Annotated in this window: 110 protein-coding genes, 2 pseudogenes and 1 riboswitch; of the genes and pseudogenes, 59 read left to right on the top strand and 53 right to left on the bottom strand. The window is 73.3% G+C overall.

Going from position 1 to position 110699, the window contains the following annotated elements:
- Positions 1-97 precede the first annotated feature (97 nt).
- The 8 genes from ACFYOJ_RS15250 to ACFYOJ_RS15215 all read left to right on the top strand — a co-directional run bounded on the left by ACFYOJ_RS15250 (position 98) and on the right by ACFYOJ_RS15215 (position 8358).
- Entirely contained in the window at positions 98-1702 is a 1605-nt protein-coding gene (locus tag ACFYOJ_RS15250) for a CocE/NonD family hydrolase (RefSeq protein WP_356551200.1), read from the top strand.
- Positions 1703-1980: 278 nt separating this feature from the next.
- Positions 1981-2736, top strand: a complete 756-nt coding sequence (locus tag ACFYOJ_RS15245) for a HipA family kinase (RefSeq protein ID WP_356550868.1) — start codon at positions 1981-1983, stop codon at positions 2734-2736.
- Positions 2733-3116, top strand: coding sequence for a DUF3037 domain-containing protein (locus ACFYOJ_RS15240; RefSeq protein WP_356550869.1), 384 nt, complete (start codon positions 2733-2735; stop codon positions 3114-3116). The genes ACFYOJ_RS15245 and ACFYOJ_RS15240 overlap by 4 nt, the downstream gene beginning before the upstream one ends.
- A 484-nt stretch (positions 3117-3600) precedes the next feature.
- Positions 3601-4362 (top strand): 3-oxoacyl-ACP reductase FabG, encoded by a 762-nt coding sequence (fabG, locus tag ACFYOJ_RS15235; RefSeq protein ID WP_356550871.1) that lies wholly within the window; start codon positions 3601-3603, stop codon positions 4360-4362.
- Positions 4363-4385: 23 nt separating this feature from the next.
- Positions 4386-5147, top strand: coding sequence for an SDR family oxidoreductase (locus tag ACFYOJ_RS15230; RefSeq protein ID WP_356550872.1), 762 nt, complete (start codon positions 4386-4388; stop codon positions 5145-5147).
- Positions 5148-5368: 221 nt separating this feature from the next.
- A complete protein-coding gene (locus ACFYOJ_RS15225) occupies positions 5369-6952 on the top strand; it encodes an ABC transporter substrate-binding protein (RefSeq protein WP_356550874.1) in 1584 nt (527 codons plus the stop codon).
- Between the two features lie 93 nt (positions 6953-7045).
- Positions 7046-7729, top strand: coding sequence for a uracil-DNA glycosylase (ung, locus tag ACFYOJ_RS15220; RefSeq protein WP_356550876.1), 684 nt, complete (start codon positions 7046-7048; stop codon positions 7727-7729).
- Positions 7730-7833: 104 nt separating this feature from the next.
- Complete coding sequence (locus ACFYOJ_RS15215) at positions 7834-8358, top strand: hypothetical protein (RefSeq protein ID WP_356550877.1); 525 nt, start codon at positions 7834-7836, stop codon at positions 8356-8358.
- A 138-nt stretch (positions 8359-8496) separates the two neighbouring features.
- Here ACFYOJ_RS15215 and ACFYOJ_RS15210 read toward each other — a convergent pair whose 3' ends face one another.
- The gene (locus tag ACFYOJ_RS15210) at positions 8497-9009 is read right to left on the bottom strand and encodes a DinB family protein (protein WP_356550879.1); all 513 of its coding nucleotides are present in this window, start codon (positions 9007-9009) and stop codon (positions 8497-8499) included.
- Positions 9010-9218: 209 nt separating this feature from the next.
- Between ACFYOJ_RS15210 and ACFYOJ_RS15205 the strand changes: the two genes are divergently transcribed.
- Positions 9219-10124: a Gfo/Idh/MocA family oxidoreductase gene (locus tag ACFYOJ_RS15205; RefSeq protein ID WP_356551202.1), complete on the top strand. Its 906-nt coding sequence runs from the start codon at positions 9219-9221 to the stop codon at positions 10122-10124.
- Here ACFYOJ_RS15205 and lnt read toward each other — a convergent pair.
- The gene (gene lnt, locus ACFYOJ_RS15200) at positions 10048-11622 is read right to left on the bottom strand and encodes an apolipoprotein N-acyltransferase (protein ID WP_356550881.1); all 1575 of its coding nucleotides are present in this window, start codon (positions 11620-11622) and stop codon (positions 10048-10050) included. The genes ACFYOJ_RS15205 and lnt overlap by 77 nt on opposite strands.
- Before the next feature lie 151 nt (positions 11623-11773).
- On the opposite strand from lnt, the gene ACFYOJ_RS15195 reads away from it, so the two are divergent.
- Both ACFYOJ_RS15195 and ACFYOJ_RS15190 read left to right on the top strand, forming a co-directional pair.
- On the top strand, positions 11774-12376 hold the full coding sequence (locus ACFYOJ_RS15195; protein WP_356550882.1) for a DUF4291 domain-containing protein: 603 nt from the start codon (positions 11774-11776) through the stop codon (positions 12374-12376).
- Between the two features lie 55 nt (positions 12377-12431).
- On the top strand, positions 12432-13172 hold the full coding sequence (locus ACFYOJ_RS15190) for an SDR family oxidoreductase (protein WP_356550884.1): 741 nt from the start codon (positions 12432-12434) through the stop codon (positions 13170-13172).
- Positions 13173-13203: 31 nt separating this feature from the next.
- Here the strand turns inward: ACFYOJ_RS15190 and ACFYOJ_RS15185 are convergent, their stop codons facing one another.
- From ACFYOJ_RS15185 to ACFYOJ_RS15175, 3 genes are all read right to left on the bottom strand, one after another.
- Positions 13204-13383, bottom strand: coding sequence for a hypothetical protein (locus ACFYOJ_RS15185; protein WP_356550885.1), 180 nt, complete (start codon positions 13381-13383; stop codon positions 13204-13206).
- Between the two features lie 81 nt (positions 13384-13464).
- A complete protein-coding gene (locus ACFYOJ_RS15180) occupies positions 13465-14340 on the bottom strand; it encodes an undecaprenyl-diphosphate phosphatase (RefSeq protein WP_356550887.1) in 876 nt (291 codons plus the stop codon).
- A gap of 146 nt (positions 14341-14486) precedes the next feature.
- On the bottom strand, positions 14487-15266 hold the full coding sequence (locus ACFYOJ_RS15175) for a VTT domain-containing protein (RefSeq protein WP_356550889.1): 780 nt from the start codon (positions 15264-15266) through the stop codon (positions 14487-14489).
- A gap of 102 nt (positions 15267-15368) precedes the next feature.
- Here ACFYOJ_RS15175 and ACFYOJ_RS15170 point away from each other — a divergent pair, with 102 nt between their 5' ends.
- Positions 15369-16214 (top strand): fused MFS/spermidine synthase, encoded by an 846-nt coding sequence (locus ACFYOJ_RS15170; RefSeq protein ID WP_356550890.1) that lies wholly within the window; start codon positions 15369-15371, stop codon positions 16212-16214.
- Positions 16215-16240: 26 nt separating this feature from the next.
- On the opposite strand, the gene ACFYOJ_RS15165 is transcribed toward ACFYOJ_RS15170, so the two are convergent.
- The gene (locus ACFYOJ_RS15165; RefSeq protein ID WP_356550892.1) at positions 16241-17275 is read right to left on the bottom strand and encodes a hypothetical protein; all 1035 of its coding nucleotides are present in this window, start codon (positions 17273-17275) and stop codon (positions 16241-16243) included.
- Positions 17276-17501: 226 nt separating this feature from the next.
- Between ACFYOJ_RS15165 and ACFYOJ_RS15160 the strand changes: the two genes are divergently transcribed.
- Together ACFYOJ_RS15160 and ACFYOJ_RS15155 are read left to right on the top strand one after the other, a co-directional pair.
- Positions 17502-17939 carry a DUF4442 domain-containing protein gene (locus ACFYOJ_RS15160; protein ID WP_356551204.1) on the top strand — a complete coding sequence of 146 codons (438 nt, stop codon included), beginning with the start codon at positions 17502-17504 and terminating at the stop codon, positions 17937-17939.
- A 148-nt stretch (positions 17940-18087) separates the two neighbouring features.
- A complete protein-coding gene (locus tag ACFYOJ_RS15155; RefSeq protein ID WP_356550894.1) occupies positions 18088-18729 on the top strand; it encodes a DedA family protein in 642 nt (213 codons plus the stop codon).
- A 55-nt stretch (positions 18730-18784) separates the two neighbouring features.
- Here the strand turns inward: ACFYOJ_RS15155 and ACFYOJ_RS15150 are convergent, their stop codons facing one another.
- Positions 18785-19312, bottom strand: coding sequence for a gamma carbonic anhydrase family protein (locus ACFYOJ_RS15150; protein WP_356550895.1), 528 nt, complete (start codon positions 19310-19312; stop codon positions 18785-18787).
- Positions 19313-19419: 107 nt separating this feature from the next.
- Here ACFYOJ_RS15150 and ACFYOJ_RS15145 point away from each other — a divergent pair, with 107 nt between their 5' ends.
- Both ACFYOJ_RS15145 and ACFYOJ_RS15140 read left to right on the top strand, forming a co-directional pair.
- Positions 19420-20220 (top strand): acyltransferase, encoded by an 801-nt coding sequence (locus tag ACFYOJ_RS15145; protein WP_356550896.1) that lies wholly within the window; start codon positions 19420-19422, stop codon positions 20218-20220.
- A gap of 82 nt (positions 20221-20302) precedes the next feature.
- Positions 20303-20860, top strand: a complete 558-nt coding sequence (locus ACFYOJ_RS15140; protein ID WP_356550897.1) for a YbaK/EbsC family protein — start codon at positions 20303-20305, stop codon at positions 20858-20860.
- 30 nt (positions 20861-20890) lie between these two features.
- On the opposite strand, the gene ACFYOJ_RS15135 is transcribed toward ACFYOJ_RS15140, so the two are convergent.
- From ACFYOJ_RS15135 to ACFYOJ_RS15120, 4 genes are all read right to left on the bottom strand, one after another.
- Positions 20891-21298, bottom strand: coding sequence for a CoA-binding protein (locus tag ACFYOJ_RS15135; RefSeq protein WP_356550899.1), 408 nt, complete (start codon positions 21296-21298; stop codon positions 20891-20893).
- A 24-nt stretch (positions 21299-21322) separates the two neighbouring features.
- Positions 21323-21916, bottom strand: a complete 594-nt coding sequence (locus ACFYOJ_RS15130) for a hypothetical protein (protein ID WP_356550901.1) — start codon at positions 21914-21916, stop codon at positions 21323-21325.
- Positions 21811-22038 carry a cytochrome b5 domain-containing protein gene (locus ACFYOJ_RS15125; protein ID WP_356551205.1) on the bottom strand — a complete coding sequence of 76 codons (228 nt, stop codon included), beginning with the start codon at positions 22036-22038 and terminating at the stop codon, positions 21811-21813. Before ACFYOJ_RS15125 ends, ACFYOJ_RS15130 begins: the two co-directional genes overlap by 106 nt.
- A 200-nt stretch (positions 22039-22238) precedes the next feature.
- Positions 22239-23228, bottom strand: a complete 990-nt coding sequence (locus ACFYOJ_RS15120; protein WP_356550903.1) for an AraC family transcriptional regulator — start codon at positions 23226-23228, stop codon at positions 22239-22241.
- Positions 23229-23354: 126 nt separating this feature from the next.
- Between ACFYOJ_RS15120 and ACFYOJ_RS15115 the strand changes: the two genes are divergently transcribed.
- From ACFYOJ_RS15115 to ACFYOJ_RS15080, 8 genes and pseudogenes are all read left to right on the top strand, one after another.
- Positions 23355-23909 (top strand): FAD-dependent monooxygenase, encoded by a 555-nt coding sequence (locus ACFYOJ_RS15115; protein ID WP_356550905.1) that lies wholly within the window; start codon positions 23355-23357, stop codon positions 23907-23909.
- Positions 23910-23924: 15 nt separating this feature from the next.
- A pseudogene (locus ACFYOJ_RS15110) lies at positions 23925-24095 on the top strand (FAD-dependent monooxygenase); the annotation flags it as partial.
- Between the two features lie 92 nt (positions 24096-24187).
- Entirely contained in the window at positions 24188-25438 is a 1251-nt protein-coding gene (locus ACFYOJ_RS15105; RefSeq protein WP_356550907.1) for a 4-hydroxyphenylacetate 3-hydroxylase N-terminal domain-containing protein, read from the top strand.
- Positions 25425-26855: an MFS transporter gene (locus ACFYOJ_RS15100; RefSeq protein ID WP_356550909.1), complete on the top strand. Its 1431-nt coding sequence runs from the start codon at positions 25425-25427 to the stop codon at positions 26853-26855. Before ACFYOJ_RS15105 ends, ACFYOJ_RS15100 begins: the two co-directional genes overlap by 14 nt.
- A gap of 47 nt (positions 26856-26902) precedes the next feature.
- Positions 26903-27823 carry an NmrA family NAD(P)-binding protein gene (locus ACFYOJ_RS15095; protein ID WP_356550910.1) on the top strand — a complete coding sequence of 307 codons (921 nt, stop codon included), beginning with the start codon at positions 26903-26905 and terminating at the stop codon, positions 27821-27823.
- A gap of 154 nt (positions 27824-27977) precedes the next feature.
- On the top strand, positions 27978-28604 hold the full coding sequence (locus tag ACFYOJ_RS15090; RefSeq protein WP_356550911.1) for a YigZ family protein: 627 nt from the start codon (positions 27978-27980) through the stop codon (positions 28602-28604).
- Between the two features lie 255 nt (positions 28605-28859).
- The gene (locus ACFYOJ_RS15085) at positions 28860-30023 is read left to right on the top strand and encodes an exonuclease SbcCD subunit D (protein WP_356550912.1); all 1164 of its coding nucleotides are present in this window, start codon (positions 28860-28862) and stop codon (positions 30021-30023) included.
- Positions 30020-33022 carry an SMC family ATPase gene (locus ACFYOJ_RS15080; RefSeq protein WP_356550913.1) on the top strand — a complete coding sequence of 1001 codons (3003 nt, stop codon included), beginning with the start codon at positions 30020-30022 and terminating at the stop codon, positions 33020-33022. The genes ACFYOJ_RS15085 and ACFYOJ_RS15080 overlap by 4 nt, the downstream gene beginning before the upstream one ends.
- A 24-nt stretch (positions 33023-33046) precedes the next feature.
- Here the strand turns inward: ACFYOJ_RS15080 and ACFYOJ_RS15075 are convergent, their stop codons facing one another.
- Complete coding sequence (locus tag ACFYOJ_RS15075; RefSeq protein ID WP_356550914.1) at positions 33047-33493, bottom strand: Lrp/AsnC family transcriptional regulator; 447 nt, start codon at positions 33491-33493, stop codon at positions 33047-33049.
- 144 nt (positions 33494-33637) lie between these two features.
- On the opposite strand from ACFYOJ_RS15075, the gene ACFYOJ_RS15070 reads away from it, so the two are divergent.
- Together ACFYOJ_RS15070 and ACFYOJ_RS15065 are read left to right on the top strand one after the other, a co-directional pair.
- Entirely contained in the window at positions 33638-34114 is a 477-nt protein-coding gene (locus ACFYOJ_RS15070) for a rhodanese-like domain-containing protein (RefSeq protein ID WP_356550916.1), read from the top strand.
- A gap of 127 nt (positions 34115-34241) precedes the next feature.
- Positions 34242-35087: an SDR family oxidoreductase gene (locus ACFYOJ_RS15065; protein WP_356550918.1), complete on the top strand. Its 846-nt coding sequence runs from the start codon at positions 34242-34244 to the stop codon at positions 35085-35087.
- A gap of 29 nt (positions 35088-35116) precedes the next feature.
- Here the strand turns inward: ACFYOJ_RS15065 and ACFYOJ_RS15060 are convergent, their stop codons facing one another.
- Positions 35117-36805, bottom strand: coding sequence for a DUF885 domain-containing protein (locus ACFYOJ_RS15060; protein WP_356550920.1), 1689 nt, complete (start codon positions 36803-36805; stop codon positions 35117-35119).
- Between the two features lie 78 nt (positions 36806-36883).
- Entirely contained in the window at positions 36884-37396 is a 513-nt protein-coding gene (locus ACFYOJ_RS15055) for an Lrp/AsnC family transcriptional regulator (protein WP_356550922.1), read from the bottom strand.
- A gap of 60 nt (positions 37397-37456) precedes the next feature.
- On the opposite strand from ACFYOJ_RS15055, the gene ACFYOJ_RS15050 reads away from it, so the two are divergent.
- The gene (locus tag ACFYOJ_RS15050) at positions 37457-38683 is read left to right on the top strand and encodes a PLP-dependent transferase (protein WP_356550924.1); all 1227 of its coding nucleotides are present in this window, start codon (positions 37457-37459) and stop codon (positions 38681-38683) included.
- A 24-nt stretch (positions 38684-38707) separates the two neighbouring features.
- Here the strand turns inward: ACFYOJ_RS15050 and ACFYOJ_RS15045 are convergent, their stop codons facing one another.
- The 3 genes from ACFYOJ_RS15045 to ACFYOJ_RS15035 form a co-directional block, all read right to left on the bottom strand.
- A complete protein-coding gene (locus tag ACFYOJ_RS15045) occupies positions 38708-40132 on the bottom strand; it encodes a GNAT family N-acetyltransferase (RefSeq protein ID WP_356550925.1) in 1425 nt (474 codons plus the stop codon).
- A gap of 185 nt (positions 40133-40317) precedes the next feature.
- Positions 40318-41892: an alkaline phosphatase D family protein gene (locus ACFYOJ_RS15040; RefSeq protein WP_356550927.1), complete on the bottom strand. Its 1575-nt coding sequence runs from the start codon at positions 41890-41892 to the stop codon at positions 40318-40320.
- A 533-nt stretch (positions 41893-42425) separates the two neighbouring features.
- Positions 42426-43304, bottom strand: a complete 879-nt coding sequence (locus ACFYOJ_RS15035; protein ID WP_356550928.1) for an alpha/beta fold hydrolase — start codon at positions 43302-43304, stop codon at positions 42426-42428.
- 260 nt (positions 43305-43564) lie between these two features.
- On the opposite strand from ACFYOJ_RS15035, the gene ACFYOJ_RS15030 reads away from it, so the two are divergent.
- Both ACFYOJ_RS15030 and ACFYOJ_RS15025 read left to right on the top strand, forming a co-directional pair.
- The gene (locus tag ACFYOJ_RS15030; RefSeq protein ID WP_356550930.1) at positions 43565-44449 is read left to right on the top strand and encodes an RNA polymerase sigma-70 factor; all 885 of its coding nucleotides are present in this window, start codon (positions 43565-43567) and stop codon (positions 44447-44449) included.
- Positions 44450-44703: 254 nt separating this feature from the next.
- Positions 44704-45465: a GntR family transcriptional regulator gene (locus tag ACFYOJ_RS15025; protein WP_356550932.1), complete on the top strand. Its 762-nt coding sequence runs from the start codon at positions 44704-44706 to the stop codon at positions 45463-45465.
- A 204-nt stretch (positions 45466-45669) separates the two neighbouring features.
- Here the strand turns inward: ACFYOJ_RS15025 and ACFYOJ_RS15020 are convergent, their stop codons facing one another.
- The 3 genes from ACFYOJ_RS15020 to ACFYOJ_RS15010 form a co-directional block, all read right to left on the bottom strand.
- A complete protein-coding gene (locus ACFYOJ_RS15020; RefSeq protein WP_356550933.1) occupies positions 45670-46824 on the bottom strand; it encodes an ROK family transcriptional regulator in 1155 nt (384 codons plus the stop codon).
- A gap of 115 nt (positions 46825-46939) precedes the next feature.
- Complete coding sequence (locus tag ACFYOJ_RS15015; protein ID WP_356550935.1) at positions 46940-47605, bottom strand: response regulator transcription factor; 666 nt, start codon at positions 47603-47605, stop codon at positions 46940-46942.
- 14 nt (positions 47606-47619) lie between these two features.
- Positions 47620-48777 (bottom strand): histidine kinase, encoded by a 1158-nt coding sequence (locus tag ACFYOJ_RS15010; protein ID WP_356550936.1) that lies wholly within the window; start codon positions 48775-48777, stop codon positions 47620-47622.
- A 108-nt stretch (positions 48778-48885) separates the two neighbouring features.
- On the opposite strand from ACFYOJ_RS15010, the gene ACFYOJ_RS15005 reads away from it, so the two are divergent.
- Entirely contained in the window at positions 48886-49824 is a 939-nt protein-coding gene (locus tag ACFYOJ_RS15005) for an ABC transporter ATP-binding protein (protein ID WP_356550937.1), read from the top strand.
- Between the two features lie 2 nt (positions 49825-49826).
- Complete coding sequence (locus ACFYOJ_RS15000) at positions 49827-50552, top strand: ABC transporter permease (protein ID WP_356550938.1); 726 nt, start codon at positions 49827-49829, stop codon at positions 50550-50552.
- Positions 50553-50635: 83 nt separating this feature from the next.
- On the opposite strand, the gene mug is transcribed toward ACFYOJ_RS15000, so the two are convergent.
- The 10 genes from mug to bioB all read right to left on the bottom strand — a co-directional run bounded on the left by mug (position 50636) and on the right by bioB (position 60897).
- Positions 50636-51187 carry a G/U mismatch-specific DNA glycosylase gene (mug, locus tag ACFYOJ_RS14995; RefSeq protein WP_356551207.1) on the bottom strand — a complete coding sequence of 184 codons (552 nt, stop codon included), beginning with the start codon at positions 51185-51187 and terminating at the stop codon, positions 50636-50638.
- Positions 51184-52626: an adenylosuccinate lyase gene (gene purB, locus ACFYOJ_RS14990; RefSeq protein ID WP_356550940.1), complete on the bottom strand. Its 1443-nt coding sequence runs from the start codon at positions 52624-52626 to the stop codon at positions 51184-51186. Before purB ends, mug begins: the two co-directional genes overlap by 4 nt.
- Before the next feature lie 88 nt (positions 52627-52714).
- Complete coding sequence (locus ACFYOJ_RS14985) at positions 52715-53494, bottom strand: SGNH/GDSL hydrolase family protein (protein ID WP_356550942.1); 780 nt, start codon at positions 53492-53494, stop codon at positions 52715-52717.
- 64 nt (positions 53495-53558) lie between these two features.
- Positions 53559-54572, bottom strand: a complete 1014-nt coding sequence (locus ACFYOJ_RS14980; RefSeq protein ID WP_356550944.1) for a hemolysin family protein — start codon at positions 54570-54572, stop codon at positions 53559-53561.
- Complete coding sequence (locus tag ACFYOJ_RS14975) at positions 54569-55918, bottom strand: hemolysin family protein (protein WP_356550946.1); 1350 nt, start codon at positions 55916-55918, stop codon at positions 54569-54571. The genes ACFYOJ_RS14980 and ACFYOJ_RS14975 overlap by 4 nt, the downstream gene beginning before the upstream one ends.
- 110 nt (positions 55919-56028) lie before the next feature.
- Positions 56029-56454 (bottom strand): GNAT family N-acetyltransferase, encoded by a 426-nt coding sequence (locus tag ACFYOJ_RS14970; RefSeq protein WP_356550947.1) that lies wholly within the window; start codon positions 56452-56454, stop codon positions 56029-56031.
- A 138-nt stretch (positions 56455-56592) separates the two neighbouring features.
- Positions 56593-57282 (bottom strand): class I SAM-dependent methyltransferase, encoded by a 690-nt coding sequence (locus ACFYOJ_RS14965; RefSeq protein WP_356550949.1) that lies wholly within the window; start codon positions 57280-57282, stop codon positions 56593-56595.
- Positions 57283-57646: 364 nt separating this feature from the next.
- Entirely contained in the window at positions 57647-58375 is a 729-nt protein-coding gene (gene bioD, locus ACFYOJ_RS14960) for a dethiobiotin synthase (protein ID WP_356550951.1), read from the bottom strand.
- A 1-nt stretch (position 58376) separates the two neighbouring features.
- On the bottom strand, positions 58377-59663 hold the full coding sequence (locus ACFYOJ_RS14955) for an adenosylmethionine--8-amino-7-oxononanoate transaminase (protein ID WP_356550952.1): 1287 nt from the start codon (positions 59661-59663) through the stop codon (positions 58377-58379).
- Positions 59656-60897: a biotin synthase BioB gene (gene bioB, locus ACFYOJ_RS14950; protein WP_356550953.1), complete on the bottom strand. Its 1242-nt coding sequence runs from the start codon at positions 60895-60897 to the stop codon at positions 59656-59658. Before bioB ends, ACFYOJ_RS14955 begins: the two co-directional genes overlap by 8 nt.
- Positions 60898-61048: 151 nt before the next feature.
- Between bioB and ACFYOJ_RS14945 the strand changes: the two genes are divergently transcribed.
- A complete protein-coding gene (locus ACFYOJ_RS14945) occupies positions 61049-62176 on the top strand; it encodes an 8-amino-7-oxononanoate synthase (protein WP_356550955.1) in 1128 nt (375 codons plus the stop codon).
- Positions 62177-62218: 42 nt separating this feature from the next.
- Here ACFYOJ_RS14945 and ACFYOJ_RS14940 read toward each other — a convergent pair whose 3' ends face one another.
- Both ACFYOJ_RS14940 and ACFYOJ_RS14935 read right to left on the bottom strand, forming a co-directional pair.
- Positions 62219-62467, bottom strand: coding sequence for a DUF397 domain-containing protein (locus ACFYOJ_RS14940; RefSeq protein WP_356550956.1), 249 nt, complete (start codon positions 62465-62467; stop codon positions 62219-62221).
- Positions 62468-62479: 12 nt separating this feature from the next.
- Positions 62480-63340, bottom strand: coding sequence for a helix-turn-helix transcriptional regulator (locus tag ACFYOJ_RS14935; protein WP_356550958.1), 861 nt, complete (start codon positions 63338-63340; stop codon positions 62480-62482).
- Between the two features lie 214 nt (positions 63341-63554).
- Between ACFYOJ_RS14935 and ACFYOJ_RS14930 the strand changes: the two genes are divergently transcribed.
- A complete protein-coding gene (locus tag ACFYOJ_RS14930; RefSeq protein WP_356550960.1) occupies positions 63555-64127 on the top strand; it encodes an ATP-binding protein in 573 nt (190 codons plus the stop codon).
- 171 nt (positions 64128-64298) lie between these two features.
- On the opposite strand, the gene ACFYOJ_RS14925 is transcribed toward ACFYOJ_RS14930, so the two are convergent.
- Positions 64299-64772 (bottom strand): C40 family peptidase, encoded by a 474-nt coding sequence (locus ACFYOJ_RS14925; protein ID WP_356550961.1) that lies wholly within the window; start codon positions 64770-64772, stop codon positions 64299-64301.
- A gap of 3 nt (positions 64773-64775) precedes the next feature.
- A riboswitch (cyclic di-AMP (ydaO/yuaA leader) is annotated at positions 64776-64990 on the bottom strand.
- 575 nt (positions 64991-65565) lie between these two features.
- Here ACFYOJ_RS14925 and ACFYOJ_RS14920 point away from each other — a divergent pair.
- The 7 genes from ACFYOJ_RS14920 (at position 65566) to ACFYOJ_RS14890 (ending at position 71973) form a co-directional block, all read left to right on the top strand.
- Positions 65566-65868, top strand: coding sequence for an urease subunit gamma (locus ACFYOJ_RS14920; protein ID WP_356550962.1), 303 nt, complete (start codon positions 65566-65568; stop codon positions 65866-65868).
- Positions 65869-65882: 14 nt separating this feature from the next.
- Positions 65883-66194, top strand: coding sequence for an urease subunit beta (locus ACFYOJ_RS14915; protein WP_356550964.1), 312 nt, complete (start codon positions 65883-65885; stop codon positions 66192-66194).
- Entirely contained in the window at positions 66187-67908 is a 1722-nt protein-coding gene (locus tag ACFYOJ_RS14910; protein ID WP_356550965.1) for an urease subunit alpha, read from the top strand. The genes ACFYOJ_RS14915 and ACFYOJ_RS14910 overlap by 8 nt, the downstream gene beginning before the upstream one ends.
- Positions 67909-67916: 8 nt before the next feature.
- Complete coding sequence (locus tag ACFYOJ_RS14905) at positions 67917-68591, top strand: urease accessory UreF family protein (RefSeq protein WP_356550966.1); 675 nt, start codon at positions 67917-67919, stop codon at positions 68589-68591.
- A gap of 179 nt (positions 68592-68770) precedes the next feature.
- Complete coding sequence (gene ureG / locus ACFYOJ_RS14900; RefSeq protein WP_356550968.1) at positions 68771-69448, top strand: urease accessory protein UreG; 678 nt, start codon at positions 68771-68773, stop codon at positions 69446-69448.
- A complete protein-coding gene (locus tag ACFYOJ_RS14895) occupies positions 69436-70212 on the top strand; it encodes an urease accessory protein UreD (RefSeq protein ID WP_356550970.1) in 777 nt (258 codons plus the stop codon). The genes ureG and ACFYOJ_RS14895 overlap by 13 nt, the downstream gene beginning before the upstream one ends.
- A 216-nt stretch (positions 70213-70428) precedes the next feature.
- Entirely contained in the window at positions 70429-71973 is a 1545-nt protein-coding gene (locus ACFYOJ_RS14890) for an alpha/beta hydrolase (RefSeq protein WP_388597008.1), read from the top strand.
- 72 nt (positions 71974-72045) lie between these two features.
- Here ACFYOJ_RS14890 and ACFYOJ_RS14885 read toward each other — a convergent pair whose 3' ends face one another.
- Positions 72046-72768, bottom strand: a complete 723-nt coding sequence (locus ACFYOJ_RS14885; RefSeq protein WP_356550972.1) for a lysophospholipid acyltransferase family protein — start codon at positions 72766-72768, stop codon at positions 72046-72048.
- Between the two features lie 333 nt (positions 72769-73101).
- Between ACFYOJ_RS14885 and ACFYOJ_RS14880 the strand changes: the two genes are divergently transcribed.
- A complete protein-coding gene (locus tag ACFYOJ_RS14880; RefSeq protein WP_356550973.1) occupies positions 73102-75222 on the top strand; it encodes a PQQ-dependent sugar dehydrogenase in 2121 nt (706 codons plus the stop codon).
- Between the two features lie 82 nt (positions 75223-75304).
- On the opposite strand, the gene proP is transcribed toward ACFYOJ_RS14880, so the two are convergent.
- On the bottom strand, positions 75305-76819 hold the full coding sequence (proP, locus tag ACFYOJ_RS14875; protein WP_356550974.1) for a glycine betaine/L-proline transporter ProP: 1515 nt from the start codon (positions 76817-76819) through the stop codon (positions 75305-75307).
- A 144-nt stretch (positions 76820-76963) separates the two neighbouring features.
- On the opposite strand from proP, the gene ACFYOJ_RS14870 reads away from it, so the two are divergent.
- A complete protein-coding gene (locus ACFYOJ_RS14870) occupies positions 76964-77419 on the top strand; it encodes an RpiB/LacA/LacB family sugar-phosphate isomerase (protein ID WP_356550975.1) in 456 nt (151 codons plus the stop codon).
- Between the two features lie 9 nt (positions 77420-77428).
- Here the strand turns inward: ACFYOJ_RS14870 and rocD are convergent, their stop codons facing one another.
- From rocD to ACFYOJ_RS14855, 3 genes are all read right to left on the bottom strand, one after another.
- The gene (gene rocD / locus ACFYOJ_RS14865) at positions 77429-78649 is read right to left on the bottom strand and encodes an ornithine--oxo-acid transaminase (protein ID WP_356550977.1); all 1221 of its coding nucleotides are present in this window, start codon (positions 78647-78649) and stop codon (positions 77429-77431) included.
- A complete protein-coding gene (ddaH, locus tag ACFYOJ_RS14860; protein WP_356550978.1) occupies positions 78646-79485 on the bottom strand; it encodes a dimethylargininase in 840 nt (279 codons plus the stop codon). Before ddaH ends, rocD begins: the two co-directional genes overlap by 4 nt.
- Before the next feature lie 125 nt (positions 79486-79610).
- Positions 79611-80114, bottom strand: coding sequence for an Lrp/AsnC family transcriptional regulator (locus ACFYOJ_RS14855; protein WP_356550980.1), 504 nt, complete (start codon positions 80112-80114; stop codon positions 79611-79613).
- Between the two features lie 102 nt (positions 80115-80216).
- Between ACFYOJ_RS14855 and ACFYOJ_RS14850 the strand changes: the two genes are divergently transcribed.
- From ACFYOJ_RS14850 to ACFYOJ_RS14835, 4 genes are read left to right on the top strand one after another with little or no spacing between them, the layout of a single operon-like run.
- Entirely contained in the window at positions 80217-80975 is a 759-nt protein-coding gene (locus tag ACFYOJ_RS14850; protein ID WP_356550981.1) for a LytTR family transcriptional regulator DNA-binding domain-containing protein, read from the top strand.
- 3 nt (positions 80976-80978) lie between these two features.
- A complete protein-coding gene (locus ACFYOJ_RS14845) occupies positions 80979-81341 on the top strand; it encodes a hypothetical protein (protein ID WP_356550983.1) in 363 nt (120 codons plus the stop codon).
- Between the two features lie 22 nt (positions 81342-81363).
- Positions 81364-83121 carry a cation acetate symporter gene (locus ACFYOJ_RS14840; RefSeq protein WP_356550984.1) on the top strand — a complete coding sequence of 586 codons (1758 nt, stop codon included), beginning with the start codon at positions 81364-81366 and terminating at the stop codon, positions 83119-83121.
- A complete protein-coding gene (locus ACFYOJ_RS14835; RefSeq protein ID WP_356550986.1) occupies positions 83118-84332 on the top strand; it encodes a histidine kinase in 1215 nt (404 codons plus the stop codon). The genes ACFYOJ_RS14840 and ACFYOJ_RS14835 overlap by 4 nt, the downstream gene beginning before the upstream one ends.
- A gap of 16 nt (positions 84333-84348) precedes the next feature.
- Here the strand turns inward: ACFYOJ_RS14835 and ACFYOJ_RS14830 are convergent, their stop codons facing one another.
- From ACFYOJ_RS14830 to ACFYOJ_RS14810, 5 genes are all read right to left on the bottom strand, one after another.
- Complete coding sequence (locus ACFYOJ_RS14830; RefSeq protein ID WP_356550987.1) at positions 84349-84519, bottom strand: hypothetical protein; 171 nt, start codon at positions 84517-84519, stop codon at positions 84349-84351.
- Between the two features lie 114 nt (positions 84520-84633).
- Entirely contained in the window at positions 84634-85584 is a 951-nt protein-coding gene (locus tag ACFYOJ_RS14825; RefSeq protein ID WP_356550989.1) for a cytochrome c oxidase assembly protein, read from the bottom strand.
- Between the two features lie 111 nt (positions 85585-85695).
- Positions 85696-86721, bottom strand: a complete 1026-nt coding sequence (locus ACFYOJ_RS14820; protein ID WP_356550990.1) for a 6-phosphofructokinase — start codon at positions 86719-86721, stop codon at positions 85696-85698.
- A 167-nt stretch (positions 86722-86888) separates the two neighbouring features.
- Positions 86889-87617 carry a glutamine amidotransferase gene (locus tag ACFYOJ_RS14815; RefSeq protein ID WP_356550991.1) on the bottom strand — a complete coding sequence of 243 codons (729 nt, stop codon included), beginning with the start codon at positions 87615-87617 and terminating at the stop codon, positions 86889-86891.
- Positions 87618-87640: 23 nt separating this feature from the next.
- A complete protein-coding gene (locus tag ACFYOJ_RS14810) occupies positions 87641-88879 on the bottom strand; it encodes a MurT ligase domain-containing protein (protein WP_356550993.1) in 1239 nt (412 codons plus the stop codon).
- A gap of 179 nt (positions 88880-89058) precedes the next feature.
- Here ACFYOJ_RS14810 and def point away from each other — a divergent pair, with 179 nt between their 5' ends.
- Positions 89059-89598 (top strand): peptide deformylase, encoded by a 540-nt coding sequence (gene def / locus ACFYOJ_RS14805; protein WP_356550995.1) that lies wholly within the window; start codon positions 89059-89061, stop codon positions 89596-89598.
- Positions 89599-89714: 116 nt separating this feature from the next.
- On the opposite strand, the gene ACFYOJ_RS14800 is transcribed toward def, so the two are convergent.
- Positions 89715-90371, bottom strand: coding sequence for a TetR family transcriptional regulator (locus ACFYOJ_RS14800; RefSeq protein WP_356550997.1), 657 nt, complete (start codon positions 90369-90371; stop codon positions 89715-89717).
- A 169-nt stretch (positions 90372-90540) separates the two neighbouring features.
- On the opposite strand from ACFYOJ_RS14800, the gene ACFYOJ_RS14795 reads away from it, so the two are divergent.
- Positions 90541-91767 (top strand): acyl-CoA dehydrogenase family protein, encoded by a 1227-nt coding sequence (locus tag ACFYOJ_RS14795; protein ID WP_356550999.1) that lies wholly within the window; start codon positions 90541-90543, stop codon positions 91765-91767.
- Between the two features lie 81 nt (positions 91768-91848).
- On the opposite strand, the gene ACFYOJ_RS14790 is transcribed toward ACFYOJ_RS14795, so the two are convergent.
- The 4 genes from ACFYOJ_RS14790 to ACFYOJ_RS14775 all read right to left on the bottom strand — a co-directional run bounded on the left by ACFYOJ_RS14790 (position 91849) and on the right by ACFYOJ_RS14775 (position 95166).
- A complete protein-coding gene (locus ACFYOJ_RS14790) occupies positions 91849-92085 on the bottom strand; it encodes a DUF6213 family protein (RefSeq protein WP_356551001.1) in 237 nt (78 codons plus the stop codon).
- A 26-nt stretch (positions 92086-92111) separates the two neighbouring features.
- A complete protein-coding gene (locus tag ACFYOJ_RS14785; protein ID WP_356551002.1) occupies positions 92112-93497 on the bottom strand; it encodes an NADP-dependent succinic semialdehyde dehydrogenase in 1386 nt (461 codons plus the stop codon).
- Positions 93498-93575: 78 nt separating this feature from the next.
- Entirely contained in the window at positions 93576-94034 is a 459-nt protein-coding gene (locus ACFYOJ_RS14780; protein WP_356551003.1) for an NUDIX domain-containing protein, read from the bottom strand.
- A gap of 148 nt (positions 94035-94182) precedes the next feature.
- Complete coding sequence (locus ACFYOJ_RS14775) at positions 94183-95166, bottom strand: NAD(P)/FAD-dependent oxidoreductase (protein WP_356551005.1); 984 nt, start codon at positions 95164-95166, stop codon at positions 94183-94185.
- Positions 95167-95248: 82 nt separating this feature from the next.
- On the opposite strand from ACFYOJ_RS14775, the gene ACFYOJ_RS14770 reads away from it, so the two are divergent.
- From ACFYOJ_RS14770 to ACFYOJ_RS14735, 8 genes and pseudogenes are all read left to right on the top strand, one after another.
- On the top strand, positions 95249-95821 hold the full coding sequence (locus ACFYOJ_RS14770; RefSeq protein WP_356551006.1) for an XRE family transcriptional regulator: 573 nt from the start codon (positions 95249-95251) through the stop codon (positions 95819-95821).
- Between the two features lie 106 nt (positions 95822-95927).
- Positions 95928-96899: an NADPH:quinone oxidoreductase family protein gene (locus tag ACFYOJ_RS14765; protein ID WP_356551008.1), complete on the top strand. Its 972-nt coding sequence runs from the start codon at positions 95928-95930 to the stop codon at positions 96897-96899.
- Entirely contained in the window at positions 96896-98077 is a 1182-nt protein-coding gene (locus tag ACFYOJ_RS14760; protein ID WP_356551009.1) for an acyl-CoA dehydrogenase, read from the top strand. Before ACFYOJ_RS14765 ends, ACFYOJ_RS14760 begins: the two co-directional genes overlap by 4 nt.
- On the top strand, positions 98074-99156 hold the full coding sequence (locus tag ACFYOJ_RS14755) for an acyl-CoA dehydrogenase family protein (protein ID WP_356551011.1): 1083 nt from the start codon (positions 98074-98076) through the stop codon (positions 99154-99156). The genes ACFYOJ_RS14760 and ACFYOJ_RS14755 overlap by 4 nt, the downstream gene beginning before the upstream one ends.
- A gap of 180 nt (positions 99157-99336) precedes the next feature.
- A pseudogene (locus ACFYOJ_RS14750) lies at positions 99337-100199 on the top strand (phosphatidylinositol-specific phospholipase C/glycerophosphodiester phosphodiesterase family protein).
- 114 nt (positions 100200-100313) lie between these two features.
- A complete protein-coding gene (locus tag ACFYOJ_RS14745; protein ID WP_356551013.1) occupies positions 100314-100508 on the top strand; it encodes a hypothetical protein in 195 nt (64 codons plus the stop codon).
- Between the two features lie 187 nt (positions 100509-100695).
- Entirely contained in the window at positions 100696-102402 is a 1707-nt protein-coding gene (locus ACFYOJ_RS14740) for an amidohydrolase (RefSeq protein WP_356551015.1), read from the top strand.
- A gap of 44 nt (positions 102403-102446) precedes the next feature.
- The gene (locus ACFYOJ_RS14735; RefSeq protein ID WP_356551017.1) at positions 102447-103253 is read left to right on the top strand and encodes a LuxR C-terminal-related transcriptional regulator; all 807 of its coding nucleotides are present in this window, start codon (positions 102447-102449) and stop codon (positions 103251-103253) included.
- Here the strand turns inward: ACFYOJ_RS14735 and ACFYOJ_RS14730 are convergent.
- The 4 genes from ACFYOJ_RS14730 to ACFYOJ_RS14715 form a co-directional block, all read right to left on the bottom strand.
- Positions 103225-103593: a DUF779 domain-containing protein gene (locus ACFYOJ_RS14730; RefSeq protein ID WP_356551019.1), complete on the bottom strand. Its 369-nt coding sequence runs from the start codon at positions 103591-103593 to the stop codon at positions 103225-103227. The two genes, ACFYOJ_RS14735 and ACFYOJ_RS14730, sit on opposite strands and share 29 nt — an antisense overlap.
- Before the next feature lie 80 nt (positions 103594-103673).
- The gene (locus ACFYOJ_RS14725) at positions 103674-104063 is read right to left on the bottom strand and encodes a luciferase family protein (RefSeq protein WP_356551021.1); all 390 of its coding nucleotides are present in this window, start codon (positions 104061-104063) and stop codon (positions 103674-103676) included.
- A gap of 187 nt (positions 104064-104250) precedes the next feature.
- Positions 104251-104979 (bottom strand): GAF and ANTAR domain-containing protein, encoded by a 729-nt coding sequence (locus tag ACFYOJ_RS14720; RefSeq protein ID WP_356551023.1) that lies wholly within the window; start codon positions 104977-104979, stop codon positions 104251-104253.
- 189 nt (positions 104980-105168) lie between these two features.
- A complete protein-coding gene (locus ACFYOJ_RS14715; protein ID WP_356551025.1) occupies positions 105169-105531 on the bottom strand; it encodes a winged helix-turn-helix domain-containing protein in 363 nt (120 codons plus the stop codon).
- 103 nt (positions 105532-105634) lie between these two features.
- On the opposite strand from ACFYOJ_RS14715, the gene ACFYOJ_RS14710 reads away from it, so the two are divergent.
- The 3 genes from ACFYOJ_RS14710 (at position 105635) to ACFYOJ_RS14700 (ending at position 108786) form a co-directional block, all read left to right on the top strand.
- Positions 105635-106045 carry an STAS domain-containing protein gene (locus ACFYOJ_RS14710; RefSeq protein ID WP_356551027.1) on the top strand — a complete coding sequence of 137 codons (411 nt, stop codon included), beginning with the start codon at positions 105635-105637 and terminating at the stop codon, positions 106043-106045.
- Positions 106046-106150: 105 nt separating this feature from the next.
- On the top strand, positions 106151-106606 hold the full coding sequence (locus tag ACFYOJ_RS14705) for a hypothetical protein (RefSeq protein WP_356551029.1): 456 nt from the start codon (positions 106151-106153) through the stop codon (positions 106604-106606).
- Complete coding sequence (locus ACFYOJ_RS14700; RefSeq protein WP_356551031.1) at positions 106603-108786, top strand: hypothetical protein; 2184 nt, start codon at positions 106603-106605, stop codon at positions 108784-108786. Before ACFYOJ_RS14705 ends, ACFYOJ_RS14700 begins: the two co-directional genes overlap by 4 nt.
- A gap of 41 nt (positions 108787-108827) precedes the next feature.
- Here ACFYOJ_RS14700 and ACFYOJ_RS14695 read toward each other — a convergent pair whose 3' ends face one another.
- A complete protein-coding gene (locus tag ACFYOJ_RS14695) occupies positions 108828-110561 on the bottom strand; it encodes a hypothetical protein (RefSeq protein ID WP_356551032.1) in 1734 nt (577 codons plus the stop codon).
- Positions 110562-110699 lie beyond the last annotated feature (138 nt).

Here is a 110699-nt window from a genome sequence, read left to right as displayed (position 1 = left end):
ATAGAGGAGGGGAACGATGCCATCACGCACGCCCGACGCCGTAGCCGGACCGGCCTGGGCGCCACCCGCCGGAAAGCCTCCGCTTTCCTCACGGATGATGAGGGCGACCTGGCGAGGACTGCCGGCGAGACGGCACGAGGCCGGATGGGAGCCGGGGCTGGTGGTGCCGGCCGCCGACGGCAGCCCGTTGATCACCGACCACTACTTTCCGCGCGCCCAGGGCGACTTCCCCACTCTCATGGTCCGCTCTCCTTACGGCCGGGGCCTGCCGTGGTCACCCCAGTTCGGCCTGCTCTTCGCCGAGCAGGGCTTCCACGTGGTCCTGCAGAGCTGCCGCGGCACCGGAGGTTCGGGCGGTGTGTTCGATCTGTGGCGCAACGAGGCCGCCGACGGCCGGGCCACGGTGTCCTGGCTGCGCGAGCAACCCTGGTTCGACGGAACGCTGGGGACCGTAGGCCCCAGTTACCTGGGCTACGTGCAATGGGCTCTCGCTTCGGACCCACCGCCGGAACTGAAGGCGATGGTGGTGCAAGTAGGGCTGCACGATCCCCACGCTCTGTTCCACGCAGACGGTGCACTGCGCCTGGAGAACGCCCTCGCCGTCGGCGTGGGCATGAACTACCAGCACCAGGGCATGGCACCCTTCCTCAAGGCGACGCTGCGCCTGCAGCGTCGCCTGCGCGACGTCACCACCGCGCAGCCCCTGCGGGGGGCGTACGTGTCGGCCCTGGGGGGCGAACTGCCCTGGCTGGACGACGTGATGACACACCCGGACGCCAAGGACGCCTACTGGCACGGCGCGGCGCCGGCGGCGCCGGTGGAGCGGCTCCGCGTGCCCACGGCTCTGATCACCGGATGGCACGACGTGCTGGCCGACCAGACCTTCGAGCAGTACGACCGGCTGCGCCGGGCCGGATGCGAGACCGCTCTGCTCGTCGGTCCCTGGACCCACACCTCGGCCCTGCAGCAAGGATGGCCCGAGGTGTTCGCCGAGAGCCTCGCATGGCTGCGCGCCCACCTGTACGCCGATCCCTCCGGCCTGCGTCCCACCGCGGTGCGTGTGCACATCGGCGGCGAAGACACCTGGCGGGACCTCGACGACTGGCCCCCGGCCGCGGCCGCCACCTCGTGGTATCCCATCCCTGGAGGGCGTCTCACCAGACAGGAGCCCGCGGACTCCGCACCCGTGGCGGTGTTCCGCTACGACCCGGCCGACCCCACCCCCTCCCTGGGCGGCCCACTGCTCTCCCGCACCGCCGGTCCCCGGAACAACGCCACCCTGGAGGCCCGGGACGACGTCCTGACATTCACCGGTCCACCACTGACCGAGCCCATGGACGTCCTGGGGCCCGTCTCCGCACGGCTGAGCGTCTCCACCGACACCGGGCACGCCGATGTCTTCACCCGCCTGTGCGACGTGGACCCACAAGGCCGCTCCGTGAACATCTGCGACGGGTTCGTCCGACTCCGGACGGCCGGACAGACGCCCTCACAGGTGACCGTGCCGATGAGTTCCACCGCCCACCGTTTCCCCGTCGGACACCGCATACGCTGGCAGATCAGTGGAGGCGCCCACCCGCGCTACGCCCGCAGTCCCGGCACCGGTGAGTCACCGGTGGACGCCACCACCTTCACACCGGTACGCATCACGCTTCACACGGACTCGGCACTGATGCTTCCCGGTACCTCCGAGCTCGTGTGATCCGTCGACCTTCCGGGGGACGGCCGACGAGCCGGGCCGTCCGGCCCGGCTCGCTCCTCGCCGGCGATCACCCTCGGTTACTATGCTCACTTCATGCCGGAAGCTGGCAGCAAGGGGCGCGGCACCATCGACGGTCTGCTTAGGGGAGCGGGGAGGCCGGCTCGCCGACCGAAACTCCCCGGATTCTCCCCAGCGCCGTTGACCGGCGGTTCCTGCCTCCACGCCCCGGAGAAGTAGTCCGTGGATCGCAAGACTGAAGAGACGGGTGGCCCGGGAAAGTGCTGAAAGAGGTCGTCGCGACCCGCTACATCACGCCCCTGCGTGAAGGGGGATCGCTCCCGGGACTCGTCGAGGCCGACGACCTCGGGACCTACGTCCTGAAGTTCGCCGGCGCCGGGCAGGGCCGCAAGACGCTCGTCGCCGAAGTGGTCTGCGGGGAGCTGGCCCGCCGGCTCGGCTTCCGGGTGCCGCGGCTGGTGACGGTCGAGCTCGACCCGGTGCTGGGCCTCGGCGAGCCCGACCAGCAGGTGCAGGAACTCCTCAAGTCCAGCGGCGGCACCAACCTCGGCATGGGCTTCCTGTCCGGCGCGCTCGGCTTCGACCCCCTGGCCTTCGAGGTGAGCCCCGAGGAGGCCGGGCGGATCGTCTGGTTCGACGCGCTCGTCAACAACGTCGACCGGTCCTGGCGCAACCCCAACCTGCTGCGGTGGCGCGGCGAGGTGTGGCTGGTCGACCACGGCGCCACCATGATCTGGCACCACAACTGGCCCGGTGCCGAAGCCTCGGCCGCCCGCCCCTACGACGCCCGCGACCACGCCCTCGCACCGTTCGCGCCGGACGTCCGCGCCGCCGCCGACGCGCTCGCGCCCCTGGTCACCGAGGACCTCCTCGCCGAGGTCACCGCCGAGATCCCGGACGTCTGGCTGACGGACGAGCCCGGCTTCGCGACCCCCGACGACCTGCGGCGGGCCTACGCCCGGCCGCTTCTCGCGCGCGCCGCCACGATCCACGACCGTATCGAGGAGGCGCGGTGAACGACCGACACGTCTACGAGTACGCCCTGCTGCGCGTCGTGCCGCGCATCGAGCGCGGGGAGTGCGTCAACGCGGGGGTGCTCGTGTACTGCCGGGCCGCGTCCTACGTCGGCGCCCGCACCCACCTCGACGAGACCCGTCTGCTCGCCCTCGACCCGCACGCCGACCTGCCCGGCGTGCGTGCCGCGCTGCGCGCCGTCGAGGGCGTGTGCGCCGGCGGGGAGGCGGCGGGCCAGGCGGCGTCCGACGACCCCGGCCGCCGCTTCCGCTGGCTGATCGCCCCCCGCTCCACCATCGTCCAGCCGGGCCCCGTGCACACCGGCCTCACGGCCGACCCGGAGGCGGAGACGGAACGGCTCCTCGAACTCCTGGTGCGCTAGGGCCTCCGGGTGTCGCAGCCCGGAAGGCCGGGCGCGGGGACGCGACCGCCGAGGCCCCGCGCGGCAGGGCGCCCGCGGGGTGCCTCGGCGGACGGGCGCGGATGCCGCACCGGTCTCCTGCCCGCGCGGGACCGGTCGGCGGCACGCCGGAAACGGCCCCGCGGCCGCGCCAGCGGCTCCGGTGCGACGACGTACGGGACGTACGGACGGCCTCCCCCGCCCCCGAACGGCTCGCGCCCCGCTGCCGGGCGCAGGGTGCCGGGCGGATCTGCCGGGCGGGCCCGCGACGCCGGGCCGCCCGAGGAGCCCGGACCCGGTGCGCACCGGAGAGCCCGGGAATGGATCACACCGGCCGGTGTCCCGTTGACACCGGGTGCCAGGGCTTCTAGCGTCACGTCTGCGGAAGGTACTAAGCGGTCGCTCACCCAAGGGCGTGCCGAGGGGCCCCGCACGGGCCGCATCCCCAGGACGAGGAGAAGCAGCAATGTCCACCAACGAGCAGCGGGTCGCCGTCGTCACCGGAGCCGCGCGCGGCATCGGCGCCGCCACGGCCGTACGTCTGGCCGCCGAAGGCCGTGCCGTCGCCGTCATCGACCTCGACGAGGCCGCCTGCAAGGACACCGTCGAGAAGATCACCGCGGCCGGCGGCAGGGCCATCGCGGTGGGCTGCGACGTCTCCGACGAGGCACAGGTCGAGGCGGCCGTCGCGCGGATCGCCGAGGAGCTGGGCGCGCCCACGATCCTCGTCAACAACGCCGGTGTCCTGCGCGACAACCTGCTGTTCAAGATGAGCGTCTCCGACTGGGACACCGTCATGAACGTGCACCTGCGCGGCGCCTTCCTCATGTCGAAGGCCTGCCAGAAGCACATGGTGGACGCCGGTTTCGGCCGCATCGTCAACCTGTCCTCCTCCTCGGCGCTCGGCAACCGCGGCCAGGTCAACTACTCCGCCGCCAAGGCCGGTCTGCAGGGTTTCACCAAGACCCTCGCCAAGGAGCTCGGCAAGTTCGGCGTCACCGCCAACGCCGTCGCCCCCGGCTTCATCGCCACCGAGATGACCAAGGCCACCGCCGACCGCGTCGGCATGGGCTTCGACGACTTCAAGGCCGCCGCCGCCACCCAGATCCCGGTGCAGCGCGTCGGCGAGCCCGAGGACATCGCCAACGCGATCGCCTTCTTCACCGGCGAGGCCGCGGGATTCGTCTCCGGCCAGGTGCTGTACGTGGCCGGCGGACCGCTCGACTAGGGCAAGGACCAGGGAAAACGGACATGACTGAACTCCCCGCACTCTCCGGCAGGGTCGCCCTCGTCACGGGCGCCAGCCGCGGCATCGGCTACGGCGTCGCCGAGGCGTTCGTCGCGCGCGGCGACCGCGTCTGCATCACCGGCCGCAACGAGGACGCCCTCAAGGAGGCCGTCGAGAAGCTCGGCGCCGACCGTGTCATCGGTGTCGCCGGCAAGGCGCACGACGAGGAGCACCAGGCCGCCGCCGTCGAGCGCACGATGGCGGCCTTCGGCCGCGTCGACCACCTGGTCAACAACGCGGGCACCAACCCGGTGTTCGGGCCGATCGCGGACCTGGACCTGAACGTCGCGCGGAAGGTCTTCGAGACGAACGTGATCTCGGCGCTGGGCTTCGCGCAGCGCACCTGGCACGCCTGGCAGAAGGACAACGGCGGCACGGTCGTCAACATCGCCTCCGTCGCGGGCATCGCGCCCTCGCCCTTCATCGCCGCGTACGGCGTCAGCAAGGCCGCGCTGATCAACCTGACCGCCCAGCTGGCCCACGAGTTCGCGCCGAAGGTGCGGGTCAACGCCATCGCCCCGGCGGTGGTGAAGACCAAGTTCGCCGCCGCCCTGTACGAGGGCCGCGAGGAGGAGGCCGCGGCGGGCTACCCGCTGGGCCGGCTCGGGGTCCCCTCCGACATCGGCGGCGCCGCCGCGTTCCTCACCTCGGAGCAGTCCGCGTGGGTCACCGGCCAGACCCTGGTGGTCGACGGCGGCGTCTTCCTGAACGCCGGCGTGGCCTGAGGCGCCACGCGCGCGCATCCCGGCACGGCTCACGCACGCCCTTCGCGGCACGGGCGCCACGGACGACCGTGGCGCCCGTGCCGCATTCCAAGATCATCGGGGTCATGACAACGTAGTCATTCCAGAAATGATCAAAACCCCTGTTCACAAGGGGGTTCAGAGGGGCGGGTGCTGCGATATGGTCTGCCGACTTTCGGTGCGGCGGATCGAGGAGCGTGCGCGTGTTCAACCGGAACCGATGCCTGCGGAGGGTCGCGGCCATCGCGTCCACGGCTTCACTGGTCACCGGATGCGGCGTCCTGTCCGGCGACGCGAAGGACGAGGGTCCCATCGTCGTCGGGACGACCAGCGCGCCCAGCACACTGGATCCGGCCGCCTCCTGGGACGGCTCCTGGGAGCTGTTCCGCAACACCCACCAGACGCTGCTCGGTTACCCCTACGGCGCGACGACGCCCCAGCCGGACGCCGCCGAGGAGTGCGCGTTCACCGACACGGCGAATCAGGTGTACCGCTGCGAGCTGCGGGCCGGCCTGACCTTCTCCGACGGGGACCCCCTGGACGCGCGGGCGGTCAAGCACTCGATCGACCGGATCAGGAAGATCGGCGTCAACGGCGGCCCCGCCGGCCTGCTCGGCAGTCTCGACCGCGTCCAGACGCCCAGCGAGCGCGAGGTGGTCTTCCACCTCGACAAGCCCGACGCCACCTTCCCGTTCGTGCTCGCCACCCCGGCGATGTCCATCGTCGACCCCGAGGACTACCCGGCCGACGCGCTGCGCGAGGACGGCAAGGTCACCGGCTCGGGCCCGTACGAACTCCGGTCGTACGAGGAGGGCGAACGGGCCGAACTCGTCCGCAACGAGCGGTACCGGGGCTTCGCGGAGCACCACAACGACGCGGTGACCATCCGCTACTTCAAGGACTCCGCCGGCATGGTGAAGGCCCTGCGCGACCGGCAGATCCAGGTCACCTACCGCGGGCTGGCGGCCGACGACGTCATCACGCTGCAGGGCAGGGCCGCCAAGGAGGAGAACCTCCAGCTGGTCGAGGGCGCCGGTGCGGAGATCAGCTACCTGGTCTTCAACCCGCAGGACCCGTGGGCGGGCCGCAAGGCCGTCCGCCGGGCCGTCGCCCAGGTGATCGACCGGACGCTGATCGCGCACCAGGTCCACCAGGACACCGTCGAACCGCTGTACTCCATGGTCCCCGCGGGGCTGACGGGCCACACCACGGCGTACTTCGACCACTACGGCGACCCCAGCGTCTCCAAGGCCCGCAAGATCCTCTCCGAGGCCGGCATCACCGAGCCGGTGCCGCTCACCCTCTGGTACACCACCGACCGCTACGGGTCCGAGACCGAGGCCGAGTTCAAGGAGCTCAAGCGCCAGCTGGACGACTCCGGCCTGTTCACGGTCACCCTCGAGAGCCGCCCCTGGAAGACGTATGTCGAGGGCTACCAGAAGGGCGAGTACCCGGTGTTCGGCCGCGGCTGGTCCCCCGACTTCCCGGACGCCGAGAACTTCATCGCCCCGTTCGTCGGCGACCGGAACGCCCTGGGCACGCCCTACCCCGCCCCCGAGATCACCGGGGAACTGCTGCCCCGGTCGCGTCGTCAGAGCGACCGCGCAGGCGTCGTCGAGGACTTCGAACGGGCCCAGCAGATACTCGTCGACGACGCGCGGCTGCTGCCGCTGTGGCAGGGCAAGCAGTACGTCGCCGCGAGCGACGAGATCGCGGGCGTGGAACGGGTGCTGGACCCCTCGACGATCATGACGATGTGGCAGCTGTCCCGCAAGACCAGCTGGTAGAAGGCCGCTTTCCGCGCCCCGGAGGGCGACTGTCAGTGGTCGGCGGTAGTTTCTGAGGACTGGAAGCGACCGTACGGCCTTAAGGAAGTTGACGTGACCGACATCGCCATGCTGCCCGAGTCCTGGCGCGAGGTGCTGGGCGGCGAACTGCAGAAGCCCTACTTCAAGGAGCTGGTGGAGTTCGTCGAGGAGGAGCGGGCGAACGGCCCCGTCTACCCTCCGCGCGAGGAGGTCTTCGCGGCCCTGGAGGCCACGCCGTACGACCAGGTGAAGGTGCTGATCCTCGGCCAGGACCCGTACCACGGCGAGGGCCAGGGGCACGGGCTGTGCTTCTCGGTGCGGCCCGGCGTGCGGATCCCGCCCTCCCTGCGCAACATCTACAAGGAACTGCACGCCGACCTGGGCACCCCGATCCCGGACAACGGCTACCTCATGCCGTGGGCGAAGCAGGGCGTCCTGCTGCTCAACGCGGTGCTCACGGTCCGGGCCGGCGAGGCCAACTCGCACAAGTCCCGCGGCTGGGAGATCTTCACGGACGCCGTGATCCGCGCGGTGGCCGACCGTCCCGACCCGGCGGTGTTCGTGCTGTGGGGCAACTACGCGCAGAAGAAGCTGCCGCTGATCGACGAGACGCGGCACGCGGTGGTCAAGGGCGCGCACCCCTCGCCGCTGTCGGCGAAGAAGTTCTTCGGCTCCCGCCCCTTCACCCAGATCAACGAGGCGGTCGCCCGGCAGGGCCACGCGCCGATCGACTGGACCATCCCGGACCTGGGCTGACCGACGTGCCGCCCTCCGTGCGCGCCACGCGGCCGCCTGACCGGGAACGCCGGTGCCTGCGGTTAGCGTCGTCGGGGACAGCCGACGAGGGCACGGAGGACGCGGTGGCCGAGGGACAGGAGCAGACGGCGCGGGACACCGTGCCGACGCGTATCGGGCAGACCGTCATGCTGTATCACGCGGGCGACCGGGAGGAGGCCCGCCACCGCTTCCTCGGCCTGTGGGCGGAGATCGGCGAGCACGGCGACCCGCTGCACCGCTGCACCCTGGCCCACTACCTGGCCGACACCCAGGACGACCCGGGGGACGAGCTGGCGTGGGACCTGAGGGCGCTGTCGGCCGCCGAGGAGCTCGCACGGGACCGTGCCGCCGAGCGGCACGAGGGGACGTCGGCGGCGCGCGCCCTGTATCCCTCGCTGCACCTGAATCTGGCCGTCGACTACGACAGGCTCGGCCGCCGCGAGGCCGCCCGGGTGCACCTGCGCAGGGCCCGCGGCGCGGCCGTGGCCCTGGCCGACGACCGGTACGGCGAGAGGGTGCGCGCGGCGATCCGCCGCCTCGGGGCACGGCTCGGCGACGACGGCCCCACCGCGGACGACCGGTGGGGCCCGCCCCGGCAGAGGCCGTAGCCACGACGGGCCGCCGCGGCCCGGGTTCTGCGGGCCGCGGCGGGGGCCGGGCCCGTTCGCGGTGCCGGACGGGCGGAGGATGCCCCGCACGAGTGATCCCCGGCCCGTGCGCAGACCCCGCGCCCGCCGCGGCCGGCGTCAGTCGCCGGTGGAGCCGTCGAGGCACTCGCGGAGCAGATCGGCGTGACCGTTGTGCCGTGCGTACTCCTCGACCATGTGCGTGTGGATCCAGCGCAGGGTGAACCGCTCACCGGTGCGCCGGTGCTTGCCGCGGGACACCTCGTCGAGCCGGAAGCCGGCCGCGATGCGCCGGGCCGCCTCGATCTCGGCCTGCCACGTGGCGTACGCCTCCTGCCAGGTGTCCGCCTCGGTCAGGTGGAACTCGCCGTCCGGGTCCTGGTCGTCGTAGTAGATCGGCCCGCAGTCCTCGTCCGCCAGTACCCTGCGGTACCAGCTCCGTTCGACCTCGGCCATGTGCCGCACCAGCCCCATCAGGGACAGTTCGGAGGGGGCCACGGCGGCGGTCCGCAGCTGGGCGTCGGTCAGGCCCTCGCACTTCCACGCGAGGGTCTGCCGGTGGTAGTCGAGCCAGCCCTCCACCATGGTGCGTTCGTCGGCGTCGTTCGCGGGTTCGCGGCGTTCGGTCGTCATCCCCGCATCCTGTCCCACTCGCGCGCGGCCCACCAGGTGTTTCCCGGCCCCGTCACCGGCGCGACAACGCGACCGGCGCGCCGTCCCGGACGGACCCGCGCCGTTCCCGCGCGGCCTCGCCGGCCGGCCGCCCCCGCGGGCGCCGTATGCTTCCCGGCGGACCCGGGCCGGTGGACGGCAGGGCGGTGGACGACGGAGGGGAACACCACGTGAAGGTCGGCTGCATCGGACTCGGCGACATCGCGCAGAAGGCCTACCTGCCGGTGCTCGGCGCCCTGCCCGGCGTGGAACTGCACCTGCAGACCCGCACCCCCGCGACCCTCACCCGCGTCGCCGACGGCCTGCGCGTCCCCGAGGGGCAGCGCCACGCCGGCCTCGACTCCCTGCTCGCCCAGGACCTCGACGCCGCCTTCGTGCACGCGCCGACGGCCGTCCACCCCGAGATCGTGACGAGGCTGCTGGACGCCGGTGTGCCGACCTACGTCGACAAGCCGCTCGCCTACGAACTCGCCGACTCCGCCCGCCTGGTGGAACTCGCCGAGCGGCGCGGCACGAGTCTCGCCGTCGGCTTCAACCGGCGCCACGCCCCCGGGTACGCGCAGTGCGCCGAGCACCCGCGCGAGCTGATCCTCCTGCAGAAGAACCGCACGGGGCTCCCGGAGGAGCCGCGCACGATGATCCTCGACGACTTCATCCACGTCGTCGACACCCTGCGCTTCCTGGCGCCCGGCCCGGTCGACGACGTCACCGTGCGCGCCCGCGTCCGGAACGGCCTGCTCCACCACGTCGTGCTCCAGCTCGCCGGGGACGGCTTCACCGCGCTCGGCGTCATGAACCGGCTCAGCGGCTCGGCCGAGGAGATCCTCGAGGTCTCCGGCCAGGACACCAAGCGCCAGGTGGTCAATCTCGCCGAGGTGATCGACCACAAGGGCCGGCCGACGCTGCAGCGGCGCGGCGACTGGGTGCCGGTGGCCCGCCAGCGCGGCATCGAACAGGCGGTCCTCGCCTTCCTCGACGCCGTGCGCGCGGGCACGGTGCTCAGTGCCCGGGACGCGCTGGAGACCCATGAGCTGTGCGAGCGGGTGGTACGCGAGGTGCTGGAGACCGCCGCCTGAGCCGCAGCGTCCGTACGCCCTCGCCGACGGCCCAGGCGGCCAGGACCAGCAGCGCCCCGCGCACCGCCCAGTCGCCGTGGCGGACGTAGGCCGTGGTGCCGTGCGCGAGCGGGACCTCGTAGACCCGGGCGGCGCTCGCGTCGGTGCCGAGCCAGGAGCCGACCCGCCTGCCGTTTGCGTCGTGGACGGCGGAGACGCCGGTCAGCGTGGCGTGCACCATCGGGCGGCCGGTCTCCGCGGCGCGCAGCGCGGCGAGCGAGGCGTGCTGCTCCGGCGCCCAGGTGTCCTGGAACGTGGACGTCGACGACTGGGCGAGCAGCACCCCGGCGCCGTCGGCGGCCAGACGCCGGCTCATGTCGGGGAAGGCGCTCTCGAAGCACACCATCGGCCCGATCCGCAGCCCGTGGCCCACGTCCATCACGACCTGGTGCGAGCCGCGCCTGCGGTCCTCGCCCGCCGCCTTGCCGACGGAGGTGGCCCAGCCGAGCAGGGACCGCGCCGGGACATACTCGCCGAAGGGCACCAGCCGCATCTTGTCGTACCGGTCGCCGGTCGGGCCGTCCGGGCCGACGAGCACCGAACTCTTGAAGATGCCGGGCTTGTCCGAGCGCCGCGCGTCGACGTTGACCAGCAGATCGGCGCCGGTCTCGCGGGACAGCGCGGTCAGCCGGTCCGCCAGGTCCGGCCGGTCGTCCAGGTCGAAGCCGACGCTGCTCTCGCCCCAGACGACCAGGTCGACGCCCCGGCCCGCCAGGCCGCGGGTCAGCCGCTCCTCGCGGTCGAAACGCCGGTCGGCGCTGTCGCGTCCGGCCACGACACCGGGCTGCACCACGGCGATCGAGACCCGCTCGCCCGCCACGGGGCGCGGCGACCACACCCAGGCGGCGGACACGGCGGCGGCAGCGGCGACGAGCCCGGCCACGGCGGCCACCCGGGCCCGGCGCACGGCGACCAGGAGGGCGACGGCCGCGTTGACGGCCACCACCAGGAAACTCAGCAGCCACACGCCGCCGACCGAGGCGAGCCGCAGCGCCGGGGCGACCTCCCACTGACTCGCGCCGATCATGCCCCAGGGACCGCCGAGCCCCTGCCAGGACCGCACCAGCTCCACGGCCAGCCACCCCGACGGCAGCACCACGAGCGCCGCGGCCGCCCTGCCCGCCGACGGGACCCCTCCCAGCATCCGCCGCACCAGCCAGCCCCACGGCGCCCACAACGCGCCGAGCAGCGCGGCGATCACGAAGGTGAACACGTGCAGGCTGGGCAGCAGCCAGTGGTGCATGGCCAGCATGAAACCGAACCCCGCGCACCAGCCGTCGTACGCGGCCCGCCTGCCCGTCGGCGCGCTCCGTGCCAGCAGCAGCCAGGGGACCAGCGCCACCCAGGCCCACCACCACAGCGACGGGGCGGGAAAGGCGAGGACGGGCGACGCGCCGGCGAGCACGGCGACGGCCGAGCGCCGCCAGGGCGAGGTGATCCAGCGGCCGAGCGTCTCCATGGGCGGCTCCCTACCCCGTGCTGCCTTCAGTGTGCGCTCTCGACGCGGATCCGTTCAGTGGATCACACAGGCGGCCGCCCGCATGGGCAGGCGCCGCCCCGGGGCGATATTCGGTGGCGCGGCACGGACCCGGACACCGATCGTGTCCGGCATGGATGATCAGCGAGAACCCCGATTCCGCGTCCGCGCCCGCCACACCGGCTCCACGGTCACCGTCTACCAGGCCTACCGTCCGGAGATCGGCCGCGCGGCGGCCCGAGAGGGCCGCTTCCCGCCGTCCTGGAAACGCGACCGCATGACCTGGATCAAGCCGTCATTCCTGTGGATGATGTACCGCTGCGGATGGGGCACGAAGGAGGACCAGGAGACGGTCCTCGCCGTCGAGATCGACCGGGAGGGCTTCGTCTGGGCGCTGCGCAACGCCTGCCTGTCCCACTACGTCCCCGAACTGCACGGTGACAGGGAGAGCTGGCGGCGGCAGCTGCGGCGGGCGCCCGCGCGCGTGCAGTGGGACCCCGAACGGGACCTGCGCCTCGCCCCGCTGCCCCACCGGTCGTTGCAGCTGGGCCTGGCGGGGGAGGCGGCGGCACGGTACGCCGACGAATGGATCGTGGGCATCGAGGACGTGACACCGCTCGCCGCCAGGATCCACGCACTGGTCCGGGCCGGCCGGACCGAAGAGGCCGCCGGGCTGCTGCCCGAGGAACGGCCCCTCCTCCTGGAGGACGGCGCCCTCGCACATCTGGGCGGATGAGCGATCCGCACCTAGGATGATCGATGATCGATCAATTTCTGTGCAGGAGGTTCTCATGACACGTCCCGTCACGGTGGTCACGGGGGGCAGCCGGGGAATCGGCGCCGCGACCTGTCTGCGTCTCGCGGCCGACGGACACGACGTCGCCGTCGGCTACCTCCGGGACGAGACGGCCGCCCGGGCGGTGGTGGCCGGGGTGCGGGAGGCGGGCGGCCGCGCCGTCGCCGTACAAGGGGACACGTCGGTCGAGGCCGACGTCGAGCGGCTCTTCGGGACGGCGGAGCAGCGGCTCGGGCCGGTGAGCGGCCTGGTGAACAACGCGGCGGTGACCGGCCCGCTGGGGCGCCTCGCCGACAGCGACACCGCCGACCTGCGCCGGGTCCTCGACGTCAACCTGCTCGGCACGCTGCTGTGCGCCCGCCGCGCCGCCCGGTCGATGACCGCGCGGGGCAGCGGCGTGATCGTCAACGTGTCCTCGGCTGCCGCGACCCTCGGCAGTCCTGGGGAGTACGTCCACTACGCGGCCGCCAAGGCGGGCGTCGACGCCCTGACCGTGGGCCTGGCCAAGGAGCTCGGCCCGCAGGGCGTCCGCGTCAACGCCGTCGCGCCCGGCGTCACCGACACCGAGATGCACGCCGCCATGGGCGACCCCGGGCGGGCCCGGCGGATGGGGGCGGCCGTACCGCTGGGCCGCGCGGGCCGGGCCGAGGAGATCGCCGCGGCGATCTCCTGGCTGATGTCGCCCGACGCCTCCTACACCACGGGGACGGTGCTGCGGGTGGCGGGAGGGCGCTGAGCCCGGCCGGGGTGGGCCGCACCCGGCGCCCTCAGGCGGCCTCGATGATCTCGCAGCGGATCGCGGCGGCCCACTCGACGACCAGCAACTCGTACTCCACGCGCTCCTGGGCCGACAGGGATCCGCCGGCCCGCCGCCACAGGGCACGGATCTGGTCGTTCAGCTCCGCGGCGGAACGCACGGAACCAGGGGTCACGGAATCGGGGGACATGCGGGCAAGCCTAGGGGCAGGCACTGACACTGCGCTACCGGTCGGCTACGCAGGCATATGCCGTCCGTCGCGGGTCCCGGCTCAGCCCGCGGACTCCGCGGCGTGCGGGCTGAGGACACCGGCCGTGACCAGGACGATGATGAGGACGCCGAGCGCGATGCGGTACCAGACGAACGGCATGAAGCTCTTGGTCGAGATGTACTTCATGAACCAGGCGATGACCGCGTACCCGGTACCGAAGGCGATGGCCGTCGCGAACAGCGTCGGACCCCACGAGACGTGGTCGTTCTCCATCGCGTCGTTCAGCTCGAACAGTCCGGAGGCGAGCACCGCCGGGATCGCGAGCAGGAACGAGTACCGTGCCGCTGCCTCGCGCCGGTACCCCATGAAGAGGCCGCCGCTGATGGTCGCGCCGGAGCGGGACACGCCCGGGATGAGGGCCATCGCCTGGCACAGGCCGTAGATCAGGCCGTCCCGGACGCCGAGGTCGTTCAGCTCCTTGCGCCGCTGGGGCGCGCGGTGCCGGCCGCCCTTCTCGTCGCGCGCGGCCATCCGGTCCGCGATGCCGATGATCACACCGACGCCGATGAGCATGGTCGCGGTGATCCGCAGGTCGCGGAACGGCCCCTCGATCTGGTCCTTCAGCGTCAGACCGAGCACACCGATCGGGATCGAGCCGACGATCACCAGCCAGCCCATGCGCGCGTCGGGATCGTGGCGCATCGCCTTGTCCGTGAACGAGCGGGTCCAGGCCACGAGGATGCGTCCGATGTCCTTGCGGAAGTAGATGAGTACGGCCGCCTCCGTGCCGATCTGCGTGATCGCCGTGAAGGCCGCGCCCGGGTCGTGCCAGCCGGAGAACGCCGCGGTGAGCCGGAGGTGCGCGCTGGAGGACACGGGGAGGAACTCGGTCAGCCCCTGGACGAGTCCGAGGATGAGTGATTCGAACCAAGACATGAAGTTACGGAGTCCAAGCGCCGATCGAGGGACGGTCGATGGACACGCCGGTCCGCCGACTGCGGTGATCGGGACCGGGCGTGTCGAGGGGCAGCGTAGCGCCCCGAAATGAAAACCGGGCGACAGGGGGACGGGGCGGCCCGGCGTCAGCGCCCGCGCAGCCGGTGGCGTCTGCGCCAGGCCACCACCGCGCCCGCCAGGCCCGGCAGGGCGATGCAGGCCAGGGCGATCAGGAAGGCCGGGGACGTCGGCGTCGAGGCGCGGGCGCCGGCGACGGCGTAGGCGGCGGTGTTGGGGATCGAGCCCAGCCCCGTCGCCAGCAGGAAGGGCAGCAGGCCCATGCGGGAGACGGCGGCACAGTAGTTGGCGGCGGCGAACGGCACCCCGGGGAACAGCCGCGCGGCCAGCATCGAGCGGAAGCCGTGCCGGCTCAGCTGCCCGTCCGCGGCCTTCAGCCACTTGCCCCGCAGCAGCGGGCGCAGCGCCTCCTGGCCCAGCACCCGGCCGAGACAGAAGGCGACACCGGCACCGAGCACGGTGCCCGCCAGCGAGGAGGCGAGACCCAGCTGCCAGCCGAACAGGGCGCCGGCGGCCAGGTTCAGCAGCGGCCGCGGCACGAAGGCGACGGTGCACAGCCCGTACGCCACGGCGTACGCGAGTGCCGCCGCGGCACCGCCGAGCTGAGGCGGCCAGCCGTTCGTCAGCAACCGCTGCGGCTGGAACAGCAGGACCGCCGTCGCGGCCGACGCGAGCAGGGCCACGAGGAGGGAGAAACGGGACCACGGGGAGAGCAGGACTCTCGTCACGCGGCCGGCGGGACCGGCCGGGGCGGCCGGACCGGCGGCCGTGGCGACGGCGAGCTCCGTCGCGGCGGTCCGGGGAGAGACCGTGACGGTGCCCCCAGAGCGGGTGGTGGCATCGAACATCCGGCGACACTAACCGACCTGTGTGTGTGATCGCCGTACGGTGCGTCTCAGGAACGTCACAGACCCGGGAACCGGAAGGCGGGCCCCGGGCACAATGGAGCGGTGAACGAGTCCGTCCCCGTCAGCCGCGTCACCGACCACGGCACCGCCAAGCTCATGCCCGACGTCGACCGGCCGCGGGCGTGGCTGCTCACCGTCGACGGGGCACCGCAGTCGTACGTCGATCTGGACGAGCCGGCGCACCTGGAGTTCGAGTACACGCGCCGGGTCGGCCATGTCCTGGACGTCGTCGCCGAGCCGGGGCGCGCGCTGGACGTGCTGCACCTGGGCGGGGGCGCGTTGACGCTGCCCCGGTACCTGGCCGCGACCCGGCCGGGCTCGCGGCAGGACGTCGTGGAGGCGGACCGGGGGCTGCTGGACCTGGTCGCCGGACACCTGCCGCTGCCGGAGGGCGCGGGTGTCACCGCGCACGCCGCCGACGCCCGCGCCTGGCTGGAGAACGCCCCCGCCGGTTCGGCCGACGTGCTGATCGCCGACGTCTTCGGCGGTTCCCGCGTCCCCGCGCACCTGGCCTCGGCCGGCTACGCCCGCGAGGCGGCACGGGTCCTGCGCGCCGACGGTGTGTACGTGGCGAACCTCGCCGACGCGGCGCCGTTCGCCTTCCTGCGCTCGCAACTCGCCGGGTTCGCCACGCTCTTCGAGGAGCTGGCGCTCGTCGCCGAGCCGGGGGTGCTGCGCGGACGCCGCTTCGGCAACGCCGTCCTCGTGGCCGCGCACCGGCCCGTCGACACGGCGGCGCTGGCCAGGCGCACCGCCGCCGACACCTTCCCGGCCCGGGTGGTGCACGGGGCCGCCCTGCGGGACTTCATCGGCGACGCGCGGCCGGTGCGGGACGAGGACGCCCTGCCGTCGCCGGAGCCGCCCGCCGGCGCGTTCGGCATCGGCTGAGCGGCGGGACGGCCGCGCCGGCGGTCTCAGCCCGTCGGCGGCTCCTCGGTCAGGCGCACGGTGCTGAGGATCTTCTGGACCGTCGCCTCCGGGATCTCCTCCTTGACACCCTTGGCGCCGTAGAGGTTCCAGGTGACGAAGTCGCCCGCGCCGTTCTTGAACGCGAAGGTGATCGCCTTGCCCTCGGTGTCGCACTTCCCCTTCTGCGGGGTGCCCTCCGAGTGCGCCGTGACGACGCTGCCCGCCAGGCCGGACGCCGTGGTGTACGGCTTGGGCTTGCCGGCCTTGACGCTCTTCATGTCCGGCTGGGTGTAGCCGCCGTAGATCCACCACGGCACCCGGGTCTCGGCCGCCATGTCGGTGTCCTTCGCGCCGTCCTCGCCGCGGCTGCCCGCGGTGACGAGCGCGGTGCGCTCCTTGCGCCCGTCCTTGTCCGTGTCGTCGGTGCACCACTCGGACTTGAGGTAGGCGGGGGCGGTGACGCTGGTGCGCTGCAGCTTCCCGTCCTCCTCCCACTCGAAGCCGACGCTCATGTCGGTGGTGTCGATCTCCCAGTCGGCGGGCACGTCGAACAGGGTGCCGAAGCGCGGGTTGGCGACGACCTTCCAGCCCTCGACGGTCGGTTTCAATTCGCCGCCGCCGCGCGGGTTGTCGTCGGTGCCGGTCGGGCTCGGTGCCGGGGGCTCGGAGGTGCCGGTGGAGGTGCTCGCGGTCGGCTTCCCGCCCTTGCCGTCGGCCGTGTCCTCCTTGTCACCGCCCAGGACCAGGAATCCGGTGACGCCGGCGGCCACCACGACGGCGATCGCCGCGACGATCGCGACCAGCTTGGTCCGGTTCCCGCCACCGCCACCGCCACCGCCACCACTGCCGACGACGACCGTCGCCGGCTGCGGGGCGCCGGGCGGCTGCGCGGCCCCCCACTGCTGCTGCCCGTACGGGCCCGGCTGCTGCTGGTAGCCGGGCTGCTGGTACGGATTCGGCTGCTGGTACCCCGGCTGCTGGTACGGGTTGTTCTGCTGCGGGTTCTGCTCGCCCCCGGGCGGCTGCTGTCCTGGCCACATGAGCAGTCACCCTAGTGCGGCCGAGGACACGTTTCGGTCACCGGGCCTTGTCAGGGACGTACCGAAACCGGCCCCGCCCGGCGTGCCGCGAACGACCGTGCGCAGGTCCGGCAGGCGGCCGGGGGTGTGAACTCCCGGACAGCGCACGCGGTTCTCCGGACCGGGCGAAGAGCTCCTGGCCCCATCTGCTACTCACGGGTAACCTTCGGCCATGAGCGCAGATCAGATGTCGACGGGCGAGCTGCTCGCCGCCACGGTGCCGATGGTCCGGACCCTGAACCTCGAGTACCTGGAGACCACCCCCGAGAAGGCGGTGCTGGCCCTGCCGGACCAGCCCGAGTACCACAACCACGTCGGCGGGCCGCACGCCGGAGCGATGTTCACCCTGGGCGAGTCGGCCAGCGGGGCGATCGTGCTGGCCGCCTTCGGCGACCAGCTCCCGCGCGCCGTGCCGCTGCTCGTCACCGCCGAGATCGCGTTCAGGAAGCTCGCCCTGGGCCCGGTCACCGCCACCGCCACCCTCGGCCGTCCGGTCGCCGACGTCGTCGCGGAACTGGACGAGGGCAAGCGCCCCGAGTTCCCGGTGAGCGTCGCCATCCGGCGCGAGGACGGCGCGGTCACCGGGGAGATGACGGTCGTCTGGACCCTGCGGCCCAACGGCTGACCCGGGCGGCCGGACCGGGGCGGGACGGCCGCCCCCCGGGCACGCCCGCGCGGACCGGTAGGCTTCCCGGGTACGCCTTTGCAAAGGCGTACCCGGGAAGCGGCGGGATCCACCGCCACGCCGGGGACGCGAATCGGAGGATGCGGCGTTGCACGTCCAGGAGTGGCTCGATACGGTGCCCGCGGCGGCCGTCTACGCCGTGGTCGGACTGGTCATCGGTCTGGAGAGTCTGGGCATCCCGCTGCCCGGCGAGATCATCCTGGTCTCGGCGGCCCTGCTGTCCTCCCGGCACGGCGGCGTCGACCCGGTGATCCTCGGCGCCTGTGCCAGTGCGGGCGCGGTGATCGGCGACTCCCTCGGGTACGCCGTCGGCCGCAAGGGCGGCCGGCCCCTGCTGGCCTGGCTGGGAGGGAAGTTCCCCGGGCACTTCGGCGAGGGGCACATCGCCACCGCCGAGCGGTCCTTCGGGAAGTGGGGCATGTGGGCCGTGTTCTTCGGCCGCTTCGTCGCCCTGCTGCGCATCTTCGCGGGACCGCTGGCCGGCGTGCTGCGGATGCCGTACTGGAAGTTCCTGATCGCGAACGTCCTCGGTGCCGTCGTCTGGGCGGGCGGCACCACCGCCGTCATCTTCTACGTCGGCGTCGTCGCCGAGTCCTGGCTCAAGCGCTTCTCGTGGCTGGGCCTGGTCGCCGCCGTCCTCGTCGGCGTCGCCTCGATGCTCGTCGTCAAGCGCAGGGCGGGCCGGTCCGGCCAGGCGCCGGAAGCCCAGCAGGCGGCCGCGGCGGAGTAGGGCGCGCCCCGGCCGGGCAGACCCGGCCGGGCGGCCGGGCACGGCCCTCGGCGGCTCACCCGTGGATCCGGGCGTGCTCCACGGCCAGCGCCGCGTACATCGTGCCGTTCAGCGTGACGCCCTGCCGCTCCTCCTCGGTCAGCTCCCGCTTCACCTTCGCCGGCACGCCCGCGACCAGGGAACCCGGCGGTACCCGCATGCCCTGCGGGACCAGCGCCTGCGCGGCCACCAGGGAACCGGCGCCGATCACCGCGCCGTTGAGCACCGTGGCGCCCATCCCGATCAGGCAGTCGTCCTCGACGGTCGCCCCGTGCACGACCGCGTTGTGCCCGATCGAGACCCGCTCGCCGACCGTGACGGGGAAGCCGGGATCGGCGTGGAGCGTGCAGTTGTCCTGGACGTTGCTGTCCGCGCCGACGGTGATCCGCTCGACGTCGCCCCGCAGCACCGCCCCGTACCAGACACTGGCACCCGCGTGCAGCGTCACATCGCCGACGACCGAGGACGTCGGCGCCACGAAGGCCCCCGCGTCCACGGCCGGCTCCTTGCCGCCGATGCCCTTGATCAGCGCCTTCTGCGTCATCTTCGCCTCCTGGTCGGGTGTCGCAGGGCACGGTACGCCACCCGGTGGGGTGAAGATCACAGGACCGCGGCGTCCGCGGCGCACCGCGCGCTGAGTACCGTGAGCGGGTGCCGAAGCGCAAGAACACGTTCTCCTCCTGGCCCAGCCGTCTCGCGCAGCGCGCCGTCCACGCGGGCTGGGCCTGGGTCCAGCGCACCGGCTCCGTCACCGCCGCCCGCCCCGGACGCTTCCGCTTCGGCGCGCTCGGCACGGGCACCCGGCTCGCCTTCCCGCTCGGCACGGTCTTCGGCGAACCCTGGATCCACCTCGGGGCCCACTGCATCATCGGCGAGCAGGTCACCCTGACCGCCGGACTCATGCCCGACCTCGACCTCGGCCCGGACCCCATCCTGCGCATCGGCGACGGTGTCGTCCTCGGCCGCGGCAGCCACGTCATCGCCGACACGACCGTCAGCATCGGCAACGACTGCTACTTCGGCCCATACGCATACGTCACCTCCACCAACCACTCCTACGACGACCCGCACCAGCCCATCGGCAAGCAGTGGCCGCGCATGGAGCCCGTGGAGATCGGCCCGGGCTGCTGGATCGGCACCGGCGCGGTGATCCTGCCCGGGGCGCGGATCGGCCGGAACGCGGTGGTCGCCGCCGGTGCCGTGGTCCGGGGCACGGTCCCCGACCACGCCGTGGTGGCGGGCGCGCCCGCCCGCGTCGTACGGCGCTGGACGCCGGAGGAGGGCTGGCAGCCGCCGATGCGGACCCCCGCCCCGGTGCCGGTGCCCGACGGGGTCACGCCGGAACAGCTGCGGGCGCTGTCACGGCTGGACGAGGAGACGGTGGCCCGCCTGGCCGAGGCGGAGGCCCCGGACGCCGCCGGGGAACCGGCGGAAACCGCCGTGGAGAGGTGAGTGCCGGGCCCGCCCGGCAGGCGGCCGCTCGTCTGCTGAGACGACCGGCCGTGAGGCGTACGGCAGTTGTTAGCGTGCGGTCATGCACGCACCCATCGGTCACTTCGACAGCACCACCCCCGCCCCGGACTGCCTCGACGAGCTGACCTCCCCGGTCGCCGACGCCGTACGCCACTGGCGCGGCAGCGTCCCCGCGGGGGAGATCCTGTACGTCGACACCGACCCGCAGTGGGCCGACACCGCCGTCTTCGTCGAGCACTACGGCCGTGAGCTGCTGGAACAGTCCGCGAACTGCGTGGTGGTCGCCGGCAAGCGGGGCGGCGGCACCACACTCGCCGCGTGCGTGGTGCTCTCCACCACCCGGGTCGACGTCAACGGCGTCGTGCGCCGCCACCTCGGCGCCCGCAAGGCGTCGTTCGCCCCGATGGACACGGCCACCGGCGAGACCGGCATGGAGTACGGGGGCATCACCCCCCTCGGTCTGCCCGCCGACTGGCCGGTGCTGGTGGACGCGGCCGTCGTCGACCTGCCCTACGTCCTCGTCGGGAGCGGACGCCGGCGGGGCAAGCTGCTGGTGCCGGGCAAGGCCTTCGCCGAGCTGCCCGGAGCGGCGGTGCTGGAAGGACTGGGCGTCGCCTGACAGGGCGGCGCGGGCTTCTTCCGGACGCCCCTAGCCGAGCCGCGGGATCTCGATCGCCGGGCAGCGGTCCATCACCATGTCCAGGCCCGCCGCCCGGGCCCGCTCGAAGGCGGCCTCGTCGATCACACCCAGCTGGAACCACACCGCCTTCGCACCGATCGCGATCGCCTCGTCGGCGACCTGGCCCGCCAGGTCGCTGTTGACGAACACGTCGACGACGTCGACCGGAAAGGGAATCTCGGCCAGCGAGGCGTAGCCCTGCTCGCCGTGGACGGTCTCCGCCTTCGGGTGCACCGGCACGATGCGCTTGCCGAAGCGCTGGAGGGTCTCGGCCACGCCGTACGCGGCGCGCGAGCGGTTCGAGGAGAGGCCGACCACGGCCCAGGTGTCCCCGGACTCCAGGAGGATCTTGCGGATGGTCTGCCGGGTGTCGTCCATGCGGGTTCCTTCGGTGGCCGGGTGTCACGCGTCCTTGTGTGCTCGATGGTACGAAGCGGTGGCCTCGTGGAGCGCGTCGATACGGTGGCCGAGCAGTTGCGGGAGGCCGTCCGGCGTGTTCGTGCGCCGGGTTTCCATGTCGTGGAGGCCGTGGACGTGAATTGATTTCACGGAACGCAGATAGGTGAGATCGCGTTCCGTCGCTTCGAGCCATTCCTTTTCCAAGAGCTTCAATTGCAGCTCGTCCGCCGATTCCAGGGCGTCGTAGAGCTGCGTGACGGCCGAGGAAAGGTGGTCCGCCCGGTACGGCGGAAGGGCGGAGCTTTCGATCCCCCTGCGGAGTTCCTCGGTGATCGTCGTCGCGATGTCGAGACGGGTGCGGGCCACGAACCTCTCGTGCACCTCCACCGCGAACCGCAGGGTGCAGCGCGTCAATTCACCCCGTGCGGTCGCCGCGCTCGTGCGGGCGTCACGGATCGAGAGGTCGGCGGCCAGGGCGTTCGAGCGCTGGGTCAGTTCCGCGGCCCGGCCGAGCCAGGTTTCGTACGCGGAGGCCAGGGGAGTGGAACGGGTCTTGTCCGTGAGGAGGGATGTGGGCGCCCGGCGACGCCGTTCCACATTCTGCACAGGAATGCCGTCACGCCGCCGTCCCGGTCGTGACCGATGTACTCGAATATCTCGGTGACGTCGGTGCCCAGGTAATTCGCCAGAGGGGTCGCCCCGCCCGGGTGCGGGTCCAGGGGGGAATCCGTGGGTCAATGACGGCGGGCCGAAATTCTCGTGTCCCCGTTCCCTGTTCAGGATTTCCGCGAACCGCAGGGTTTCCCCGGGACTGTTCTCCCCGGAGAATACTCCTTGTGTTCCGTCGAACTGCCCAGACATGGAGAACTTCTCCACTCGTCGGGCCGTCCATCAACCCTTGCCGACCCGATGGAGGGGTTCAATGCTGAACTGTCTGGTTCTGGTTAACGTTCGTCTGCGGAACAGTTCCGGGCGACGCCTGGTCGAGTCGCTGCGCACGGTATTCTCCGGGCGTCATGCCGAACTCCTTGCGGAACGCCAGATGGAACCCCACATGGCTCCCGTACCCGATGATCCGGTGGATTTCCTGCTGCGGAATCGACGGATCGGCCAGCAGCCTGCGGGCCTCCTGGAGCCTGCGGAACAGCAGGTGCCGGGCCGGCGGTTCACCGACGAGTTCGCGGAACACCCGGGAGAATACGGCACGCGACATTCCCGCCTCCCTGGCCAGGGATTCGACCGTCCAGGGACTGGCGTACGAGGCGTAGATGGCCGTCAGCGCCCGGCTGACCCCCTCGTGGCGCAGCGCCTTGAGCGCGGGAGACGCCTCGGCCAGCCGCTCCATCGCCGTACGCAGCGCCAGGACGAAGACCATTTCGAAGGCGCGCAGCGAGACCAACTGGGCTCCCGGCGCCATCCGGGTGCTTTCCCGGGTCAGGCATTCGAGTGTGTAGTGCAGCAGCGGCTCGTCGCGGAGCAGGTGCCGGCGCAGCACGATGATGCGGGGCAGCGCCCGATACAGCGCGGGTTCCGTCACGGGGTCGTAATGCAGGCTGGCGCAGAGTATTTCGGTGTCCGGTGCGGCACTTCCGACGGTGACGGAAGCGGAACCCCCGGGGGAGAGGTCCGGAAGGACGGAATGCAGCGGAGTCGTCGCCCGCCGGGGATCGGAGGCGAAGGAATGGGCCGACCCGTGCGGAAACATCGCGAGGTCGCCCTCGTGCAGCCGTATCGGCTCTTCGTCGCCGAAGGATATGTAACACCCGTTGCGCGCCATGTAATGGAGGATCGCGTGACTGTCGTCCTCTCCGGAGATTCCCCAACTCCCGCCGGCCAGCCACTTGCTGTAGTAGGTGTCAGCCAGCCGTAAGGGCTTGAGCAGCTCACTGAGAACGTCGGCCTGCGGCATGGACAATCCTTAAACGGTTTGAGTCTCCGGTTAATTGATCTTACCTCCCGGCCCGAGAACTCTAGAGGGAGAGGGGCTGGCCAACGGGGGGCGTCCCCTGTGAATGAGCCATGGGGGGAACGGGAGATGAACGTTCTGATCGCGGGGGCCGGTGTCGGCGGGCTGACCGCTGCGCTGAGCCTGCATGCCGCAGGGTGCGAGGACGTGCGCGTGGTCGAGGCCGCGCCGGAGATCCGCCCGTTGGGAGCCGGAATCAACCTCCTGCCGGACGCCGTGCGCGAACTCGCGGCGCTCGGCCCGTACGAGGAACTGCTGCGCCGGTCCGTCCCGTTGGAGCAGCTCGGCTACTTCAACCACCACGGTCAGACCGTGTGGAGCGAGCGGCGCGGCCACGGTGCCGGACACCGCTGGCCCCAACCGGCCATGTCCAGCGGCTCCTCGCAGGAACTCCTCGCCGGCCGGGTCGCCGAACGGCTGGGACTCGACGCCGTCCGCACCGACGCGCGGCTCACCGGATTCACCGTGGCCGACTCCGGTCGCGTCCAAGTGGACCTGGGCCACTGTGCCCGGGGTGGCACGGTGAGCACCGTCGGGACCGACGTCCTGGCCGGCGCGGACGGCATCCGCTCCGTCTGCGCGACGTCCTGGGCGGCGCGGAACCCGCGCAGGAGTTCCCCATGATGGACCGCGCCCCCCTTGCCGCGCTGGTCCTTCGGCCCGGTCACCCTGCTCGGGGACGCCGCCCACACCATGGCGCCCATGGGCTCCAACGCCACCACTCAGGCGGTGGTCGACGCCCGCGCCCTGGCCCACGCGCTGTCCCCGCACGCGGACCCGGTGCACGCACTGCGCGAGTACGACCGCGAGCGGCGGCCCGCTGACCCGGCCCGCACCCGCAGGCTCCCGCAGCTTCTTCCTGCACCCGCACCACCCTCACTCACCGTGATTCCAGGAGAGAAATGCCCCGCACCGGCCAGGACTACCTCGCCTCCTTGCGTGACGGCCGTGCCGTCTGGCTCGACGGAGAGCTGGTCAAGGACATCACCGAGCACCCCGCGTTCCGCAACACCGCCCGCTCCATCGCGGACCTCTACGACCTCGCCGCCGACGGACCGGCCCGCGACGTGCTCACCGTGCAGCCGGGGGGCACCGAACAGCGGATCCTGCGCGCCTGCCACGTGCCGCGCACCCACTTGGAACTGGTGGAGCGCCGTGCGGCGTTCAAGACCTGGTCCGAGGCCGGCTACGGCTTCCTCGGCCGCTCGCCCGACTGCATGGCCACCGGCATCGCCGGGTTCGTGTCCGCCCCCGAGGTGTTCGCGGACGCCGAGTTCGACGGCCGGGACAACCTGGCCGCCTACCACCGGCGGATGCCGGAGGGCAGCCTGTACCAGGCGTTCACCGTCACCAACCCGCAGACCGACCGCACGAAGTCCGCCTCCGGGCAGGAGGAGGACGACCTGTACGTGCGCGTCGTCAAGGAGCGCGACGACGTGTTCGTGCCGTGGGAGAACGTCCTCACCCACCGCAACATGGACGCCGCCTTCCAGATGTGGTGGGGCACCCCCGCGTACACCAACTTCGTCCACCAGGCGTCCGTCCGCTACCGGACCAAGCTGGAATTCCTCACCGGGCTTGCGGTCCTGCCGGCCAAGTCGAACAACACCTATCACCTGCCGCCGGTCCAGATGCAGCTCGGCCGGCTGATCGGCTGGCTCAGCATCGCCAAGTCGATGGTGCTCGCGGCCGAGACCGAGTACGAACAGATCGGCGGGGCGGGCGGCCCCGTCCACCTCAGCCGGGAGATCGCCTCCGCGCACCGGGCCATGGCCGGCGACCTCTACCCCGAGATCCTCGCCGAGCTGAAGATGCTGGCCGGCGGCGGCCTGATCCAGCTCCCGGCCTCCGGCTACGACCTCAACCACCCGGAACTGGGCCGCCTGGTCGCCAAGTACGTCCGCTCGCCCGGCACCCCTGCCGAGCAGCGGATCAAGCTCCTCAAGCTCGCCTGGGACGCGCTCGGTTCGGAGTCCGCCAGCCGCCACGAGCAGTACGAGCGCTTCTACCACGGCGCCCCGCACGTCTACCTGCCCGGCATCCTCCTGGACGGCCGCCCGGACCTCCTGGAGGCGTTCACCCAGTCCTGCCTCGACGGGTACGAGCTGGGCGAGGGCCCGGGGACCGGGGCGGGTTTCCATGGCGGCCGCTAAGAGCGGCTGGGCGCTCGCACTGCTCGCGGGCACCCAGTTCGTACTGATCCTGGACACCTCGGTGATCAACGTCGCGGCCCCCTCCATGGGCCGGGAGCTCGACATCTCACCGGCGGCCCTGTCCTGGGTGGCCAACGCCTACCTGGTCTCCTTCGGTGGGCTGCTGCTGCTCAGCGGGCGGGCGGCCGACCTCCTCGGGCGGCGCAGGGTGTTCGTGTCGGGCCTCGCGGTCCTGATCCTCGCCTCCCTCTTCGGCACCTTCGCCGACAGCGCCGCCCTGCTCATCGCGGCGCGCACGCTGCAGGGCGTGGGAGCGGCGATGGCGGCGGCCTCCGCACTGGCCCTGCTGCTGATGCTGTTCGAGGACGGGCCGGGACGGCACCGGGCACTCGGCGTCTTCGCGGCGATGGCCGGCGCCGGAGGCGCGGCGGGCACCGTCCTGGGCGGCGTGCTGACCAGCTGGTTCGGCTGGGAGTCCACTTTCGCCATGAACGTCGTCGCCGGACTGGTCCTGATGGTCCCGGCGTTCAGGCTGCTGCCCGGGGGACGCGCCGAACGCGACGGGCGCGGCATCGACCTGCCCGGCGCGGTGACGGTCACCACGGGGCTCGCGCTGCTCGCCTACGCCGTGGTCAGCGCAGGGGAGGCCGGCTGGAACGCACCGCAGACCCTCGGCACGGCCGCCGGGGCCGTGCTGCTGCTGACCGCCTTCTTCCTGATCGAGCGCAGGGCGGCAGCACCCCTGGTACCGCTGGACGTCTTCAAGCGCCGCACGCTGCGCTCGGCGAACATCCTGGCCGCGATGTGGCAGATGTCGCTGTTCCCGATGTTCTTCCTGGTGAGCCTCTACCTCCAGAACGTCCTGGGGTACGACGCGGTGGGCGGCGGTCTCGGACTGCTGCCGCTGTCCATCACCGTGGTCCTGGTCGCGAGCTCCGCGGACCGGCTGATCGGCCGGTTCGGGCTGCGCACCGTGATGTGCGCCGGGTTCGTGCTGATCACCGTCGGCATGGCGTGGATGTCGCGGCTCTCGGCGGACGGCTCGTTCGTCAGCGAGGTGCTCTTCCCCAGCCTGGTGCTGGGTGTCGCGCTGCCGCTGGTGTCCATCACCACCCAGGTGACCGCCACCGCGGGCACCGGCGACGAGGAGTCCGGACTCGCCTCGGGGCTGATCAACACCAGCCTGCAGTTCGGCTCCGTGATCGGCCTCGCGGCCCTCTCCGGGATCGCGGCCGCCCGCACAGGCGCGGCCGGGAAGGAGAGCGCCGCAGCCCTCACCGAAGGCATCGGCGCGGCGTTCCTCGCCGGTGCGGTGATCGCCGTGATCGCGGCACTGGTCGCGGCCCGGCTCCGTACCCCCGCACCTCCCGCGGAGACCGGCAGCACCCGTGCGGACACCGCACCGGCCACCCACTGAGACCACCCGTGCCACCGAGCACTCGTACGACCGAAAGGGAAAACCGCATGACCGACAACACCGCCCGGCGCTACCTGGTGACCGGAGCCACCGGCTTCCAGGGCGGGGCCATCGCCCGGCACCTCGCCTCCCGGGGATCCGAGGTGCGCGGACTGGTCCGCAACCCCGCGAAGGCCGACCGCCCCGTGCCCGCGGGAGTGACCCTGGTGGGCGCCGGCCTGGGCAACGCCGAGGAGGTCCTCAAGGCCTTCGACGGCATCACCCACGCCGTGGTGACGATCCCGCTGGAGTACGACACGGACACCGTGCTCTCCTACGCGCGCAACGTCGCCGACGCGGCCCGCGCCGTCGGTGTGCAGCGCCTCGTGTTCAACACGAACACCGCGCTGCCCCAGGAGACGACCCGGTACGCCGCCTTCGAGACCCGGCGGGCCGCCGAGGGCGTCATCTCGGCCAGTGGCGTGCCGACGGTGATCGTGCGTCCGCCGGTCTACCTCGACAACCTCTTCAGCCCGTGGAACGGGCCCGCCCTCGTCAACGACGGCGTGCTCGCCTACCCGCTCCCCGCCGACCAGCGGGTCGCCTGGATCTCGCACGACGACCTCGCGCAGATCGTGGCCGCAGCCCTGGAGAACGACGCGGTGGTGGGCCGGGTGCTGGACGTCGGCGGCGCGGACGTGTTCACCGGACCCGAGCTGGCCCGGGTGTTCGCCGAGGGGCTGGGCCGGGACGTGAGCTACCTGCCGCTGGACGTCCAGCAGTTCGAGGACGGGCTCGCGCACGTCGTGGGTGCGCCGGCCGCCGCGGGCGTCGCCGGGATCTACCACCACGTGAGCACCGGCGAGGCCCCGGGTCTGCTGGCCGCCGACCCGGAGCAGACCGAGCGGGAGCTGGGTGTCACGCTCACCCCGGCCGTCGAGTGGGTCAAGGCGCAGCCCTGGGACCACTGGACCGAGGCAGCCGGCTGACGGGCCGTCGGGGAGCCGCTCCGGGGAGGGCGGCTTCCCGACGTACGCACCGCACGCATGCTCGCCTCCCGGGCGGCCGAGCTGTACCGGGGCGCCTGACCGCCGGGCAGACCTCGGTGGGCGGGGAAAACCCCTGCCCGCATAGGCTGGCCGAATGCAGGACGAGTACCGCACGGTGGCCCGCAAGGGCGTGCACGAGACCGAGATCAACCGCTCGCGCTTCCTGTGCGCCCTCGCCCCGGCGGCGACCGAGGAGGAGGCGCAGGCGTTCATCGCCTCCGTGCGCAAGGAGCACGCCGACGCCAACCACAACTGCTGGGCCTACGTCATCGGCGCCGACGCCGCCGTCCAGAAGGCCAGCGACGACGGGGAGCCCGGCGGCACCGCGGGCGTGCCGATGCTCCAGATGCTGCTGCGTCGCGACATGCGGTACGTCGTCGCCGTCGTCACCAGGTACTTCGGCGGCGTCAAGCTCGGCGCGGGCGGCCTCATCCGCGCCTACGGGGGAGCGGTCGGCGAGGCCCTGGACAGTCTCGGCACCCTCACCCGCCGCCGGTTCCGCCTGGCCACGGTGACCGTGGACCACCAGCGGGCCGGAAAGCTCCAGAACGAGCTGCGGGCGACCGGGCGGGAGGTGCGCGACGTGCGGTACGCCGAGGCCGTCACCATCGAGATCGGCCTGCCCGACGCCGACGTGGACGCCTTCCGCGGCTGGCTGGCGGACGCTACCGCGGGCACGGCCCGCCTCGAGCTGGGCGGGGAGGCGTACGGGGACGTCTGAGGACGGACCACCGCCGCGGACCCGCCGGAAGCGGGTGCCGAGGACGTCACGAGACGGACCGGGGACGCGGGAAACGGATTTTCGCGGACATTTCACCCTCGGATGCGTGGGGCGTACACGGGTTCGTGGGGGAAGCGGGGCGCGGACGTATTAGCGTGGTCGGGGTCGGCCGCGCTCGGGTGGCCGTTCGGACCGGCGATTCGTGCCGGTGGTCGAGGACGCGGTGGGAGTGGGCGTGCGGGGCGGAGCGGACTCGTGAGATTGCTGCACACCTCCGACTGGCATCTGGGCCGGTCGTTCCACCGGGTGAACATGCTCGGCGCCCAGGCCGCCTTCATCGGCCACCTCGTCGAGACCGTGCGCGCACGCGACGTGGACGCCGTGGTCGTCTCGGGGGACGTGTACGACCGGGCGGTGCCGCCGCTCGCCGCGGTCGAACTGTTCGACGACGCCCTGCACCGTCTCGCCGCCCTCGGCGTGCCCACGGTGATGATCTCCGGCAACCACGACTCCGCCCGCCGCCTCGGCGTCGGCGCCGGGCTCATCGACCGCGCCGGCATCCACCTGCGCACCGACCCGGCCGGCTGCGGCACCCCGGTGGTGCTGGCCGACGCGCACGGGGACGTCGCCTTCTACGGCCTGCCCTACCTGGAACCCGCCCTGGTGAAGGCCGAGTTCGCCGTCGAGAAGGCCGGGCACGAGAGCGTGCTCGCCGCCGCCATGGACCGGGTCCGCGCCGACCTCGCCACGCGCGCGCCGGGCACCCGTTCCGTCGTCCTCGCGCACGCCTTCGTCACCGGCGGCGAACCGAGCGACAGCGAACGCGACATCACCGTCGGCGGGGTCGCCTCCGTCCCCTCGGGCGTCTTCGACGGCGTGGACTACGTGGCGCTCGGGCACCTGCACGGCTGCCAGACCATCACCGAACGCGTCCGCTACTCCGGCTCCCCGCTGCCGTACTCCTTCTCCGAGGCGGCCCACCGCAAGAGCACGTGGCTCGTCGACCTCGGCGCCGACGGCTCCGTCACCGCCGAGCGCCTCGACTGCCCCGTGCCGCGCCCCCTGGCCCGGCTGCGCGGCACCCTGGAGGAGCTGCTCGCCGACCCGGAGCTGGCCCGGCACGAGGACGCGTGGGTCGAGGCGACCCTCACCGACCCCGTACGGCCGGCCGACCCCATGGCCCGGCTCACCGAGCGCTTCCCGCACACCCTCAGCCTCGTCTTCGACCCCGACCGCGCCCCGGACGACCCGGCGGTGTCCTACGCCCGGCGCCTCGCGGGCCGCAGCGACCAGCAGATCGCGGAGGACTTCGTGGCACACGTGCGCGGAGCCGGACCCGACGACCGTGAACAGGCCGTGCTGAGGGACGCCTTCGACGCGGTGCGCGCCGACGAGGGCGTGCGGGAGGTGGCCCGGTGAGACTGCACCGGCTGGACATCACCGCCTTCGGCCCCTTCGGCGGCTCGCAGAGCGTCGACTTCGACGAACTGTCGGCGGCCGGACTGTTCCTGCTGCACGGGCCGACCGGCGCCGGCAAGACCTCCGTCCTCGACGCCGTCTGCTACGCCCTGTACGGCTCCGTCCCCGGCGCCCGGCAGAGCGGCGGCCAGGGCATGACGCTGCGCAGCGACCACGCCGCCGCCGGCACCCGCACCGAGGTGCGCCTCGAACTCACCGTCGCCGGACGGCGGCTGGAGGTCACCCGGCAGCCGCCCTGGGAACGCCCCAAGCTGCGCGGCAGGGGCACCACCGTCGACAAGGCCCAGACCTGGCTGCGCGAGTACGACGCGACGGCCGGGACCTGGAAGGACCTCAGCCGCTCCCACCAGGAGATCGGCGAGGAGATCACCCGGCTGCTCGGCATGAGCCGCGAACAGTTCTGCCAGGTCGTGCTGTTGCCCCAGGGCGACTTCGCCCGCTTCCTGCGCGCCGACGCCGAGGCCCGCGGCAAGCTGCTGGGCCGGCTCTTCGACACCGGCCGCTTCGCCGAGGTCGAGAAACGCCTCGCCGAGCGGCGCCGTGCCACCGAGGCCCGGGTGCGCGAGGGCGACACCGCGCTGCTGGCCGACGCCCACCGCATGCAGCAGGCCGCCGGCAACGCCATGGAGCTGCCGGAACTGGCGCCGGGCGAGCCGGGGCTGGCCGAGGCCGTCCTCGGCGCCGCCGCGATCGCCCGCAGCACCGCCCGGGAGCTGCTGGCGATCGCCGACCGCCGGCTCGCTGCCGCCGAGTCCGCCCGGGCCGCCGCCGAGCACGAACTGGCCGGCGTACGGGAACTCGCCCGGCTGCAGCACCGGTACGCCGAGGCGCGGGAGCGGGCCGCGCGGCTGGCGGAGCGGGCCGACGCCCACCGCGCCGCCCGGGAACGCCTGGAGCGCGCCCGCAAGGCGGAGGCGGTCGCACCCGCGCTGGAACTGCGGGACGCCACCGACACCGAACACCGGCGGGCCGCCGCATCGGAGGCCCAGGCACGCGCCCTGCTGCCCGCGGACCTCGCCGGCTCCGGCGCCGACGGACTGGCCGCCGCCGCCCGCCGGACCGCCGAGGAACTGGGCTCCCTGGAGTCGGCCCGGAGGGCGGAACGGCGCCTCGCCTCCCTCGCCGCGGAACGCGCCGGCCTGGACCGGCAGGAACGCGCCGACGACGACGTCCTGCACGAGGCGGAGACCTGGCTGGCCGGCTGGGAGACGCGCCGCGGCGCCCTGCGGGCCCGCGTCGAGTCCGCGCAGGAGGCCGCGGCCCGCGCCGAACAGCTGGCGGTGCAGCGCGAGCCCGCGCGGCGACGGCTGGAGGCGGCGCGGGAACGGGACCGGCTCGCCGTCGAGGCCGACGCGGCGCAGCGCCGCGCACACGCCACGGCCGAACGCGCCCTTGGGACCCGCGCCCGCTGGCTCGACCTGAAGGAACAGCGGCTGAACGGCATCGCCGCCGAACTCGCCGCCCACCTCACCGACGGCGAACCCTGCGCCGTGTGCGGCGCCACCGAACACCCCGCCCCCGCACGCCGGAACGCCGGGCACGTCGGCCGTGAGGCGGAGGAGGAGGCCCTCGCCGAGCACCAGCGGGCCGACGAGGAACGCGCGGCGGCCGAACGGCGTCTCGCCACCGTACGGGAGGCGCTCGCCGCCGCCACGGCGGAGGCCGGCGACACCCCCGTGGCCCAACTGGCCGAGGAGGCCGGGGAACTGGAGCGGGCCTACGCCCGGGCACGGGACCTCGCCTCCGGACTGCACGCCGCCCAGGAGGAGTTGCGCCGGGCGGAGCACGAGCGGGAGCAGCGCATCACCGCCCAGCGGGAGGCCGAGGTGCGGGCCGCCTCCCGGGTGGCCCACCGGGACCGGCTGCAGCGCGAACAGGCGGCCCTGGAGGAGGAGCTGGCCCAGGCGCGCGGCACGGCCGGCAGTGTGGCCGTACGGGCGGAGCAGCTGGAGCGGCGGGCCGCCCTGCTCACCCGGGCGGCCGAGGCCGCCCGCGTCGCCGAGGACACCGCCCGGCGGCTCAAGGACGCCGACGCCCGCCTCGCCGACGCCGCCTTCCGCGCCGGTTTCGACACCCCGCGGGACGCCGCCGCCGCGCTGCTGGACGACGACGCGCACCGCGAGCTGCAGCGGCGGCTGGACGCCTGGCAGACCGAGGAGGCCGCCGTCCGCGCGGTCCTCGCCGAGGACGGCACCGCTGCCGCCGCCCGGCGGCCGCCCGCCGACCTGGTCGCGGCGGAACGCGCCGCGGCCGACGCCGGCCGGCGGCTGCGCGAGGCCGCCTCCGCACGCGACGCCGCCGCCCGGTGCTGCGCCGAGCTGGACCGGCTGTCCGCCGGGGCCACCTCCGCCGCGCGCCGGCTCGCCCCGCTGCGCGAGGAGTACGACCGCGTCGCCCGCCTCGCCTCCCTCGCCGCGGGCACCTCGGCGGACAACGAACGCCGGATGCGCCTGGAGTCGTACGTGCTGGCGGCCCGGCTGGAGCAGGTCGCCGCCGCCGCGACGGCACGGCTGCGGCGGATGTCCGCGGGCCGCTACACCCTCGTCCACTCCGACGACCGCACCGGCCGCGGCCGCAGCGGCCTCGGACTGCACGTCGTCGACGCCTGGACCGGCCGGGAGCGGGACACGGCGACGCTGTCCGGCGGGGAGACCTTCTTCGCCTCCCTCGCCCTGGCGCTCGGCCTCGCCGACGTCGTCACCGACGAGGCCGGCGGGGTGCGCATGGACACCCTCTTCATCGACGAAGGGTTCGGCAGCCTCGACGACCAGACCCTCGACGAGGTCCTCGACGTCCTCGACTCGCTGCGCGAACGGGACCGCAGCGTCGGCATCGTCAGCCACGTCGCCGACCTCAGGCGCCGCGTCCACGCCCAGCTGGAGGTCGTCAAGGGCCGGACGGGCTCGGTGCTGCGGCAGCGGGGCGCGGGCGCGGGCTGAGCCGCCTGCCGGTGCCGGAGCGCCTCAGCGTCCCAGGGGACGGCGCGGCAGCGGCGACGAGTAGACGACGCTCGTCGTCACCGACCCCAGCGCCCCGATCCGGCCCGACACATCCTCCAGGTGCCGCATCGAACGCGCCACGACCTTGATCACGAAGCAGTCGTCGCCCGTGACGTGGTGCGCCTCCAGGATCTCGGGCGTGACGGCCACCAGGTCGTGGAACGGTTTGTAGTTGCCGGTCGGGTACCTCAGGCGCACGAACGCCAGGATCGGCATACCCAGCCGGTCGGGGTCGACGACCGCCGCGTAGCCCTGGATGATCCCGGCCTCCTCCATCCGCCGCACGCGCTCGGTCACCGCGCTCGCGGACATGGAGACGGCCCGGGCCAGGTCGGCGAAACTGGCCCGCCCGTCCCGCTGCAGGACGTCCAGGATGAGCCAGTCGGTGGCGTCCGGGGAATACGTGGTCATCCCGGAGGAATAACAGGGGAATCCCCGGCGGGGCAAGGGGGATACCGGGGATCGTCCCTTCTGGGAGCCCTCGTGCCGCCCGTAGATTTCCGGACAGAGATCCCCAGGGGATCCACAGGAGATCCACCGAGAAAGGGCCGGACCATGACCGCCGCCACCACGAACCCCGTCCTGCGCGTCGCACCCGCGGCCTCCGCCGAGGCCGCCGCGTACTTCCGGGCGAGCCTCGCCTTCCACGCCGACGTGTCCGACGTCGCCGCCGCGCTCGCGGCCGGCGGCGACCCGGGATTCGCCGTCGTGGACTCCCGTTCCACCGAGTCCTGGGACCAGGGCCACGTCCCCGGCGCGGTCCACCTGCCGACCGCGCTCGTCCCCGAGCAGGCCGCCCGGCTCCTCGACCCCGCCGTGCCGGTCGTCACCTACTGCTGGGGCCCCGGCTGCAACGGCGCCTCCCGCGCCGCGCTCGCCCTCGCCGAACTCGGCTACCAGGTCAAGGAGATGCTCGGCGGCTTCGAGTACTGGGTGCGCGAGGGCTTCGCGTACGAGACCTGGCAGGGCGGCGAACGCCGGCCCGCCGACCCCCTGACCGCCCCGGTGGACGCGGCCGACTGCGGCTGCTGACGGGGCGTCGGTTCCGCCCGGCCGGCCGCGGTGCCACGCGGAGAGGCGGCCGGGCGGCCGCGAGTCCCGTACCGTCGCGGCGATAACGGAATGCGCACCGGCGGCCCGCCGACCATCATGGGTGCCCATGCCACGACTTCCGCATCCCACCCCCGAGGAACTGCGCCGCGACCCCCTGCCCCTGCGCGGCCGCACCGCCCTCGTCACCGGAGCCAGCCGGCGCGGCGGCATCGGCCACGCCGTGGCCCGGCGGCTCGCCGCGTACGGGGCGAGTGTCTACCTGCACCACCACGTCCCGCACGACGCCACGATGCCGTGGGGTGCCGACCGGCCCGAGGAGGTCGTCGCCTCCGTGCGCGCCGCGCTCGGCAACCCCGAGGCCACCGTGGTGGCCGGTCCCGGTGACCTCTCCGACCCCGCCGCACCGGCCGAACTCCTCGCCACGGCCGCCGAATTGCTCGGCGGACGGCTGGACGTCCTGGTCGCCAACCACGCCCTCAGCGGCTCCGACGGCACCCTCGACACGATCGACGCGGCGATGCTCGACGCCCACTGGCAGGTCGACACCCGCTCGGTACTGCTGCTCGTCCAGGCGTACGCCCGGCACCGCGCCGCGCTGCCACCCCGCACGCCCGGCGGACGCGTCGTGATGATGACCTCCGGTCAGGACATCGCCGGCGGCATGCCCGGCGAGATCGCCTACGCGCTGCAGAAGGGCGCCCTCGCCTCCGTCACCCGCTCCCTGTCGACGGCCCTCGCCGAACACGCGGTCACCGTGAACGCGGTCAACCCCGGCCCCGTGGACACCGACTACATGACCGGCGAGGACTACGACGCGATCGCCGCACGCTTCCCCGCCGGGCGGTGGGGCATGCCCGACGACCCGGCCCGCCTCGTCGCATGGCTCGCCACGGACGAGGCGGAGTGGATCACCGGTCAGGTCGTCGACTCCGAGGGCGGCTTCCGGCGCTGAGCCGCTGAGCGGCCCGGCAGAGGTCCGGATCAGAGCCGGGACAGTTCGTCCACCAGGTCGTCCAGGCCCAGCGAACCCTGGGAGAGCGCCGCCATGTGCCACGTCTTCGCGTCGAAGGCGTCGCCGTGCCGCCTGCGGGCGTTCTCCCGGCCCAGCAGCCACGCCCGCTCACCGAGCTTGTAGCCGATCGCCTGGCCCGGGATCGTCAGGTACCGGGTCAGCTCGCTCTCCACGAAGTCCGCCGGGCGGCTGCTGTGCGCGCCGAAGAACTCCTGCGCCAGTTCCGGCGTCCACCGCTCGCCCGGGTGGAACGGGGAGTCCGCCGGGATCTCCAGCTCCAGGTGCATGCCGATGTCCACGATGACCCGGACGGCCCGCATCATCTGCGCGTCCAGGTAGCCGAGCCGCTCCTCCGCGTCCGTCAGGAAGCCCAGTTCGTCCATCAGCCGCTCCGCGTACAGCGCCCAGCCCTCGGCGTTGGCGCTGACCATGCCGACCGAGGCCTGGTAGCGGGAGAGGTTCTCCGCGACGTGCGTCCACTGGGCGAGCTGCAGGTGGTGGCCCGGGACGCCCTCGTGGTACCAGGTGGAGACCAGGTCGTACACCGGGAAACGGGTCTGCCCCATCGTCGGCAGCCAGGTGCGGCCGGGACGCGAGAAGTCCTCCGACGGAGGCGTGTAGTACGGGGCCGCCGCGCTGCCGGGCGGGGCGATGCACGACTCCACCTTCCGCACCCGCTCGGCGAGTTCGAAGTGGGTGCCGTCCAGCGCCTCGATCGCCCGGTCCATCAGGCCCTGCAGCCAGTCGCGGACCTCGTCCACGCCCTCGATGTGCCTGCCGTGCTCGTCCAGGTGCGCCAGCGCCACCCACGGCGTCCCGGCGCCCGGCAGGACCTTCTCCGCCTCCTGCTTCATCTCGGCGAGCAGCCGGTGGTACTCGGCCCAGCCGTACGCGTACGCCTCGTCCAGGTCGAGGTCGGTGCCGTTGTAGTAGCGCGACCAGCGGGCGTAGCGCTCGCGGCCCACCGTCTCCGGGGCGCCCTCGATCGCCGGCGCGTACACGTCGCGCATCCAGTCCCGCAGCTCCGCCACGGCCGCGGTCGCGCCCCGGGCGGCCTCGTCCAGCTCCGCGCGCAGCGCCTCGGGGCCGGCGGCGGCGAAGTCCTCGAACCAGCCGCGCCCCTCGCCCGTGTCCGCCCACTCGCCGAGCTGCTCGACGAAGGTCGCGGTCGGGCGCGGTGCCGCGTACAGCTTGCGCTCCAGGCCCAGCGCGAGGGACTCGCGGTAGCCCGCCAGCGCGGCCGGCACCGCGCGCAGCCGCTCGGCGACGCGGGCCCAGTCCTCGTCCGTCGCCGTCGGCGTCACCGTGAAGACCTCGCGCACCGAGTGCGCGGCGGTGCCCATGTTGCCGACCGCGCGCAGGCCCTCCTCCGCCTCGTGCACCGCGAGTTCGGCCGTCAGGCGCTCCCGCAGCAGCCGGGCGCAGCGCCGCTCCACGTCGCTGTCCCCGCCGGGGCGGCGCTCCGCCTCGTCGAGCCGGGCGAGGGTGGTCCGTGCCAGCTCCGCGAGGGCCTCCTGCCCCGCCGGGGAGAAGTCGGGCAGACGGCTGGAACTCTCGGGGACACCGAGATACGTACCGGTGACCGGGTCGAGGGCGATGAGCTCGTCGACGTAGGCGTCGGCGACCTCGCGGGGCAGCGGGCTCTTGATCTCTGACATGCGGACATCCTCGTACGGACACCGGGACCGCGTCAGCCCGCTCCGAGAGGTCCGGCGGCGAGAGCGGCCGGATTTCGCTCAGGGCGTGCTCGGGGCGGCTTGGGGCGCGGCGCCCGGCACCTCGGGCGGCAGCAGGGGACCGCACTCCCACTTCTGGAAGATCAGCCGCGTCTCGACGCGGGCCACCTCCCGGCGGGAGGTGAACTCGTCCAGTACCAGCCGCTGCAGGTCCGTCATGTCCGCGACCGCGACATGCACCAGGTAGTCGTCCGGGCCGGTCAGATGGAACACGGTGCGCGACTCGGGCAGCGCCCGGATGCGTTCCACGAAGGGCCCGACCAGCTCCCGCCGGTGCGGGCGCACCTGCACCGACAGCAGCGCCTGCAGCCCGCGTCCCAGCTTCGCCGGGTCCAGCTCCAGCCGGTGGCCGAGGATCACCCCGGCACGCCGCAGCCGGGCCACCCGGTCCAGACAGGTCGACGGCGCCACCCCGACCTGCGCAGCGAGGTCCCGGTAGGTGCTCCGGGCGTCGTTCTGCAGCAGCCGCAGCAGATGCAGATCCACCGGGTCCAGTACGACGGAATCGGCCATCCGCCGAACGTAGCACGGGCGGCGGTCCCGGCGGCCCGTTCTCTGTTCACTCTTCCGTCCATGGACTCTGACTCCGCGCGCACGCACACGACATCCTCCGACGGCGTACGCCCCACCCCGCCCACGGGCAGGGCACTGGCCACCGAGGCCGTGCACGCCGGCCGCGACGACCTCGCGGCCCAGGGACTGCACGCCCCGCCCATCGACCTGTCCACGACCTACCCGTCGTACGACAGCCGCGGCGAGGCCGCCCGCATCGACGCCTTCGCCGCCACCGGCGCCGACCCGGACGGCCCGCCGGTCTACGGCCGCCTCGGCAACCCGACCGTCGCCCGCTTCGAGATTGCGCTGGCCCGCCTGGAGGGCACCGAGTCGGCGGTCGCCTTCGCCAGCGGCATGGCCGCGCTCAGCGCCGTCCTGCTGGTCCGCGCCTCCATGGGGCTGCGGCACGTCGTCGCGGTACGGCCCCTGTACGGGTGCAGCGACCATCTGCTGACCGCCGGGCTGCTCGGCTCGGAGGTCACCTGGACCGACCCGGCCGGCATCGCGGACGCGCTGCGCCCGGACACCGGCCTGGTGATCGTCGAGTCCCCGGCCAACCCCACGCTGGCCGAGGTGGACCTGCGGGCCGTCGCCCACGCCTGCGGCTCCGTGCCGCTGCTCGTCGACAACACCTTCGCCACGCCCGTGCTCCAGCGGCCCGCCGGGCACGGCGCCCGCCTGGTGCTGCACAGCGCCACCAAGTACCTCGGCGGGCACGGGGACGTGCTGGCCGGGGTGGTGGCCTGCGACGAGGAGTTCGCGGGACGGCTGCGGCAGATCCGCTTCGCCACCGGCGGTGTGCTCCACCCGCTCGCCGGCTACCTGCTGCTGCGCGGCCTGTCCACCCTGCCGGTCCGTGTGCGCGCCGCCTCCGCGAACGCCGCCGAACTCGTCGCGCGCCTCGCCGCCGACCCCCGCGTGGCCCGCGTGCACTATCCGCGCATCGGCGGCGCCATGGTCTCCTTCGAGGTGCACGGCGACCCGCACGAGGTCATCTCCCGGGTCCGGCTGGTCACTCCGGCCGTGAGTCTCGGCAGCGTCGACACGCTCATCCAGCACCCGGCGTCCATCAGCCACCGCATCGTCGACGCCGACGACCGGCGCGGCGCCGGGGTGAGCGACCGGTTGCTGCGGCTGTCGGTGGGCCTGGAGGACGTGGAGGACCTGTGGGCCGACCTGGACGCGGCGCTGGGGGAGCGGGCGGAGGAGGCACCGGCGCGCAAGGCGCTGTCACGGACCGAGTGACGGCGTCCCCCGCCCGCCGGACGGCTACTCCCGGCCGGCCCGCTCGCCGTGCGGCAGCCGTGCCGCCGCACGGGCCGCGGGGTCCAGGCGGGCGGTGACGACCAGGGTCCCCTCCTCGATCTGGTAGTCGAGGGGGAGGCCCAGGCCGCGCATCGCGGCGACCATGCCGGTGTTCGACGCCTGCGTGACGGCGTACACGCTCTCGCAGCCCGCTTCGGCCGCCATCGCCACCAGTCGCGCGAGCAGTTCGCCGCCGATGCCCCGGCGCTGCCAGGCGTCCTCGACGAGCAGGGCGACCTCCGTCTCGTCCCCGTCCCACAGCAGATGGCCGAGGCCGACGATCCGGCCCGAGGCGGTCTGCGCGGCCAGGGTGCGGCCGTGGCGCGGGCCGAGCAGGTGGTTCAGGTAGCGGTCGGCGTCCTGGACGGGGCCGTGGTAGCGCAGGCCGAGGGTGCGGTCCGAGCACCGTTCGTGCATCGCCTTCGCCGCCGCGACGTCCCGGGTGCCGGCGCGGCGCACCGTGATGTCGCTCCCCTCGGGCAGCGTCAGCACGTCCCGGCCGCGGGGGAGGCGCGGACCGAGCCGGGCGTCCAGCTCGACCAGGGCCCGCGCCCGGGCGAACTCGGCGGGCGTGAACGGCAGATACGGCCGTTCCACGCTGATCACCCCGCCCTCCGGCGCGCGCAGCCGCAGCACGGTGTCCTCGAGGGCGCCCTCCGCCGGGACCAGGGCCTCCGCACGCGACCCGGCGGGCAGCGACCGGACGGTGCAGCGACCCAGCAACTGCCGTAGCGCCAAGGGGAGTTCGGCGGCGTCCAGGGCGGTGCGGGCGGCCAGCCCCAGGATCCGGGTCGGCGCGTCGACCAGGTCGTGGGCGTCGGCCCGCTCGGTCCACGTGTCGGCGCCGCCCGCCGCCGAGACCACCGCGGCCAGCTCCGTGCCCGACAGGCCGCCCGGGGTCCGCAGCAGGAACTCGTCCACCGTGCCGTCGGCCAGCGGATGCGTCTGCAGGCTCAGGATGTCCACCCGGTGCTCGGCGAGCGCCGTGCACAGGACGGCCAGCGACCCGGGCGCGTCCCGCACCGTCGTCCGCATCCGCCACAGCGCGCTGTCCCCGGAACCGGTTTCCGTCGCACAGCCCGGCCCGGCCCCCGGCGCGGTGGACGCCCCGGTCCCCGTCGCGCCGCCGGACGCTCCGGCCCCCGTCGCGCCGCCGGACGCTCCGGCCCCCGTCGCGCCGCCGGACGCTCCGGCCCGTTCCGCGGACGGCGGCCGGGCGTCGGTATCCGCCGCCGGCGGCGCGTGCCCGTGGCGGCGTGCCCACCAGGTGTGGAAGCCCGCCGTGGCGAGCAGGGCGGCCATCGAGGCCACGAGCAGGACCCCCGGTGTCCCGACCGTCCCGGCACCCTGCTCGACCGTCCGCGTCACGGCCTGGGTCACTTCGGACATGTATCGACTCATGCGACCACTGTGGAGGAACCGTGTTGCGCGATCACGAACGCGCTGTGTCCTCCGGGTAAAGAGCCCTTCCGGGACATTCGGCCCACCCCGGGCGGGCCTCCCCTCAGGCCGACGCGGGGCCGCGCACCGGGGGATGACGCCGGTGCGCGGCACCACCGACAGGGTACGCGGCCCTACTGTCCGACCAGCCCCGGCCGGAGCACCTTGGTGAACAGCACCGTGCCGTCCTGCTCGCGCAGTCGCACCGTCAACTCGGCGCTGTCGCCGTCGATCTCGACCTCGCCGAAGAACTGGTAGCCGCCCGCGGGCGAGACGTTGGAGGCGGTCGGCGCCTTCACGAACACCCGCTCCGGGCCGAAGGTGCCGTCGAGCGCGCTGGCGGGGAACGCGCCCGCGTTGAGCGGCCCGGAGACGAACTCCCAGAACGGCTCGAAGTCGCCGAAGGCGGCCCGCGAGGGCTGGTAGTGCTGCGCCGAGGTGTGGTGCACGTCGGCCGTCAGCCACACCGTGCCGGTGATCCGCCGGTGCTTGATGTGGCGCAGCAGTTCGGCGATCTGCAGCTCACGTCCCAGCGGCGCGCCGGGGTCGCCCTGCGCGACGGCCTCGATGTTCTCCCCGTCGGGCACCACCAGGCCGATCGGCATGTCGGCGGCGATCACCTTCCACACCGCGCGCGAGCGCGACAGCTCCCGCTTGAGCCACTCCAGTTGCTCGCGGCCCAGGATGCCCTGCGGGTCCACGGTCTGGTCGCCGGGGGAGTTGGCGTTGCGGTAGGTGCGCATGTCGAGCACGAACACGTCCAGCAGCGGGCCCTGGCGCAGCACCCGGTGCACACGGCCCTCCCGCGCGCCGGGACGCAGGGTGGAGACGGGGTAGTACTCGGCGAACGCGCGGCGGGCGCGGGCGGTGAGCACGTCCACGCTCCTGACCGTGTAGCGGCTGTCGGTGTCCGCGATCACCTGGCCCGGGTACCAGTTGTTGCGCACCTCGTGGTCGTCCCACTGGACGATCGACGGCACCTGGGCGTTGAAGCGCCGCAGGTTCTCGTCGAGCAGGTTGTAGCGGAAGTTGCCGCGGAACTCGGCCAGGGTCTCGGCGACCTTGGACTTCTCCTCGGTGGTGATGTTCCGCCAGGTGCCGCCGTCGGGCAGGGCGGCGGTCTCCGGGATGGGGCCGTCGGCGTAGATGCTGTCGCCGCTGCACAGGAAGAAGTCGGGGTCCAGGGCGCCCATGGCGTCGTAGATGCGGTAGCCGCCGAGGTCGGGGTTGATGCCCCAGCCCTGGCCCGCGAGGTCGCCGGACCAGACGAAGCGCACGCCGTCGCGGCGGCGTACCGGGACCGTGCGGAAGGTGCCGGTCACCGGTTCGCCCGTGCGGCGCGGGTCGTCCGGGTCGGCCAGCAGCACGCGGTAGTGGATCTGCTCGCCCGCCGGGAGGCCGTGCAGCCGGGTGGTGCCGGTGAAGTCCGTGTCCCGGCCGAGCAGCGGGCCGTGCCACCGGCGCGGGTTGCGGAACGACTCGGTCGCGGACGTCTCGACGATCATCCGGGCCGGGCGGTCGGAGCGCACCCACACCAGTCCGGAGTGCGCGCTCACGTCGCCCGTCTGCACGCCCCAGCCCGCGGCCGGCCGGCCGGAGCGGGCGAACGCCGGCGCCGCCCCGAGGGCGGTGGGCACGGTCAGGGCGGCCGACGCGGCGAGGGAACCGCGCAGTACGCTGCGGCGCCCGGGGAACGGACGGTGGGACATGGATGCGCCTCCAGGGACGGGAGTCGGCGGATGTGCCGAGCAAGACCTACTGGGACGGCACGGCGCGCACGCGAACCCCAGGTGAACAGCCGGCCGTACGGTCCCGGACCGTACGGCCGTGCCGGCGCGCCTGCTCCTGTTCTGCGCGGTCGTGTCGGCGCCCGCCTCCAGGCCGTGTGAGGCGCGGCCCCGCCCGTTCCCGTGCCGTGCGAGGTGGGTCGTACCCGTCACCGGTCCGTGCGTGGCGCGGCCCCGCCCGTTCCCGGGCCGCGCCGCCCGGGCCCTCAGGCGTACGCCTTCGTGGTCCCGGGACGTCCGCCGGTGACACCGGCACGAGCGGACGGTTCCGGATGCCCGGGCCCCTCCGGGCGTCCAGGTCCCGGGTCCTGGCCCTGGAATCGGGACCTGGGACACCCGGCTCACGGGACACCCGGACACCCGGCCCCGCGGACACCCGGCCCCACGGACGCCCGGCCCCGCGGACGCCCAGGAGCCGGGCATCCGGGATTCCGGGTGCTGGTTCCGGGCGCGGGTCAGGCGCCGACCGAGCGCAGCGCGGCCCTCGGTGCCGTCACCTCCCGGGTGCGGCTGCCGTCCAGGACAACCCGGGCGACCAGCGCCGGGTCGTCGTTCATCGGGACATGGCCGCAGCCGGGCAGCCGCACCAGCCGGGCGCGCGGGACGGTGCGCTTGGCGCGCACGCCCTGACGCGGCAGGAGCAGCCGGTCCTTGTCTCCCCACGCCACCGTGACGGGGATGCCGGGGACGTCCTCGGTGAACAGGACGTTCCGCCCCGCGCGCAGCGTCTCGGCGAAGCTTTCCGCGCGGGCCAGCGCCAGTGTCTCGGCGACCACGGCCTCGGGCGAACGGCGGCCGGGGCGGGCGTAGATGGTGCTGGTCAGGACAGCGCGGCCGGCCGCCGTGCGGGACAGCCGCTCGACCAGGGGCAGTGGCATCCCGCTCGCGGCCCGGCGCATGCCCTTCAGCACGGTGAAGGCGTAGCGCCGCTCGGCCTGGGTCCAGAATCCGGCCGGCGACAGGGCGGTGACCGACCGTACGAGGTTCTGACGGCCCAGTTCCAGGGCCAGCAGGCCGCCCAGCGAGTTGCCCGCCACGTGCGGCCGGTCGAGCCCGAGGGCCGTGCAGAACGCGCCGAGCACGGCGGTCGTCGTCGGCAGGTCGTGCGCCGTCCCGTCGGGCAGCGCGGGCGACCGGCCGAACCCCGGCAGGTCCACGGCTGTCACGTCGCGTTCGGTGGCGAGGATGCCGGCCACCGGGTCCCAGGCCTGCCGGTGGTGGCCTATGCCGTGCAGCAGGAGCAGCGGTTCGCCGGCGCCCTCGCGCGTGTAGGAGAGGGTGATGTCGCGCGGGCCGTGTGCGGTGGGGGCGGTGAAGGAGAGCTCTGTGGACATGGGGCTCCTTGTGCGGGGTCAGCCTCGCGAGGACCGTCTCCGGGCGGCTCCCGGGAACACCTCCGGGAACACCTTCCGGGGGCAGCTCCCGACGTCGGCCCTCACGAGGACGGGCGAACGGTTGCGACGTTGCGTAGACAGCTTGTCAGCAAGGGCTACCGACGGGTAGCCCCCGGTCGCCGAATCGTTCTTCCCGGGCCCCGCGGCGTCGGCGGCGGTTCCCCCTGGACACCGTCCGGCGTGTCCGCTGGGATGGGACGGTGACCACCGACATCGCGACCGACGTCTTCGAAGAGCACCGCCCCGTCCTGCTGGGCGTCGCCTATCGCATGCTGGGCCGTCTCGCCGACGCGGAGGACGTGGTGCAGGAGGCATGGCTGCGCTGGTCCCGTGCCGAGCGGTCCGAGGTCCGCGAGCCGCGCGCCTACCTGGTGCGCGTCACCACCCGCCTCGCCGTCGACCGCCTGCGCCAGATCAAGGCGCGCGGCGAGACGTACGTCGGCCCCTGGCTGCCCGAGCCCTACGCCACCGACTTCGGCGACGCCGTGCCGGACACCGCCGAGCGCGCCGTGCTCGCCGACTCCGTCTCGCTCGCCGTCCTCGTGGTCCTGGAGTCCCTGTCACCGCTGGAGCGGGCGGTGTTCGTGCTGCGGGAGGCGTTCGGCTACCCGTACGCCGAGATCGCCGCCATGCTGGAGCGCGGGGAGGCCGCGGTACGCCAGCTCGCCGGCCGCGCCCGCCGGCACGTCGAGGAACGCCGGCCCCGCTACGACGTCGACCCCGCGCAGCGCCGCGACCTCACCGAACGCTTCCTCGCCGCGGCGGCCGACGGCGACCTCGCCGGACTGATGGCGCTGCTCGCGCCCGACGTCCGGCTGGTGGGGGACAGCGGCGGCAAATCCCGGGCGCCGCTGCGTGTGCTGGAGAGCTCCGACAAGGTCGCCCGCTTCCTCGTGGGCATCGCCCGGAAGGGCCTCCCGGACGTCGGTTTCCGCATCCTGGAGCTCAACGGCGGCCCGGCCCTGCTGGTGCTGTCCGCGGGCAAGCCGGACTCCGTCATCCAGCTCGACGTCGCCGACGGGCGCGTCCAGTCCGTGTACATCGTCCGCAACCCCGACAAGCTGCGGTCCCTGCCCGCCGACTGAGCGCCGGCGCGCACGGCCCGTCCGCCCACCGCCCGGCCGAAGCCCCCGTCCCGCGACGGGGGCTTCGGCCGTCGTGCCCACTGTGCGAACACCCCGTGAACACCGGCCCTGCTCCGCCGTCTGCCGCGCGCGGGGGACCGAGGATTGGTCTTGACCAAGGGGATGGGCCGCCCTATCGTCGCAGAGAACTGCAACAACCTTTAATAAACAAGGCGCCAAAACGCCGCCGGACCACGGTGATTGCGGAGGACAGGGTGGGGACCACGCAGTTGGAACCGGTACCGGAACCGAAGTACTGGCATCTCAGGACCGTGCTCAGCGAGGCCCTGGACTCGGAGTTCTCCGTGGGCGAGATCCTGCCCAACGAGCGGGAACTCGCCGCTCGCTTCGGTGTCGCCCGTGCCACGCTCCGCCAGGCCCTGGAGCAGCTGGAGCTGGAGGGCAGACTCCAGCGCCGCCGCGGCGTCGGTACGACCGTGGCGCCGCCGCGGGTGGGCGTGGCCGTCGGCACCAGGCAGCAGACCTGGCCCGGTTCGGCCGGCGACGCCTGGGAGCCGGCCGACTGCGACCTGGCGGCTCCTCCCGCGGCCGTCGCCGAGGCCCTGGGCACCGGGCGGGACGAGCCCGTGCACACCGTCCGCCGCTCCCGGACGTCCCACGGTCAGCCCGTCGCGGCGGAACTGCTGTACATCCCGCCCGCGTCCGTGCCCGGCCTCGCCGCCATCGACGTCCCGGCCGGTCCGGCACGCGCGCGTGCGGTGCTGCGCGAGCTGCAGCGGCTGGAGCTGGAGCGGCGGGAGAACGCCGTGGAGCTGGGGTCGGCCGGTGCGGAGGACGCCAAGGAGCTGGACCGCCTGCCGGGCGCGCCGGTTCTGGTGGTCACCACCCGCTACCACGCCCGGGACCGCACGGCCGCGCTCTCCGTCGCCACCTACCGCGCGGACACCTGCCGGCTGACCTTCGGGGACTTCGGCGATGTGGAGATCCATCACGGCCCGGACACCCGGGCCTCCTGAACCGCGCTCCACGACACGGACCCCGGGCCGGGGGCGGGCCACCGGCCCGGGGACCGGTCACTGGCCACCGGTGACCAGTGACCAGTGACTGGTGACCTCGGGCCGCGGGGACCGGTGCCTGACGCCTGACACCTGACGCCTGGAGCGGCCCGCGTCCGTCCCGCGGCGGGCGGCCCGCGGCGGGCGGTCCCGTCACCGCGCGGGTCACCGGCGGGCCGTCGTGCCCTCCACCGCGAACAGCTGCTCCTCCACATGGTCCAGCGCCAGCCGCAGCGCCCCGGTCGCCACGGCGGCCTCGCCGAGCAGCGACAGGGTCACCCGCGGCGGACGCAGGCAGTAGCGGGCCAGCTCCCGCCGCAGGGGGTCCAGCACGCCGTCCAGCCCGGCCGCCCAGCCGCCGATGACGACCAGCTCCGGATCCAGGGCCAGCACCAGCGCCGCCACGTCGTGCACCAGCCGCTGGATGAACCGCTCGACGGCGGCCCGGGCCCGCTGGTCACCGTGCCGCGCCTGGGCGAACACCTGGGCCACCGCCTGCTCGTCCAGCGGATGCAGCGGCTGGTCCGTGGTCGACAGCAGCGTCTCCGGCGTCACGTCCCGGCCCAGCAGGTGCAGCGCGCCGATCTCACCGGCCGCCCCGCCGTACCCCCGGTGCAGCCGCCCGCCGATCAGCGCACCGGCCCCCGGGCTCAGCCCCGCCAGCACGAACACCATGTCGTCGGACTCGGTGGCGGCACCCTTCCAGTGCTCGGCGACCGCCGCCGCGTTGGCGTCGTTCTCCACCAGCACCGGGCACTTGAAAGAACGGCGCAGCCGCTCGCCCAGCCGCAGCCCCGTCCACTCGGGCAGCGCGGTGCCCAGCCGCACCGTGCCGTCCGCCTCGACGATCCCCGGCGAGGCCGCCCCCACGGCACGCAGGGAGCCACGCGCCACACCGGCCCGGCGCAGCAGCTCGGCGACCGCCGACCGCAGCCGCTCCAGACGCTCGTCGGCCGGCGCGGTCGCCTCGACGTCCTTCGCCTGCGCGCCGATCACCCGCCCGTCCAGGTCGGACAGGAGAGCGGCCACACGGTGCGGACCGATCTCCAGCCCCAGCAGATGACCGGCCTCCGCGCGGAACCGGAACCGCCGCGCCGGCCGCCCCTGCCGCCTGGCCGCGCCCTCCTCGGTGGCCTTCTCGACGACCAGACCGGCCTCGACGAGCCCCTCGACGACCCCCTCGACGGTCGGACGTGACAACCCCGTCACCCGAGTGATCTCGGTCAGCGTCGCGCAGTCCGTGGCACGCAGCGCGTGCAGCACCACCGCGGAGTTGATCCTCCGGAGCAGCGACGGATCCCCGCCGGTCAGCCCGCCCAACGTCAGTCCTCCCAGCTCGTGCGCGTGTTGGCCGGATCGTACTCGCCCCGCTCCACCCGGGCGAGCGCCGGTCCGTCCGCTCCCGGCCGGTCCCTTCCCGGCCTGTACAAGTGCCTCAACCCGGGGCCACGAACCCGGACTCGTACGCCGTGATCACCGCCTGCGTGCGGTCCCGCGCCCCCAGCTTCGCCAGCACCGCGCTCACATGCGACTTGACCGTCTCCGTGCCGACGACCAGACGGGCGGCGATCTCCGCGTTCGACAACCCGCGTGCCATCAGCCGCAGCACCTCGCCCTCCCGCTCGGTCAGCCGTGCCCGCTCCAGCACGGCCCGGGCCGCACGGTTGCCGCCGCCGCTGTCACCGTACTCGGCGGCGAGCTGCCGCACCGAGGCGGGGAACAGCAGGGACTCGCCCTCGGCGATCAGCCGCACCGCGTGCACGATCTCGGCCGGCCGTGCCCGCTTCAGCAGGAACCCGTCGGCGCCGGCGCGCAGCGCCTCGTACACGTACTCGTCGTTCTCGAAGGTCGTCACCACGAGGATCTTCGGTGGCTCGGGCACCGTCCGCAGCAGCGCGCGCGTCGCCTCGATGCCGTCCAGCAGCGGCATGCGGACGTCCATGGCGACCACGTCCGGCCGCAGTTGCCGCACCAGCGGTATCACCGCCGCACCGTCGGCGGCCTCCCCGGCCACCTCGATGTCGGACTGCGCCTCCAACACGGCGCGCAGACCCGCGCGTACGAGGGGTTCGTCGTCCACGAGGAGCACTCTGACCGGCATCCGCCCAGCGTAGATCAACCGAGCGGCAGCTCGACGCGCACCTGCCAGTCACCGGTCCCGTCGGGGCCCGTGTGCGCCCGCCCGCCCAGCAGCGCGGCACGCTCGCGTATCCCGCGCAGGCCGCTGCCGCTCCCCGGGTGGCCCTTCTCCTCCGACATCGGATTGCGGACCTCCAGGCCGAGGCTGCCGTCCGCCACCCGGACACGGACCCGTATGGGGACCGAACCCGCATGCCGCAGCACATTGGTCAGCGCCTCCTGCAGAATGCGGTAGCCCTCCCGCGAGACCGGACCCGGCACGGACCGCAGTGGGCCCGTCACCTCGGCGTCCACCTTCGCCCCGGAGGCGCGGGCCGACTCCAGCAGGCGGTCGGCGTCCACCAGCGTCGGCCGGCTGCCCACCGGACGCTCCGCCTCCCGCAGCACGCCCAGCACCCGCTCCAGATCCTCCAGGGCCGTCCGTCCGGTCTCCTCGATCGCGGCCAGGGCCCGGTCGGTGAAGGCGGGGTCGCCCGCCGCCCGCGCGGCGCCCGCCTGGACGACGGCGACCGTCAGCGCGTGACCGATGGAGTCGTGCAGCTCGCGGGCGATGCGGTTGCGTTCCAGGAGTTGCTCGGTGCGTTCCTCCAGGACGGCGAGACGCTCGGTGGGGGAGGGGCCGAGGAGTGCGCGGGCCCCCGCCGTCACCAGGGCACCGAGGCCGACCACGGCGCCGTACAGCGCGAGGAGGGGCAGCGGCGCGAGGAGCGCGTACGCCCAGTGCGGCGCCAGGTTCCGCAGGACCGGTGTGCCGCCGACCTGATGTCCCAGGGAGAGACGGACCAGTTCGACCGTGAGAGCCGGCAGCCAGACGCAGGCGGCCGCGGTCAGTCCGCCCAGCACCATGCGCAGTTCCAGCCACGCCAGCGTGCGAAACCGGTCCCGCCAGGTCACCGAGGGCGCGACCGAGAAGGCCGGGTCCTCGTGCCCGGGCACGAGGAGCAGCCGGGCCTGCATGCCCTCACCGGTGCGCACCGCCGGGACGAAGGCGACCGGGACCAGCAGCAGCGCGGGCACCCACAACGTCGCCTCGTCGATGAACACCCACAGGCTCACCACGAGCATGGGCACCCACAGATGCAGCAACCGTGTGTACGTGATCCCCCGGAGCAGGGGGTGCAGGAAGCGGGCCATTGGCTCATCGTGCCAGCCGTCCCCGACGGCCGGCCTCCCCCTGCCGGGGGAGACGATCTCCACCGGCGGGGGAGGCCTCGCACCCGCCCGCACCGGCACGCTGTTGCCATGACCAGCATCGACGTCCAGAACCTCACCAAGGAGTACGGCACCCGACGAGCCGTCGACGACCTCACCTTCACCGTGCGCCCGGGCCGTGTCACCGGCTTCCTCGGCCCCAACGGCGCCGGGAAGTCCACCACCATGCGCCTGGTGCTCGGCCTCGACCGGCCGTCCTCCGGCACCGCCACCGTCGGCGGACGCCCCTACGTCACGCTCGACGAGCCGCTGCGGCACGTCGGCGCCCTGCTCGACGCGCAGGCCGCCCACGGCTCGCGCACCGCCCGGGACCACCTGCGGGTGCTGGCCGCGAGCAACCGCATCCCCTCGCGCCGGGTCGACGAGGTGATGGAGGAGACGGGCATCGCCTCCGTGGCGGGGCGCCGGGTGAAGACGTACTCGCTGGGCATGCGCCAGCGGCTGGGCATCGCTGCCGCGCTGCTGGGCGACCCCGGGGTGGTCATGCTGGACGAGCCCTCCAACGGACTGGATCCGGAAGGCATCATCTGGATACGCGGACTGCTGCGCCGGCTCGCGGCCGAGGGCCGTACGGTCCTGGTCTCCAGTCACCTGATGAACGAGACCGCGTCCTTCGCCGACCACCTGGTGGTCCTCGGCCGGGGCCGGCTGCTGGCCGACACCCCGATGCGGGAGTTCATCGACGCGCGCGTGCGGCCACGCGTCCGCATCCGTACCTCGGAGCCCTCCGCCCTGAGGGCCGCCCTCGCCCGGCACGGTCACGACGCCGTGGAGCACGACGACGGCCGATGGACCGTGGACCACGCACGGGTGGAGGACATCGGCCGCGTCGTCTCGGAGGCGGGGGTCCCGATCCTCGAACTGGCCGCGGACCAGGGCACCCTGGAGCAGGCCTACCTGGACCTGACCGCCGCCGAGACCGAGTTCACCGCACAGCCTGCACAGTCCGCACAGCCCCAGGAGGCCTGACCATGCCCTTCACGCCCGTACTCCGCTCCGAGGTGCTCAAGGTCCTCACCCTGCGCTCGCTGTACGGCACCCTGCTGGCCGTGTTCGCCGTCACCACGGCGTTCTCCGCGCTGGCCGGGGCCTCCGACACCTCGGACCCGGACTTCGACCCGCTGTTCACGTCCCTTTCCGGGGTCCTGCCCGGTCAGATAGCCGCCGTCGCGTTCGGCGCCGTGGTCGTGTCGTCCGAGTACCAGGGGAACGGGATCCGCCTCTCCCTGGCCGCCGTTCCGCGGCGCGGGCGGTGGTTCGCGGCGAAGCTGGTCGTCATCGCCGTACCGACGCTCGTGGTGGGCCTGCTCTCGGCCTTCGCGGCCCTGGTCGCGGCCCGCGCGGGTCTCGGCGGGGCGGCGGACGGCCTCTCCGCGGGCGAGCAGGCGCGCGGCGTCGTGGGCTGCGGGATCTACTTCGCGCTGATGGCGCTGCTCGCGGCCGGTCTCACCGCCCTGTTCCGCAGCGGCGTGGCGACCCTGTCCACGCTGATCCCGTTCATCCTCATCGTCTCCTTCGTGATCGGGGACGTGGCCGGCGGCGCCACCGACTTCCTGCCGGACAAGGCGGGACAGGCCGTCCTGCACCAGGCGTACGACGGGTCCGTCGGCCCGTGGACGGGACTCGCGGTGACCGGGCTGTGGGCGGCGGCGGCCCTCCTCGCGGGGGCCTGGCGGCTGCACCGCCGGGACGCCTGACGCCGGGCAGGACCCGGGCCGGGCCGGACGAGGGATGCGGCTGCTCACCGCCGTCACGGAGGGATCCCCGCCGTGACCGCCGGCTACGTCTCCTCGTCCGCCGCGGCCCGCAGCCGGGCGAACTCCTCCGCCATGGTCTGCGCGCTCCAGTGCGCGTTCAGCCCACTGGGGTTGGGCAGCACCCACACCCGGGCGCCCCCGATCGTCTGCTCCTGAGGGCCCACCTGCGCCTTGCGGTCGTCGAAGGCCGCCCGGTACGCGGTGACGCCGACGACGGCCAGCCAGCGGGGCCGCAGCCGCTCCACCTTCAGCGCCAGCAGCCGGCCGCCCTCCCGGTACTCCTCGGCGCTCAGCTCGTCCGCCCGCGCGCTCGCCCGGGCCACGACGTTGGTGATGCCGAGACCGTAGGACAGCAGCTCCTGCTGCTCCGACGGCTTCAGCTGCCGCGGTGTGAAGCCGGACAGGTGCAGCACCGGCCAGAACCGGTTGCCCGGACGGGCGAAGTGGTGCCCGGTCGCCGCCGACAGCAGACCGGGGTTGATGCCGCAGAACAGCACGCGGAGGCCGTCCGCGACGACGTCCGGCACCAGACGGTCGCGGGCGGCCTCCAGCTCGGCCTTGGTGAAGCGGGTCAGAGGATCGCTCCGGGGGTGTAGGCCGCGGCGGCCGGGTGCTGCTTGACGATCTCCTCGATGCGGCCGACGACGGCACCGACCTGGTCGGCGGCGGCGCCGGTGAAGGACAGCTTGTCGGCCATCAGCGCGTCCAGCTGGGCGCGGTCCAGCGGGATCCGCTCGTCGGCGGCCAGCTTGTCGAGGAGCTCGTTGCGCTCGGCGCCCTGCTCGCGCATCGCCAGCGCGGAGGCCACGGCGTTCTCCTTGATCGCCTCGTGGGCGACCTCGCGGCCCACACCGGCCCGCACCGCGCCCATCAGCACCTTGGTGGTGGCGAGGAACGGCAGGTAGCGGTCCAGCTCGCGGGCGACGACGGCCGGGAAGGCACCGAACTCGTCGAGGACGGTCAGGAACGTCTCCAGCAGCCCGTCCAGCGCGAAGAACGCGTCCGGCAGCGCGACCCGGCGCACCACCGAGCAGGACACGTCGCCCTCGTTCCACTGGTCGCCCGCCAGCTCGCCGGTCATCGACGCGTAGCCGCGCAGGATCACCATCAGGCCGTTGACACGCTCGCAGGAGCGGGTGTTCATCTTGTGCGGCATCGCCGAGGAGCCGACCTGGCCGGGCTTGAAGCCCTCGGTGACCAGCTCGTGCCCGGCCATCAGCCGGATCGTCTTCGCCAGCGACGACGGTGCCGCCGCCAGCTGCACCAGCGCGGTGACGACCTCGTAGTCCAGCGAGCGCGGGTAGACCTGGCCGACCGAGGTGAACGCCTGCGAGAAGCCCAGGTGCCCGGCGATCCGCCGCTCCAGCTCCGCGAGCTTGCCGGCGTCCCCGCCGAGCAGGTCCAGCATGTCCTGCGCGGTGCCGACCGGGCCCTTGATGCCGCGCAGCGGGTAGCGGCCCAGCAGCTCCTCCACCCGGCCGTACGCGACGAGCAGCTCGTCGGCGGCGGTCGCGAAGCGCTTGCCCAGCGTCGTGGCCTGCGCGGCCACGTTGTGGGAGCGGCCGGCCACGACCAGCTCGCCGTACTCGCCGGCCAGCCTGCCCAGCCGGGCGAGGACCGCCACGGAGCGGTCGCGGACCAGCTCCAGCGACAGCCGGATCTGCAGCTGCTCGACGTTCTCCGTCAGGTCGCGGGAGGTCATGCCCTTGTGCACGTGCTCGTGCCCGGCGAGGTCGTTGAACTCCTCGATCCGCGCCTTCACGTCGTGCCGGGTGACCTTCTCGCGCTCGGCGATCGAGGCCAGGTCGACCTGGTCCAGGACGCGCTCGTAGTCGGCGATCGCGGCGTCGGGCACCTCGATGCCCAGGTCCTTCTGGGCGCGCAGCACGGCGAGCCAGAGCTGCCGCTCGAGCCTCACCTTCTGCTCGGGCGACCAGAGCGTGGCGAGCTCGGCGGAGGCGTAGCGTCCGGCGAGGACGTTCGGGATGCGGGGCTTGGCGGGAGCGGAAGTCACGTGTACGGATTCTACTGGCGATTCGTGCAGGCCAGCGCCACGGGGTTGTTCGTCGGAAGCTACGAACGCCGCGCGGACCGGGGACGGATCACGCCGGGCCCTCGTACGGCAGCAGCTCGGGGCGCTTGGGCGGCAGGCCGTCCCCGGAGGAGCGGCCCGTGAGCCTGCGGCCGATCCAGGGCAGCAGGTGCTGCCGGGCGAAGAGGACGTCGGAGGTCCGGCGCGCGATCCAGCCCGGCGGCGGCGTGGCCGGGACCGGCGCGTGCCAGTCGGGGTCCTCGGCCTCGTAGCCGAGCGCCTGCCACACGGCCTCCGCGACCCGACGGTGCCCCTCGGCGGTCAGGTGGAGCCGGTCCACGTCCCACAGGCGCGGGTCGGCCAGCGAGCGGGCCCCGTACAGGTCCACGACCACGGCGCCGTGCCGGCCGGCGAGGTCGTCGATGATCGCGAACAGCGCTTCCATGCGCGGCCGGAACCGCTCCAGCACCGGGCCCTGCCGTCCGGGGCTGCGCATCAGCACCAGCTGCTTGCAGTTCGGGGCCAGCCGCTCCACGGCCTGCGTCAGCAGGTCCCGCACCCGGGCCATGTCGCACTTGGGGCGCAGCGTGTCGTTCAGACCGCCGACCAGCGTGATCACATCGGCCCCCATGGCCGCCGCGACGTCCACCTGCTCGTCGACGATCTGCCCGATCAGCTTCCCGCGCACGGCGAGATTCGCGTACCGGAAACCGGGCGTGCGGGCGGCCATCCGCCCGGCGAGGACGTCGGCCCAGCCGCGGTAGGTGCCGTCGGGCAGCAGGTCGGACATGCCCTCGGTGAAGGAGTCGCCGACGGCGACGAGGCTGGTGTGGGTGGGGTTCGTCTGCATGGCGACAGAAATGGTAGCCCCTACACATACCCGCTGGTCGGTCGCCCTGGACCGGCCCGCGCGCTCAGGCCCGCCGCCCGAACAGCTCGCGCAGCACGTCCTCCATGGTCACCAGCCCCGCCAGCCGCCCGTCGGAGCCCAGCACCGCTGCCAGGTGCGTGCGGCCGCCCCGCATCGCGGTGAGGACGTCGTCCAGCGGGGTGCTCTCGCGGACACGGGCGATGGGCCGCATGTCCGCCGGCCGGAACGGCACGTCCCGGGGACAGGCGTCCAGGGCGTCCTTGACGTGCAGATAGCCCACGATGCGCCGCCCGTCGTCCACCACCGGGAAGCGGGAGAAGCCCGACTCGGCCGACATCCGCTCCAGCTGCTCCGGCGTGACGCCCACCCGCGCGTGCACCACGCGTTCCAGCGGCAGCACCACGTCCCGCACCGGCCGCCGGCCCAGCTCCAGGGCGTCGTGCAGCCGTTCCTGGGCCCGGTCGTCGATCAGGCCGGCCTCACCGGCGTCCTTCACGATCTCCGCCAGCTCCGAGTCCGTGAAGGTCGCCGCCACCTCGTTCCTCGCCTCCACCCGCAACAGCTTCAGCAGCGCGTTCGCGAACGTGTTGACCGTGAAGATCACCGGCCGCAGGGCCCGGGACAGGCCCACCAGCGGCGGCCCGAGCAGCAGCGCGCTGCGCACCGGCTCGGCCAGCGCGATGTTCTTCGGCACCATCTCGCCGAGCAGCATGTGCAGATACGTCGCCAGCACCAGCGCGATCGCGAAGGACACCGCGTGCCCCGCCCCGGACGGCACGCCCGCCGCGTGGAACACCGGTTCCAGCAGATGCGCGATCGCCGGTTCCGCGACGATGCCGAGGACCAGGGTGCACAGGGTGATGCCGAGCTGGGCCGCCGCCAGCAGCGCCGACACGTGCTCCAGCCCCCACAGCACGCTCCTGGCACGCCGGTCGCCCTCCTCGGCGTACGGCTCCACCTGGCTGCGGCGCACGGAGATCAGCGCGAACTCGGCGCCGACGAAGAAGGCGTTGACGACGAGCGTCGCCAGACCGATCAGCAGCTGTACGGCGGTCACCGGCCGGCCTCCCCGTCCCCGGCGCCCCGGGACCGGTCGTCGTCGAGCGGCGCGTGCAGCAGCAGCCCGGCCGCCCGGTGCCCCGTGGCGTCCACCACCTCCAGCCGCCAGCCGGCGACCTCGACGCTGTCGCCGGCCTGCGGGATCCGCCCCAGCCGGGCCGCGACGAACCCGGCGACCGTCTCGTACGGCCCCTGGGGCACCCGCAGGCCGAGGCGGGCGAGCCGGTCCACCCGCGCCGCGCCGTCGGCCCGGTACAGGGCGTGGCCCTCCTCGTCGGTGCCCGCCGGAGCCAGTTCGGGGGTCTCGTGCGGATCGTGCTCGTCGCGCACCTCGCCGACGACCTCCTCGACGATGTCCTCCAGCGTGGCCACGCCCGCGGTGCCGCCGTACTCGTCGACGACCACGGCCATGGTGCGCCGCCCGGACAGCCGGTCCAGCAGCCGGTCGACGGTCAGCGTCTGAGGGACGAACAGCGGCTCGCGCATCAGCTCGGCCACCGGCACCAGGGACCGGCGCTCGGCGGGCACCGCCAGCACGTCCTTGACGTGGACGGTCCCCACCACCGTGTCGAGGCCGTCCCGGTGGACCGGGAACCGGGACAGCCCGGTCGCCCGCGTCGCGTTGGCCACGTCCTCGCAGGTCGCCCGCCAGTCCAGGGCGACGACCTGGACGCGCGGGGTCATCACGTGCTGCGCCGTCAGATCGGCCAGGTTCAGGGTCCGCACGAACAGCTCGGCGGTGTCGGGCTCCAGGGCGCCCTCCTTGGCGGAGTGCCGGGCGAGCGCCGCCAGCTCCTGGGGCCCGCGCGCGGACGCCAGCTCCTCCGCCGGCTCCACGCCGAGCCGGCGCACCACGCGGTTGGCCGTGTTGTTCAGATGGGTGATGAAGGGCCGGAACGCCGTGCTGAACCAGCGCTGCGGTCCGCCCACCCGCTTGGCGACGGCCAGCGGCGAGGAGATCGCCCAGTTCTTCGGCACCAGCTCGCCGACGATCATCAGGAAGACCGTCGACAGCGCCGTGCCCAGCACCAGCGCCAGCGAGGAGGCCGCCGACGCAGGCATCCCCACGCTCTCCAGCGGTCCCGAGATCAGCGCCGCGACCGACGGCTCGGCGAGCATGCCGACCACCAGGTTGGTGACCGTGATGCCGAGCTGCGCCCCGGACAGCTGGAACGTCAGGTTCCGTACGCCCTTCAGCGCGCTCGCCGCGCCCCGCTCGCCGCGCGCGGCGGCCCGCTCCAGTTCGCCGCGCTCCACGGTGGTCAGCGAGAACTCGGCGGCGACGAAGGCACCGCACGCGAGCGAGAGCAGGATGGCCACCAGGAGCAGGAGCACTTCGGTCATCGAGTCACCTCGGCTCCATGGTCGGACAGGACGGGGAGGTTCGCGCGACGTCGTGCGCCGGACCGTTCGCTCATGTGCCGGTGCCCACTGCCTTTCCGCCGGTGCGCCCGTCAGCCGGTGAGGGGCTTGACCCAGCGCCGCCACTGTTCCTCGGGCGCGTACCCGGCGGCCCGCCACGCATGCTGCGCCCGCTCGTTGCGCACCAGCACCATCGCGTCCGCGCGCCGCCCGCCGAGCCGTACGAAGCGTTCCTCCGCGGCGTCGAGGAGGGCCGAACCGATGCCCTGGCGGCGGTGGCCGGGGTGCACCGCCAGGCGGTAGAGGTGGCAGCGCCAGCCGTCGAAGCCGGCGATCACCGTGCCGACCGTTCCGCCGTCGCGCTCGGCGAGGATCAGCGACTCGGGATCGCGGGCGAGCAGCCGCTCCACCCCGTCCCGGTCGTCGCTGATGCTCGTGCCCTCGGCGGCCGTCTTCCAGAAAGCCAGCACGTCGTCCAGGTCCTCGGGCCGGGCGGCCCGTATCCGAAGATCACTCATGCGGGGATCCCACCATGCGCGGCGGCACCCCGGACGAGAATTCCGGCATGCGGACGGACGGCACGCGGCTCGAGGGACGGCAGCACGCGGTCCGGCGGACGGCCCGTCAGGAGCCGCACGCAGCGCCCGTCGCCCCTGCTAGGCGTCGTCCCCGGGCGGTCGCCAGGCCGTGCCGAGCACGCAGTGCGACATCGGCAGCGCGGGGCCGTTCTCCGGCATCAGCATCCGCCGGTACGGGCCCAGGGCGAAGCCGGCCTCCCGCAGTGCGGCGACCGGGTCCCGGGACACGTGGCAGCCGCCGGCCAGCGGCGGCCACACCGTCCGGTCGAGCGCGCGCTGGGTGAAGGTCATCACCCGCCCGCCGCCCCGCCCGTGCTCGAAGAAGCGCACCTCGCCGCCGGGCCGCAGGACCCGCCTCAGCTCGCCGAGCGCCCGCGGCACGTCCCGGACGCTGCACAGCACCAGCGACACCACGGCGGCGTCGAAGGCCTCGCTCTTGACCGGCAGCGCCTCCGCCGTACCCGGCGCCACGTCGACCGGCACCTGGGCGCGCAGCGCCGCCTCCACGGCCAGCTGCCGCAGCGAACGCTCCGGTTCGATGGCGACGACCTCCGAGACGGCGCCCGGGTAGTGCGCGAAGTTCAGGCCGTTGCCCGCGCCGACCTCGATGACCCGGCCGGACAGCCCGGCGAGCAGCCGCTCGCGCACCCGCGCCATGCCCATCCGGGTCTCGGCGCTCGTGCTGAACCGGGCGTAGCAGCGGGCGAAGAGCGGATGGTGCACGGCGTCCGGGGGCACGGCGCGGGAACGGGCGGATCGCAGCGGCATGGGACCTCCCTCACGAGGTGGTGCCTCAGGGCGATTGTCCCCCGTACGGGCGCCCCGCATCCGCGCGGCGGCGGCCCACTTGCGCGCGACCCGGCGAACGGCCGGGAAACGGGCCCGCCGGCCGGGGCGCGGGGCACGGCCGGCGGGCCGGCCGACGCGGTGGCGAACCCGGAACCCGCGGCGTGACGACGGCGTCCACGCGCCCCGTCGTGCGGTCCCGCTCACCCGCCGGTCCCGCTCACCCGCCGGTCCCGCCCCGCGCAGCCTGACCCGCGCCGTCGTCCCGGCGGACGTGCTCCCCGTGCCGCCCGGAATCCGCGCCACCGTCCCGCCGGCCGCGCCTTCGCGCCGGCCGGAGCCCGCGTCACAGCCCCGCCGTCGGCGCCTCCCGTCGCCGGAACGCGGCCGCGTCCCAGACACCGTCCAGGCGGGGCGCCAGCCAGTGGGGCGCCGCCGACCGGAACGCGGCCGGCGCGAGGGCCGCCGCCCCGGCGGGCAGGGCACCGAGCAGGGGCGCCCCGGCGACCTCCGGCAGGTCCGCGAGATTGCAGCGCGAGGCGAGGTCCGGGTCCTCGGGCCAGCTGCCGATCACCACGCCCGGCAGCTCCAGGCCCCGCGCCGCGAGTTCGCGCGCCGTCAGCTCGGTCGTGTTCAGCGTGCCCAGCCCCGCCGACGCCACCACGAGCACCGGTGCGCCGAGCAGGACGGCGACGTCCGCGAGGGTCCCGCCGTCCTCGTCGAAGCGGACGAGCAGCCCGCCGGCCCCCTCGACCAGCACCAGGTCGTGGTCGGTGGCCAGCTTGCCGGCCCGTTCCGCGACCTGGTGCGGGTGCACGGGCGCCCGACCGGCCCGGCGTGCGGCCGTCGCCGGGGCCAGGGGTTCGGGGTAGCGGGCGGTCTCCGCCGCCGTCACCGCGCCCGCGAGCCGCGCCACCTCCTGCGCGTCCCCGGGCTCGTCCGGCGCCACGCCCGTCTGCGCGGCCTTCAGCACGGCCACCGACCGGCCCGCCGCCAGCGCCGCCGCGGCGACGGCGGCGGTCGTGACCGTCTTGCCGACCTCCGTGCCCGTCCCCGTGATCACCAGTACCGGCATGTCACCCCTCCTGTGCCGCCGCGCACACCGCGCGGGCGATGCGTGCCACGTCCGCGTCGCCCGTGACGTACGGCGGCATCGTGTAGACCAGGTCCCTGAACGGCCGCAGCCACACGCCCTCGCGCACCGCCGCCCGCGTCGCCGCCCGCATGTCGACGGGGTGGTCGAGCTGGACGACGCCGATCGCGCCCAGCACCCGCACGTCGGCCACGCCGGGCAGTCCGGCGGCGGGTGCGAGCCCCTCGGCCAGGCCCGTCTCGATGCGTTTGACCTCCGCGCGCCAGTCCTGGCCGAGCAGCAGCCCGATCGACGCGCACGCCACGGCCGCCGCCAGCGGATTGCCCATGAACGTCGGCCCGTGCGCGAGCACCGGCACCTCGCCGCGCGAGATGCCCTCGGCCACCCGCGAGGTGCACAGCGTGGCCGCCATCGTCAGGTATCCGCCGGTCAGCGCCTTGCCCACGCACATCACGTCCGGCGTCACCGCCGCGTGCTCCGCCGCGAACAGGGCGCCGGTGCGACCGAAACCGGTGGCGATCTCGTCGAACACCAGCAGCACGCCGTGCGCGTCGCACGCCTCGCGCAGCACCCGCAGATACGCGGGGGAGTGGAACCGCATCCCGCCCGCGCCCTGCACCACCGGCTCCACGATCACCGCGGCCAGCTCGCCGGCGTGCCGCTCGACCGTCGTCCGCAGATGCTCCGCGTACGCCTCCTCGTACTCCGCGGGCGGCGCGTCCGCGAAGACCTGGCGCGGCAGCACCCCGCTCCACAGCTCGTGCATCCCGCCCTCGGGGTCGCACACCGACATGGGCTGCCAGGTGTCGCCGTGGTAGCCGCCGCGCCAGGTCAGCAGCCGCCGCTTGGCCGGGCGGCCCAGCGAACGCCAGTACTGCAGGCACATCTTGACGGCGACCTCGACCGACACCGAGCCGGAGTCGGCGAGGAAGACGTGCTCCAGGCCGTCGGGTGACATGTCGACAAGGAGCTTCGCCAGCCGTACGGCGGGCTCGTGGGTGAGCCCGCCGAACATCACGTGGCTCATCCGCTCCAGCTGTCCGCGCGCGGCCTCGTTCAGCACCGGGTGGTTGTAGCCGTGGATCGCCGACCACCAGGACGACATCCCGTCGACCAGCTCGCCGGACCCGTCGGCCAGGCGCAGCCGCACTCCGCTCGCCGACTCCACCACCAACGGGTCCTGCCGGCCCGGCATGGGCCCGTACGGATGCCAGACGTGCCGCCGGTCGAGCGCCAGCAGCCCGTCCACCGTCAGTTCGGGGTCAGGCATTGGGCGCGAGATCCGTTCCGGCACCGCGGCGGCGTACGGCGACCAGGTCCGTGCGGGGGCCGCCGGCCGTCGCCGGTGCGGCGGGCGTGGCCGTGCCGCAGCCGCCCCCGGCCGGGACGGAACCACAGACACCGCCGCCCTCGTGGGAACCGCAGCCGCCGCCCTCCCCGTGCGAGCCGCAGCCGTCTCCGTCCCCGTCCCCGTGCGATCCGCACCCGCCCCGGTCCGTGTTCCGGTGCGCGGGCAGCGTCGTCTCACCGGTGCCCTCCACCTCGAAACCGGCGTCCGCGATCATCTCCAGGTCGGCCTTGCCCGCCTGCCCCTCGCTGGTGAGGTAGTCGCCGAGGAAGATCGAGTTGGCTAGGTGGAGCGCGAGCGGCTGCAGCGTCCGCAGGTGCACCTCGCGCCCGCCCGCGATGCGCACCTCGACGTCCGGGCAGACGAACCGGACCATCGCCAGGATCCGCAGACAGCGCTGCGGGGTCAGGTTCCACTCCTTGGCCAGCGGCGTGCCCTCGAAGGGGATCAGGAAGTTGACCGGCACCGAGTCCGGGTCCAGCTCCCGCAGCGAGAAGACCACGTCGACCAGGTCCTCGTCGCTCTCGCCCATGCCCGCGATCAGCCCCGAGCAGGCCGAGAGCCCGGCCGCGTGCGCCTTGTTGACCGTGTCCACCCGGTCGGCGTACGTGTGCGTCGTCGTGATGTCCCCGTACGTCGCCTCGGACGTGTTGAGGTTGTGGTTGTAGGCGTCGGCGCCCGCCTCGCGCAGCCGCTCCGCCTGGCCGTCGGAGAGCAGACCCAGACAGGCGCACACCTCGACGCCCTCGTTCTGCTCCTTGATGGTGCGGATCGTCTCCGAGACCCGGTCCACGTCCCGCTCGGTGGGGCCGCGCCCGCTGGCCACCAGGCACACCCGCTTCGCGCCGCCCGCCACACCCGCGGCCGCGGCCTCGGAGGCCTCGCCGGGCTTCAGCCACGTGTACTTGAGGATGCCGGCCTTCGAGCCGAGCCGCTGCGAGCAGTAGGAGCAGTCCTCGGGGCACAGGCCCGACTTGAGGTTGACGAGGTAGTTGAGTTTCACCCGTCGGCCGAACCAGTGCCGGCGCACCTTGCCGGCCGCGGCCACCACGTCGAGCAGTTCGTCGTCGGACGTGGCGAGGACGGCCAGGGCCTCCCCGCGGGTCGGCGACTCGCGCCGAAGTCCCTTGTCCACCAGCGTGTTCAGCAGGTCCATGAGAACCGATCCTGTCCTACGGGGCCACTCGGGGCCAAGGAGAGTCCGCACAACAGTGGCAGATCGGCGTGTGGGTATCACCACACCTCGGGCGGCCCGTCGTGCCGCTAGTGTCTGTCCGCTGCCCACACAACTCCCCGAGGAGCGACGCATGGCGTTCGGCTGGATCGACGAGCAGGCCGGGGCGCGCCGCCGGGCCGGTCTCGTACGGACGCTGCGGCCCCGCCCGGCCGGCTCCCCGCTCCTGGACCTGGCGAGCAACGACTACCTCGGCCTCGCCCGGCACCCCGAGGTCGCCGAGGGCGCGGCGCGGGCCGCGCGGGACTGGGGCGGCGGTGCGACCGGATCCCGGCTGGTCACCGGGACGACGGAGCTGCACGCCGAACTCGAGCGGGAACTGGCCGGCTTCTGCGGCTTCGAGGCCGCGCTCGTCTTCTCCTCCGGCTACGCGGCCAACCTCGCCGCGGTCACCGCACTGGCCCCCCACGGCTCCCTCGTCGTCTCCGACGCGGGCAACCACGCCTCGCTGATCGACGGCTGCCGGCTCGCCCGGGGCACCACCCAGGTCGTGGCACACGCCGACCCGGAAGCGGTCCGCAAGGCACTCGCCGCCCATGCCGGGCCCGCCGTCGCCGTCTCCGACACGGTCTTCTCCGTCGACGGCGACGCCGCCCCGCTGACGGCCCTCGCCGAGGCGTGCCGGGAGCACGGGGCCGGGCTGGTCGTCGACGACGCCCACGGCCTCGGCGTCCTCGGCGAGGGCGGCCGGGGCGCCCCGCACGCGGCGGGGCTCGCGGGCGGCGACGACGTCGTCGTCACGGTCACCCTGTCCAAGTCGCTCGGCAGCCAGGGCGGCGCCGTACTCGGCCCCGCACGGGTGATCGACCACCTGGTCAACACCGCCCGGACCTTCATCTTCGACACCGGACTCGCCCCCGCGGCCGCCGGCGCCGCCCTCGCGGCACTGCGGCTGCTGCGCCGCGAGCCCGCACGGGCGGAGCGGGCGCGCACCGTGGCGGCCGACCTGCACGCACGCCTGACCGCCGCGGGCCTGGACGCCGTACGTCCGGACGCCGCGGTGGTCTCGGTGCGCGCCCCGTCCCCGGAGGGGGCCGTGCGGTGGGCGGCCGACTGCCGTACGGCCGGCCTGTCCGTGGGCTGCTTCCGCCCGCCCTCCGTGCCCGACGGCATCTCACGGCTCAGGCTGACCGCCCGTGCGGACCTCTCCGGGGAACAGATCGAACGCGCTGTACGGGTGATCGGCGAAACGCGGCCATGAGTCGGCGTGGCACGGCCGTGTGTCGCACGATGCCCGGTCGGGTCAGCCGGCCCGCCCGGGCCGGCCGCGGCGGAACACGGCCGTGAACGACGCCCAGCTCCCGGGGGAGAAGAGCAGCGCGGGCCCGGCCGGGTCCTTGGAGTCGCGCACGGCGAGGAGTCCGGCCCAGGGGCCGGCCGGCGGACGGGCCGTCTCCACGCAGTTGTTGGCTCCGGTGCTGTAGCTGCTGCGCAGCCATCGCACGCCGTGCAGATCGGTACTCGTGGGGGTCTTCCGAGGAAGTGCGGACATGGTGGTTCCTCCTTACGCGCCGGCCGCTGTCGCGGCGATGTAGTCCAACGAGTCCTCGGGCGAAAGGGCATGGTGCTGAAGGGCGTCGAAGGCCTCGGTGTAGGCCTCCAGGTCTTCTTTCCGTTCGAGATAGACGCTACTCGTCAAGTGGTCGAGAACAACCACGTCCAGATCGGAGACGTTCGGAAATGAGAAAATTACGAACGGACCGGTGACGCCGATGTGCGCCCCGGCGGAGAACGGCAGTACCTGCAACCGGACATGGGGCAGCCGCGCGGCCTCCACCAGCCGGTCCAGCTGACGGGACATCACCCCGGGCCCGCCCACCTCCCTCCGCAGTACGGCCTCGTCGAGGACCGCGTTCAGCGCCAGCGGGGGATCGGACCGGAGCACGTCCTGCCGGGCCAGCCGGACCTCCACCAGCGTGTCCAGCCGCTCCTCGGTCAGCCCGTCCACCGCGGCCCGCGTCACCGCGCGCGCGTACTCCGGCGTCTGCAGCAGCCCGGGCACGACGGTGGTCTCCAGCGTGCGCATCGCGCTCGCCTGGGACTCCAGACTGATGAAGTCCCGGTACGTCGGCGGCAGTACCCCGCGATAGGCGTGCCACCAGTGGTGCCGCCCGCCCGCGTCCTCGGAACCCGCCAGCAGCCCCAGCAGCTCCCGCAGTTGGGGATCGTCCACGCCGTAGGCGTCCAGCAGTAAGCGCACGTCGGCCGGTTTCGCCCCGCTCGTCCCGGTCTCGATCCGGCTGACCTTCGACTGGTGCCAGCCCACCAGCCGGGCCGCCTCGCCGCTGGTGATCCCCGCCGACGTGCGCAGGGCGCGCAGCTCCGCGCCCAGCTTCCGGCGGCGCACCACGGGGCCGTGCTGCATGGGCCATTCCTCCGCTCCTCATGAGCCGCCCGAATACGGTCTGCCGTCGCAGAGTTCACCGCTTCGAGCGACAGATATATGCATAACTCGGTGGATCGCCGCCCCGCACCGGGGAGGTGGTGGCAGTCTGACGGTCAAGCACCAGTCCGGGACCGTACTCGAACCACCCGCTCCGTGTCGGGCTGCGGTCCCGTGGGAAAGGGACGACGTCGCCATGGCAGACCACCTGGAAGCATCCGTCACTCTGCCGAGCGAACCCGCCTCGGTGGCCGCCGCGCGTACCTATGCGGTGGGCACGCTGGCGGAATGGGGCCTGCCCGCGGACGCGGACACCTCCGAGACCGTCCGGCTGATCGTCTCCGAGCTGGCCACCAACGCGGTCCAGCACACCTTCGGACAGTCGCCCACCTTCACGGTGGACCTCGTGCTCGACCGTGACGAGCGGCTGACCGTCGGCGTCACCGACAGCCATCCGCGGTTCCCCAAGCGTCTGCCGGCCGCCGTGCAGCAGGACAACGGCCGGGGCATGGTGATCATCCGCTGGCTGGCGGCGGAGTACGGCGGCAGGCTGCGGGTACGGCCCACGCGCGAGGGCGGCAAGACCGTCTCCATCGAACTGCCCTGGACGGCGCCGGGGGGCCCGGCGTCCGCGGAGCCGGGCACGGGGCCCGCGGTGCCCGTCCCGGCCGCGGAGCCCGTCCCGGCCGCGGAGCCCGTCCCGGCCGGGGATGCCCCGGGGCGAGGCGGAAGGGGCGGCACGATCCCTGAAGCCGAGATGAGGGGCTGAGGCGGGGACGACGCGTACGGCGACCCGCGCGCCCCGGCCGCCGTGTGCCGGGTGGTGCCGTCCCGCGCCCGGCGGTGTCCCCGTCGAGGGCGGTGCGCCGACGGCACGGACCGGCGCTCCACACCCGGGCAGGTGACGGCGCGCCAGGACGCCGTCACCTGCCCGGGCGGATCACTTCACCCGGCCGTACCAGACCTTGTTGGTCCAGATCTTCTGCAGACGCACCACGTCCCCGGTCTTCGGGGCGTGCCACATCTTGCCCTTACCGGCGTAGATGCCCACGTGGTAGACGTAGCTGCCCGAGTGGAAGAACACCAGGTCTCCGGCCTTGCGGCTCTTGGCGGAGATGTGCCGGGTCTTGTTGTACTGCTGCGCCGCGGTGCGCGGCAGCTTCTTGCCGGCCTTCTTGAACGAGTACAGGGTCAGTCCGGAGCAGTCGAACCTGTACGGCCCGACGGCGCCCCATGCGTAGGGGGAGCCCTTCTTCGAAGCAGCGATCTTGAGGGCCTTGGCCGCGTGGGTGGCGGCGGCGGCCTCACCGGACGCACCGGGGACCACGAGGGAACCGCCCACGGCGGCGAGGGTCAGGGCGGAGGCCGTACCGGCACGGGCCACCAGCGACGGGACACGATTGAGCGCAGTCATGCGCAACCCTTCGTCAGCCGCCTGTGAAGGATGACCTGTCGGATTCGGGCTGGCGAAGTTGCCCGGCCGCGCGAGTGCGGCTTCACCCCAAGGGCCACTCGGTCCGGTCATGGCGTGACCGTTCCCGGCGACCCGTCGTGCTCGGGTCCTCCACTCCTGCCGATCCACTCCTGTCGACCGGTCGTCCGGGCGGCGGCAGGACTCGGCGTCCGCCCGGACCGCCCCGCCGCTGCGGCGGGGGCTTGTCGTCAGTCACGGATCTTGTCCCACCGGGGTCGGAAAATCCCAACGGAACGGGGCACTTGTGTTGTTACTCACCACTCACCCGTTCGGGTGGACACATCCCCGCCCTCCGTACCCACACACGCGGCGGCGACGCCGGGACCAGCGGCGGAAGGGGGAATTCCGGCTCCCGGGGAAGCGGAGTGCGCAAGCTCGGCGGGCGGGAAATTCGAGGTGTTCCTACGCTGAAAGGGGGTACGCCGGATGGTCCGTTTCGGCCACCGGCCGAGAGGATTCCGAGAGCGGGGAGCGGGCGTGCGTCAGCGCGCGAAGACACCGGGACGACCTGCGGGCATGCGAACGGGACGCCGACGGCACGGTAATCACCCGGTCAAATCAACGTGACGTGGCAGAAACACTTTAGCCGTACTCTGCACCCCGATCCACCTGCGTTTTTCGGAACAACGGGGCGTGCTTTCGGGCTCTTTCCTGTGTGTTACATCTAGATCCGTCGCGGTGGCCGCGGCAGCCGGGCCGTTCGGTTCCGGCATGTCTTTCTGTGAGGTGATTCGTGCAGCTGACCCCGCACGAGCAGGAACGCCTGCTCGTCCATGTGGCCGCGGACGTGGCCGAGAAGCGCCGGGCGCGCGGAGTGAAGCTCAACTACCCCGAGGTCGTCGCGCTGATCACCTCGCACATCCTCGAAGGCGCCCGCGACGGTCGCACGGTCGGCGAACTGGTGTCCTCCGGACGCAAACTGATCCAGCGTCACGAGGTCATGGAGGGCGTACCCGAGATGATCCACGACGTACAGGTCGAGGCCACCTTCCCCGACGGCACCAAGCTGGTCACCGTCCACGACCCGATCATCTGACAGGGACGGCAGCCGTGATTCCCGGAGAGATCCTCTTCGCCGACGAGCCGGTCGTCTTCAACGAGGGCCTGGAGAGCATCCGCCTGACCGTGCTCAACACCGCCGACCGGCCCGTCCAGGTCGGCTCCCACTACCACTTCGCCGAGGCCAACCCCGCCCTCGCGTTCGACCGCGGCCTCGCCCACGGCAGACGGCTCGACATAGCCGCCGGCACCGCCGTCCGGTTCGAGCCCGGCATCCCGGTCGACGTGGAGCTCGTCCCCCTGGCCGGCGCCCGCGTCGTCGTGGGCCTGCGCGGCGCGACCGGAGGTGCCCTCGATGCCTGAACTGTCCCGAGCCGCCTACGCCGACCTGTTCGGCCCCACCACCGGCGACCGCATCCGCCTCGCCGACACCGACCTCCTCGTCGAGATCGAGGAGGACCGCTCGGGCGGCCCCGGCCGCTCCGGCGACGAATCCGTCTTCGGCGGTGGCAAGGTGCTGCGCGAGTCGATGGGCCAGTCGTGCGCCACCCGCGCCGACGGCGCCCCCGACACCGTGATCACCGGCGCCGTGATCATCGACCACTGGGGCATCGTCAAGGCCGACATCGGCATCCGCGACGGCCGGATCACCGGCATCGGCAAGTCCGGCAACCCGGACACCATGGACGGCGTCCACCCGGAGCTGGTCATCGGCCCCGAGACCGAGATCATCGCGGGCAACGGCAGGATCGTGACCGCCGGCGGCATCGACACCCACGTCCACTTCATCGCTCCGACCGTCATCGCCGAGGCGCTCGCCTCCGGCATCACCACCCTCATCGGGGGCGGCACCGGACCGGCCGAGGGCAGCAAGGCCACCACGGTGACCCCGGGTTCGTGGCACCTGGCCCGGATGTTCGCCGCCCTGGAGTCGAGCCCCGTCAACATCGGGTTCCTCGGCAAGGGCAGCACCATGTCCAAGCAGTCGATGCGCGACCAGCTGCGCGCCGGCGTCCTCGGTTTCAAGATCCACGAGGACTGGGGCGCGACCCCCGCCGTCATCTCCGCCTGCCTGGACGTCTGCGAGGAGTCCGGCGCCCAGCTCGCCATCCACTCCGACACCCTGAACGAGGCCGGCTTCGTCGGCGACACCTTCGACGCGGTCGCCGGCCGCACCCTGCACGCCTTCCACGTCGAGGGCGCCGGCGGCGGCCACGCTCCCGACATGATCACGGCGGTCTCGCTGCCGAACATGCTGCCGGCGTCCACCAACCCGACCCGGCCGCACACCGTCAACACCGTCGAGGAACACCTCGACATGCTGATGGTCTGCCACCACCTGAACCCCGCAGTCCCGGAGGACCTGGCCTTCGCGGAGTCCCGCATCCGGCCGAGCACCATCGCGGCCGAGGACATCCTGCACGACATGGGGGCGATCTCCATCATGTCGTCGGACGCCCAGGCCATGGGCCGCATCGGCGAGGTGATCCTGCGGACCTGGCAGACCGCCCACGTGATGAAGGCCCGGCGCGGCTTCCTGCCCGGCGACACCAGGGCCGACAACCACCGTGCCCGTCGCTATGTCGCCAAGTACACCATCAACCCCGCGGTCGCCCAGGGCATCGACCACGTGGTCGGCTCCGTCGAGTCCGGGAAGCTGGCCGACCTGGTGCTGTGGGAGCCGCGTTTCTTCGGGGTGAAGCCGCAGCTCGTCCTCAAGGGCGGGCAGATCGCCTACGCCCAGGTGGGCGACGCCAACGCCTCCATTCCCACCCCGCAGCCCATGCTGCCGCGCCCGATGTACGGCGCGCTCGGCACCGCACCCGCCATGAACTCGCTGAACTTCGTGGCCGAGGCGGCGATCGAGGACGGGCTGCCGGAACGCCTCGGCCTCGGCAGGGAGTTCGCGCCCATCCGCTCGACCCGCGGCCGAACCAAGGCCGACATGCGGGAGAACGACGCCCTGCCGCGCGTGGAGGTCGCCGCGGACTCCTTCGCGGTCACCATCGACGGTGAACTCGTCGAACCCGCACCAGCCGTCGAACTGCCGCTCGCGCAGCGGTACTTCCTCTTCTGAGCGCCGTCGTGAGCCGCGCAGCGCTGCTGGTCCTGTCGGACGGCCGCTTCCCCGCCGGTGGGCACGCCCACTCCGGCGGGGCGGAGGCCGCCGTCAAGTCCGGACACATCACCGACGCCGCGAGCCTGGAGGAGTTCTGCCGGGGGCGGCTGCACACCACCGGGGCCGTGACGGCCGCCCTCGCGGCGGCCGCGGCCCTCGGCCTCGACCCCGGTGCGCTCGACGAGGCCGCGGACGCCCGTACGCCCTCGCCCGCCCTGCGGGCGGTGGCCCGCAGGCTCGGCCGGCAGTTCGTGCGGGCCGCCCGCGCCACCTGGCCGCACCCCGAACTCGACGCGCTCGCCGGACGCTTCCCGAAGGGCGCCCACCAGCCGGTCGTGCTCGGGCTCACCGCCCGCGCGGCCGGGCTCGAGCCGCTGGACGCCGCGTACTGCTCCGCCTACGAGGGGGTGAGCGGCCCGGCGACCGCGGTCGTCCGGCTGCTCGGTCTCGACCCGTTCGACGCCACCGCCGTCCTCGCCCGGCTGGCGCCGGAGGTGGACCGCGTCGCCCGGGACGCCGTGGAGGCGGCGCACCTGGCCCTGAGCGAGGGCGTGGACGCGCTGCCGGCGCGGTCCGCGCCGCTGCTCGAGATCGGGGCCCAGGCGCATGCCGCCTGGGCGGTGCGGCTGTTCGCCTCGTAGGGGGCTGCCGCCCCCGCCGCCCCTTCCCGTTCCCGACCCCGGGGGCTTCGCCCCCTCGACCCCGCCAGGGGGTTCCGCCCCCTGGCCCCCGTCCGGCCTGAACGGCCTCGTCCTCGGAATCCCCCGGAGGGGGTCCGGGGCGGGCCGACAGGCCGGCCCAGATGCACAGGAGTCGCACCATGCACCTCGACCACCACCACGACGGTCCCGCCGCCGTCTCCGCCGACGCCCGCCGGCCCGACGGGACCCGCCGCGCGCTGCGCATCGGGCTCGGCGGTCCCGTCGGCTCCGGCAAGACCGCCACCGTCGCCGCCCTCTGCCGCGCCCTGCGCGACGAGTTCTCCCTCGCCGTCGTCACCAACGACATCTACACGCGCGAGGACGCCGAGTTCCTGCTGCGCGAGGCGGTGCTGCCGCCGGAGCGGATCAGCGCCGTCGAGACGGGCGCCTGCCCGCACACCGCCATCCGGGACGACATCTCCGCCAACCTCGAGGCCGTCGAGGACCTGGAGGACGAGGTCGGGCCGCTCGACCTGGTGCTCGTGGAGTCCGGCGGCGACAACCTCACCGCCACCTTCTCCCGCGGACTCGTCGACGCCCAGATCTTCGTGATCGACGTGGCCGGCGGCGACGACATCCCGCGCAAGGGCGGTCCCGGCGTCTCCACCGCCGACCTGCTCGTCGTCAACAAGACCGACCTCGCCCCCCACGTCGGCTCCGACCTCGCGCGGATGGCCGCCGACGCCAAGGCGCAGCGCGGCGAACTCCCCGTCGTCCTCCAGTCCCTCAGGAGCGAGGCGGGCGTCACCGAGGTCGCCGGCTGGGTGCGCTCCCGGCTCGCCGCGTGGACGGCGTGAGGGCGCCGGGCGGCGTCCGCGCGAGGGCGCGCATCCTCGCCCGCGGCGACGGGCGCGGCGGCACCGGCCTGCCCGTGCTGGAGGGCGAGGGCCCGCTCGCGGTGCGGCGCACCCGGGGGAGCGGGTCCGAGGCCCGGGTGCTGCTGGTCGGCGCGATGAGCGGGCCGCTCGGCGGCGACCACTTCACGGTGACGGCCGAGGCGGTGCAGGGCGCCCGCCTGCGCGTCGGCTCGGCCGCCGCCACCCTCGCGCTGCCGGGCCAGAACAAGGCCGGGGCCCGCTACGACGTACGGCTCGCCGTCGCCGACGACGCCGAACTGCGCTGGGAGCCGGAACAGCTGATCTCGGCGCACGGCAGCGACCTCCGGGTGACCACCTTCGCCGAAGTGGCGCCCACGGCCGGCCTCGTGCTGCGGGAGGAACAGGTGCTCGGCCGGTCCGGGGAGGAACCGGGACGGCTCACCAGCCGGCTCGCCGTGCGGATCGCCGGGCGTCTCGTCCTCGACCAGGAACTGGCCTGCGGCCCCGGCGCCCCGGGCGGCTGGGACGGCCCCGCCGGGCTGGCCGGCCACCGGGCCGTCGGGCAGGTCGTCGTCGTACGGCCGCGGTTCGCCACCGATCCGCCGGCCGCCCGTACGACGGGGGACGGGGCGGCCGTGCTGCCGCTCGCCGGACCGGCGGTGCTGGTGACGGCCGTCGCGCCGGACGGGCTGCGGCTGCGGCGGCTGCTGGACGAGGCACTGGCCTCGCTGGACCGGACCTGACCGATCTGACCGATCTGATCGACCTGACCGACCGGCGAACACGCTTATCCGCTTATCGGATTGGCAAAGAAGTGGTGCAGGCCCTGTTCCCGGGGAACGTACAGCCGCGAAGATCCCCGTACCTGTCGAACCATGTACGGGGAGGGCCACTTGAGGAAGACCAGGCTGCACCGGAGAGCCGTCGCGTTCGGCTCGGCCGGAGCGCTCGTCACCGCCATGCTGATAGCCGGCACCGTCACGGCACCCGCGGCCGGCGCCAGCCCGGCCGCCGGCCGGGACCACGGGAGCCAGGACCGCGAGGCCCGCGGCGCCGCCATCGCCGCGGCCCGCGCCGCCGAGGCCGGCATCGACTGGCAGGACTGCCCCGCTGACTGGAACCTGCCGAAGCCCATCCAGTGCGGTTACGTCACCGTGCCGCTCGACTACGCCGAGCCGTACGGCAAGCAGATCAGGCTCGCCGTCGACCGCATCGGCAACACCGGCACCGCGTCCGAGCGCCAGGGCGCGCTCGTCTACAACCCCGGTGGCCCCGGCGGCTCCGGTCTGCGCTTCCCGGCCCGCGTCACCAACAAGAGCGCGGTGTGGGCGGACACGGCCAAGGCCTACGACTTCGTGGGCTTCGACCCGCGCGGCGTCGGCAAGTCGGCCCCCATCTCCTGCGTCGACCCGCAGGAGTTCGTCAAGGCGCCCAAGATGGACCCGGTGCCGCGCAACGAGGCCGACAAGCTCGCCCAGCGCAAGCTGGCCCGCGAGTACGCCGAGGGCTGCCTCGAGCGCAGCGGCGAGATGCTCCCGCACATGACCACGCCGAACACCGCGCGCGACCTGGACGTCATCCGCGCCGCCCTCGGCGAGAAGAAGCTCAACTTCCTCGGCGTCTCCTACGGCACCTACCTCGGCGCGGTCTACGGCACCCTCTTCCCGGACCACGTGCGCCGGATGGTCCTCGACAGCGTCGTCAACCCGTCGCGCGAGAAGATCTGGTACCAGGCCAACCTGGACCAGGACGTCGCCTTCGAGGGCCGCTGGAAGGACTGGCAGGACTGGGTCGCCGAGAACGACGCGACCTACCACCTCGGCGACACCCGCGCCGAGGTCCAGGAGCAGTGGCTCAAGCTGCGCGCCCGGGCCGAGAAGGCGCCCCTCGGCGGTGTCGTCGGCCCGGCCGAGCTGATCTCCTTCTTCCAGAGCGCCCCGTACTACGACTCCGCGTGGGCCCCCACGGCGGCGGTCTTCAGCAAGTACGTGTCCGGCGACACCCAGGCCCTCGTCGACGCCGCCGCCCCGGACATGACCGACACCGCGGGCAACGCCTCCGCGGAGAACGGCAACGCCGTCTACACCGCCGTCGAGTGCGCGGACGCCAAGTGGCCCACCAACTGGCGCACCTGGGACCGGGACAACACCCGGCTGCACCGCGACCACCCGTTCATGACCTGGGCCAACGCATGGATGAACCTGCCGTGCGCCACCTGGCCGGTCAAGCAGCAGACCCCGCTGAACGTGAAGACCGGCAAGGGCCTTCCGCCCGTGCTGATCGTCCAGGCCGAGCGTGACGCGGCCACCCCCTACGAGGGCGCCGTCGAACTGCACCGGCGGTTCGAGGGCTCGCGCCTGATCACCGAGCGGGACGCCGGCTCCCACGGCGTCACCGGGCTGGTCAACCCGTGCGTCAACGACCGGGTGGACACCTACCTGCTCACCGGCGGGCTGGACGCCCGGGACGTGACCTGCGCCCCGCACGCCACACCCAAGCCGTAGGCGCCGCGGGCACACAGAGGGGGCGGCCGGTCCGACCGGCCGCCCCCTTCGCGCGCCCTCGGGCGGGCCGGCCTACCGGTGCGGCAGCCGGGGGAACCGGCGGGCCTTCGCCGCCCTCTCGGCCTCCTCGGCCTTGACGTCCGCCGCGTACCGGTCGACGTACTCCTGCTCGGACAGCGACAGGATCGCGTACATGATCTCGTCGGTGACGGCGCGCAGCACGGCCTTCTCGCCCTCCATGCCGGCGTAGCGGGAGAAGTCCAGCGGCTCGCCGAAGCGGATCACCACGGGGTGCACCTTCGGGATCTTCCGGCCCGGCGGCTGCGCCTCGAAGGTGCCGATCATCGCGCACGGCACGACGGGGACGCCGGCCCTGAGCGCCATCACCGCGACACCGACCTTGCCCTTGTACAGCCGGCCGTCGTGCGAGCGCGTCCCCTCCGGGTAGATGCCGAGCAGCTCGCCCCGGCCCAGCACGCCGAGCCCCTCGCGGATCGCCGCCTGCCCCGCATCCTTGCCCGAGCGGTCCACCGGGATCTGCCCCGCGCTGCGGAAGAAGAACGCGGTCAGCCGGCCCTTGAGGCCGGGGCCGGTGAAGTACTCGGCCTTGGCGAGGAAGGTGATCCGGCGCCGCAGCACGGCGGGCATCAGGAAGTGGTCGGAGAACGACAGATGGTTGCCGGCGACGATGGCCGCGCCCGAGGCCGGCACATGGTCCAGCCCTTCGATCCGGGGGCGGAAGACCAGCCTCAGCAGCGGGCCGAGCAGTACGTACTTGAGCACGTAGTAGAACATGGTTCGCCCTCTCACCCGGATTGTTGCTGCCCCCATGCTGGGCCACCTGACGGCCCCTCACCAGCCGTCCCGGGCGGTGCGGTGCGGGGCGGACCCCGGACCTGTCCGAAAACACCCGGAATGCACAGGGACTCCTTCCGCCGGTCCGTCACGGCCGGGCGGTCTTTCCCCGAGAAAGTTCGGTCTTTGTCCTTGACGCGTGGAAAGTGGGCGCTCTAGCGTCCAACCGACTCACTCCGCAAGGGTTTTCGCGTGTTCCACCCGCAGCGGCCGGCCGAGGACGACGAGCCCTCCGGCGCTGTGCGGCCGTCGACCAGCTCAAAGGAGTTCTGAGTGCGCAACAGACGGATCGTCACCCTGATGGCGGCGGCGGCACTGGCCGGGTCCGCCGGGCTCCTGACCGTTCCCGCGGTCCAGGCCGCCCCCTCGGACCCGGCGCCGCCGGACGCGTCGGCCTTCCAGAAGGTCACCCTCAACGACCGCCCGGGTGAACCCATGGCCCTCGCCGTCCTGCCCGACCGGCGGGTGCTGCACACCGCGCGCACCGGCGAGGTGCGGATCCACGACCCGAAGAGCGGGGTGAACTTCCTCGCCGCCGACATGAAGAAGAGTCCCGCCGGCCTCTACCAGCACGACGAGGAGGGCGTCCAGGGCATCGCCGTCGACCCCGGCTTCAGCAAGAACAAGTGGGTCTACCTCTACTACTCGCCCCGCCTGAACACCCCCGTGGACGACCCGGCCACGCCGGGCGTGAACGAGGGCGACGCCCCGGAGTTCGGCACGGCCGCGGACTTCGCCAAGTACAAGGGCGTCACCCGGCTGTCGCGGTTCAGGCTCGAGGGCAACAAGCTGAACTTCGCCACCGAGCAGAAGATCCTCGACGTCCCCGCCGACCGCGGCATCTGCTGCCACGTCGGCGGCAAGATCGACTTCGACGGCAAGGGCAACCTGTACCTGTCGACCGGCGACGACTCCAACCCGTTCGCCTCGGACGGCTACGCCCCGCTCGACGACCGCCCCGACCGCAACCCGGCCTACGACGCGCGGCGCACCGCGGGCAACACCAACGACCTGCGCGGCAAGGTCCTGCGCATCAAGGTCGGGAAGGACGGCCGGTACAGGATACCGAGCGGCAACCTCTTCAAGCCCGGCACGCCGAAGACCCGGCCCGAGATCTACGCCATGGGCCTGCGCAACCCGTTCCGGTTCACCGTGGACGACAGGACCGGGGAGATCTACGTCGGCGACTACTCACCCGACGCCAACAAGGCCGACCCCGGCCGCGGCCCCGCCGGACACGGCCGCTGGACGGTCATCGACCGCCCCGCCAACTACGGCTGGCCCTTCTGCGTGACCCCGGACATGCCCTACCAGGACTACGACTTCGCCACCAAGAAGTCGAACGGTGCGTTCGACTGCGCCAAACCGGTCAACGACTCCCGCCACAACACCGGCCTGAGCAAGCTGCCGCCGGTCGAGGACTCGGCGGTCGTCTACGGCTACGGGGCCTCCGAGAAGTTCCCCGAGCTCGGTACGGGCGGCATCGCCCCCATGGGCGGCCCGGCGTACCGCTACGACAGGCGGAACAAGGCCGAGAACCGCTGGCCCGCGTACTTCGACGGCAAGCCGCTCTTCTACGAGTGGACCCGCGACCAGATGCTCGCCCTCACCCTGGACAGGAAGAACCAGGTCACCAGGATCGAGAACGCGCTCCCCTCGATCACCACGGACGGCCCCATCGACGCCGAGTTCGGCCCGGACGGCGCGCTGTACGTCCTCGAGTACGGCACCGGGTACTTCGCGGAGCTGCCCGAGGCCCAGCTGGCCCGCATCGACTTCACGCGGGGCAACCGCACCCCGGAGCCCAAGGCCGCCGCGGACGTGGTCAACGGGACCAACCCGCTGACGGTCCAGTTCTCCAGCGCCGGCACGAAGGACGCCGACGGCGACGCCCTCAGCTACGCCTGGGACTTCGACGCCGACGGCACCGTGGACTCCCGGGAGGCCAACCCGAAGCACACGTTCACGAGGAACGCCGTCTTCGACGCCACGCTGAAGGTCACCGACAGCACCGGCCGCTCGGCCGCCGCCTCGGTCCCGGTCGTCGTCGGCAACAAGGCGCCGGTCGTCACCCTCACGACCGACCCCGCGCCCGACAGCGGCACGCCCTTCCACTGGGGTGACACGGTCACCTGGAAGGTCACCGTCACCGACGACCAGCCGGTGGACTGCTCAAAGGTCAGCGTCTCGTTCATCCTGGGCCACGACACGCACGGTCACCCGCTCTCCACGACCACCGGCTGCTCCGGATCGTTCAAGACGTTCGTGGACGGCGGCCACGCCGGCGCGGACAACCTGAAGGCGGTCTTCAACGCCAGCTACAAGGACACACCCCCGGAGGGCCTGCCGTCCCTCTCGGGCAGCGCCGAGGTCGCGCTGACCCCGGCCGACTGACCCCGGGCCGCGACACGGAGACGGAGACACGAAGGCGGGGCGCCACCTCTGGGGTGGCGCCCCGCCGGTGCCGTGGGCCGTTTCAGAACTTCGGTGTCGGCGCCTGGGCCTCCACCAGCTCCGCCGCCTCCTCCGCGGTCTGCACCGAGGGCGGGGAGCCGGCGAGCGGCTTCTGCGCCGTCTCCTTCATGCAGGCCACCGCGACGACGCCGACCAGGGCCGCGGCCATCGCGTAGTAGGCGGGCATCATGTCGGAGCCGGTCACGCTGATCAGGGCGGTGATGACCAGCGGCGTGGTCCCGCCGAACAGGGAGGCCGACAGGTTGTAGCCGACCGAGAGCGACCCGTACCGGACGTTGGTCGGGAACATGGCCGGCAGCGCCGCGGACATCGTGCCGAGCAGACAGACCAGGGACAGGCCGAGCATCAGCATGCCGGCCGAGACGGCGAGCAGGCTGCCGTCCTGCACCAGCAGGAAGGCCGGCGCGGACAGCACGAAGAAGCCGATCATGCCAGTCATCAGGAGGGGCTTGCGGCCGAAGCGGTCGGACAGCCGTCCCACCTGGTTGATGATCAGCATCAGCAGCACCATCGTGGCCACCAGGATCAGCAGACCGTGGCTCTCGCTGTAGTGCAGCTCGTCCGACAGGTACGTCGGCATGTACGACAGCAGCATGTAGTCGGTGATGTTGTACGCGCCGACCAGCGCGATGCACAGGATCAGCGCCCGCCAGTGCGTGCGGAAGATCTTGGCGAGGTCGCCCCGGGCGGTGGTCTCCACGGCGTTCGCCGCGTCGGAGACGTGGACGTTGGCGTCCTCCAGCTTCAGGAACGCGGGCGTGTCGTCCAGCTTCAGCCGCAGGTAGATACCGACGATGCCGAGCGGCGCCGCGATGAGGAACGGGATGCGCCAGCCCCAGGCGTCCATGGTGTCGCTGCCGAGCCACGCCGTGAGCGCGGTGACGAGACCGGCGGCGCCGGTGTACCCGGCCAGCGTGCCCAGTTCCAGGAAGCTGCCGAAGAAACCGCGCCGCTTGTCCGGCGCGTACTCGGCGATGAAGGTGGACGCGCCGCCGTACTCGCCGCCGGTGGAGAAGCCCTGGAGCAGGCGGAAGACGATCAGCAGCAGCGGCGACCAGAAGCCGATCGCGTCGTAGCTGGGAATGAGCCCGATGGCGGCCGTGCCGATCGCCATGAGGATCATCGTCAGCGCGAGCACCTTCTTGCGGCCGATCTTGTCGCCCATCGGGCCGAAGACCATGCCGCCCAGCGGCCGCACCAGGAACGCCACGGCGAAGGTGGCGAACGAGGACAGCAGCTGCGCGGTGTCGCTCCCGGACGGGAAGAACACCCGGCCGATGGTGCCGGCCAGGTAGGCGTAGATGCCGAAGTCGAACCACTCCATGGCATTGCCCAGCGACGCCGCCTTCACGGCTTTCTTGACCGCGGCCTCGTCCGTGACGGTGATGTCCGACCGGCGCAGCCGGGGGTTCTGCCGACGCCTGATGGCCCGGAACAGCGCCGGGTGGCGCCGGATCGCCGCGGCGTCGGGTTCTGGGCCGTTCTCGTTGGAGGACGTGGCGGCCTGCCTTTCCACGCGCAGACACTCCGGGGACGGAGCGCTGCTCGGTCGTACATTTCTCAGGTCGTACCGTTCCCCCGATCATGCTGGGTATGGGCGTGACGTCGGTCATGCGGCTGCGCCGATGAGGTGAACGGCCCCACCGGCTACCCTTCGCACATGCGGATCTCCGTCTCCTCCGACATGGACGAACCCGTCGCCCGTCTCCTCGTCGAGGAGCTGCGCGCACGCGGCCACGAGGTGCTGACGCACGGCGCGCTGCGCCCCGGGCAGGACCCGCGGTGGGCGGTGTGCTCGGAGCGGGCCGCGCGCGACGTCGCCGAGGGCACGGCCGACCAGGCGGTGGTGTGCTGCTGGACCGGCACCGGCGCCTCGATCGCCGCGAACAAGGTGCCGGGGGTGCGGGCCGCCCTGTGCACCGACGCGTACACCGCCGACGGGGCACGCCGCTGGAACGACGCCAACGTCCTCGCCCTCGGCCTGCGGCTGACCTCGGCGCCGCTGCTGCGGGAGATCCTCGACGCCTGGTTCGCGGCCGGGGCGAGCACGGACGCCGAGGACCGGGACAACGTCACGCACGTGGAGCGGCTCGACCGGGGCCGGACCGCTTTCTGACGCCGGCGCTCAGGAGGCCAGGACCTTCTCCAGCGTGCCCAGCGCCTCCCGCAGCTCCCCGGCCGTGACGGTCAGCGGCGGGGCCAGGCGGATCGTGGAGCCGTGGGTGTCCTTGACCAGGACGCCCTCGCACATCAGCCGCTCGCTGACCTCGCGGCCGGTGCCGATCGCCGGGTCCACGTCGACGCCCGCCCACAGGCCCCGCGCCCGGAAGCCGACGACACCCTTGCCGACCAGCGTCTGAAGGCCCTTGCGCAGCACCTCGCCCAGCTCGGCCGCCCGGCGCTGGAACTCGCCGGTCTCCAGCAGCTCCACCACCGCCGTGCCGACCGCGGCCGCCAGCGGATTGCCGCCGAAGGTCGACCCGTGCTCGCCCGGACGCAGCACACCGAGCACCTCCCGGCGGCCCACCACCGCCGACACCGGCACGATGCCGCCGCCCAGCGCCTTGCCCAGCAGCACCACGTCCGGGACGACCCCCTCGTGCTCGACGGCGAGGGTGTGCCCGGTGCGGCCCAGGCCCGACTGGATCTCGTCCGCGACGAACAGGCACCCGGCCCGCCGGGTCAGCTCCCGCACACCCGCCAGATAGCCGTCGTCGGGGATGTTGACGCCCGCCTCGCCCTGGATCGGCTCGATCAGCACCGCCGCCGTCGTGTCGTCGACGGCCGCCTCCAGCGCGGCCAGGTCGTTGTACGGCACGATCCGGAAGCCGGGGGTGAAGGGACCGAAGCCGGCGCGGGCCGTCTCGTCCGTCGAGAAGCCGACGATCGTGGTCGTACGGCCGTGGAAGTTGTCCGCCGCGACCACGATCGTCGCCCGGTCGGCGGGGACGCCCTTCACGTCGTACGCCCACTTGCGGGCCACCTTGATGCCGCTCTCCACCGCCTCCGCGCCGGTGTTCATCGGCAGCACCATGTCCGTGCCGGTCAGCGCGGTCAGCTTCTCGGCGAAGCCCGCGAGCCGGTCGTTGTGGAAGGCGCGCGAGGTCAGCGTCAGCCGGTCCAGCTGGCGGTGCGCGGCCTCGATCAGCGCCGGATGGCGGTGGCCGAAGTTGAGCGCCGAGTAGCCGGCCAGCATGTCCAGGTAGCGGCGGCCCTCCACGTCCTCCACCCAGGCGCCCTCCGCGCGGGCCACCACCACGGGCAGCGGATGGTAGTTGTGGGCGAGGACGGGCTCCTCCGCGCGGATGAGCTCCTCGGAGCCGCGGGTGCGGGCGGGTGCGGTCATGAGCGGGTCTCCCGGATCTCCTGGGTGCAGCACTTGATGCCGCCACCGGCCTTGTGGAACTCGGACAGGTCGACGGGGACGGGGACGTAACCGAGGCCCGCGAGCCGGTCGGCGAGTTCCCCGGCACCGGGCGAGATGAACACGTGCCGTCCGTCGGACACGGAGTTCAGCCCGAACGCCATGGCGTCCTCACGGGTGGCGAGCACCGCGTCCGGGTAGAGCCGCTCCAGCACCTCACGGCTGCCGGGCGAGAAGGCTCCCGGGTAGTAGGCGATGTTCCCGTCGCCCCCCTCGTGGCCGTCGTCGAGGACGAACAGGGCCGTGTCCAGGTGGTAGAAGTACGGGTCCACCAGCGTCAGCGACACCACCGGCCGCCCGAAGTACTCCTGCACCTCGCGGTGCGCCTCGGGCGTCGTGCGGAAACCGGTGCCCGCCAGGATCCAGCGGCCCACCGGCACGAGGTCGCCCTCGCCCTCGCAGACCGCCTCGGGCTCGTGCACGTCGAAGCCCGCGCCCTTGAACCACGTCTCGTAGGGGACGGACTCGGGGCGGCGCTCCGGCGCGTGGAACAGCGAGCCGAAGACCCGGCCGTCCACGACGAGCGCCGCGTTGGCGGCGAAGACCATGTCGGGCAGCCCGGGGACCGGCGCCACGGTGTCCACGGTGTGCCCGTGGCGGCGGTAGGTGTCGATCAGCGTGCGCCACTGGGTGAGCGCACGGCCCACGTGGACGGGCTCCCCGGAGCGCATCCACGGGTTGATCGCGTACTGCACGGCGAAGTGTCTGGGTTCGCAGACGAGGAAGCGCCGCCGGCGCGGCACACGGGAGTCGGGCACGAAGGGGTACCTCCGCTTCCTGACGTACGGTGACCGGGGGATGACACCACGGTAGGAAGCGGCCGCGCGGACGACAAGCGAGGAGAGCTGCGTGTCCACGCACGAACGCTGCGTCCTGGGCCAGGTCAGCGCAGGTCTGCTGCGCCCTCGGGGGCCGGCTGGTTCGCCCCGGCCTCCGGACTGTCCGGCAGCAGGTGCGACAGCACCATCACACTGATCGTCTTCCGGATGAACGGCTCGGCCCGGATCCGCTCCAGCACCTCCTCGAAGTGCTCCACGTCCCGCGCCCGCACGTGCAGCAGCGCGTCCGCCCCGCCGGTCACCGTCATCGCCGCCGTGATCTCCGGATAGCCCCGCACCACCTGGGCCAGCCGCCTCGGCGGGGCCGCCCCCTCGCAGTACACCTCCACGTACGCCTCGGTGCGCCAGCCCAGCGCGGACGGCCGCACCGTCGCCGTGAACCCGGTGATCACACCGGACTCCCGCAGCCGGTCCACCCGGCGCTTGACCGCCGTCGCGGACAGCCCCACCCCCGCGCCGATCTCCGCGAAGGACGTCCTGGCGTTCGCCATCAGCGCGGTGACGATCTTCCGGTCGAGCTCGTCGAAGGGCGAGGGCCTGCTGTTCATGCCCGCACTGTAGCCAGCCCGCGCCCCACCGCCCCGGCCGCGTCCGGACCCGCGCACCGGGCCCGTGTCCAGGCGCGCGGATACCACCTACACTCCACCTTCATGCTGCGCGCCCTCGCCGTCGACGACGAACGCCCCTCGCTGGAGGAACTGCTCTACCTGCTGGGCGCCGACCCGCGGATCGGCAGCGTGGAGGGCGCCGGCGACGCCACCGAGGCACTGCGCCGCATCAACCGGGCCCTGGAGTCCGGCCCGCACGGCCCCGAGGCCATCGACGTGGTCTTCCTCGACATCCAGATGCCCGGCCTCGACGGGCTGGACCTCGCCCGGCTGCTGACCGGCTTCGCCCGGCCGCCGCTGATCGTGTTCGTCACCGCGCACGAGGACTTCGCCGTCCAGGCCTTCGACCTGAAGGCCGTCGACTACGTCCTCAAACCCGTGCGCACGGAACGGCTGGCCGAGGCGGTCCGCCGCGTCGCCGAACAGCGCGGCACCGTCGGCGCCGCCCCCCGCATACCCGTGCACGAACCGGACCCCGACCACATCCCCGTCGAGCTCGGCGGCGTCACCCGCTTCGTGGCCGTCGACGACATCACCCACGTCGAGGCCCGGGGCGACTACGCCCGCCTGCACACCGACAGGGGCAGCCACCTCGTCCGCATTCCCCTGTCCACCCTGGAGGAACGCTGGCGGGCCCGCGGCTTCGTCCGCATCCACCGCCGCCACCTGGTCGCCCTGCGCCACATCGGCGAACTCCGCCTGGACGCCGGATCGGTGAGCGTCCTGGTCGGCACCGAGGAACTCCAGGTCAGCCGCCGCCACGCCCGCGAACTGCGGGACCTGCTCATGCGGAGGCGGTGAACCGTGCCCCAGGACCCCGCCGAGCGCCGCGTCACCGTCACCGGCCCGCCCCGGCACACCCGCCGCCGCGCCTCGGGCCACCACCGCCCGCGCACCGAGATCGACGAGCAGACCGCCCTCGGCCACACCTACGTCCGCTCCCTGATGCGCAGCCAGCTGCGGGCCGGCCTCACCGCCCTCGCCGCGCTCGCACTGCTCGTCGGCCCGCTGCCGCTGCTGTTCGCCGTGACGCCCGGCGCCCGCCGCCTCGAATGGGCCGTCCTCGGCTTCGGTCTCTACGCCCCGCTCGTCCTCCTCGCCCGCTGGTACGTCCGCCGCGCCGAACGCAACGAACGCGACTTCGTCCGCCTCGTCGAGGACCGGTGACCAGCAAAGCCATGGCACGCCGATGAACCCGAACTACGCGATACCCGCCGTCGCCCTCGTCGCCGTCGCCACCGTCCTCGTCGGCGCCTTCGGCCTGCGCGTCTCCCGCACCACCTCCGACTTCTACGTCGCCTCCCGCACCGTCGGCCCCCGCCTGAACGCCGCCGCCATCAGCGGCGAGTACCTCTCCGCCGCCTCCTTCCTCGGCATCGCCGGCCTGCTCCTCGCCGAGGGCCCCGACATGCTCTGGTACCCGGTCGGCTACACCGCCGGCTACCTGGTCCTGCTCCTGTTCGTCGCCGCCCCGCTGCGCCGCTCCGGCGCCTACACCCTGCCCGACTTCGCCGAGGCCCGCCTCGCCTCCCGGGCGGTACGGCGGCTCGCCGGCGCCTTCGTCGTCGGCGTCGGCTGGCTGTACCTGCTGCCCCAGCTCCAGGGCGCCGGGCTGACGCTGACCGTGCTGACCGGCGCGCCCGACCGGCTCGGCGGGGTGATCGTCGCCGTCGTCGTCATCGCCATCGTCGCCGCCGGCGGCATGCGCAGCATCACCTTCGTGCAGGCCTTCCAGTACTGGCTGAAGCTCACCGCGCTGCTCGTCCCGGCGTTCTTCCTGGTCCTGGCCTGGCAGGGCGACGGCGCGCCCGGCCGTGCCTTCGAGGAACCGGCCGCCTTCCGCGAGCAGCGCTCCGTCCGCGTCGACGCCGGCCTCGCCCTCGAACTCGAGGAGCCGCTCACCGTCACCGTCGACGGCACCGTGGACGGCCGTGCCCTCGACGGCACCCGGACCCTGCTGCCCGCCGGCACCCACCGCATCGAGGCCGGCACCCGTCTCACCTTCGCCGAGGGCACCCCGGTCCCGGCCGCCGGACGCGGCGCCGACGACGCCCTGTCGCCCTCGCGCGCCGAGAGCCGCACGGAGCGCCCGCTGTACGCGACGTACGGGCTGATCCTCGCCACCTTCCTCGGCACCATGGGCCTGCCGCACGTCGTGGTCCGCTTCTACACCAGCCCGACCGGCGTCGCCGCCCGCCGCACCACCGTCGCCGTCCTCGGCCTGATCGGCGCCTTCTACCTGCTGCCGCCCGTCTACGGCGCCCTCGGCCGCCTCTACGCCCCCGAGCTGACCCTCACCGGCGACGCCGACGCCGCCGTCCTGCTGCTGCCGGACCGGATGATCGGGGGAGTGGGCGGCGACCTGCTCGGCGCCCTGATCGCGGGCGGTGCCTTCGCCGCGTTCCTGTCCACGGCGTCGGGGCTGACCATGGCCGTCGCGGGCGTCCTCACCCAGGACGTGCTGCCGTCCCGGGGCGTGCCGCACTTCCGCCTCGGCACCGTCCTCGCGATGGCCGTGCCCCTCGCGGCGAGCGCCCTGGTCGGCGGACTGCCGGTCGCCGACGCCGTCGGTCTCGCCTTCGCCGTGTCCGCCTCCTCGTTCTGCCCGCTGCTCGTCCTCGGCATCTGGTGGCGGCGGCTGACCCCGCCCGGCGCGGCGGCCGGGATGCTGGTGGGCGGCGGCTCCGCGCTGCTCGCCGTCGCCGCGACCATGGGCGGCTTCCCGGACGGCGGCACCCTGCACGCGCTGCTGGCCTGGCCGGCCCTGTGGTCGGTGCCGCTGGGCTTCCTCACCATGGTGCTGGTCTCCCTGGCCACCCCGGGGCGGGTGCCCGCCGGGACGGCGGCGGTCCTGGCCCGCTTCCACCTGCCCGAAGAGCTCGGCACCGGGGAGCTGCGCGCGGACGAGCGGCGCGCGGACGAGCTGCGCAAGGAGGTGTCACCGTGAGCGGCTTCCTGGCGGGTCTGCTGGCCGCCGTGCTGCCCCTGCTGGCCGCGGGCTTCTGGCTGGGGAGGCGCACGGCCCGGCCGCGGCACCTCGGCGGGCTCGGCACACCGGTCGAGCACGCCACCTTCCAGACCCTGCACACCGCCTCCCTCGCCACCCCGCCGCTGCGCGCCGGCCTCACCGAGGAGACCGCCCGCAAGTCGGCCCGCAAACTGCGCTCGCTGCTCGGCACCGACGCGCTGTGCCTGGCCGACCGGAAGCAGGTCCTGGTCTGGGACGGTGTGGGCGCCCACCACCGCGCCGAGATCATGGAGCGCCTCGCCGGCCCGCTGGAGACCGGCCGCGGGGAGGCGTTCCCCCTCACCTGCTCCACCCCCGACTGCGCGGTGCGCTGGGCGGTCGTCGCCCCGCTCACCGTCGACGACCGGGTGCACGGCGCCCTCGTCGCCTGCGCGCCCCGCGAGTCCGCCGTCCTGGCCCGGGCGGCCGGCGAGGTGGCCCGCTGGGTGTCGGTCCAGCTCGAGCTGGCCGACCTCGACCGGTCCCGCACCCGGCTCATCGAGGCCGAGATCAAGGCGCTGCGGGCCCAGATCTCCCCGCACTTCATCTTCAACTCGCTCGCGGTGATCGCGTCCTTCGTGCGCACCGATCCCGAGCGCGCCCGCGAGCTGCTGCTGGAGTTCGCCGACTTCACCCGCTACTCGTTCCGCCGGCACGGCGACTTCACCACCCTCGCCGACGAGCTGCACGCCATCGACCACTACCTGGCGCTCGTGCGGGCCCGCTTCGGCGACCGCCTCTCCGTCACCCTCCAGGTCGCCCCCGAGGTGCTGCCGGTGGCCCTGCCCTTCCTCTGCCTCCAGCCGCTCGTGGAGAACGCCGTCAAGCACGGACTGGAGGGCAAGGCCGTGTCCTCGGGCAAGTGCCACATCCGGATCACCGCGCAGGACGCGGGCGCCGAGGCCCTGGTCGTCATCGAGGACGACGGCGCCGGCATGGATCCCGGCCTCCTGCGCCGCATCCTCGCGGGCGAGGTCAGCCCGTCGGGCGGCATCGGCCTGTCCAACGTCGACGACCGGCTCCGCCAGGTCTACGGCGACGACCACGGCCTCGTCATCGAGACCGCCGTCGGCGCCGGCATGAAGATCACCGTCCGGCTGCCCAAGTACCAGCCGGGCGTCCACTCGGCCGGGCGGCTCGGCCGCGAATGAGGCCGGCCGCCGCGGCTCAGGCGCTGCGCGTGGCGACCACCCCGACCGTGATCAGACCCAGGACGACCCAGCCGAACCACAGCCAGCCGTTGCTGCCGAGCGCCACCGTGTAGGCCGTCACCGCGACCAGGCCGCCGATGGTGAGCGCCCCCATCGTCTTCGTGGAACTGTCCGTGGAACCGGGCATCGCGACACCCTCCTCGTGGTCCGTTGCCCTCCATGGTGCCCCCGTTTCGCCGTCGGACGGCGGGTACGGCGATATGTGCACCGTTTTCCGGGCCGGGAGGAGGGTGCCGGGCGCTCAGTTCCCGCGTGCGTTCAGCGACGCCAGGTAGGCGTTGTACGCCTCGAGCTCCTTGTCGCCGTCGCGGTCGGCGGCCCGGTCGGTGCGCCGGGCCTGCCGCTGGTCGGAGGCGTACCACTGGAAGGCCAGGGCGAGCAGCACCAGCACGGACGGGACCTCGCTGAACGCCCAGGCGATGCCGCCGGCCGCGTTCTGGTCGGAGAGCGCCTCGATGCCCAGCGACGCGGGCGGGTTCTTGAACGTCTCGACCATGGGGGAGGAGGCCATCATCAGCGCGATGCCGAAGAACGCGTGGAACGGCATCCCGGCGAACAGCTCCAGCATCCGCATCAGGTGCCCCGGCCGGTGCGGGCCCGGGTCCACGCCCATGATCGGCCAGAAGAAGACCAGACCGACGGCGAGGAAGTGCACCATCATCCCGATGTGCCCGACCTTGGAGCCCATCAGGGAGTCGAAGAGCGGGGTGAAGTACAGCGCGTACAGGCTCGCGATGAACAGCGGGATGGTGAACACCGGGTGCGTGACGACGCGCATGTAGCGGCTGTGCAGCAGCATCAGCAGCAGCTCGCGCGGCCCCTTGCTGCCCCGGGCCGCCGGGGGCAGCGCCCGCAGCGCCAGGGTGATCGGGGCACCGAGCAGCAGCAGGATCGGCGACACCATGCTGATCACCATGTGCTGCACCATGTGCACGCTGAACATGACCATGCCGTAGTCGTTGAGCTTGGTGCACATCATCAGCGCCACGCTCAGCACGCCGGCGACGAAGCCGACGGTCCGCCCGACCGGCCACGCGTCACCGCGCCGCATCAGACGGACGACCCCCCAGCCGTACAGGGCCAGGCCCACCAGGCACGCGGTCAGGAAGAACGCGTCGGGTGACCAGCCGAGCCCCCGCTCCAGCGTGAACGGCGGCAGATCCGTCGTCATGCCGTGCCCGCTGTGATCCATCCGCCGGCTCCTGTTTCGTGGGGGTTGAGCGCTGTCTGTCCGGACCAAGACTAGAACCGCCCCCGGCGACTTCTGTCACCGGGGGCGGCGGAGCACGGTGCCACCGTGTCCTCAGAGCACGCACTCCGCTTCGTCGTACCGCGCGTCCGGCACCGTCTTCAGCGTCTCCACGGCCTCGGCCAGGGGCACCATCTCGATGTCCGTCCCCCGCAGGGCCGTCATCATCCCGAACTCTCCGCGGTGCACGGCCTCCACCGCGTGCCAGCCGAAGCGGGTGGCCAGCACCCGGTCGTAGGCGGTCGGCGTGCCGCCGCGCTGGACGTGGCCGAGTATCACCGGCCGGGCCTCCTTGCCGAGGCGCTCCTCCAGCTCGATCGAGAGCTGGCGGGCGATCCCGGCGAAGCGCTCGTGGCCGTAGACGTCCTTGCCGCCCTCGTCGAACTCCATGGTCCCGGCCTTCGGCTTGGCGCCCTCGGCGGCCACCACTATGGCGAACCGCTTGCCCGCGGCGAAGCGCTCGCCGACCTTGGCGGTCAGCTCCTCGATGTCGAAGGGCCGCTCCGGCACGACGACGGCGTGGGCACCGGCGGCCATGCCCGAGTGCAGGGCGATCCAGCCGGTGTGCCGGCCCATGACCTCGACGATCAGCACCCGCTGGTGGGACTCGGCGGTCGTCTTCAGCCGGTCCAGGGCCTCGGTGGCGACGGTGACCGCCGTGTCGAAGCCGAACGTGACGTCGGTGACCGCTATGTCGTTGTCGATGGTCTTCGGCACGCCGACGATCGGCAGGCCGTTGTCGGACAGCAGCCGGGCCGCCTTCAGCGTGCCCTCGCCGCCGATCGGGATGATCGCGTCGAGGCCGAGTTCCCCGACGTGGCCCCGGGCGCGCTCGACGCCGTCCCGCAGATGCTCGGGACGGACCCGGGAGGAGCCGAGGATGGTGCCGCCGCGGGCCAGGATGCCGCCGACGGCGTCGAGGTCGAGCTTGAGGTAGTCGCACTCCAGGAGGCCCTTCCAGCCGTCCCGGAAGCCGATGACCTCGTCGCCGTGGTCGACGACGGCGCGGTGCACGACGGACCGGATGACGGCGTTCAGGCCGGGGCAGTCACCGCCGGACGTGAGGACACCAATGCGCATAGCCCGAAATACCTTCTCCACGTGGCACGGGTCCGGACCGCGCTGTCCGGTTCGGTTCCCCGCCACCCTAGCGGTACGAGGCGACGGGGCCGAACCGTGCGTCCGCCTGCTGGACGCACCCGCTCACCTGTGCGGACGCATCATCAGACGGGCTGTCGCGGGAGGTGTCAGGCGGGCTGCTGCGCGGCCGCGATGCGCTCGTCGCGCAGCGCCTCGTACCACCGGTCGTCGGTGGGCGGCAGCGCGTTCACGTCCAGGGCCAGCTTCAGCAGCAGGTCCGCGATCTGCGGGTTGCGGGCCAGCACCGGGCCGTGCATGTACGTGCCGAAGACCGTGTCGTTGTACGCGCCCTCCGTGCCGTCGCCCGTGCCGTTGCCGTTGCCGAAGCGGACCTGGGCGAACGGGCGGGCGGTGGGGCCCAGATGGGTGACGCCCTGGTGGTTCTCGAACCCGGTCAGCGGGGGCAGGCCGAGGCGCGGGTCGATGTCACCGAGGACGTCGCCGACGCAGCGCGCGCCCTCGCCGCGCGTGGAGACCACGTCGAGCAGGCCGAGGCCCGGCTCGCGCCGGCCGAGGTCGTTGATGAACTCGTGGCCGAGGATCTGGTAGCCGGCGCAGACGGAGAAGACGATCGCGCCGTTCTCCACCGCCCGGTGCAGGCCGCCGTCGCGGCGCAGCCGCTCGGCCGCGAGCCGCTGCGGGCGGTCCTCGCCGCCGCCGATCAGGTAGATGTCGCCGGAGGTCGGGATCGGCTGGTCGCTGCGCACGTCGAGCCGGGCCACGTCGAGGCCGCGCTGGCGGGCCCGGCGCTCCACGACCAGGGCGTTGCCCTGGTCGCCGTAGGTGCTGAGGAGGTCCGGGTAGATCCAGACGATCCGCAGTTGGTTGTCGCTCACGAAAGTCCCCTGAAATCTCGCGGTCAGTTGCCGACGCGGCGGCGCAGGTCCTGGAAGGCGGTGTAGTTCGCGATGACCTCGATCCGGCCGGGCGGGCACAGCTGCACCGCCTGGTCGAGGTTCTCGCACACCTGGAACTGCTGGTCCGCGACCTCCAGGCGCACCGCGAGGTCCAGCTTGCGGTCGCCGATCACGCAGATCGGGTGGCCGGTCAGCCGGGTGTAGTCCACGTCCCACAGCCAGGAGGTGTCGGTGCCGTCGGCGCCGCGGGCGTTCACCGACAGGATGACCGGGGCCGGCGGCGGGTCGATCAGGGAGAAGGTCTCCAGCCAGCCCGCCGGGTTCTTGGCGAGCAGCAGCCGCAGGTCACGGCCCTGGAACTGGACGACGTCGTAGCGTCCGGCGACCGCCTGCACCTGGTACATGCGCTCCAGGGCGACCTGCGGCGGCACCCCGAAGACGGCGGCGACGGCGGCCGAGGAGGCGGCGTTGGCCTTGTTGGCGCGGCCCGGCAGCTGGAGGTGGATCGGCCAGGCGGAGCCGTGCGGGTCGATGACGTGGTCGCCGGACAGGGCCCAGCTCGGCGTGGGACGGCGGAAGCCGCACTCGCCGCAGAACCAGTCGTCGCCCGGGCGCTGCATCACACCGCCGCAGGCGGGGCAGGACCAGGCGTCGTCCTTCCACATCTGCCCGGCGGCGACCCAGATCACGTTGGGGGAGGAGGAGGCGGCCCACACCACCAGCGGGTCGTCGGCGTTGGCGACGACCACGGCCTTCGAACCGGCCAGGCCCTCGCGCCAGTTCTCGGCGAGCATCCGGGTCTCGGCGGCGCGGTCGAGCTGGTCGCGGGAGAGGTTGAGCAGGGCGATGCACTTCGGGTCGGTGGCCTGGGCGACGCCGACGAGGTACTTCTCGTCGACCTCGATGACGCCGAACCGGGCGTCCGTGCCGTCGGCCAGCGCCGAGGTGATGCCGGCCGGCATGTTGGCGCCGAGCGCGTTGGACACGACCGGGCCGGCGGCCTTGAGGGCCTCGGCGATGAGCCGGGTGGTGGTGGTCTTGCCGTTGGTCGCCGAGACGAGGGTCACGTCCAGGTGCTGGGCGAGCCGGCCGAGGAGGTCGGGGTCGAGTTTCAGCGCCACCCGGCCGCCGATCACCGAACCGCTGCCGCGCCCCGCCGCGCGGGACGCCGCCGCGACCGCCTTGCCCGCGGTCACGGCCAGCTTGGCCCGCGGCGTGAGCGGGTCCGAGTTGCCTGCCATCAGTTCTCGATCCTCCTTGCCGTACGCGCCGCGCCTGAAGCCTGTGAAGCCTGACGGCCACGTGGTGTGGAGCTCAGCCTATCGAGATCCGTTCGCACTCCCGAATCGCGGCACCGGCCGCACGGGCCCGGCGGTGGGCGCGTGCCGCCGGGAGACACAGGGACCTTACTCTGGCCGTCATGCGACACGGCTCCATCCCGGGCGTCCACGGGCGCGTACGGCCCCTCACTCTCCTAGGCGACCCCGTCCTGCACGCCCCCTGCGACGAGGTGACGGACTTCGGTCCGCAACTCGCGGCGCTCGTGGAGGACTTGTTCGCCACCATGTACGCCGCCCACGGCGTCGGCCTGGCCGCGAACCAGATCGGCGAACCGCTGCGCGTGTTCGTGTACGACTGCCCCGACGACGAGGACGTGCGCCACCTCGGCCATGTGGTGAACCCGCGGCTCGTCGAGACCGGCGGGGTGGTGGTGCGCGGCCCGGAGGGCTGCCTGTCGCTGCCCGGGCTGGAGGCGGGAACCGAGCGGTACGACGAGGCGGTCGTGGAGGGGTTCACGGCGGCCGGGGAGCCGGTCACCGTGCGCGGGACGGGGTTCTTCGCCCGGTGCCTGCAGCACGAGTGCGACCATCTGGAGGGCCGGGTCTACGCCGACCGGCTGTCGGGCCGGCGCCGCCGGAGGCTGGCGCGGCAGGTGGCGAAGGCGTCCTGGAGCCGCTGACCGCGCCCGCGGGGTGCGGGCGCGGCGGGCCGGCGACGCCGGGCGCGGAGGGGGGGGCGGCGCGGAGGGCGCCGTGCCCCTGGGAGGCGGACGGCGCCGTGCCCGGTGCGGGGCCGTCAGAAGCCCGGGCCGCCGGCCCTGTCCCCGGCCTCGGACAGCCGTCCCCACAGCAGGTCCGCGAGGCTCGTCACCAGTTCGGCCCGGGAGCAGGGCCGTTCGCCCAGCCACCAGTCGCCGGCGGCGTGCATCATGCCGACGATGCCGTGTCCCCACACCCGGGCCAGCCGCTCACCGCCCGGCCCCATGTCGAGGCGTTCCTCGATGACCTTGCCCAGCTCCTCGCCCATGCGGCGCAGCAGCGGCGCCGAGTGCCTGCCGACGTCGAAGCCCTGCTCGGCCTGGTCGCCCGAGGCGGTGGTGCCCTCCGCCGGGTGCATCAGGAAGCGGTACACCTGCGGGCGGGCCTCTATGGCCGCCAGATAGGTGTCCAAGGTGGCCTCGACGCGTGCGCGCCGCCGGGCCGGGGCGTCCAGGGCGGCCCGCAGCGAGTCCAGGAGGGCGTCCGTGTGACGCTGGGCCAGGGCGGCGTACAGGCCGCCCTTGTCACCGAAGTGACGGTAGAGGATCGGCTTGGTGATGCCCGCCTCGGCGGCGATGGCGTTCATCGAGGCCTGCGGGCCGTCGCGCAGCACCACCCGGTCGGCGGCCTCCAGCAGCTCGCGCCGTCGGCGGTCGGCGGACCGCTGCTGATCGGTCCGCTGCGTGGTGTCCATGGTGTGCTCCCCACCCGTGCTGATTCCGTGACGCCTGCGCAAAGTAACACCCGTCGGACACCTCCCCGCGAACGGGAGGAGGCCGGTACTGCGGGAGTTGACTTTCTTACCCACCGGTAACAGACTCGCGTTACCGTAAGTAACATGCGCGTGCGCCACTGGAGGGGTCATGGCCGAGTTCACCATGGAGCTGAACGACGGACAGAAGGAGGTCCGGGACTGGCTGCACGGCTTCGCCGCCGACGTCATCCGCCCCGCGGCCGCCGAATGGGACGAGCGCGAGGAGACCCCCTGGCCGGTCATCCAGGAGGCCGCCAAGGTCGGCATCTACTCCCTCGACTTCTACGCCCAGCAGTACTTCGACCCCACCGGCCTCGGCATCCCGATGACCATGGAGGAACTGTTCTGGGGCGACGCCGGCATCGCGCTGTCCATCGTCGGCACCGGCCTCGCCGCCGTCGGCGTCCTCGCCAACGGCACCGAGGAGCAGATCGGCACCTGGATCCCGCAGATGTACGGCGACGCGCACGACGTCAAGGTCGCCGCGTTCTGCTCCTCCGAGCCCGACGCCGGCTCCGACGTCGCCTCCATGCGCACGCGTGCCGTGTACGACGAGGCCAAGGACGAGTGGGTGCTGAACGGCACCAAGACCTGGGCGACCAACGGCGGCATAGCCGACGTCCACGTCGTCGTCGCCGTCGTCGACCCGGAGCTCGGCTCCAAGGGCCACGCCTCCTTCATCGTGCCGCCGGGCACGCCGGGCCTGTCCCAGGGCCAGAAGTTCAAGAAGCACGGCATCCGCGCCTCGCACACCGCCGAGGTGGTCCTCGACGACGTGCGCGTCCCCGGCTCGTGCCTGCTCGGCGGCAAGGAGAAGCTGGACGAGCGCCTGGCCCGCGCCCGGGAGAAGGCGAAGAAGGGGGGTGAGCGCTTCAAGAACGCCGCGATGGCCACGTTCGAGGCGTCCCGTCCGGCGGTCGGCGCCATGGCGGTGGGCACCGCGCGCGCCGCCTACGAGGTCGCCCTCGAATACGCCCGCACCCGCGAGCAGTTCGGGCGGCCGATCATCGACAACCAGGGCGTCGCCTTCCAGCTCGCCGACATGCGCACGTCGATCGACGCGGCGCGGCTGCTGGTGTGGCGGGCCTCCTGGATGGCGGTCAACGGCAAGCCGTTCACGGCCGCCGAGGGCTCGATGTCCAAGCTGTTCGCGAGCGAGACCGCGAAGAAGGTGACCGCCCAGGCGGTCCAGATCCTGGGCGGCAACGGCTACACCCGCGAGTACCCGGTGGAGCGCATGCACCGGGACGCGGCGATCTACACGATCTTCGAAGGCACCAGCGAGATCCAGCGGCTCGTCATCGCGCGCACCCTGTCCGGCATGCCGATCCGCTGACGGCGCCGCGGGTGGTGCCACTGGCGGTGCCGCGGACGGTGGCCGGGCGCAGGCGGCGGAACGGTGCGGGAGGGGGCGGGGTCAGGGGGTCTGGCCGCTGCTGTGGGCGATGCACGCCACGTCGATGCGGTCGGCCAGTTTGGCGAGTTCGATGGTCAGGGCCGCGACGGTGTCCTCGTCCAGGGTCTCCTCGCCGGTCTCCACCAGCCGCAGCCACCGTCCGCCCACCGTGCGCAGCAACTTGCTCACGTCGGCCGCGGACACCTGCAGGGTGCCGCGGTGGTCGACGATCAGAGGCAGGGTCACTTCGCGGGTCACAAAAAGGGATCGTAGCCCCGGAAGCCTCACGCCCCGTGCCATACGGTGGTGATGTTGCAGAACTCGCGGATACCGTGCCCGGACAGCTCACGCCCGTACCCCGACCGCTTGACCCCGCCGAACGGGAACGCCGGGTGGGACGCCGTCATCCCGTTGACGTAGACGCCGCCCGCCTCCAGGTCCCGGACGAAACGGTCCACCTCGGCCTCGTCACGCGTCCACACGTTGGAACTGAGTCCGAAGTCCGTGTCGTTGGCGATCAGCACGGCCTCGTCCAGGTCGGCCGCCCGGTACAGCGTGGCGACCGGGCCGAAGGCCTCCTCGCGGTGGATGCGCATCTCGCGCCTCACGTCGGCGAGCACCGTCGGCGGGTAGTACCAGCCGGGCCCGTCGGGGCGTTCGCCGCCGCACAGGACGGTCGCGCCGCCGCGCACCGCGTCGTCGACCAGTTCGACCAGGTCGTTCACGCCCTGCTCGCTGGAGAGCGGGCCGACCTCGGTCTCCTCGTCCATGGGGTCGCCGACCCTGAGCGCCTTCATGCCCGCGGTGAAGCGCTCGGCGAAGGCGTCGTAGACGTCCGTGTGCACGATGAACCGCTTGGCGGCGATGCAGGACTGGCCGGCGTTCTGCGTGCGCGCGGTCACCGCCACCTCGGCGGCCCGGTCGACGTCCGCGGACGGCATGACGACGAACGGGTCGCTGCCGCCCAGCTCCAGCACCGTCTTCTTGATCATCTCGCCGGCGGTGGAGGCGACCGCGCGGCCGGCCGGCTCGCTGCCGGTGAGGGTGGCGGCCCGCACGCGTTCGTCGCGCAGGACGTCGTCCACGGCCGCCGAGCCGATCAGCAGGGTCTGGAAGCAGCCCTCGGGGAAGCCCGCCCGGTGGAAGAGGTCCTCCAGGTACAGGGCGGTCTGCGGCACGTTCGAGGCGTGCTTGAGCAGGCCGACGTTGCCCGCCATCAGCGCGGGCGCGGCGAAGCGGATCACCTGCCACAGCGGGAAGTTCCACGGCATCACCGCGAGCACCGGGCCGAGCGGCCGGTAGCGGACCAGGGCACGGGAGGCGCCCGAGTCCTTCACGTCCGCCTCGGCGGGCTCCTCGTCGGCGAGCAGCTCCGCGGCGTGGTCGGCGTACCAGCGCATCGCCTTGGCGCACTTGGCCGCCTCCGCGCGGGCCTGCGTGACGGGCTTGCCCATCTCGGTGGTGACGACCTTGCCGATCTCGTCCCGGTCCGCCTCCAGGAGGTCGGCCGCCCGGTGCATGAGCCGGGCCCGCTCCTCGAAGGGCGTCGTCCGGTACGTGCGGAAGGTGGCCTCCGCGAGCTGGAGCCGGCGCTCGATCTCCTCCTCGCCCATGGCCTCGTACGTCCTGAGCGTCTCGCCGTTCGCCGGGTTCACCGTCGCGATGGGCATGGCCGACCTCCCTGGGTGCGCTGTCGTGCTTTCGACCCTGGCCCGCGGCGGGGGGTGCCGCAACGCGGACGGGTCCCGTCAGTGCGAGTGCTCAGCCAGCCGGTCGAGAAACGCGGCCTGCGCCCCGACGATCACCTCGCGCGCCCGGGCCGGCGTGAACCACGCCACCCGGTCCAGCTCGGGGAACTCCTCGGTCCGCCCCGACCGCGGCGGCCACTCCATGCGGAAGGTGCCGGGGACGACCGCCGCCGGGTCGAGGTCGGCCTCGACCGCCCACGCCGTGACGATCTTCCCGCCGGACTGGCGGACCTCGCCGAGCGGCACGGCGTCGCCGTCGGGCGGCGGCAGCCCCAGCTCCTCCTCGAACTCGCGCCGGGCCGCGTCCCAGGCGGACTCCGCCGGGTCGTACTCGCCCTTCGGGATCGTCCACGCGCCCGCGTCGCGGCGGGCGTGGAAGGGGCCGCCCATGTGGCCGAGCAGCACCTCGGTGCCCCGGGGCGAGCGCCGGTGCAGCAGCAGGCCCGCACTGCGCCTCACGGGGCGGCTCCGGAACGGGCGGTGAACGGCATGCGGCCATGGTGCACCGGCGGGGGCGGGGCCACACCCGCACGGGCGCACCGCTTCCGGCGGCGCGGCGGGCCGTTCCGGCTGCGCCGCGCGTGCCGGCGGGGGCCGCGTCCCGGGGCTACGCGTCGATGCGGGCGTCCAGGTCCGACATGATCAGGTCGCCGACGATCGCGGTGGCGGCACGGTAGCCGCCGCTCGCCGCGTGGACGACCTGCTCGGCGAAGCCCATCGCGTTGCCGGCGGTCCACACGCCCGGCACGCTGGTCCGGCCCGTCAGGTCGACCACCGGGTAGGCGCCGAACGGGGTCTCCCGCAGCTCGGCGCCCAGCCGCTCCATCAGGCCGGTCCGCGGCACGGCCCGCGGGGCGACGAAGACCACCGAGCGCTCGTGGACGGTCCCGTCGGCCAGCCGGACCCCGGTGATCCGGTCGTCCTCGACCTCCAGCCCCGCGACCTCCCCCGGCACCACCTTCACCCCGGCCGCCGAGAGCCGCCGCAGGTCCTCGTCGGACAGCTCCTCCTCGGCGACGGTGTGCAGGAAGAGGGTCACGTCGTCCGACCACCCGGACACCATGAGCGCCTGGTGGACGCTGGAGGGGCCGGCGGCGAGGACGCCGAAACGCTCGTCGCGCACCTCCCAGCCGTGGCAGAACGGGCAGTGCAGCACGTCCCGCCCGAACCGCTCGGCCACCCCGGGCACGTCCGGCAGTTCGTCCCTGAGTCCGGTGGTGACGATCAGCCGGCGGGCCCGCACGGTCCGCCCGCCCGCCAGCTCCACGGCGAAGTCCCCGTCCCGGGTCACGTCCACCGCGCGGTCCCGGACGAGCTCGACGCCGTAGCGCGCGATCTCCTCCCGGCCGAGCGCCAGGAACTCGGCGGGCTGCATGCCGTCCCGGGTCAGGTAACCCTGCATGTGGTCCGAGGGGGCGTTGCGCGGCTCGCCCGCGTCGACGACCAGGGTGCGGCGCCGGGAACGGCCGAGGACGAGCGCGGCGGACAGCCCGGCCGCGCCCGCCCCGACGACGATCACTTCGTAGGCGTCCGTGTTCCCCTGCGTGTGCGTGCCCGCGTACCGCTCCGGCAGTTCCTGCTTCTCGGTCATGGGTGACCACCTCCTGGTCACACGGTCGCCCGCACACCACCGGATTGACAAATACATTTGCCGGTTCTGCAAGAATGGCCCCATGACTGCAGACGACGTACTCGCCGGGGTCGGACCCCGGCTCAGGCAGATCCGCAAGGAGCGCGAGGTCACCCTCGCCGCCCTGTCCGAGTCGACCGGCATCTCGGTCAGCACCCTGTCGCGGCTGGAGTCGGGACTGCGGAAGCCGAGCCTCGAGCTGCTGCTGCCGATCGCCCAGGCCCACCAGGTGCCGCTGGACGAGCTGGTCGGCGCGCCGCCGGTCGGCGACCCCCGGGTGCGGGCCCGGCCGATCGTGCGCCACGGCCGGACCCACTGGCCCCTCACCCGGCAGCCGGGCGGCCTCCAGGCGTTCAAGGTGCTGGTGCCGCAGGGGCAGGAGGAGCCGGAGCCGCGGACCCACGAGGGGTACGAATGGCTGTACGTCCTGTCCGGCCGGCTGCGCCTGGTGCTCGGCGAGCACGACGTGGTGCTCGGCGCGGGGGAGGCGGCCGAGTTCGACACCCGGGTGCCGCACTGGTTCGGGTCGACGGGGGAGGGGCCGGTGGAGTTCCTCAGCCTGTTCGGCCCGCAGGGGGAGCGGATGCACGTACGCGCGCGGCCCGCCCGGCCGTGACACCCGCCCGGTCGTGATGGCTGCCCCGGCGCGACCTGTTCCCTGATCGGCAAGCGACCGCTTAGTATGCGGGAGAACCGGTCCGACAGTCGCGTGGAGGCCCCGCATGCAGGCATGGCAGGTGCACGAGAACGGCGAGCCGGGCGAGGTGATGCGTCTCGGTGACGTGGCACCACCGGTGCCCGGCGACGGTCAGGTGCTGCTGAGGGTCCGGGCGGCGAACATCAACTTCCCGGACGCCCTGCTGTGCCGGGGCCAGTACCAGGTCAGGCCGCCGCTGCCGTTCACCCCGGGCGTCGAGGTCTGCGGCGAGACCGAGGACGGGCGGCGCGTGATCGCCAATCCGGCGCTGCCCCACGGCGGCTTCGCCGAGTACGCCCTCGCGGACGCCCGCGCCCTGCTGCCCGCGCCGGACACCCTGGACGACGCCGAGGCCGCCGCCCTGCACATCGGCTACCAGACCGGCTGGTTCGGCCTGCACCGCCGGGCCCGCCTGGAGGCCGGCGAGACCCTGCTGGTCCACGCCGCCGCCGGCGGGGTCGGCAGCGCGGCCGTGCAGCTCGGCAAGGCCGCCGGGGCGCGGGTCGTCGGCGTCGTCGGCGGCGCCGCGAAGGCCGCCGTCGCCCGCGAGCTGGGCTGCGACGTGGTCATCGACCGGCGCAGCGAGGACGTCGTCGCCGCCGTGAAGGAGGCCACCGGGGGCCGGGGCGCCGACGTGGTCTACGACCCCGTGGGCGGCGACGCCTACACCCAGTCCGCCAAGGCCGTCGCCTTCGAAGGCCGGATCGTCGTCGTCGGCTTCGCCAGCGGCACCATCCCCAGCCCGGCGCTCAACCACGCCCTGGTGAAGAACTACGCCGTTCTCGGCCTCCACTGGGGCCTGTACAACACCAAGAACCCGGACCTCGTGCGCCACTGTCACGAGCAGCTCACCGAACTGGCCTCGCGGGGCGCGATCAAGCCCCTGGTGAGCGAGCGGGTGCCGCTGGAGGGAGCCGCGGACGCCGTGCAGCGCGTGGCCGACGGGAAGACGACCGGCAGGGTCGCCGTCGTCCTGGAGAAGGGAGCCGACGCATGACCGACGCCGACGAACTGCGCTGCCGCGTACAGGAGTTGCTGGCCGCGCACCCCCCGGCCGGCACCGGCCGCCTCGACTTCCTCCGGGCCCGCTTCGACGCCGGCCTCGCCTGGGTGCACTACCCCGAGGGCCTCGGCGGACTCGGCGCCCCCCGCTCCCTCCAGGCCGTGGTCGACGCCGAACTGGCGGCCGCCGGCGCCCCCGACAACGACCCCCGGCGCATCGGCATCGGCCTCGGCATGGCCGCCCCGACGATCCTCCAGTACGGCACCGAGGAGCAGAAGCGCCGGCTGCTGCGCCCGCTGTGGACGGGCGAGGAGGTCTGGTGCCAGCTCTTCAGCGAGCCCGGCGCCGGCTCCGACCTCGCCGCCCTCGGCACCCGGGCCGTCCGCGACGGCGACGACTGGGTCGTCGACGGGCAGAAGGTGTGGACCTCCAGCGCGCACCTCGCCCGCTGGGCCATCCTCATCGCCCGCACCGACCCGGACGTGCCCAAGCACCGGGGCATCACCTACTTCCTCTGCGACATGACCGACCCCGGCGTCGAGGTCAGGCCGCTGCGCCAGATCACCGGCGAGGCCGAGTTCAACGAGGTCTTCCTCACCGGCGTCCGCATCCCCGACTCCATGCGCCTCGGCGAGATCGGCGACGGCTGGCGGGTCGCGCAGACCACGCTGAACAACGAACGCGTCGCCATCGGCGGTACCGCGATCCCCCGCGAGGGCGGCATGATCGGCAAGATCGCCGCGACCTGGCGGGAACGCCCCGAGCTGCGCACCCACGACCTGCACCAGCGGCTGCTCGGCCTGTGGGTCGAGGCCGAGGTCGCCCGGCTCACCGGCGTACGCCTGCGCCAGCAGCTGGCGGCCGGCCAGCCCGGCCCCGAGGGCGCCGGCATGAAACTGAACTTCGCCCGCCTCAACCAGGAGATCAGCGGCCTCGAGGTCGAACTCCTCGGCGAGGAGGGGCTGCTGTACGACGACTGGACCATGCGCCGGCCCGAGCTGGTGGACTTCACCGGCCGCGACGCCGGATACCGCTACCTGCGCTCCAAGGGCAACAGCATCGAGGGCGGGACCAGCGAGGTCCTGCTGAACATCGTCGCCGAGCGCGTCCTCGGCCTGCCCGCCGAACCGCGCACCGACAAGGACGTCGCCTGGAAGGACCTGGCCCGATGAGCGCACAGCCCGACCTGCTGTACTCGGAGGAGGAAGAGGCGCTGCGCGCCGCCGTCCGGGACCTGCTCACCGACCACTGCGACCCGGCGGGCGTCCTCGCGCGCACCGAGTCCGACGCGCCCCACGACCTGGCGCTGTGGAAGACGCTGGCCGAGGGCATGGGCCTCGCCGGTCTGCTCGTCCCCGAGGCGCTGGGCGGCCAGGGCGCCACCCACCGGGAGGCCGCCGTCGCCCTGGAGGAGCTGGGCCGCTCCGTCGCCCCCGTGCCCTACCTGACCAGCGCCGTCGTCGCCACCGAGGCCCTGCTGGCCTGCGACGCCGAGGATCTCCTCGGCGAGCTGGCCTCCGGCCGCCGCATCGGCGCCCTCGCCGTCGGCCTGCACACCGCACCGGGCGCCGCCTGCACGGCCGCACGCGTCGAGGGCGGAGCGCTGCACGGCGAGCTGACCGGCGTCGCGGACGCCGCGGTGGCCGACGTCCTGCTCGTCCCGGCGGACGACGGCGGCCTGTACGCCGTGGAAGCCGACGCGGTGACCGTCACCCCGCGCACCTCCCTGGACCTGACCCGCCCCCTCGCCACGGTCACCCTCGACGGCGCGCCCGGGCACCGGATCGGCGACGCGGAGGACGCCGTACGGCGCGCCCTGCGGACCGGGGCCGGACTGCTGGCCTCCGAGCAACTCGGCCTCGCCGAGTGGCTGCTGACCGAGACGGTCCGCTACCTCAAGGAGCGCAGGCAGTTCAACCGGCAGGTCGGCGGCTTCCAGGCGCTCAAGCACCGGCTGGCCCGGCTGTGGCTGGAGGTCGCGGGCCTGCGCGCCGCCGCACGTAACGCGACCGACGCGCTGACGACCGGTGAGGACACCGACGTGGCCGTCGCCGTGGCCCAGGCGTACGCGGCCCGGGTCGCCGTCCACGCCGCCGAGGAGGCGCTGCAGTTGCACGGCGGCATCGGCATGACCTGGGAACACCCGGTCCACCTCTACCTGAAGCGCGCCAAGGCCGACTCCCTCGCCCACGGCACGGCGGGCGCCCATCGCACGGCCCTCGCCGGACTCACCGGCCTGCAGGCCCCCTGACGCACCGCCGGCAGGAGATGCCCGTCCCCTCCGCGGGAGCGGGCATCTCCTGCGCGCGCCGCCCCGCGAAGTGAACGGCCGGCGGCGCTTCGGCCAACTCGGCGCACGGCCCTGCTCCTTCGGTGCCCCCGGACCCCATACTCACAGGCGTCCCGTACGGCATCACCAGGGAGGCAGAGCATGGCCCTCACCACCCGACGCGGAGCCCTCACCACCCTCGGCGCGGCCCTCGCGGGCGCGGTCGCCCTCCCCGCCGGCACCGCGCTGGCGGGCGAAGGCGGGCACGGACCCCGCCCCTTGTGGCGCGCGCACGCCCACAACGACTACGAGCACCCCCGCCCCCTCCTCGACGCCCTCGACCACCGCTTCGGCAGCGTCGAGGCCGACATCCACCTCGTCGGCGACCAGCTCCTCGTCGCCCACGACCCCGAGGACCTCGACCCGTCCCGCACCCTGGAATCCCTCTACCTGGACCCCTCGCCGCGCGGGTCCGCGCCCACCACGGCCGCGTGTACCGGCACGACCGGCGCTCCCTGCAGCTCCTCGTCGACATCAAGACCGACGGAGCCGCCGCCTACCTCGCGCTCGACCGCCGACTGCGCCGCCACAAGCACCTGTTCACCCGCTACGCGCACGGCCGCGTCCGCCCCGGCGCGGTGACCGTGGTCGTCTCCGGCGACCGTGCCGCCCGCGTCCCCATGGCCGCCCAGAGCACCCGCATGGCCTTCTACGACGGCCGCCTGGCCGACCTCGGCACCGCGGCCCCGGCCTCCTTCGCGCCGCTGATCAGCGACAACTGGTCGCTCAACTTCACCTGGCGGGGCGTCGGCACCTTCCCCGAGGCCGAGCGGCGCAAGCTGCGCGGCATCGTCGACACGGCGCACGGGCGCGGACAGCGGGTGCGCTTCTGGGCCACCCCCGACCTGCCGGGGCCCGCCCGGGACGCGGTGTGGACCGAACTGCTCGCCGCCGGCGTCGACCATCTCAACACCGACGACCTCGCGGGCCTCGAAGCGTTCCTCGACGCCCACCGGAACATGTAGGGCCCGCCGGAACACCACACGTTCGGCGGACAGGTCAGCCGCCCGGACCAACCCTCCGTTACGCCACACTTGCGGCCGAACGCCGCGAAGCGGACGTGGCGGAGGAGGTTCCCGATGGCCATTTCCATCTCTGTGGTGCTGTTGCTGACGATCCTGGCGGTGCTCTTCCTGCGCAACGGCGGGCTGAAGATCTCGCACGCGCTGGTCTGTCTGCTGCTCGGTTTCTACCTGGCCAGCACCAGCATCGCCCCGACCATCCACAGCGGTCTGACGGCCACGGCGGACATCGTCGGGAGCCTCAGACCGTGAGAGGACGGGGGTGGGGCCCGGTCGTCGCGGGTCCCCGCCCCCGGATCCCGCCCGCGCACCGCCGGGCGGGCCGGCGCGTATCGGTGGAACGACCGATGTGCGGGCCCGGACGCCTGGTTCATAGTCCTCGGGAGATCGTTCACGGGCGGCCGTGGTGCCCCCGATTCCCGGAAGGACCTTTGTGGACATGCACGCGGATCTGGTGTTCCTCGGCGGGCGGGTGGTCACGGTCGACGCGGAGTTCTCCGTCGCCTCGGCCCTGGCGGTGACCGGCGGGACCATCAGCGCCGTCGGCGGACGGGACGACGTGGCCCCGCTCGTCGGACCCGGCACCCGTGTCGTCGACCTGCGCGGCGCCACCCTGCTTCCCGGCATCAACGACTCGCACCTGCACGGATGCGCGTTCGGCATGTCGACGCCGCCGCTCTCCGTCGACGTCGGCCATCCCGCCGTGTCCTGCCTCGCGGACGTCGCCGAGGCCGTGCGGGAGGCCGTCGGGCGCACCGGGGACGGCCGGTGGATCACCGGGCACGGCTGGGACACCGGCTACCTCGGCGAATGCCTCGCCGACCCGTCGCGGCTGCCCACGCGGCACGACCTCGACCCCGTGAGCCCGGACCACCCCGTCGTCCTCTACTCCTTCTCCGGGCACGCCACCTGGGTCAACTCCAAGGCCCTGCGCCTCATGGGGATCGACCGGGACACCGTCGCGCCGCCCGGCGGGGCCATCGTCAAGGACGTGGCGGGGGAGCCGACCGGGCTGCTCCACGAAGGCGCCCAGGCCCTGGTCCAGAACGCGCTGCCGCCGCTCGGCCCGCAGGAGCGGACCGACGCGATCAGGTCCACCCTCGCCACGCTCGCCCGGCTCGGCATCACCAGCTACACCGAACCCGGACTCGGCCCCGGCGGCGACGGCATCATGCGCGGCGCCCTCGGCTCCCGGACGCTCGACGTCTACCGCCGGCTGCTGGCCGACGGCGAACTCACCGCACGGGTCGGCGTCCTGCTCCTGCCCACCGGGATGGCGAGCACCGCCGAGGAGTTCGCCCGCACCCTCGACGCCCTGGACGCCTCCCGCGAGCGGGGCGGCACCGACCCGCGCCGCCTCGCGATCCACGGCGTCAAGATCTTCGCCGACGGCATCGTCCCCAACAGGACGGCCTGGATGCACGAGCCGTACCTCGGCGGCGGTTGCGGCTCCCTGTGCGTCGGCGGCGAGACCGACGCCGAGCGGGTCGCCGAGATCGGTGCCATGATCCGCCACGCCCACGCCGCCGGGCACCAGGTCGGCGTCCACGTCACCGGCGACCGGGCCGGCGACACCGTCGCGGAGGCCTTCGCCGCGGCCGCGACCGGACACCCGCGGCCCGACGCCCGCCACTACGTCATCCACGGCGACTTCCTCACCCCGCACAGCATGAAACTGCTGGCCGAGCACGGCTTCGGCGCCAACATGAACCCCACCATCAAGTGGACCGTCGCCGACATGGAGGAGGAGTTCGTCGGCGCCGAACGGGCCGCGTACGCCTGGCCCTACCGCGACGCCCTCGACGCCGGAGTGCGGGTCGCGAGCGGCTCCGACGCCCCCGTCACCCACCCGGACTGGCGCCAGGGCGTCGCCACCATGGTGCTGCGCGAGTCCAAGGCCGCCGGCCGGGTCAGCGGCCCGGAGCAGCGCATCGGCCTGGCCGAGGCGCTGCGCACCTACACGATCGACGCCGCCTGGCAGGACTTCGCCGACGACTGGAAGGGCTCCCTGGAGCCGGGCAAGGCCGCCGACCTCTGCGTGCTCGACGGGGATCTGCTCGCCGCCGACCCCCACGACATCCCGGGGATGCCCGTCGTCATGACCGTGATGGACGGGCGGGTCGTGCACGACACCCTCCGTGGCTGACGTACTCGTTTGACGTCCTCCGGGCACGTGATCATCCTTGGGGGATGGCGGTGAGACGGAGCACGGCGGACGTCCTGGACGCGGCCGTCCACGTCCGGGAGGCCGCCCGCCGCGCCACGAGCGGCGCGGCCGGACCCGACACGGTCCTGACGGCGCTGGCGGAGGTGATCGAGTACGACCACGCCTCCCTCGCCCGCTGGGACCCGCGGCGCCGGCGCCACACCACCCTGGCCGGAAGCTACCCCGACGACGCCACGGCCTACATCGAGACCCGGCTCCACCGGGACCCGGTGTTCACCGTGCTCCGCGGTCCGGCCCGCGACGGCCTCTGGCTCAGGGACGTCCCCCCGCCCCTCCTGGCCTCCTCCCCGGGCTTCCGGGAGGTGCTGGACCCCCTCGGCATCGAGGACGGCGTGGCCCAGTGCCTGTTCGCCGCCGACGGCCGGTACGTCGGCATGCTGAACGTCAGCACCCGCCGGCCGCGGCGCACGCCCGACCCGGCGCGCGCCGCGGTCACGCTGCTCACCGAGGCCCTCGCCGCGGCCGTCGACGCGGGAGGCGCGCCGCCCGGGGAGACCGCCGCTGCCCCGGGCAGGCCCGGCGGGCTCTCGCCCCGGGAGACCGAGGTGCTGGCCGAGCTGACCACCGGCCGCACCAACAGGGAGATCGCCGAGCGGCTGTGCGTCACCCCGCGCACCGTCGGCACCCACATCGAGCACATCCTCGCCAAGCTGGACCTCCCCAACCGGGCGGCCGCGGCAGCCCGGGCCGTCGCCTGGGGGATCGAGCCCCCCGCCGGCGAGGACGCCCGCCGGACACGCCTCAGGAGCCCACGAGCCGGGAACGGATGAGGAAGCGCACCCCCTCGGGTGCCTCCAGCGAGAAGCCGCTGCCCCGGCCCTCCACGACGTCGACGATCAGACGGGTGTGACGCCACGCCTCGTACTGGCTGCGCGACATCCAGAAGGCGACCGGCTCCCCGACGCCCTCCACCTCCAGCTCCGCCAGCAGGACGTCCGCGGCGCCGGTGCGGAACTCGCCGGCCGGATAGCACATGGGGGCGCTGCCGTCGCAGCATCCGCCGGACTGGTGGAACATCAGCGGCCCGTGCATCGCGCGCAGCCGCCGCAGCAGCTCGGCCGCCGCGGCGGTGAGTTCGACGCGTGGGGTCTCCTCGTATGTGTCGCGCATCCGTCCAGGGCAGCACGGGGAAGGTTGCGAGCGCGTTGCACGGTCCGGCCGGTCCGGCACCGGCCCGGCGCCCGGCGGAGTCAGAACTCCCCGGCCGCCGTGCGGGGGAGCACCGTGACACGGCGGAAGTTGCAGTCCGGGGACGTCTGCGCGGCGGGCTCGGACTGCTGGGCCTTCAGCGCGATGCTGACGAGGCTCATCAGCAGGTCGACGTCCGCACCGCAGTCCAGGTGCACGGTCACCCACCGGGAGCCGGGCACCAGGTGCACGGCGCTGGATCCGCCGAGGTCGTACTGGAAGCGCTGGATGGCCCGGTGGGTGAGGTGGAGGTCCACGTCCCGGTCCGAGTGGAAGTGGACGATCTCGTCACGGACGGAGCGCAGAGCCCGCCCGGTTCCGCAGCTGGCCCGTCCCGGGGAGAGGTCGGGCCAGGCGTGCAGCCGGTCGAAGGCGCGCTGGGCCAGAGTCATGCCCCCATCCTCGCCCGATCACCGGGCCGCAACCAGGGGTTGAGAGATTCGTAACCGGCACGTGAGGTCGGCGGGCCGTGCGCCGTCGGCCGCACCGGCGGTCAGCTCTCCGGCCGGTGACGGCCGTGCTTCACCCGTGCCCCGTCGCGGATCCGGGCCGCCCCCCGGCCCGGCGGCAGGCCCGGCGTCAGGGACGGGGGCGCAGAGTCCGGCCGTTCGAGGGCGGGGCTCCGCCGACGCCCGCGACCAGTTCGCCGCACAGGTCGCGGAGCTTGACGTTGCGGCGCTGCGAGGCCTTGCGGAGCAGCGTGAAGGCGTCGTCGGCCGGGCACCGCTGCTGGGCCATGATCACGCCGATGGCCTGGTCGATGACGCTGCGGGACTCCATCGCCTGCCGGAGGTCGGCGGCGTACTGCTGGGCGTCGGCCAGGCGCTGTGCCAGGGTGATGCCCCCGGTGGCCTGGGCGGCGAGGGCCCGCAGACCGGTGAGGTCGGGTTCGGTGAAGCCGTCCGACTTCGCCGAGTACAGGTTGAGGGCGCCGGCGGTGTGCGGGTGTGCGGCGATGGGCAGGGAGACGGACGACCGGGTCCCGCTGGCCGCGGCGTAGGCGGGATAGGGGCCCCACCGGTCCTCGTCCAGCATGTCCGGCACGAGAATCTCGGCACCGGTGCGCAGGGACTGCAGGCACGGGCCGTCGTCCTGCCCGTACTGGGCCTCGTCCAGGTCGGCGGCGCCGGTGCCCGCGCCGACCACGGTCAAGGGCCGGTGCTGCCGCTCCAGGGTGATGCCGGCACCGTGCGCGGTGGGTGTCATGGACAGCGCGCTGTCGACCAGGGTCTGGAGGAACTGCTCGAGCGAGCCGGTCTCCAGCAGCAAGGAGGTCATGTCCGGAAGTCGGTACGCCTCGTCGGCCATGATGCGGTGCCCTTCCCGGACCTTCGGGACCCCGCGCCGGCACGTGAGCGCCGGCAGGGCTTCCGGGCCCAGCCGGAACGGATGACTCGGCGGGCCCGGCCGGCCCGTGCCGAGGAGACGGGAGCGACGGCTGTCACCGCTACCGCCTCCCCTCCACTATGCCGCTGTGTCTCCGTGCCGCGAAACGGACTATTCCGCGTCGCCGGAGCCGGCCGGGCCCGCCGGCCGGCCGGCCGGGTTGTCCCTGCGGTCGTTCTCGTCCTGCACCAGCAGGGAGAGCAGGGAGGCCACGGGCAGGCCGGCTTCCGCCGGGTGACGCAGCACCTTGTCCGGTTCGACGCGGTAGGTGTTGCTGCGGCCGACGCGGGTGTGGGAGAGGTAACCGTCCTGCTCCAGGTCGGAGATGATCCGCTGGACGGCACGCTCGGTGAGCCGGCAGCGGGCGGCGATGTCCCGGATCCGGATGTTCGGATCGTCGGCGATGGCCGCCAGTACCCGCGCGTGGTTGGTGACGAACGTCCATCCGGTATGCGATTCAGGCACTCCCACCATGCACAGCATTCTAGGATACTCTTTGCCGGATACTAAATACGTGACATACTTTTCGGGTAATGATCGGCTGATCCCGCGGGGGAGTCTCAGGAGGGACTCGAGGGTGTCTTTGGACGAGGTCGTCACGCCGATGCGCGGGGGCGACGCGGGCGGGGGCGGAGTGCCGTCGCCCGCGCAGGTCGATGTGACGACGACGAGTGAGGCGACGGTGTTGCAGTACGAATGGCGGGGCGCCCGGGTCGTCGTCGCACGGGGCTCCTACGACATGCACTCGGTCGCGCCCCTGGCGGACGCCCTGGGTGCGGCGGCCCGGAAGTACCGGACGGTGATCCTGGAGGCTTCCGGCGTCGAGTTCGCGGACTCGTCGTTCCTGAACCTGCTGATCCTCACCCACCAGTCGACCGACCTGCGCCTGGTCGCCCCGACGCTCCAGCTGCGGCGGATCCTGGAACTCACCGGGGTCGACGGCATCCTCAAGGTGTGCGAGACCCTGGAGGACGCCGTCACCCCCTAGGGACCGCCCGGGGGCCGCCCGGGGCCGGCCGTGGGCGGCGGGGGCGGCCTATGCCCCGGACCCGTCAGCGGGTAGAAAGGAGACCGGGCACACAAGGGGGTCGGTGTGGAAGCGGAGTTGGCGGCACTGGCGGCCACGGGAGCGTCGACCGTGGTCGGCCTGATGGTCTCCGACGCCTGGGACCAGGTGAGGACCCGGGTGGTCCGGCTCTTCGCACGAGGCGGTGACGAGGCGGACACCGAGCGGGAACTGACGGCGGCCCGGAGCGAACTGCTGGCGGTGCGCGAGGCGGGTGACGAGGACGCGGCTTCTGACGTCGAGGAGGAGTGGCGGCTGCGCCTGCGCAGGGTGCTGCGGGCCGACCCCGAGGCGGCGCGGGAGCTCCGGCGGCTGCTGGACGAGATCGATCCGCAGCACGCGGACCGGCCGGGCGTCTCGGTCCACAACAGCATCAGCGGCACCGCCACGGTCAACGGACCCGTCCTCCAGGGGGAGAAGTTCTCCCACCTGACCTTCACCAGCACACCGCCCCGCCCCTCCGGCACCCCCGTGACGGAATGACAGGCAACCGGGCGGGCGAGCCCGTCGGGGTGCCGGAGACCGTCAGGTACGGCAACGACCTCTCCGGAACGGTGCACGGGCCCAGCGTGCAGGCCCACCAGATCCACGGCGGCATCACGTTCCAGGTCCAGCAGCAGCCGGCCCCCGGCCCCGGCTTCCGGCCGGACGAGGTGCCGCCGGTGCTGTTCGAGTTCATCAACCGCACCGACGAAGTGGCACGGCTGGACGCCCTGTTCGGCGACGGGCAGGGGGCCGCCGCGAGGCGGATCGGTCTCGGGCTGGTCTACGGACTGCGGGGCGTCGGCAAGACCTCGGTCGTCAGCCACTGGGCGGAACACGGGCGGCGGCTCTTCCCGGACGGCCAGATCTACGTCGACTTCGACGCCCTGGCCGGACGGTCGGGCGGAGGAGACGTGTCCGAGGCCGCGCGGCACTGCCTGCGTGCCCTGTGCGTCGGCGACTCCGCCATCCCGCACACGCTGCAGGAGCGCGTCGCGATGTTCCGCACCTGCTCGGCGGGACGGAGGCTGCTGGTCGTTCTCGACAACGTGAGCCACCCCGGCCAGGTCAGGGCACTCGTCCCCAAGGGGCCCGGCAGCGTACTGCTGGCCACCAGCCACGCCCGGCTGGGAGAGCTGATCATGTCGGGCGCCAAGCTGCTGGAGATCCCGCCGTTCGACACGGACAGCGGGGTGCGCCTGCTCGCCCGATGGTGCGGCGAGGACACCGTACGCGCGGACCGGCAGGCCGCCGAGCGCATCGTCGACCTGTGCTGCGGCCTGCCCGAGGCCCTGAGCGTACTGGCGGCACGACTGCAGACGACACCGGGACTGACCGTGACCCGGCTGGCCGGCGAACTGGCGGACGAGACACGCCGACTGGCCGGCCTGTCCCTGGGAGAGGAACATTCGGTGTCCGTCGTCTTCGACCTCACCTACCGGGAACTGCCGCCGGACGCCGCCCGCATGTACCGCCTGGCGGCCTGGATCCCCGGACGCACCTTCGATGCCGGCACGGCCGCGGCCGCCACCGGCCTGGCCTCCGAGACGGCCCACGCCCTGCTGCGCACCCTGGAGAACGTCCGGCTCCTCGAGGCGACGGGGCCCGACGGCCGCTACCGCTTCCACGACCTCGCACGCCTGCACGCACGGGACCGGGCCCGGCAGGAGGAAGCGGACGACGCGCGGCGGGACGTGATCCGCCGTGTGCTGCGGCACTACCTGGCGCTGACGGCCTTCGCCGACCGCGCGGTGCGACAGGACCGGCTGCGCATCGCCGACCTGAGCGGACTGCTGCAAGGCGCCGCCGACCCCTTCGCCTCCCCGGACGGCCCCGACCCGCTGGACTGGCTCGAGGCCGAACACCGCGCCGTCCTCGACGTGCTGCGGCAGGCGTCGGACGCCGGCTTCACCACCGAGGTGTGGCAACTGGCGGAGGCGTTCACCGTGCTGTTCCTCCACCACCGGCATCTCGGCGCCTGGAAGGAGTCCCTGGAACTGGGGGCGCGAGCGGCGGCACGGTGCGTGGAACCGGCGGCCGAGGCCAGGCTCCGCAGCCTCCTGTCACGGCCGCTGATGGACCTGGAGGAGTTCGACGCCGCGCGCACGGAACTGGAACGTGCCCAGGCGTGCGCCGAGGTCTCGGGACACACGGTGCTGCGGGCCTCGGTCCAGGAGTTCTTCGGCCGGTACTGGGAACACGTCGATCCCGACCGGGCGATCACGGCGTACCGGCGGTCTCTCGAACTCAACGAGGAGGCGGGCGAGCGGCGCGGCGCGGCCATCGCCGCCTACTTCCTCGGATGCGCGCGGGGAGCACGCGGCGACCACGCGACGGCGCTGGAGACGCTGCTGCGGGCACGACGCGAGCTGCAGGCCGTCCACGACGAGCGGATGGCGGCACGGGCCACCCTCGCCACCGGCCTCGCGTACGACCGCCTCGGCCGTTCACCGGAGGCGATCGACGCCCTGAGGACGGCGGCCGAGACCCTCAGGGCGTGCCGGGCCACGCACTACGAGGCCCAGGCACTCCTCGCCCTGGCGGACGTCGAGGAACGGACGGGAGCGGAGAAGGCGGCGGTACGCGCGCACCTGCGGCGCGCTCTCCAGATCTACCGGGAGGAGGGCAACCCGGCCGCGGACCCGCTCCAGGAGCGCCTGGAGCGCAGCGCGGAGCGATGAGCTGGAAGGCTGGAAGGGACGCCCCCCGGGCCCCGGCCGTCTCATCCGGCCGTGAGCCGGTGCGGGTGGGGACGGAGGAGGACCGTCGCTTCGCCCAGTCCTCCCAGACGCACGGTGAAAGCACCCGCCGGAGGGAGTTCCGCCCGCAGGACGGTGTGGACGGCCGCGGCAAGCAGGCCGGGATCGGTGACACACCCGGCGCCCGTCGCCAGCACCGTACGGCCGTCGCGCAGACCCACGAGGCTGCCGCCCCCACGCAGGGCCACGGCGGCGAGAAGGCTCCCCGGAAGCCTGGCCAGCGTGTCGCGGATCCAGTCCCGCGCGGAAGCCGTCGTGGGCATCGGCGTGCGGCGGACGAGCACGGACGCGCTCTCCAGCAGACCGGCGTCCGGCTCCTCCTCGTCGCTGGCGAGATGGACGAACGTGCCCGGGGCCTCGTCGGTGTCCCGGCGCACCGCGGCGGGGAAACGGCACAGGGAGACCACGGGAGCCGCGGTGTCCGCGGGAGCCGGCGGCCGCACCGGTGACGCGCCCGGCTCCAGTGACGTGACGACCAGCCACGAAGTGACCTGCTGCGGCCGTGCCGCGAAGGGACGGGGCGGCACCGCGCGGGGCGGCGCGGTCGGCGGCTCCGGAAGCCTCATCAAGCGGTACAGCTCCGTGCGGAGCCGGGCGAGAGCATGCCCCGGCTCCGCGAACGCCTGGTCGCGGATGTCCGCGTACCGGTCGGCCGCGTGTGTGCGGACGGCGTCCTCGATCTGGCCGCGCAGCCCGCCGCGGAGATCGAGGCGTGGCGCGGTGCGGCCCAGAGCGGCCACGGCCGTATCCGGTACGGCGTCGCTGCCGAAGGCGGCGAGGAGGACCGGCTTGCCCAGGGCGGCCCCGTACAGGGTCACCGAACCGTGGTCGCCGACGACCACCGACGCGGCCGCCAGCACCGGCCGCCAGGCGTGCACCGGCGGAACCAGCAGCAGCCCCGCGTCCAGCGCCGACGCCTGAAGAGTGCGGATCTGCCATGCGCCGTGGGCGGCCCAGACGTTGGGGTGGACGATCGCGGCCACGCGGTATTCGTCGTACGGCAGTTCGGCCAGCAGGCGCTCCGTGAGGTCCGGGACCCGGCCCAGCAGTGACGTGGACCCCCACGTCGAACTGACGACCACCAGCTGCCGGCCGTCGGCGACACCCAGCGCGCTCCGGTAGGAGGCCGCGCGACGGAGGCCTGCGCGCAGCTCGTCGAAGGACGGGTCCCCCACCAGCAGCGTGTGGCCGGCGGCCTTCGGGTGGGTGTGGAGCAGCTGCTCCTCCTGGGCGGGGTGGGAGACGGCCAGCCAGGCGCGCCCCGCCTCCAGGAGGGAGTCGGGCACGACACCCGACAGCCGGTGGCGGGGGGAACGGGAGTCCGGCACGTGCTTGTGGAAACCGACGCCGTGCGGCAGGACCAGTACCGGGCAGTCGTCCTCCGGCACGTCGATGTTCTCGCTGGCGGTCAGGATGAGGTCGGGGGAGACGCTGTCCAGCTGCTGCCACGGCATGACCCGGCAGCCGGCGTCGTGCAGCAGGTCCAGGACGCCGTCGTCGAAGGCGGAGGTCGGATCGTGGGCGAAGACGACGGTCACCCTGCGGTCGCCGCGCACCAACGCCGGCAGGCACTCCAGGACCCGTGCCGTCGACGTGACCGTGCGCGCGGCGACGACCAGCGTCCTCTCCCCGTGAAAGGTGCTCCACCGCTCGGCGTCATGGCCGACCGGAACGCGCAGCGGCCGACTACCGATCACGGCCGGCCCTGTACGGAAGGTGACGGCCGCCTATGCTCGCGGCTCGCGGCTCGCGGCTCGCGGCTCGCGGCTCGCGGCTCGCGGCTCGCGGCTCGCGGCTCGCGGCTCGCGGCTCGCGGCTCGCGGCTCGCGGCTCGC

The sequence above is a fragment of the Streptomyces sp. NPDC006384 genome (genome assembly GCF_042870695.1).
Classification (GTDB): Bacteria; Actinomycetota; Actinomycetes; order Streptomycetales; family Streptomycetaceae; genus Streptomyces.
This window is presented reverse-complemented; position numbering and strand designations above follow the sequence as displayed.

Coding starts and splice junctions, on each gene's coding strand:
- ACFYOJ_RS15100 (WP_356550909.1), top strand. CDS start 25,425: ATGGCGGCCGCTAAGAGCGGCTGGGCGCTCGCACTGCTCGCGGGCACC.
- bioB (WP_356550953.1), bottom strand. CDS start 60,897: ATGGACCTGCTGAACACGCTGGTGGACAAGGGACTTCGGCGCGAGTCG.
- ACFYOJ_RS14840 (WP_356550984.1), top strand. CDS start 81,364: ATGAACCCGAACTACGCGATACCCGCCGTCGCCCTCGTCGCCGTCGCC.
- ACFYOJ_RS14730 (WP_356551019.1), bottom strand. CDS start 103,593: ATGCGCGACACATACGAGGAGACCCCACGCGTCGAACTCACCGCCGCG.
- ACFYOJ_RS15015 (WP_356550935.1), bottom strand. CDS start 47,605: ATGCCGGTCAGAGTGCTCCTCGTGGACGACGAACCCCTCGTACGCGCG.
- ACFYOJ_RS15175 (WP_356550889.1), bottom strand. CDS start 15,266: ATGTTCGATGCCACCACCCGCTCTGGGGGCACCGTCACGGTCTCTCCC.
- ACFYOJ_RS14770 (WP_356551006.1), top strand. CDS start 95,249: ATGACTGCAGACGACGTACTCGCCGGGGTCGGACCCCGGCTCAGGCAG.
- ACFYOJ_RS14985 (WP_356550942.1), bottom strand. CDS start 53,494: ATGCAGACGAACCCCACCCACACCAGCCTCGTCGCCGTCGGCGACTCC.
- ACFYOJ_RS14700 (WP_356551031.1), top strand. CDS start 106,603: ATGACAGGCAACCGGGCGGGCGAGCCCGTCGGGGTGCCGGAGACCGTC.
- ACFYOJ_RS14885 (WP_356550972.1), bottom strand. CDS start 72,768: ATGTTCTACTACGTGCTCAAGTACGTACTGCTCGGCCCGCTGCTGAGG.
- ACFYOJ_RS14800 (WP_356550997.1), bottom strand. CDS start 90,371: ATGGACACCACGCAGCGGACCGATCAGCAGCGGTCCGCCGACCGCCGA.
- ACFYOJ_RS15105 (WP_356550907.1), top strand. CDS start 24,188: ATGCCCCGCACCGGCCAGGACTACCTCGCCTCCTTGCGTGACGGCCGT.
- ACFYOJ_RS15065 (WP_356550918.1), top strand. CDS start 34,242: ATGCCACGACTTCCGCATCCCACCCCCGAGGAACTGCGCCGCGACCCC.
- ACFYOJ_RS15195 (WP_356550882.1), top strand. CDS start 11,774: ATGGATGATCAGCGAGAACCCCGATTCCGCGTCCGCGCCCGCCACACC.
- ACFYOJ_RS15035 (WP_356550928.1), bottom strand. CDS start 43,304: ATGTCCACAGAGCTCTCCTTCACCGCCCCCACCGCACACGGCCCGCGC.
- ACFYOJ_RS15050 (WP_356550924.1), top strand. CDS start 37,457: ATGGACTCTGACTCCGCGCGCACGCACACGACATCCTCCGACGGCGTA.
- ACFYOJ_RS15090 (WP_356550911.1), top strand. CDS start 27,978: ATGCAGGACGAGTACCGCACGGTGGCCCGCAAGGGCGTGCACGAGACC.
- ACFYOJ_RS14930 (WP_356550960.1), top strand. CDS start 63,555: ATGGCAGACCACCTGGAAGCATCCGTCACTCTGCCGAGCGAACCCGCC.
- ACFYOJ_RS15095 (WP_356550910.1), top strand. CDS start 26,903: ATGACCGACAACACCGCCCGGCGCTACCTGGTGACCGGAGCCACCGGC.
- ACFYOJ_RS14855 (WP_356550980.1), bottom strand. CDS start 80,114: ATGAACAGCAGGCCCTCGCCCTTCGACGAGCTCGACCGGAAGATCGTC.
- ACFYOJ_RS14935 (WP_356550958.1), bottom strand. CDS start 63,340: ATGCAGCACGGCCCCGTGGTGCGCCGCCGGAAGCTGGGCGCGGAGCTG.
- ACFYOJ_RS15115 (WP_356550905.1), top strand. CDS start 23,355: ATGAACGTTCTGATCGCGGGGGCCGGTGTCGGCGGGCTGACCGCTGCG.
- ACFYOJ_RS14735 (WP_356551017.1), top strand. CDS start 102,447: ATGGCGGTGAGACGGAGCACGGCGGACGTCCTGGACGCGGCCGTCCAC.
- ureG (WP_356550968.1), top strand. CDS start 68,771: ATGCACCTCGACCACCACCACGACGGTCCCGCCGCCGTCTCCGCCGAC.
- ACFYOJ_RS15045 (WP_356550925.1), bottom strand. CDS start 40,132: ATGTCCGAAGTGACCCAGGCCGTGACGCGGACGGTCGAGCAGGGTGCC.
- ACFYOJ_RS15005 (WP_356550937.1), top strand. CDS start 48,886: ATGACCAGCATCGACGTCCAGAACCTCACCAAGGAGTACGGCACCCGA.
- bioD (WP_356550951.1), bottom strand. CDS start 58,375: ATGCCGGTACTGGTGATCACGGGGACGGGCACGGAGGTCGGCAAGACG.
- ACFYOJ_RS15190 (WP_356550884.1), top strand. CDS start 12,432: ATGACACGTCCCGTCACGGTGGTCACGGGGGGCAGCCGGGGAATCGGC.
- ACFYOJ_RS14810 (WP_356550993.1), bottom strand. CDS start 88,879: ATGGCAGGCAACTCGGACCCGCTCACGCCGCGGGCCAAGCTGGCCGTG.
- def (WP_356550995.1), top strand. CDS start 89,059: ATGCGACACGGCTCCATCCCGGGCGTCCACGGGCGCGTACGGCCCCTC.
- ACFYOJ_RS14820 (WP_356550990.1), bottom strand. CDS start 86,721: ATGCGCATTGGTGTCCTCACGTCCGGCGGTGACTGCCCCGGCCTGAAC.
- ACFYOJ_RS15210 (WP_356550879.1), bottom strand. CDS start 9,009: ATGACGACCGAACGCCGCGAACCCGCGAACGACGCCGACGAACGCACC.
- ACFYOJ_RS14760 (WP_356551009.1), top strand. CDS start 96,896: ATGACCGACGCCGACGAACTGCGCTGCCGCGTACAGGAGTTGCTGGCC.
- ACFYOJ_RS15060 (WP_356550920.1), bottom strand. CDS start 36,805: ATGTCAGAGATCAAGAGCCCGCTGCCCCGCGAGGTCGCCGACGCCTAC.
- ACFYOJ_RS14975 (WP_356550946.1), bottom strand. CDS start 55,918: ATGACCGAAGTGCTCCTGCTCCTGGTGGCCATCCTGCTCTCGCTCGCG.
- ACFYOJ_RS14720 (WP_356551023.1), bottom strand. CDS start 104,979: ATGGCCGACGAGGCGTACCGACTTCCGGACATGACCTCCTTGCTGCTG.
- ACFYOJ_RS15250 (WP_356551200.1), top strand. CDS start 98: ATGAGGGCGACCTGGCGAGGACTGCCGGCGAGACGGCACGAGGCCGGA.
- ACFYOJ_RS14940 (WP_356550956.1), bottom strand. CDS start 62,467: ATGTCCGCACTTCCTCGGAAGACCCCCACGAGTACCGATCTGCACGGC.
- ACFYOJ_RS14775 (WP_356551005.1), bottom strand. CDS start 95,166: ATGACCGAGAAGCAGGAACTGCCGGAGCGGTACGCGGGCACGCACACG.
- lnt (WP_356550881.1), bottom strand. CDS start 11,622: ATGGAGACGCTCGGCCGCTGGATCACCTCGCCCTGGCGGCGCTCGGCC.
- ACFYOJ_RS14925 (WP_356550961.1), bottom strand. CDS start 64,772: ATGACTGCGCTCAATCGTGTCCCGTCGCTGGTGGCCCGTGCCGGTACG.
- rocD (WP_356550977.1), bottom strand. CDS start 78,649: ATGACCGCACCCGCCCGCACCCGCGGCTCCGAGGAGCTCATCCGCGCG.
- ACFYOJ_RS14755 (WP_356551011.1), top strand. CDS start 98,074: ATGAGCGCACAGCCCGACCTGCTGTACTCGGAGGAGGAAGAGGCGCTG.
- ACFYOJ_RS14890 (WP_388597008.1), top strand. CDS start 70,429: ATGCTGATAGCCGGCACCGTCACGGCACCCGCGGCCGGCGCCAGCCCG.
- ACFYOJ_RS15075 (WP_356550914.1), bottom strand. CDS start 33,493: ATGACCACGTATTCCCCGGACGCCACCGACTGGCTCATCCTGGACGTC.
- ACFYOJ_RS14955 (WP_356550952.1), bottom strand. CDS start 59,663: ATGCCTGACCCCGAACTGACGGTGGACGGGCTGCTGGCGCTCGACCGG.
- ACFYOJ_RS15150 (WP_356550895.1), bottom strand. CDS start 19,312: ATGACGCAGAAGGCGCTGATCAAGGGCATCGGCGGCAAGGAGCCGGCC.
- ACFYOJ_RS14745 (WP_356551013.1), top strand. CDS start 100,314: ATGGCCATTTCCATCTCTGTGGTGCTGTTGCTGACGATCCTGGCGGTG.
- ACFYOJ_RS14830 (WP_356550987.1), bottom strand. CDS start 84,519: ATGCCCGGTTCCACGGACAGTTCCACGAAGACGATGGGGGCGCTCACC.
- ACFYOJ_RS14765 (WP_356551008.1), top strand. CDS start 95,928: ATGCAGGCATGGCAGGTGCACGAGAACGGCGAGCCGGGCGAGGTGATG.
- ACFYOJ_RS14725 (WP_356551021.1), bottom strand. CDS start 104,063: ATGACTCTGGCCCAGCGCGCCTTCGACCGGCTGCACGCCTGGCCCGAC.
- ACFYOJ_RS15120 (WP_356550903.1), bottom strand. CDS start 23,228: ATGCCGCAGGCCGACGTTCTCAGTGAGCTGCTCAAGCCCTTACGGCTG.
- ACFYOJ_RS14910 (WP_356550965.1), top strand. CDS start 66,187: ATGCCTGAACTGTCCCGAGCCGCCTACGCCGACCTGTTCGGCCCCACC.
- ACFYOJ_RS14945 (WP_356550955.1), top strand. CDS start 61,049: ATGGCGTTCGGCTGGATCGACGAGCAGGCCGGGGCGCGCCGCCGGGCC.
- ACFYOJ_RS14795 (WP_356550999.1), top strand. CDS start 90,541: ATGGCCGAGTTCACCATGGAGCTGAACGACGGACAGAAGGAGGTCCGG.
- ACFYOJ_RS14740 (WP_356551015.1), top strand. CDS start 100,696: ATGCACGCGGATCTGGTGTTCCTCGGCGGGCGGGTGGTCACGGTCGAC.
- ACFYOJ_RS15140 (WP_356550897.1), top strand. CDS start 20,303: ATGCACGCACCCATCGGTCACTTCGACAGCACCACCCCCGCCCCGGAC.
- ACFYOJ_RS14965 (WP_356550949.1), bottom strand. CDS start 57,282: ATGCCGCTGCGATCCGCCCGTTCCCGCGCCGTGCCCCCGGACGCCGTG.
- fabG (WP_356550871.1), top strand. CDS start 3,601: ATGTCCACCAACGAGCAGCGGGTCGCCGTCGTCACCGGAGCCGCGCGC.
- ACFYOJ_RS14970 (WP_356550947.1), bottom strand. CDS start 56,454: ATGAGTGATCTTCGGATACGGGCCGCCCGGCCCGAGGACCTGGACGAC.
- ACFYOJ_RS15040 (WP_356550927.1), bottom strand. CDS start 41,892: ATGTCCCACCGTCCGTTCCCCGGGCGCCGCAGCGTACTGCGCGGTTCC.
- ACFYOJ_RS14785 (WP_356551002.1), bottom strand. CDS start 93,497: ATGCCCATCGCGACGGTGAACCCGGCGAACGGCGAGACGCTCAGGACG.
- ACFYOJ_RS15070 (WP_356550916.1), top strand. CDS start 33,638: ATGACCGCCGCCACCACGAACCCCGTCCTGCGCGTCGCACCCGCGGCC.
- ACFYOJ_RS15010 (WP_356550936.1), bottom strand. CDS start 48,777: ATGGCCCGCTTCCTGCACCCCCTGCTCCGGGGGATCACGTACACACGG.
- ACFYOJ_RS15165 (WP_356550892.1), bottom strand. CDS start 17,275: ATGTGGCCAGGACAGCAGCCGCCCGGGGGCGAGCAGAACCCGCAGCAG.
- ACFYOJ_RS14850 (WP_356550981.1), top strand. CDS start 80,217: ATGCTGCGCGCCCTCGCCGTCGACGACGAACGCCCCTCGCTGGAGGAA.
- ACFYOJ_RS15230 (WP_356550872.1), top strand. CDS start 4,386: ATGACTGAACTCCCCGCACTCTCCGGCAGGGTCGCCCTCGTCACGGGC.
- ACFYOJ_RS14870 (WP_356550975.1), top strand. CDS start 76,964: ATGCGGATCTCCGTCTCCTCCGACATGGACGAACCCGTCGCCCGTCTC.
- ACFYOJ_RS15135 (WP_356550899.1), bottom strand. CDS start 21,298: ATGGACGACACCCGGCAGACCATCCGCAAGATCCTCCTGGAGTCCGGG.
- ACFYOJ_RS14825 (WP_356550989.1), bottom strand. CDS start 85,584: ATGGATCACAGCGGGCACGGCATGACGACGGATCTGCCGCCGTTCACG.
- ACFYOJ_RS15185 (WP_356550885.1), bottom strand. CDS start 13,383: ATGTCCCCCGATTCCGTGACCCCTGGTTCCGTGCGTTCCGCCGCGGAG.
- ACFYOJ_RS15055 (WP_356550922.1), bottom strand. CDS start 37,396: ATGGCCGATTCCGTCGTACTGGACCCGGTGGATCTGCATCTGCTGCGG.
- ACFYOJ_RS15160 (WP_356551204.1), top strand. CDS start 17,502: ATGTCGACGGGCGAGCTGCTCGCCGCCACGGTGCCGATGGTCCGGACC.
- ACFYOJ_RS14715 (WP_356551025.1), bottom strand. CDS start 105,531: ATGGTGGGAGTGCCTGAATCGCATACCGGATGGACGTTCGTCACCAAC.
- ACFYOJ_RS15000 (WP_356550938.1), top strand. CDS start 49,827: ATGCCCTTCACGCCCGTACTCCGCTCCGAGGTGCTCAAGGTCCTCACC.
- ACFYOJ_RS15180 (WP_356550887.1), bottom strand. CDS start 14,340: ATGTCTTGGTTCGAATCACTCATCCTCGGACTCGTCCAGGGGCTGACC.